Source organism: Rhodosalinus sp. K401 (assembly GCF_041365735.1).
Classification (GTDB): domain Bacteria; phylum Pseudomonadota; class Alphaproteobacteria; order Rhodobacterales; family Rhodobacteraceae; genus Rhodosalinus.
The window spans coordinates 1-91,245 of record NZ_JBGFSI010000005.1; the positions used below are offsets into that span (position 1 = coordinate 1).

Annotated in this window: 85 protein-coding genes and 1 tRNA gene; 32 read left to right on the forward strand and 54 right to left on the reverse strand. The window is 69.1% G+C overall.

What is annotated here, in order from left to right; genetic code table 11:
• Positions 1 to 1,012 (forward strand): divergent polysaccharide deacetylase family protein (locus AB6A66_RS07475; protein WP_371055403.1); only part of this gene is annotated, 1,012 nt, incomplete at its 5' end.
• 129 nt (positions 1,013 to 1,141) lie between these two features.
• Here AB6A66_RS07475 and trpE read toward each other — a convergent pair.
• Genes trpE through fabI form a run of 5 tightly spaced genes read right to left on the reverse strand, consistent with a single transcriptional unit; the run spans position 1,142 to position 7,073 of the window.
• A complete protein-coding gene (gene trpE / locus AB6A66_RS07480) occupies positions 1,142 to 2,653 on the reverse strand; it encodes an anthranilate synthase component I (RefSeq protein ID WP_371055404.1) in 1,512 nt (503 codons plus the stop codon).
• Between the two features lie 10 nt (positions 2,654 to 2,663).
• Complete coding sequence (locus AB6A66_RS07485; protein ID WP_371055405.1) at positions 2,664 to 4,511, reverse strand: peptidyl-prolyl cis-trans isomerase; 1,848 nt, start codon at positions 4,509 to 4,511, stop codon at positions 2,664 to 2,666.
• Between the two features lie 32 nt (positions 4,512 to 4,543).
• Complete coding sequence (locus AB6A66_RS07490) at positions 4,544 to 5,743, reverse strand: aminotransferase (RefSeq protein WP_371055406.1); 1,200 nt, start codon at positions 5,741 to 5,743, stop codon at positions 4,544 to 4,546.
• 18 nt (positions 5,744 to 5,761) lie between these two features.
• Positions 5,762 to 6,262, reverse strand: a complete 501-nt coding sequence (gene gpt / locus AB6A66_RS07495; RefSeq protein ID WP_371038369.1) for a xanthine phosphoribosyltransferase — start codon at positions 6,260 to 6,262, stop codon at positions 5,762 to 5,764.
• A 4-nt stretch (positions 6,263 to 6,266) separates the two neighbouring features.
• Positions 6,267 to 7,073 (reverse strand): enoyl-ACP reductase FabI, encoded by an 807-nt coding sequence (gene fabI, locus AB6A66_RS07500; protein ID WP_371055407.1) that lies wholly within the window; start codon positions 7,071 to 7,073, stop codon positions 6,267 to 6,269.
• 109 nt (positions 7,074 to 7,182) lie between these two features.
• Between fabI and pdxH the strand changes: the two genes are divergently transcribed.
• The 5 genes from pdxH (at position 7,183) to AB6A66_RS07525 (ending at position 13,142) form a co-directional block, all read left to right on the forward strand.
• A complete protein-coding gene (gene pdxH / locus AB6A66_RS07505) occupies positions 7,183 to 7,788 on the forward strand; it encodes a pyridoxamine 5'-phosphate oxidase (RefSeq protein ID WP_371038371.1) in 606 nt (201 codons plus the stop codon).
• A gap of 135 nt (positions 7,789 to 7,923) precedes the next feature.
• Complete coding sequence (locus tag AB6A66_RS07510; protein WP_371038372.1) at positions 7,924 to 8,457, forward strand: cold-shock protein; 534 nt, start codon at positions 7,924 to 7,926, stop codon at positions 8,455 to 8,457.
• Positions 8,427 to 8,903: a DUF192 domain-containing protein gene (locus tag AB6A66_RS07515; protein WP_371055408.1), complete on the forward strand. Its 477-nt coding sequence runs from the start codon at positions 8,427 to 8,429 to the stop codon at positions 8,901 to 8,903. The genes AB6A66_RS07510 and AB6A66_RS07515 overlap by 31 nt, the downstream gene beginning before the upstream one ends.
• Before the next feature lie 41 nt (positions 8,904 to 8,944).
• Positions 8,945 to 9,021: transfer RNA gene (locus AB6A66_RS07520), tRNA-Pro, on the forward strand.
• Positions 9,022 to 9,467: 446 nt separating this feature from the next.
• Positions 9,468 to 13,142, forward strand: coding sequence for a vitamin B12-dependent ribonucleotide reductase (locus AB6A66_RS07525; RefSeq protein WP_371055409.1), 3,675 nt, complete (start codon positions 9,468 to 9,470; stop codon positions 13,140 to 13,142).
• A gap of 143 nt (positions 13,143 to 13,285) precedes the next feature.
• Here AB6A66_RS07525 and AB6A66_RS07530 read toward each other — a convergent pair whose 3' ends face one another.
• The 5 genes from AB6A66_RS07530 to AB6A66_RS07550 all read right to left on the reverse strand — a co-directional run bounded on the left by AB6A66_RS07530 (position 13,286) and on the right by AB6A66_RS07550 (position 18,466).
• Positions 13,286 to 13,711, reverse strand: coding sequence for a DUF2267 domain-containing protein (locus AB6A66_RS07530; protein WP_371055410.1), 426 nt, complete (start codon positions 13,709 to 13,711; stop codon positions 13,286 to 13,288).
• A gap of 111 nt (positions 13,712 to 13,822) precedes the next feature.
• Entirely contained in the window at positions 13,823 to 14,059 is a 237-nt protein-coding gene (locus tag AB6A66_RS07535) for a hypothetical protein (RefSeq protein WP_371055411.1), read from the reverse strand.
• A 52-nt stretch (positions 14,060 to 14,111) separates the two neighbouring features.
• Entirely contained in the window at positions 14,112 to 15,449 is a 1,338-nt protein-coding gene (locus AB6A66_RS07540; protein WP_371055412.1) for a serine hydrolase domain-containing protein, read from the reverse strand.
• Between the two features lie 47 nt (positions 15,450 to 15,496).
• The gene (locus AB6A66_RS07545) at positions 15,497 to 16,399 is read right to left on the reverse strand and encodes an SDR family NAD(P)-dependent oxidoreductase (protein WP_371055413.1); all 903 of its coding nucleotides are present in this window, start codon (positions 16,397 to 16,399) and stop codon (positions 15,497 to 15,499) included.
• A gap of 225 nt (positions 16,400 to 16,624) precedes the next feature.
• Positions 16,625 to 18,466, reverse strand: coding sequence for an SDR family NAD(P)-dependent oxidoreductase (locus tag AB6A66_RS07550; protein WP_371055414.1), 1,842 nt, complete (start codon positions 18,464 to 18,466; stop codon positions 16,625 to 16,627).
• A 462-nt stretch (positions 18,467 to 18,928) separates the two neighbouring features.
• On the opposite strand from AB6A66_RS07550, the gene AB6A66_RS07555 reads away from it, so the two are divergent.
• Positions 18,929 to 19,408, forward strand: coding sequence for a hypothetical protein (locus AB6A66_RS07555; RefSeq protein WP_371055415.1), 480 nt, complete (start codon positions 18,929 to 18,931; stop codon positions 19,406 to 19,408).
• A 38-nt stretch (positions 19,409 to 19,446) separates the two neighbouring features.
• Here AB6A66_RS07555 and AB6A66_RS07560 read toward each other — a convergent pair whose 3' ends face one another.
• The 5 genes from AB6A66_RS07560 to AB6A66_RS07580 all read right to left on the reverse strand — a co-directional run bounded on the left by AB6A66_RS07560 (position 19,447) and on the right by AB6A66_RS07580 (position 24,901).
• Positions 19,447 to 20,661, reverse strand: coding sequence for an NADP-dependent isocitrate dehydrogenase (locus AB6A66_RS07560; protein WP_371038382.1), 1,215 nt, complete (start codon positions 20,659 to 20,661; stop codon positions 19,447 to 19,449).
• Positions 20,662 to 21,008: 347 nt separating this feature from the next.
• On the reverse strand, positions 21,009 to 22,265 hold the full coding sequence (locus tag AB6A66_RS07565) for a multidrug effflux MFS transporter (protein WP_371038383.1): 1,257 nt from the start codon (positions 22,263 to 22,265) through the stop codon (positions 21,009 to 21,011).
• 26 nt (positions 22,266 to 22,291) lie between these two features.
• Positions 22,292 to 22,741 carry an ion channel gene (locus AB6A66_RS07570; RefSeq protein WP_371055416.1) on the reverse strand — a complete coding sequence of 150 codons (450 nt, stop codon included), beginning with the start codon at positions 22,739 to 22,741 and terminating at the stop codon, positions 22,292 to 22,294.
• A complete protein-coding gene (locus AB6A66_RS07575) occupies positions 22,738 to 23,382 on the reverse strand; it encodes a DsbA family protein (RefSeq protein ID WP_371055417.1) in 645 nt (214 codons plus the stop codon). The genes AB6A66_RS07570 and AB6A66_RS07575 overlap by 4 nt, the downstream gene beginning before the upstream one ends.
• Complete coding sequence (locus AB6A66_RS07580; RefSeq protein WP_371055418.1) at positions 23,369 to 24,901, reverse strand: class I adenylate-forming enzyme family protein; 1,533 nt, start codon at positions 24,899 to 24,901, stop codon at positions 23,369 to 23,371. The genes AB6A66_RS07575 and AB6A66_RS07580 overlap by 14 nt, the downstream gene beginning before the upstream one ends.
• A gap of 65 nt (positions 24,902 to 24,966) precedes the next feature.
• Between AB6A66_RS07580 and AB6A66_RS07585 the strand changes: the two genes are divergently transcribed.
• Positions 24,967 to 25,590 (forward strand): helix-turn-helix domain-containing protein, encoded by a 624-nt coding sequence (locus AB6A66_RS07585; RefSeq protein ID WP_371038387.1) that lies wholly within the window; start codon positions 24,967 to 24,969, stop codon positions 25,588 to 25,590.
• A 16-nt stretch (positions 25,591 to 25,606) separates the two neighbouring features.
• Here the strand turns inward: AB6A66_RS07585 and AB6A66_RS07590 are convergent, their stop codons facing one another.
• Positions 25,607 to 25,726: an entericidin EcnA/B family protein gene (locus AB6A66_RS07590; RefSeq protein WP_371038388.1), complete on the reverse strand. Its 120-nt coding sequence runs from the start codon at positions 25,724 to 25,726 to the stop codon at positions 25,607 to 25,609.
• Entirely contained in the window at positions 25,726 to 27,549 is a 1,824-nt protein-coding gene (locus AB6A66_RS07595) for an extracellular solute-binding protein (protein ID WP_371055419.1), read from the reverse strand. The genes AB6A66_RS07590 and AB6A66_RS07595 overlap by 1 nt, the downstream gene beginning before the upstream one ends.
• Before the next feature lie 285 nt (positions 27,550 to 27,834).
• Here AB6A66_RS07595 and AB6A66_RS07600 point away from each other — a divergent pair, with 285 nt between their 5' ends.
• Positions 27,835 to 28,608, forward strand: coding sequence for a 3-hydroxybutyrate dehydrogenase (locus AB6A66_RS07600; protein ID WP_371055420.1), 774 nt, complete (start codon positions 27,835 to 27,837; stop codon positions 28,606 to 28,608).
• 78 nt (positions 28,609 to 28,686) lie between these two features.
• Entirely contained in the window at positions 28,687 to 29,733 is a 1,047-nt protein-coding gene (locus AB6A66_RS07605; protein WP_371055421.1) for a patatin-like phospholipase family protein, read from the forward strand.
• 40 nt (positions 29,734 to 29,773) lie between these two features.
• Here the strand turns inward: AB6A66_RS07605 and AB6A66_RS07610 are convergent, their stop codons facing one another.
• The 3 genes from AB6A66_RS07610 to AB6A66_RS07620 form a co-directional block, all read right to left on the reverse strand.
• Positions 29,774 to 30,517, reverse strand: coding sequence for a DUF502 domain-containing protein (locus tag AB6A66_RS07610; RefSeq protein ID WP_371055422.1), 744 nt, complete (start codon positions 30,515 to 30,517; stop codon positions 29,774 to 29,776).
• Positions 30,518 to 30,604: 87 nt separating this feature from the next.
• Positions 30,605 to 31,516, reverse strand: coding sequence for a pseudouridine-5'-phosphate glycosidase (locus AB6A66_RS07615; RefSeq protein ID WP_371055423.1), 912 nt, complete (start codon positions 31,514 to 31,516; stop codon positions 30,605 to 30,607).
• Positions 31,513 to 32,409, reverse strand: a complete 897-nt coding sequence (locus tag AB6A66_RS07620) for a PfkB family carbohydrate kinase (protein WP_371055424.1) — start codon at positions 32,407 to 32,409, stop codon at positions 31,513 to 31,515. The genes AB6A66_RS07615 and AB6A66_RS07620 overlap by 4 nt, the downstream gene beginning before the upstream one ends.
• 202 nt (positions 32,410 to 32,611) lie before the next feature.
• Here AB6A66_RS07620 and rpsB point away from each other — a divergent pair, with 202 nt between their 5' ends.
• Positions 32,612 to 33,412, forward strand: coding sequence for a 30S ribosomal protein S2 (rpsB, locus tag AB6A66_RS07625; protein WP_371038395.1), 801 nt, complete (start codon positions 32,612 to 32,614; stop codon positions 33,410 to 33,412).
• A 96-nt stretch (positions 33,413 to 33,508) separates the two neighbouring features.
• Positions 33,509 to 34,384: a translation elongation factor Ts gene (tsf, locus tag AB6A66_RS07630; RefSeq protein ID WP_371038396.1), complete on the forward strand. Its 876-nt coding sequence runs from the start codon at positions 33,509 to 33,511 to the stop codon at positions 34,382 to 34,384.
• Between the two features lie 420 nt (positions 34,385 to 34,804).
• Here tsf and AB6A66_RS07635 read toward each other — a convergent pair whose 3' ends face one another.
• The 14 genes from AB6A66_RS07635 to AB6A66_RS07700 form a co-directional block, all read right to left on the reverse strand.
• Entirely contained in the window at positions 34,805 to 35,557 is a 753-nt protein-coding gene (locus AB6A66_RS07635; RefSeq protein ID WP_371055425.1) for a LuxR family transcriptional regulator, read from the reverse strand.
• Positions 35,554 to 36,000, reverse strand: a complete 447-nt coding sequence (aroQ, locus tag AB6A66_RS07640) for a type II 3-dehydroquinate dehydratase (RefSeq protein ID WP_371055426.1) — start codon at positions 35,998 to 36,000, stop codon at positions 35,554 to 35,556. Before aroQ ends, AB6A66_RS07635 begins: the two co-directional genes overlap by 4 nt.
• Before the next feature lie 122 nt (positions 36,001 to 36,122).
• Positions 36,123 to 37,394: an NAD(P)/FAD-dependent oxidoreductase gene (locus AB6A66_RS07645; protein WP_371055427.1), complete on the reverse strand. Its 1,272-nt coding sequence runs from the start codon at positions 37,392 to 37,394 to the stop codon at positions 36,123 to 36,125.
• A gap of 148 nt (positions 37,395 to 37,542) precedes the next feature.
• A complete protein-coding gene (gene phoB / locus AB6A66_RS07650; RefSeq protein WP_371038400.1) occupies positions 37,543 to 38,232 on the reverse strand; it encodes a phosphate regulon transcriptional regulator PhoB in 690 nt (229 codons plus the stop codon).
• Between the two features lie 4 nt (positions 38,233 to 38,236).
• Entirely contained in the window at positions 38,237 to 38,992 is a 756-nt protein-coding gene (gene phoU / locus AB6A66_RS07655) for a phosphate signaling complex protein PhoU (RefSeq protein WP_371055530.1), read from the reverse strand.
• A gap of 10 nt (positions 38,993 to 39,002) precedes the next feature.
• On the reverse strand, positions 39,003 to 39,806 hold the full coding sequence (gene pstB, locus AB6A66_RS07660) for a phosphate ABC transporter ATP-binding protein PstB (RefSeq protein ID WP_371055428.1): 804 nt from the start codon (positions 39,804 to 39,806) through the stop codon (positions 39,003 to 39,005).
• A 14-nt stretch (positions 39,807 to 39,820) separates the two neighbouring features.
• Positions 39,821 to 41,128, reverse strand: a complete 1,308-nt coding sequence (gene pstA / locus AB6A66_RS07665; RefSeq protein WP_371055429.1) for a phosphate ABC transporter permease PstA — start codon at positions 41,126 to 41,128, stop codon at positions 39,821 to 39,823.
• A gap of 13 nt (positions 41,129 to 41,141) precedes the next feature.
• Positions 41,142 to 42,518, reverse strand: a complete 1,377-nt coding sequence (pstC, locus tag AB6A66_RS07670; RefSeq protein ID WP_371055430.1) for a phosphate ABC transporter permease subunit PstC — start codon at positions 42,516 to 42,518, stop codon at positions 41,142 to 41,144.
• A gap of 72 nt (positions 42,519 to 42,590) precedes the next feature.
• Positions 42,591 to 43,625, reverse strand: a complete 1,035-nt coding sequence (locus AB6A66_RS07675) for a substrate-binding domain-containing protein (protein WP_371055431.1) — start codon at positions 43,623 to 43,625, stop codon at positions 42,591 to 42,593.
• Between the two features lie 168 nt (positions 43,626 to 43,793).
• Entirely contained in the window at positions 43,794 to 44,846 is a 1,053-nt protein-coding gene (locus AB6A66_RS07680; RefSeq protein WP_371055432.1) for an ATP-binding protein, read from the reverse strand.
• 91 nt (positions 44,847 to 44,937) lie between these two features.
• Positions 44,938 to 46,128, reverse strand: coding sequence for a PLP-dependent aspartate aminotransferase family protein (locus AB6A66_RS07685; RefSeq protein WP_371055433.1), 1,191 nt, complete (start codon positions 46,126 to 46,128; stop codon positions 44,938 to 44,940).
• Positions 46,129 to 46,198: 70 nt separating this feature from the next.
• On the reverse strand, positions 46,199 to 46,720 hold the full coding sequence (locus AB6A66_RS07690) for a gamma carbonic anhydrase family protein (protein ID WP_371055434.1): 522 nt from the start codon (positions 46,718 to 46,720) through the stop codon (positions 46,199 to 46,201).
• Positions 46,717 to 47,358 carry a guanylate kinase gene (gene gmk, locus AB6A66_RS07695; RefSeq protein WP_371038408.1) on the reverse strand — a complete coding sequence of 214 codons (642 nt, stop codon included), beginning with the start codon at positions 47,356 to 47,358 and terminating at the stop codon, positions 46,717 to 46,719. The genes AB6A66_RS07690 and gmk overlap by 4 nt, the downstream gene beginning before the upstream one ends.
• A 5-nt stretch (positions 47,359 to 47,363) precedes the next feature.
• Complete coding sequence (locus AB6A66_RS07700) at positions 47,364 to 48,254, reverse strand: YicC/YloC family endoribonuclease (protein ID WP_371055435.1); 891 nt, start codon at positions 48,252 to 48,254, stop codon at positions 47,364 to 47,366.
• Between the two features lie 220 nt (positions 48,255 to 48,474).
• Here AB6A66_RS07700 and AB6A66_RS07705 point away from each other — a divergent pair, with 220 nt between their 5' ends.
• The gene (locus tag AB6A66_RS07705) at positions 48,475 to 49,200 is read left to right on the forward strand and encodes a PAS domain-containing protein (RefSeq protein WP_371055436.1); all 726 of its coding nucleotides are present in this window, start codon (positions 48,475 to 48,477) and stop codon (positions 49,198 to 49,200) included.
• Positions 49,201 to 49,231: 31 nt separating this feature from the next.
• Here the strand turns inward: AB6A66_RS07705 and AB6A66_RS07710 are convergent, their stop codons facing one another.
• Positions 49,232 to 50,599, reverse strand: a complete 1,368-nt coding sequence (locus AB6A66_RS07710) for a class II 3-deoxy-7-phosphoheptulonate synthase (RefSeq protein ID WP_371055437.1) — start codon at positions 50,597 to 50,599, stop codon at positions 49,232 to 49,234.
• A gap of 173 nt (positions 50,600 to 50,772) precedes the next feature.
• Here AB6A66_RS07710 and AB6A66_RS07715 point away from each other — a divergent pair, with 173 nt between their 5' ends.
• Positions 50,773 to 51,777, forward strand: coding sequence for a GlxA family transcriptional regulator (locus AB6A66_RS07715; protein WP_371038412.1), 1,005 nt, complete (start codon positions 50,773 to 50,775; stop codon positions 51,775 to 51,777).
• A 40-nt stretch (positions 51,778 to 51,817) separates the two neighbouring features.
• Here the strand turns inward: AB6A66_RS07715 and AB6A66_RS07720 are convergent, their stop codons facing one another.
• A complete protein-coding gene (locus AB6A66_RS07720; RefSeq protein ID WP_371055438.1) occupies positions 51,818 to 52,930 on the reverse strand; it encodes a PQQ-dependent sugar dehydrogenase in 1,113 nt (370 codons plus the stop codon).
• A gap of 156 nt (positions 52,931 to 53,086) precedes the next feature.
• Here AB6A66_RS07720 and AB6A66_RS07725 point away from each other — a divergent pair, with 156 nt between their 5' ends.
• The 5 genes from AB6A66_RS07725 (at position 53,087) to AB6A66_RS07745 (ending at position 58,298) form a co-directional block, all read left to right on the forward strand.
• A complete protein-coding gene (locus tag AB6A66_RS07725; protein WP_371055439.1) occupies positions 53,087 to 54,271 on the forward strand; it encodes an ABC transporter substrate-binding protein in 1,185 nt (394 codons plus the stop codon).
• A gap of 102 nt (positions 54,272 to 54,373) precedes the next feature.
• Complete coding sequence (locus AB6A66_RS07730; RefSeq protein WP_371055440.1) at positions 54,374 to 55,162, forward strand: ABC transporter ATP-binding protein; 789 nt, start codon at positions 54,374 to 54,376, stop codon at positions 55,160 to 55,162.
• Positions 55,159 to 55,983, forward strand: coding sequence for an ABC transporter ATP-binding protein (locus tag AB6A66_RS07735; protein WP_371038416.1), 825 nt, complete (start codon positions 55,159 to 55,161; stop codon positions 55,981 to 55,983). The genes AB6A66_RS07730 and AB6A66_RS07735 overlap by 4 nt, the downstream gene beginning before the upstream one ends.
• A gap of 3 nt (positions 55,984 to 55,986) precedes the next feature.
• Entirely contained in the window at positions 55,987 to 56,997 is a 1,011-nt protein-coding gene (locus AB6A66_RS07740) for a branched-chain amino acid ABC transporter permease (protein ID WP_371055441.1), read from the forward strand.
• A complete protein-coding gene (locus AB6A66_RS07745) occupies positions 56,994 to 58,298 on the forward strand; it encodes a branched-chain amino acid ABC transporter permease (RefSeq protein WP_371055442.1) in 1,305 nt (434 codons plus the stop codon). Before AB6A66_RS07740 ends, AB6A66_RS07745 begins: the two co-directional genes overlap by 4 nt.
• Before the next feature lie 71 nt (positions 58,299 to 58,369).
• Here AB6A66_RS07745 and AB6A66_RS07750 read toward each other — a convergent pair whose 3' ends face one another.
• Both AB6A66_RS07750 and AB6A66_RS07755 read right to left on the reverse strand, forming a co-directional pair.
• A complete protein-coding gene (locus AB6A66_RS07750) occupies positions 58,370 to 60,028 on the reverse strand; it encodes an ABC transporter substrate-binding protein (protein ID WP_371055443.1) in 1,659 nt (552 codons plus the stop codon).
• Between the two features lie 164 nt (positions 60,029 to 60,192).
• The gene (locus tag AB6A66_RS07755; protein ID WP_371055444.1) at positions 60,193 to 61,740 is read right to left on the reverse strand and encodes a helicase HerA-like domain-containing protein; all 1,548 of its coding nucleotides are present in this window, start codon (positions 61,738 to 61,740) and stop codon (positions 60,193 to 60,195) included.
• A 418-nt stretch (positions 61,741 to 62,158) separates the two neighbouring features.
• Between AB6A66_RS07755 and AB6A66_RS07760 the strand changes: the two genes are divergently transcribed.
• On the forward strand, positions 62,159 to 62,746 hold the full coding sequence (locus AB6A66_RS07760) for an invasion associated locus B family protein (RefSeq protein ID WP_371055445.1): 588 nt from the start codon (positions 62,159 to 62,161) through the stop codon (positions 62,744 to 62,746).
• Positions 62,747 to 62,769: 23 nt separating this feature from the next.
• Here AB6A66_RS07760 and lpxB read toward each other — a convergent pair whose 3' ends face one another.
• The 13 genes from lpxB to pyrH form a co-directional block, all read right to left on the reverse strand.
• Positions 62,770 to 63,924, reverse strand: a complete 1,155-nt coding sequence (lpxB, locus tag AB6A66_RS07765) for a lipid-A-disaccharide synthase (protein ID WP_371055446.1) — start codon at positions 63,922 to 63,924, stop codon at positions 62,770 to 62,772.
• Positions 63,924 to 64,829: an LpxI family protein gene (locus tag AB6A66_RS07770; RefSeq protein WP_371055447.1), complete on the reverse strand. Its 906-nt coding sequence runs from the start codon at positions 64,827 to 64,829 to the stop codon at positions 63,924 to 63,926. The genes lpxB and AB6A66_RS07770 overlap by 1 nt, the downstream gene beginning before the upstream one ends.
• A 12-nt stretch (positions 64,830 to 64,841) precedes the next feature.
• The gene (gene lpxA, locus AB6A66_RS07775) at positions 64,842 to 65,639 is read right to left on the reverse strand and encodes an acyl-ACP--UDP-N-acetylglucosamine O-acyltransferase (RefSeq protein ID WP_371055448.1); all 798 of its coding nucleotides are present in this window, start codon (positions 65,637 to 65,639) and stop codon (positions 64,842 to 64,844) included.
• Positions 65,639 to 66,106, reverse strand: coding sequence for a 3-hydroxyacyl-ACP dehydratase FabZ (gene fabZ, locus AB6A66_RS07780; RefSeq protein WP_371038425.1), 468 nt, complete (start codon positions 66,104 to 66,106; stop codon positions 65,639 to 65,641). Before fabZ ends, lpxA begins: the two co-directional genes overlap by 1 nt.
• 61 nt (positions 66,107 to 66,167) lie before the next feature.
• Complete coding sequence (locus AB6A66_RS07785; protein WP_371038426.1) at positions 66,168 to 66,827, reverse strand: OmpH family outer membrane protein; 660 nt, start codon at positions 66,825 to 66,827, stop codon at positions 66,168 to 66,170.
• 4 nt (positions 66,828 to 66,831) lie between these two features.
• Positions 66,832 to 69,183 carry an outer membrane protein assembly factor BamA gene (bamA, locus tag AB6A66_RS07790; RefSeq protein ID WP_371055449.1) on the reverse strand — a complete coding sequence of 784 codons (2,352 nt, stop codon included), beginning with the start codon at positions 69,181 to 69,183 and terminating at the stop codon, positions 66,832 to 66,834.
• Between the two features lie 170 nt (positions 69,184 to 69,353).
• On the reverse strand, positions 69,354 to 69,479 hold the full coding sequence (locus tag AB6A66_RS07795) for a hypothetical protein (protein ID WP_371038428.1): 126 nt from the start codon (positions 69,477 to 69,479) through the stop codon (positions 69,354 to 69,356).
• 108 nt (positions 69,480 to 69,587) lie between these two features.
• A complete protein-coding gene (gene rseP, locus AB6A66_RS07800; RefSeq protein ID WP_371055450.1) occupies positions 69,588 to 70,931 on the reverse strand; it encodes an RIP metalloprotease RseP in 1,344 nt (447 codons plus the stop codon).
• 10 nt (positions 70,932 to 70,941) lie between these two features.
• Positions 70,942 to 72,114: a 1-deoxy-D-xylulose-5-phosphate reductoisomerase gene (dxr, locus tag AB6A66_RS07805; protein ID WP_371055451.1), complete on the reverse strand. Its 1,173-nt coding sequence runs from the start codon at positions 72,112 to 72,114 to the stop codon at positions 70,942 to 70,944.
• The gene (locus AB6A66_RS07810; protein WP_371055452.1) at positions 72,114 to 72,908 is read right to left on the reverse strand and encodes a phosphatidate cytidylyltransferase; all 795 of its coding nucleotides are present in this window, start codon (positions 72,906 to 72,908) and stop codon (positions 72,114 to 72,116) included. The genes dxr and AB6A66_RS07810 overlap by 1 nt, the downstream gene beginning before the upstream one ends.
• Positions 72,905 to 73,639: a polyprenyl diphosphate synthase gene (uppS, locus tag AB6A66_RS07815; protein ID WP_371038432.1), complete on the reverse strand. Its 735-nt coding sequence runs from the start codon at positions 73,637 to 73,639 to the stop codon at positions 72,905 to 72,907. The genes AB6A66_RS07810 and uppS overlap by 4 nt, the downstream gene beginning before the upstream one ends.
• Before the next feature lie 13 nt (positions 73,640 to 73,652).
• A complete protein-coding gene (frr, locus tag AB6A66_RS07820; protein WP_371038433.1) occupies positions 73,653 to 74,219 on the reverse strand; it encodes a ribosome recycling factor in 567 nt (188 codons plus the stop codon).
• Between the two features lie 113 nt (positions 74,220 to 74,332).
• Positions 74,333 to 75,061 carry a UMP kinase gene (pyrH, locus tag AB6A66_RS07825; RefSeq protein ID WP_371038434.1) on the reverse strand — a complete coding sequence of 243 codons (729 nt, stop codon included), beginning with the start codon at positions 75,059 to 75,061 and terminating at the stop codon, positions 74,333 to 74,335.
• Positions 75,062 to 75,178: 117 nt separating this feature from the next.
• Here pyrH and miaA point away from each other — a divergent pair, with 117 nt between their 5' ends.
• The 6 genes from miaA to AB6A66_RS07855 all read left to right on the forward strand — a co-directional run bounded on the left by miaA (position 75,179) and on the right by AB6A66_RS07855 (position 83,804).
• Complete coding sequence (miaA, locus tag AB6A66_RS07830; RefSeq protein ID WP_371038435.1) at positions 75,179 to 76,063, forward strand: tRNA (adenosine(37)-N6)-dimethylallyltransferase MiaA; 885 nt, start codon at positions 75,179 to 75,181, stop codon at positions 76,061 to 76,063.
• 96 nt (positions 76,064 to 76,159) lie between these two features.
• Entirely contained in the window at positions 76,160 to 77,026 is an 867-nt protein-coding gene (locus tag AB6A66_RS07835) for a helix-turn-helix domain-containing protein (protein ID WP_371038436.1), read from the forward strand.
• Positions 77,027 to 77,258: 232 nt separating this feature from the next.
• Positions 77,259 to 78,926, forward strand: coding sequence for an ABC transporter substrate-binding protein (locus tag AB6A66_RS07840; protein ID WP_371055453.1), 1,668 nt, complete (start codon positions 77,259 to 77,261; stop codon positions 78,924 to 78,926).
• 131 nt (positions 78,927 to 79,057) lie between these two features.
• The gene (locus AB6A66_RS07845; RefSeq protein ID WP_371038438.1) at positions 79,058 to 80,122 is read left to right on the forward strand and encodes an ABC transporter permease; all 1,065 of its coding nucleotides are present in this window, start codon (positions 79,058 to 79,060) and stop codon (positions 80,120 to 80,122) included.
• 16 nt (positions 80,123 to 80,138) lie between these two features.
• Entirely contained in the window at positions 80,139 to 81,608 is a 1,470-nt protein-coding gene (locus AB6A66_RS07850) for an ABC transporter permease (protein WP_371055454.1), read from the forward strand.
• A gap of 111 nt (positions 81,609 to 81,719) precedes the next feature.
• Complete coding sequence (locus AB6A66_RS07855; RefSeq protein ID WP_371055455.1) at positions 81,720 to 83,804, forward strand: dipeptide ABC transporter ATP-binding protein; 2,085 nt, start codon at positions 81,720 to 81,722, stop codon at positions 83,802 to 83,804.
• Positions 83,805 to 83,853: 49 nt separating this feature from the next.
• On the opposite strand, the gene AB6A66_RS07860 is transcribed toward AB6A66_RS07855, so the two are convergent.
• Positions 83,854 to 84,447: a lytic transglycosylase domain-containing protein gene (locus AB6A66_RS07860; RefSeq protein WP_371038441.1), complete on the reverse strand. Its 594-nt coding sequence runs from the start codon at positions 84,445 to 84,447 to the stop codon at positions 83,854 to 83,856.
• Between the two features lie 222 nt (positions 84,448 to 84,669).
• Between AB6A66_RS07860 and ssb the strand changes: the two genes are divergently transcribed.
• The 3 genes from ssb to AB6A66_RS07875 all read left to right on the forward strand — a co-directional run bounded on the left by ssb (position 84,670) and on the right by AB6A66_RS07875 (position 86,900).
• Positions 84,670 to 85,158: a single-stranded DNA-binding protein gene (ssb, locus tag AB6A66_RS07865; RefSeq protein WP_371038442.1), complete on the forward strand. Its 489-nt coding sequence runs from the start codon at positions 84,670 to 84,672 to the stop codon at positions 85,156 to 85,158.
• Between the two features lie 58 nt (positions 85,159 to 85,216).
• A complete protein-coding gene (locus tag AB6A66_RS07870) occupies positions 85,217 to 86,299 on the forward strand; it encodes a site-2 protease family protein (RefSeq protein WP_371055456.1) in 1,083 nt (360 codons plus the stop codon).
• A 154-nt stretch (positions 86,300 to 86,453) separates the two neighbouring features.
• Positions 86,454 to 86,900, forward strand: a complete 447-nt coding sequence (locus AB6A66_RS07875) for a cupin domain-containing protein (protein ID WP_371055457.1) — start codon at positions 86,454 to 86,456, stop codon at positions 86,898 to 86,900.
• Here AB6A66_RS07875 and aroB read toward each other — a convergent pair.
• Positions 86,870 to 88,027 carry a 3-dehydroquinate synthase gene (gene aroB / locus AB6A66_RS07880; RefSeq protein ID WP_371055458.1) on the reverse strand — a complete coding sequence of 386 codons (1,158 nt, stop codon included), beginning with the start codon at positions 88,025 to 88,027 and terminating at the stop codon, positions 86,870 to 86,872. The two genes, AB6A66_RS07875 and aroB, sit on opposite strands and share 31 nt — an antisense overlap.
• Positions 88,024 to 88,572 (reverse strand): shikimate kinase, encoded by a 549-nt coding sequence (locus tag AB6A66_RS07885; protein ID WP_371055459.1) that lies wholly within the window; start codon positions 88,570 to 88,572, stop codon positions 88,024 to 88,026. The genes aroB and AB6A66_RS07885 overlap by 4 nt, the downstream gene beginning before the upstream one ends.
• Positions 88,573 to 88,650: 78 nt before the next feature.
• On the opposite strand from AB6A66_RS07885, the gene AB6A66_RS07890 reads away from it, so the two are divergent.
• From AB6A66_RS07890 to AB6A66_RS07900, 3 genes are all read left to right on the forward strand, one after another.
• Complete coding sequence (locus AB6A66_RS07890; RefSeq protein ID WP_371055532.1) at positions 88,651 to 88,839, forward strand: hypothetical protein; 189 nt, start codon at positions 88,651 to 88,653, stop codon at positions 88,837 to 88,839.
• Positions 88,829 to 90,364, forward strand: a complete 1,536-nt coding sequence (locus AB6A66_RS07895; RefSeq protein ID WP_371055460.1) for a hypothetical protein — start codon at positions 88,829 to 88,831, stop codon at positions 90,362 to 90,364. Before AB6A66_RS07890 ends, AB6A66_RS07895 begins: the two co-directional genes overlap by 11 nt.
• Positions 90,361 to 91,245: tyrosine recombinase (locus AB6A66_RS07900; RefSeq protein WP_371055461.1), on the forward strand; the 885-nt coding region annotated here is incomplete at its 3' end. The genes AB6A66_RS07895 and AB6A66_RS07900, both read left to right, overlap by 4 nt.

Here is a 91,245-nt window from a genome sequence, read left to right on the forward strand (position 1 = left end):
GGCCGCGCCCGCGCCCGACCTCGCCGCGCCGGCCACCGACGGCGAGGCGCCGCGCGCCCCCGAGGCGGCACCGTCCCGGCCCGCGCCGCCCGCCGAGACGTCCGATCCGGTCGCACCCGACGCCCCCGCGAGCGACAGCGATTTCGCCGCTCCGGATGGCCCGGAGGCACCCGCCTTGCCGACGGACGAAGAGACGGCGGCCGAAGACGGTCGCGCCGGGCTCGGCCGGCAGGCGGGCACGATCGGAAACCTTGCGCCCGAGGTGCGAATCAACCGGTTGCCCGGCGCGGATGCGCGCGAGACGGAGACGGAAACGGCACCCGCCCCGCGCGCGCCGCTCGAGCGCTTCGCCGTCCCGTCCGACGCGCCCGCCGGCGCGCCGCTCATGGCGATCGTTCTGCTCGACGACGGCCCGGGCCCGTTCGGCCCGGAGGCGCTCGCGGGCTTCCCCTTTCCCCTGACGGTGGCCGTCGATCCCGACTGGGAGGGGGCGGAGGCGGCGATGCGGGGCTATCGCGCGCAGGGGATCGAGGTCGCGGTGCTCGGCGCGCTGCCCGACAGCGCGGGCCCCCGTGACGCCGAAGTCGCGATGCAGGCATGGGCGCGCGCGGTGCCCGAAGCGGTGGCCGTCCTCGAGGCCGAGGTGGGTACGCTACAAGGCAGCCGCGCCCTGTCCGAGCAGATCGGCGCCATTCTCGCCGATACCGGCCACGGGCTGGTCCTGCACTCGCAAGGGCTCGACACCGGCGCGGCGCTCGCGGCGAGGGCGGGCGTGCCCACGGTCACGATCTTCCGGGAGATCGACGCCGAGGGCGAAGACAGCAACGCGATCCGCCGCAACCTCGATCAGGCGGCGTTCCGGGCACGCACCGAGGGCGCCTCGGTCATGCTGGGACGGCTGCGCGCGGAAACGATCAGCGCGCTCCTGCTCTGGGGGCTTCAGGATCGGGAGCGCAACGTGACGCTCGTGCCGGTGTCGAAGGTGCTGATGCGCGGACAGGACGCCGAGTAGCCTGGCGCCTCGTCGGGCCCAGACAAAGACGGGCCGATGCTCGCCCCGCCCGTGCATCCGGCATCGCCGTCGAGACCACGTTCGGGATGGCGCGCAAGGGCCTTCGAAGGCCCTTGGCAGCGCCCGGCTTCAGGCGTTTCCGGATCCGGTGAACCGCGCGGCGTCCTCGGCCGCCCTGCGGATGGCGCGGCTCTTGTTCACCGTCTCCTGCCATTCGGCCTCGGGGTCGCTGTCATGCACGACCCCGCCGCCGGCCTGGATGTAGAGCTTGCCGTCCTTCACGACCGCGGTGCGCAGCGCGATGCACATATCCATGTCGCCGCCGGCCGAGAAATAGCCCACGCCGCCTGCGTAAAGGCCGCGCTTTTCCGGCTCGAGCTCGTCGATGATCTCCATCGCGCGCACTTTCGGCGCGCCCGAGACCGTGCCCGCCGGCAGCCCGGCAAGGAGCGCCGAAAGCGCGTCCTGATCTTCCGAAAGCTCGCCCACCACGTTCGAGACGATATGCATGACGTGGGAATAGCGCTCGATCGTGTACTGCTCGGTGGGGCGCACGGTGCCGATCTTCGCCACCCGCCCCACGTCGTTGCGGCCCAGATCGAGAAGCATCAGGTGCTCGGCGCGCTCCTTCTCGTCGGCCAGAAGCTCTTCGGCCAGCGCGCGGTCCTCCTCGGGCGTCGCGCCGCGCGGGCGGGTGCCGGCGACGGGCCGGATCGTCACCTCGCGGTCGAAGACCCGCACGAGGATTTCCGGGCTCGCCCCCACGACCTGGAAATCGCCAAAGTCGAAGTAGAACATGAAGGGCGAGGGGTTGGTGCGCCGCAGCGAGCGGTAGAGGGCGAAGGGCGGCAGCGGGAACTCCTGGGTCCAGCGCTGGGAGGGAACCACCTGGAAGATGTCGCCGGCGCGGATGTAGTCCTTCGCCGTCTCGACCGCGGCGAGATAGTCGCTCTTGGAGAAGTTCGACACCGGCTCCGCGATCACGCCCGCGTCGCCCATCTCCCGGCTCGCCTGCGGCAGCGCGCGCTCGAGGTCGCGGACCGCGTCCATCACGCGTTCGGCGGCCTGCGCATAGGCCGCCCGCGCCGAAAGGCCCGATGCCGCCCAGGCGGGCGCCACCACCGTGACCTCGCCCTTTACCCCGTCGAGCACGGCCACCACCGACGGGCGTAGCAGCACCGCGTCGGGCACGCCCAGCGGATCGGGGTTCACCATGGGCAGCCGTTCGACAAGGCGGATCATGTCGTAGCCCAGATAGCCGAAGAGCCCTGCCGCCGCGCGGGGCAGGTCGTCGGGCATGTCGATCCGGCTTTCGGCGATGAGCGCGCGCAGGTTCGCCAGAGGGTCGCCAGCCTCCACCTCGAAGGCATCGGGGTCGAAGCGCGCGGTGCGGTTGATCCGGCTTTCCGTCCCGCGGCACTCCCAGACGAGATCGGGCTTCATGCCGATGATCGAATAGCGCCCGCGCACCTCGCCGCCGGTCACGGATTCGAGCATGAACGCGTCGCGCGACGGGCCGGCGAGCTTCAGCATCAGCGAGACGGGCGTATCCAGGTCGGCCGCGAGCCGGATCCAGACAAGCTGGTTGAGCCCCGCCTCGTATCCCGTTTCGAACGCGGCGAAATCCGGAGTGATGCTCATCGGGCCAACCTTACTGGAACTGGGCGTGAACGGCGTTGATCGCGGCCTGGTCGAGTTGCACGCCGGCACGGGCGCGGATCTCACGGAGATAGGCCTCGAACAGGTCCTGCGCGATCCCGCCGGAGACCTGCCGCTCGATCGCCTCGGCAAGCTCGGCGGTGGCGGGGTCGTCGCGGTCCGGCGGCGTCGCGGCGTCGAGCCGGGCGATGACGACGCGCCCGTCGCCCTCGATCACGCGAACCTCGCCGGTCTCCATCTCGAACACGGTCTCGAGCAGACGCTCCGGCGCGTCCGGCACGAAGCCCGACCGCGTGGCGCCCTCGGTCACGGTGGCGTCGCGCAGGCCCATGGCCGCGAAGCGCCGCCCCTCGCGGAGCGCGGACGCGATCTCCTCGGCCTCGGCGGCGAGCGCCTCGAGCGCGCGGGCACGCTCCCATCCGGCGCGCACCTGCTCTTCGACCTCGTCGAAGGGGCGCGGCGCGGGCGGCAGCGTGTCGTCGAGGCGCAGGGCGAAGATCCCGCCGTCGCCCAAGGTCTCCACCGCCGGGTAGTCGTCCTCTCCGACGCGCGAGGCGGCGGTGCGGAAGTCCTCGTAGGCGGCGATCCCGTCCTCGACGCCCGGGTGCCAGTCGATCTGCCCGAGACGCATCTCCGTCTCGGCGGCCAGATCCTCGAGCGTGGCGCCGCCGGCGAGCAGGTCGTCCATCCCCTCGGCCTGGTTCTCGACCACGCGCCGCGCGCGCGACATCGCCAGTTCCTCGCGGAGAAGCTCACGCGCCTCCTCGAAGCTCGTCTCCTGCGCGTTCAGGATGGCGTTGACGCGGTAGAGCGCGGGGCCGAGGGGGGAGGGGGCGGGGCCCACCACGTCGCCGGTGCCGGCGTCGAAGACCGCGCCCGCCGCCGCGTCGAGCTCGTCGCGCGACACATCGCCGAGATCCACGTCCGACAGCGTCAGGCCGCGCTCCTCGACGAGCGCGTCGAAATCGGTCTCTCCCGCCTCGAGCCGCGCCATCGCCTCCGCGGCGGCGGTCTCTTCGGCGAAGACCAGACGCTCCACCAGCCGCCGTTCGGGCTGGTTGAACTGCTCGGAGCGCTCCTCGTAAAGCTCGCGCAGCGCCGCCTCGTCCACCTGCACCGTGTCGAGGATCATCTCGGGCGTGAGCCACGCGTAGGTGATGGCCCGCGTCTCGGGCGCCGTGAACGCGTCGATGTTGGCCTCGTAGTAGGCGCGAAGATCGCTCTCGGTGGGCTCGGGCAGCGGGGTTTCGAGGTCTTCTGGGGCCAGGGTCGCCCAGGTGAAATCCCGGCGCTCGCCCAGATAGCCCAGAAGACGATCGCTCAGCGCGTCGGGGGCGGGGGTGCCGGCAAGCACCGCGCCCTGCACCAGCGTGCGCGCGGTCTCCTCGCGCAGATCTTCCTCGAATTCGGCCTCCGTCAGGCCCACACTGTCCAGCCTGACGCGGTAGGCTTCGCGGTCGAACGTCCCGTCGGGGCCCTGGAAGGCGGGGATTTCGCGAAGCTGGCCGGCGAGCGTCGCATCGCCCACCGAGATACCGAGCCGCGCGGTCTCGTGGTCGAGCGCGGCGGTGGTGATCAGCCGCGCCAGCACCTGCTGGTCGAGCCCCGCGGCACGCGCCTCCTGGAAGGTGACGGCGCGGCCCGTCTCGGCGCTGATCGCGCGCAGCTCGTCCTGCAGCGCGCGGGCATACGCATCGACCGAGATCGGCTTGTCGCCCACGGTGCCCACGGTGCGGATCGTGCCCGACAGGTTCGTGGCGCCGAACCCCGCGAGGCCGATGATGAGAAGCCCCAGAAGGATCCAGACGAGGGTTTTCGAGATGCTGGCGCGCGCGGACATGACGTCTCCCTTCGGAACCTGGCTCGGGTTGTCTAGTGGCCGCCCGGCGCGCTCGCAAGCGGGAACGGAAGCGCCGCCAGCCGCTCGAAGAGCGCGTCGATGCCGGCCCGGTCGACGTTGGCGTAGGCGATGCGGAGCGCGCGGGCGCCGGAGGCGTCGTCGGCCGGCGTGAACATCGTCCCGGGCAGGGCGAGGACGCCCGCCTCGCGCACCAGCGCGGGGGCGAGCGCGTCCGAGGGCATCTCGAACGGGTGTTCGAGCCAGGCGAAATAGGCGCCCACGCCGTGCAGCCGCCAGCCCCGGTCCTCGAGCCGGGCCATGCCGTCGCCGATCGCCGCACGGCGGTCGAGGATCTCGGCCCGCTCGCCCGCGAGCCACTGCGCGAGGTTCCGCATCCCCCAGAGCGCCGCGCGCTGGCCAAGCTGGGGCGCGCAGATCGCCACGGTGTCGAGGAACTTCTCCGCCTCGGCGAGGATCGTGCGCGACGCGACGAGTGCGCCGGTGCGATGCCCGGTGAGGCGGTAGGCCTTGGAGAACGAGTAGAGGTGGACGAAGGCTTCCGGCCAGTCCGGGTCGGTGAAAAGCGCGTGCGGCGGACCGGTGCGCGCGTCGAAATCCCGGTAGGTTTCGTCGAGGATGAGCACGAGGCCGCGCGACCGCGCGAGCGCGTAGAACTCCATGACGAGTTCGGGAGGGTATTCCACGCCGCCGGGGTTGTTGGGCGTCACCAGCACGATGGCGCGGGTGCGCGGCGTGACAAGCGCGGCGGCGCGCTCGGGATCCGGCAGCAGCCCGGCACCCGTCGGCAGCGGCACCGCGGCGACGCCGGCCATGTCGAGCCACATCTTGTGGTTGAAATACCACGGGGTCGGAAGGATCACCTCGTCCCCCTCGCCGGCAAGCGCCGCGATCGCGGCGCAGAAGGCCTGGTTGCAGCCGGCGGTGATCGCCACCTGCTCGGCCGCGATCTGCCCGCCATACCCCGCGCCCCAGCGCCGCGCGATCTCGGCGCGCAGCTCAGGGTGGCCGAGCACGGGGCCGTAGAGATGCACCTCCGGCTCTTCCTGGACGAGCCGTGCCATCTCGGCGCGGAGCGCCTCCGGCGGGGGATCGACGGGCGCGGCCTGGCTCACGTTCAGAAGCGGCCGGCCCGGGGGCATCTCTGCCCCCTCGAGCCAGCGCCGCGCCTCCATCACCGGGGGCGCGAAGGTGGCGGCGGTGCGGCTGGTCATGCTGCGGCCGCCACGGGATCAGTCCGTGCCGCGATAGGGTTCGACATACTGGAGCGCCATGTCCCAGGGAAAGAAGATCCAGGTGTCCTGGCTCACCTCGGTGATGAAGGTGTCCACCTGGCCGCGGCCCATCGGCTTGGCGTAGACGGTGGCGACATGCGCATTGGGCATCGTCGCGCGCACCACCTCTAGGGTGCGGCCCGTGTCCACGAGATCGTCCACGATCAGCACGCCCGTGCCGTCGCCCACAAGGTCCATGTTGGGCGCCTTGATGATGCGGGGTTCGGTGCGCTCCTGGTGGTTGTAGGATTTCACGCTGATCGTGTCGACCGTGCGGATGTCGAGCTCCCGCGCGACGATCATCGCCGGCGCCATGCCGCCCCGCGTGATCGCCACCACCATCCGCCAGCCGCCGTCGCCGGGTCCGTGCCCGTCGAGCCGCCAGGCCAGCGCCCGGGCGTCGCGGTGAAGCTGATCCCAGCTGACGTGGAAGCCCTTTTCGTGGGGAAGTCTGTCCATTGCCTCAGCCCTTGGTGATGTCCGGCGCGTCCACGGCCTTCATGCCGACGACGTGGTAGCCCGCGTCCACGTGATGCACCTCCCCGGTCACGCCGGAGCCGAGATCCGACAGCAGGTAGAGCGCCGACTTGCCGACATCCTCCAGCGTCACGTTGCGGCGCAGGGGCGAATTGTACTCGTTCCACTTCATGATGTAGCGGAAATCGCCGATGCCGGAGGCCGCAAGCGTCTTGATCGGGCCGGCGCTGATCGCGTTCACGCGGATGCCGTCCTTGCCCAGATCCTCGGCGAGATAGCGCACGCTCGCCTCGAGCCCGGCCTTGGCCACCCCCATGACGTTGTAATGCGGCATCACGCGCTCGGCGCCGTAATAGGTCAGCGTGAGGCAGGAGCCGCCTTCGCTCATCATCTTTTCCGCGCGGGCAACGACCGCGGTGAAGGAATAGACCGAGATGTCCATGGTCGTGGCGAAGTTCTCGCGGCTCGTGTCCACGTAGCGGCCGCGCAGTTCGCCCTTGTCGGAAAAGCCGATGGCGTGAACGATGAAATCGAGGCGGTCCCAGCGCTCCTTCAGCTCGGCGAAGAGCGCGTCGATGGAGGCCTCGTCGCCCACGTCACAAGGCAGCACGATGTCGCTGCCGAGCTGGGCGGCCAGCGGGCCCACGCGCTTCTTGAGTGCTTCGCCCTGGTAGGAGAAGGCAAGCTCCGCCCCGGCGCCGGCGCAGGCGCGCGCGACGCCCCACGCGATGGACTTGTCATTCGCCAGCCCCATGATTAGTCCGCGCTTGCCCGCCATCAGGGTATTCGTCATGGGCTGTCTCCTGCCTGTCCCGCGCCTCGCCGTCCTTTAGGCGATCGACTTGGGGGCATCAAGTGCGGCCCGGACAGCGCCCCTGTACGGCGCGAGGAAGGAGAAGGCGATGAGCGACCGAACCGGCATCTTCGAGGGCGACGATCCCTTCGCCATCGCGCGGGCCTGGCTGGCCGAGGCCGAGGCGCAGGAGATCAACGATCCCAACGCCATCGCGCTCGCGACGGTGGACGAGGCGGGCCTGCCCAACGTGCGCATGGTGCTGCTCAAGGAGATCGAGGCCGACGCCTTCGTCTTCTACACCAACTACGACAGCGCCAAGGGCCGCGAGATCGCCGCGGCGGGCAAGGCGGCCTTCGTCATCCACTGGAAAAGCCTGCGCCGGCAGATCCGCGTGCGCGGCACGGTCAGCCGCGAGGACGGGCCCAAGGCCGACGCCTATTTCGCCTCCCGCTCGATCAAGAGCCGGCTCGGCGCATGGGCCTCGCGCCAGTCCGAGCCGCTCGAAAGCCGCGCGGCGCTCATGGCGGAGGTGGCCCGCGTGGCGGCGCGCAGCGGCACCGCGCCCGCGCGGCCGCCGCATTGGGGCGGATTCCGCATCACGCCTCTCGAGATCGAGTTCTGGGCCGACGGCGCCTTTCGGTTGCATGACCGCTTCCGCTGGCGCCGCGCGGGCGCCGACGCGGCGTGGGACATTGCCCGGCTCAACCCCTGAATTGACCCGACGCGACGGGTGTCGCCGCATTCGGCACGCTGGTAAGCGGTTGAAACGTTGCGCCTTAATTAACTTGCAATCGCACGCCGCTTTGGCGCAACACTTGCCATGGGGATGAAATTGATTGGATGCGGAGTGACGGACTCCATCGAAGAGCCGCGCCGCTTGCGGGGCCATGTGAAGTGGTTCGACCCTGCGAAGGGTTTCGGGTTCGTGGTTGCTGAAGAGGGCGGCCCCGACATCCTGCTTCATGCCAATGTCTTGCGGAACTTCGGGCAGAGTTCGATCGCCGATGGGGCGCAGGTCGAGATCACGGCGCAGCAGACCGCGCGCGGGATGCAGGCGGTCGCGGTGCTCGACATAAAGCCGCCCGAAGGCACCGGTCCCGCGACCCTCGCGGATTTCGAGGGCTACGACCCCGAGGAGTTGCGCGCCGCGCCCCTCGAGCCCGCCCGCGTGAAATGGTTCGACACGGCCAAGGGCTTCGGCTTCGCCAACGTCTTCGGCCGGAGCGAGGACGTCTTCGTTCATATCGAGGTCCTGCGGCGCTCCGGGCTTGCCGATCTGCAGCCCGGAGAGGCGCTGGCGGTGCGCGTGATCGAAGGCAAGCGCGGCTTCATGGCGACGGAGGTGCTGGCATGGGAAGCCGCGCTCTCGGAAAAGCGCTGACGCTCGCCCTGGCCGTCGCGGGCGGCACCGCGTCCGCGGGCGCGTGCCGCGAGGACGCCGTATGGCTGCGCGGCGACTGGGGCGAGGCACGGTTCACCGTCGAGGTCGCCGACGACCCCGAGGAGCGCGCGCAGGGCCTGATGTTCCGCGAAAGCCTGCCCGAAACCGCGGGGATGCTCTTCGTCTACGAGCGTCCGCAGCCGGTGGCGTTCTGGATGGAGAACACGCTCATCCCGCTCGACATGATCTTCGCCGACGTCAGCGGCACGGTCCGCCGCGTTCATTCGAATGCCGTGCCGGGCGACCGCACCCCGATTCCCGGCGGGCGCGAGATCTTCGCGGTGCTCGAGATCAATGGCGGCAAGGCCGAGGCGATGGGAATCGCACCCGGCACCGAGATGCGCCACCCCGCCTTCGGAGACGACGCCGCCTGGCCCTGCGAGTAGGGCTTTTCACCCGGCCCGCTCGCGGGTATTGAAGCGCCAGTCGGGGCGTAGCGCAGCCTGGTAGCGCGTCTGTTTTGGGTACAGAAGGTCGTGAGTTCGAATCTCGCCGCCCCGACCACGAAGGCCTTTCCCCAGACTTCTGCGGCCCCTCCGCAACACTGCACGAAACGCGCCCCGCGCAGCCTCGGACCGCGCCGGTATCGAGGTTGCGCGCGTAACGGGCTGACGTAGCGTCCGTTTTGCTGGCAGCGACTCCGGAGCGGGGCAGGGCGGGCTACGGAAAAACGCGCGGGTCAAGGCCAAAAAGCCGCGCGCAACGTTAAAAATTCCGTTGACGGTCACCGCCCAATTACGCCAGTTTGTGTGGGCGCTCTGAGCCACCACAAGATGTAGTGCCGGCGCGCAGGGACAGAAACGCTAGACAAAAGCATGGGCGCGTCCGCCGGGCGCGCGGCCGGGGGTCCGACGGATCCCCGGACAGAGCAGGGCGGCCAACAGGCGGCGGCCCGGCCGGATGGCGCCGCCGTCCGGAAATGGAACGACCGACACGGGGATTGCGGGCACATGAAGATCGACAGAAAATTCACGAAGGCAGGACAGGACGCGTATACCGGGCTCGACTTCGTCACCACGGCCTCCGAGATTCGCAACCCCGACGGCACCGTCGTGTTCCGGCTCGACGAGGTGGAGGTTCCGGCCTCCTGGAGCCAGGTCGCCTCGGACGTGATCGCGCAGAAATATTTTCGTAAGGCGGGCGTGCCCAACAAGCTGAAGAAGGTGCGCGAAAAGGACGTGCCGGAATTCCTGTGGCGTTCGGTGCCGGCGGACGACAATGACGGATTCGGCGGCGAGACGCGCGCGCGGCAGGTCTTCGACCGGCTGGCGGGCGCCTGGGCGTATTGGGGCTGGAAGGGCGGCTACTTCACGACCGAGGAAGACGCGCGCGCCTACTACGACGAGATGCGCCACATGCTGGCGACCCAGCGCGCCGCGCCCAACTCTCCGCAGTGGTTCAACACCGGCCTGCACTGGGCCTACGGCATCGACGGCCCCAGCCAGGGCCATCACTACGTGGATTACAGGACCGGCAAGCTCACCAAGGCGAAGTCGGCCTACGAGCGCCCGCAGCCGCATGCCTGCTTCATCCAGTCGGTGGCCGACGACCTCGTGAACGAGGGCGGCATCATGGATCTGTGGGTGCGCGAGGCGCGGCTCTTCAAGTACGGCTCGGGTACCGGCACGAATTTCAGCCAGCTGCGCGGCGAGGGCGAGAAGCTCTCGGGCGGCGGCAAGTCCTCGGGCCTCATGGGCTTTCTGAAGATCGGCGATCGCGCGGCGGGCGCGATCAAGTCGGGCGGCACCACGCGCCGCGCGGCGAAGATGGTGATCTGCGACGTCGACCACCCCGACATCGAGGCGTTCATCAACTGGAAGGTGATCGAGGAGCAGAAGGTCGCCTCCATCGTCGCCGGCTCGAAGATGCACGAGGCGCGGCTCAACGACATCTTCGCGGCGATCGGCGCCTGGGACGGCGCCGTCGAGGACGCGGTGGACCCGGCGAAGAACGCGTCGCTGAAAACCGCGATCCGCGCGGCCAAGAAGGGCCAGATCCCGGAAACCTACGTGAAGCGTGTGCTCGACTACGCGCGGCAGGGCTACACCTCGATCGAGTTTCCGACCTATGACACCGACTGGGACAGCGAGGCCTATGCCAGCGTCTCCGGCCAGAATTCCAACAACTCGGTGCGCGTGACCGACGCCTTCCTGCAGGCGGTGCGCGACGACGCCGACTGGGAACTCTACCGCCGCACCGACGGCGAGGTGGCGAAGACCGTCAAGGCGCGCGAGCTCTGGGAGCAGATAGGCCACGCCGCCTGGGCCTGCGCCGATCCCGGCATCCAGTTCCACGACACCGTGAACGCCTGGCACACCTGCCCCGAGGACGGGCCGATCCGCGGCTCGAACCCGTGCTCGGAATACATGTTCCTCGACGACACCGCCTGCAACCTGGCCTCGATGAACCTGCTGAGCTTCCTCGAGGACGGCGTGTTCCAGGCGGACGACTACATCCACGCCTCCCGGCTCTGGACCCTCACGCTCGAGATCAGCGTGCTGATGGCGCAGTTCCCGTCGAAGGAGATCGCGCAGCTCTCCTACGAGTTCCGGACGCTCGGGCTGGGCTACGCCAATATCGGCGGGCTGCTCATGCAGATGGGCTACGGCTACGATTCGGACGAGGGCCGCGCGCTCTGCGGCGCGCTCAGCGCGATCATGACGGGCGTGGCCTATGCCACCTCCGCCGAGATCGCGAGCGAGGTCGGCCCCTTCGCTGGCTACGAGCGCAACCGCGCGCACATGCTCCGCGTCATCCGAAACCACCGCAACGCGGCCCACGGAAACGGCCACGGCTACGAAGATCTCGCGGTGAAGCCGGTGCCGCTCGACCATGCGAACTGCCCCGACGCGCGGCTGGTGGAGCTCGCCATGGCGGCCTGGGACGAGGCGCTCGCGCTCGGCCAGAAGCACGGCTACCGCAACGCGCAGGCCACCGTCATCGCGCCCACCGGCACGATCGGGCTGGTGATGGATTGCGACACGACCGGGATCGAGCCCGACTTCGCGCTGGTGAAGTTCAAGAAGCTCGCGGGCGGCGGCTATTTCAAGATCATCAACCGCTCGGTGCCGGCCGCGCTCGAGAAGCTTGGCTATGGTTCGGCCCAGATCGAGGAGATCGTCGCCTACGCCGTCGGCCACGGCTCCATCGGTCAGGCGCCGGCGATCAACGTGTCGACGCTGCGCGCCAAGGGTTTCGACGACGCGGCGCTGGCGCGCGTGGAGGCGGCGCTCGGGCAGGCCTTCGACATCCGCTTCGTCTTCAACCAGTGGACGCTGGGCGAGGAGTTCTGCCGCGAGCGGCTGGGCATCGCGCCCGAGAAGCTCAACGATCCCTCCTTCGACCTGCTGCGTCACCTGGGCTTCACCAAGGCCGAGATCGATGCCGCGAACGACCACGTCTGCGGAACGATGACGCTGGAGGGCGCGCCCTACCTCAAGGACGAGCACCTTTCCATCTTCGACTGCGCGAACCCCTGCGGCAAGCGGGGCAAGCGGTTCCTGTCGGTCAAGAGCCACATTCACATGATGGCGGCCGCGCAGAGCTTCGTCTCGGGCGCGATCTCCAAGACGATCAACATGCCCAACGACGCCACCATCGAGGACTGCCAGAAAGCCTACGAGCTTTCCTGGAGCCTCGGCGTGAAGGCCAACGCGCTCTACCGTGACGGCTCCAAGCTGTCGCAGCCGCTCGCCGCCGCGCTCGTGGAGGACGACGACGAGGCCGCCGAGGTGCTGGAAAGCGGCACGCCGCAGGAAAAGGCGCAGGTGCTGGCCGAGAAGGTGGTCGAGAAGATCGTGGTCAAGGAGATCTCCCGCGCCGCGCGCAGCAAGCTGCCGGAACGTCGCAAGGGCTACACGCAGAAGGCCATAGTGGGCGGCCACAAGGTCTATCTGCGCACCGGCGAATACGCGGACGGCCAGCTTGGCGAGATCTTCATCGACATGCACAAGGAGGGCGCGGGCTTCCGCGCGATGATGAACAACTTCGCCATCGCGGTCTCGGTTGGCCTGCAATACGGCGTGCCGCTCGAGGAGTTCGTCGATGCCTTCACCTTCACCAAGTTCGAGCCCGCCGGGCTGGTGCAGGGCAACGACTCGATCAAGAACGCGACCTCGATCCTCGACTACATCTTCCGCGAGCTTGCCGTGAGCTATCTCGACCGGACGGATCTCGCCCACGTCAAGCCGGAGGGCGCGACCTTCGACGACCTCGGCCGCGGCGAGGAGGAAGGCGTGTCGAACGTCAGGGAACTGTCGGAAAGCACGGCGTCGAAGTCGCTGGAGGTGCTCAAGCAGATCAGCTCCACCGGCTATCTCCGCAAGCGCCTGCCGCAGGAACTGGTGGTGCTGCAGGGCGGCCAGCCCTCGGCCCGGGGCTTCGCCCGGCCCGACGACGCGGCGGCCCCGCTGCAGACCCTCGCGCCTGAGACGACCCGCACCAGCGCCACGGTGATGGCGGCGACGGCGATGATGGAAACCGCCGCTCCCCTCGACGCCGCCACCCGCGCGCGGATGCAGGGCTACGAGGGCGAGGCGTGCGGCGAATGCGGCAACTACACGCTGGTGCGCAACGGCACCTGCATGAAATGCAACACCTGCGGGGCGACCTCCGGGTGCAGCTGATACCCGCGACAGCGGGTTTCCGGGGCGCGGCGGTGCCCGTCCCGGCCGGCGTTCAGGCGACAGGCGAGAAATCCGAGCGGTGAATACAAGCCTGGACTGCGAAACTCACGGGGGGCCTTCGGGTCCCCCTTTTTCCTGCCGGCTCAGTCCCAAAGCTCCTGCAGCGGCCTGCGCAGCGCATGGCGCACCTGCGCGATCTCGCCTTCCGACACCCGACGCTCCAGCAGGTCGAAGACGGCCATGACCGCGCGCTCGGTGTCGTCGAGCGGCGTCTTGTCGAAATGCGCCTCGATCCGGGCCAGGAAATCGGACTTGTTGCGCGGCTTGAACGGCGTTCCCGACGGATCCCACCCGTCGTAGTAGACCCCGCGCACCAGCACGGGAAGCTGCGCGGCGAGCTGCGCCGCCTCGTCGATGGTCAGGAAATCGCGAAGCGCGTGAAGCGTGCTGCGCAAGAGCAGGTAGGCGCGGCCATTTTCGCGCCAGCCGAGATCGTGGCAAAGGGCGTTCAGCCACTCGGCGAAAACCTGCGGCGCGGTGTCGATCGTGGCAAGTCCGGTGGTGGTCATGGTGGGCTCCCTCAGGCTCGATCCGGAGCGGAGGCTAGCCCTGCCGCGCGCGCCCCGCATTGACAGCGGGCAACACGCGGGTGCGGGTCCCGGCCGTCCACGGCGGCGCGCTCAGTGGAGGATGTATTTCATCCCGGCGAGCGCGACGCCGATGCCGCCGAAACCGGCCGCGCGCAACATAAGGCTCGGGGGGTTCGCTGCAATAAGGGTCGGGCGGGCGTGACGCGAGGCCGACCGGAAGTTCGCCCTCGGGCTCTTTCCGCCGCGCCCGATCTCCTCCGAGACGACTCCCGCGAAGGCCTTGGCACAGGTGACCGCCAGAACCGGGCCGAACAGCCCCGCGGCCATCGCGAAGGGGCCTTTCCGCCCAGACCAGGGGCGACCGGGAACGCGCGGCGGGTCATCGTGCCATCAGATGGTCGGCGACGGCCTGGTAGGCAGGCAGCGATGTCGGATCGATGAACCCGTTCTGCGCCTGCGGAAAGGACGCGAAGCGGACGAGCACCATGTCGGCCGCGGGGTCGACATAGATCGTCTGCCCATGCACGCCGCGTGCGGCGAAGGCCCCGTTCTCGTTGTGAAAGACCCACCACTGGCTGGTGTAGCTGCCGTTCGGAATCGTCGGGAAACCCTGGAACTTGGCCGGGTCGCCGCCGGCGCGGATATTCTTCACCACCTCGGCCGGGAACAGGCGCTCGCCGAAGATCTCGCCCTCGTCAAGCATCAGGAGGCCGAGCCGCCCGAGGTCGCGCAGACCGGCGGTGAGTCCGCCGCCGGCGAAGGGCACGCCCTTGCCGTCCACCGTCTGATAGGCGTCCTGCTCGGCGCCCATCGGCCGCCAGAGTCGTTCCGATGCGAGCTCGGTCACGGACTTGCCCGAGACGCGGCTGATGATCCAGCCGAGCATGTCGGAGTTGATCGTCTTGTAATGGAAGGCGTCGCCGTGCGCGCCCTCGGGCTTCACTTGCTGGAGGTATTCCCAGTAGCCGTCAGGCCCTTCGTAGCCCTCGAGCTTCGGCAGGGGGCTCGCAGCGGCCGAATAGCGCCAGATGTCGGCGTTCGGATCGGAATAATCCTCCGAATATTGCACGCCCGTCGTCATGTCCATGACCTGGCGTACCGTCGCCGTCGCGAAGGCGCTTTCGCCGATCTCGGGGATGATGTCGCGCACGAGGGCCGTGTCGTCCAGCGCGCCCTCGACGACCATGATCTCGGCCAGCAACCCGGTGACCGATTTCGTCATGGACATGGCGGCGTGCTTGCCGTCCGCCTCGAGGCAGCCGAAGTAGCGTTCGTAGACGACGCGGCCCTCGTGGATGATGAGCATCCCGTCGGTATAGTTGGCGTAGAGCGAGTCTTCCCACGTCATCTCGTCGTCGCTGTCCATCGGCAGGAAGGTCAGCGCGTCGATCTCCGCGCGCATCGCGGCGAATGCGTGCGGCGGCGGGTAGTCGAGCGGCTTCGGTGCGCCGAGGCCCCGGCTGATCTGCTCGGTGGGCAGGAATTCGCGGAGGTGGCAGACCGACCAGCGCAGCTTCGGAAAGCTGAAATAGTTGGAATCTGGTTGCGTGATCAGCTTGTCGGGCGGGGGCGGGAAGCCCTGCATCCATCCCATGACCCGCGGATCGGATTGGCGCGCGTCGAGCGTCTCCTGGGCTGGGGCCGCCGTCGCGGCGAGGCCCGCCGCGACGACGAGAGCCCCCGCGGCGTACCGGGATATGTTGATCTGGTTCGGCATTCCTCGCTCCCCCGTGACTGGCTTGGCGACGACAGTTTGCTTCGATTTCAGAAGATCGTGAAGCCGCCGTCGGTTTTGTAGGTCGCCCCGGTGATGTTCGACGCCTCCGGCGAAAGCAGGAAGAGCATGATCGCCACCTGCTCGGCCGGGGTGGAGCCGGTGCCGTTCTGGTCGCTCGGTTGCAACAGGCTGTTGATCTTGGCCAGCGAGATGCCGGTATCCTTGTAGCCCGACGCCAGCCGCTGCCGGATGATCTCGAAGGCGCGTTCGAACATCTGGGTGATCGTGGTGCCCATCCCGACCGAGTTCACGCGGATGCCGAAGGGCGCGTAGTCGATGGCCGCGTTCTTGGTCAGGCCCTGCATGGCGTGCTTCGACGCGACGTAGGGCGGCGTGCCGCCGAAGCCCCGGATGCCGGCGACGGAGGCCACGTTGACGATCGAGCCGCCGGTGCCCTGCTCCATCATCTGCCGCAGTTGGTAGCGCAGGCAGTAGAAGGTGCCGGTGACGTTCACGTCCATCACGCGCCGCCAGTATTCGTTGCCGGCCTCGTGGATGCGCGCCATCAGCCGGTCGCGCTGGTTGACGTAGTCGATGGGCTCGTCGGGGTGCAGCGCATCCATGACGCCCGCGTTGTTGATGGCGGCGTCGAGGCTGCCGTAGCCGGACACGCAGACCCGCACCATCTCCTCGCAGACCGCCTCGTCGGTGATGTCGCCGCCGACGAAGGTCGCGGTCAGCCCCTCGTCGCGGATCGACTGGATGGTCTCGGCGCCGAACTCCTCGAGGATGTCGTTGCCGACGACGTTCGCGCCTTCGCGCGCGAGGCGGCGGGCGGCGTCGGCGCCCATGCCGCGCGCCGCGCCCGTGACGATGACGGTCTTGCCCGCGAAGCGGCCGGGCATGAAGTAATCCTCCGGCACGCGGGCGAGGTTCATGCGGCCGGGCACCTCCGGATCCTGCGGATCCCAGGGTTAGGCCCAGTCCTTCGTTCAGTTGCTGCGCCTCGGCCCGGCTCAGCGTGAGGCCGCCGGCGCCGCCCGCCGCGGCGAGGCCGAGGGATTTCAGCAGGTTTCTGCGTATCATGAGGAGGTTCCCTGGTTAGTAGGCGGTCCAGCCGCCGTCGGTGGCAAAAAAGCGCTGCCGGTCATGTTTCCGGCTTCGGGCGAGAGAAGCTAGCACATCATCGACACCTGCTCGGCCACGGTGGACGGGCGCCCGTTCTCGTCCGCGAAGGCCAGGATCGACGCTGTCTTCGTTCGGCCCCTGCCGGGGTTCGGTGCCGCCGCGTTCGACAGGGCGACGATCTCGTCGGCGCGCCGGATCATCGGCGTGTCGGTCGCGGCCATGTTTACCGAGTTCACCCGGATGCCGTAGGGCGCGTAATCGAGGGCCGCGTTCCGCGTGAGCCCCGTGACGGCATGCTTCGACGCGGAGTAGGCGGGGTTACCGGAAAGGCCGGTGAGGCCCGCGATGGAGCCCACATTGACAATCGAGCCGCCACTTCCCTGCGCGATCATCTGGCGGAGTTCGGCGCGCATCGACAGGAAGACGCCGCGGGCATTGCTCCGGAAGACGTTCTCCCAGTCGTCGAGCGTCGCCTCGTGGATCGGCGCGCAAAGGAGGTCGCGCTGGTTCTCGAAATCGACGGGATCGCCCGGGGAGGCGCCGTCCATGACGCCGGTATTGTTCAGCGCCGCATCCAGGCTCCCGAAGGTCGCGACCGCCAGTTCGACCATGTGGTCACAGGTTTCCTTGCTGCCGACATCCCCCGCGAGGAAACGGGCATTGCCGCCTTGCTCGGTGATGAGGTCGACGGTTTCCCGTCCGAGATCCTCGATCGAGTCCACGCCGATCAAGCTGGCGCCCTCGCGCGCCAAACGAAGGCAGGCGACCCGTCCAAGCCCACGGGCGCAGCCCGTCACGATCACGGTTTTTCCGGCGAACCGGTGCGGTGTGAAGTAATCGTCGGGCATCGGCTGGATATCGCGAAGCTGCGCAAGCTCGGGGGTCACGTCGCTGCGCTCGCGGGCATAGCCGCCGATCGGCGGCACTTCGGCCTCGCCTTCGCCCTGTGCGCTGGCCTTTTGCGTCGCCACGAAGCCGCCCGCGGCAGCCGCACCGCCGAATTTCAGCATGTCCCGTCTATGCATATCCGTATCCCTTTCAGATGAGGGGCCAGAAGGAGTGGCGGACGAACAGCATGACGCTCGGCCAGGATTTCGCCGTGCTGCCCAGCGCCCGCTTGGTGGCCTCGCCGGGCACGGTGTGGGCGATGTGCCGTGCACGTATGTGTTGCGGCTCACGAACCACTTGGCGGTCACGTTCGCTTCGAAGCCGTATTCCGTGCCGTCGAGGAAGCTGAGCGCGGGGTTGCCGCCGATATAGGTTTCGCTGTCGGCGTAGAAGGCCCAGAGCTGCGGTACGATCTCGACCTTCGGGCTGGGGCGAAAGTGCACCTGGATGCGGTGGGCGATCACGTTGCTGTCCTGGACGACCTTGAAGTGGTTGGCGCCCTGCACCCATTGTTCCCCCGTGCCGCCCGAGAGCATCGGGTCCCACCGCTCGTAGGTGGCGGTGTCGGGGTCGTCCCCGGAGAAGCGCGCGAACCGGTAGCTCACGCTGGGCGACCATGCCGCCTGCGGCCAGCTGTAGCCGATATCCGCCCAGCCCGCGCGCGCGTCCATGTCGAAGTTGCGGTTGCGCTGCACCGCGTATTCCGCGCCGAACAAGGGGCCCGCCTCGGTCGCGGCATTGGGCCGGAAGGTGAAGCGCGCGTCGTAGACCTGCAGCCCCTCGCGGGTGCCGACGGGCGCGCTGAGCGGCCCGAAGTAGCTGAAGTTCGACTCGGGCACCGTCAGGTAGCTGAGGCCGAGATCCAGCCCGTCTTGCGGGCGCAGCTCCAGGTTCGCGCCGAGGTAGCGCGTCTCGCTGTCGATCACGCGCAGCTCGTCGGGGTCGAGATAGAAGAACTCGCGCCTGGCCTCGTTGTAGTGGAACTGCGCGAGGGCGAGCATGTCCGCCGCCCCAGCGCGCTTTGGCCTGGAGCGCGGCGCGCTCCCCGCCGTTGGAGGCGGTGTTGGCGATCAGTAAGCCGTTCGCCAGCGTGAAGCGCTGCCGCCCGGCCGACAGGTTGTAGGAAAACCGGTTGCCCGCCGTGTCGGTGCGCCCACCGATGATGCCGACATAGGCCTCCTCGACCCACGCGTTCACGCCCGGGTTGCGGCTCGGGTTCGCGATGCGGATGCGCACGGCCTCGATCGTCTGGTTGACGTAGGAATCCGCCGTCGAGACGTCCTGCGCCAGGGCGGGGGTGGACAAGGCGGCGGGACCCAGCGCCGCGGCGGTCGCAGCGCAGAGGAAAAGCGCTGTCGCAAAAGACCGCATCCGAGTCTCCACCTTTGGCGCAGCCAGTGTGTAGTGGAGGTCGCTTACCCGGCGTCAGACAGTGCCCATTCTGAGCATGGCCGGGGACGTGCATGCTGCCAGCGAAGATCACGCGCGACTGGGTCGAGGAACGGCTCGACACGCTTCACCCCAAGCACGTCGCGGCCTTCGTGCGGCTGCTCACGGAGCTCCGCGCGCTCTTCGGTGGCGATCTCGACGCGATGCTGGTGCTCGCCGCCGTCGCCGCGGATTTGGAACGGGACGAATGGCGCAATACGCTGCTCGACACCGCCGAGGGGCGGGGCACCCACACCCCGGCGAACGCGCTGTTGATCGTGCTGTCCATGGGCATCCCCCACGAAACCGTGCGCCGGAAGCTCGCCAGGCTCAAGGAGATGAAGGTCGCGCAGAAGGACGCGCGGGGCCACTGGAGCGCCACGCCGCACGCTTCGGAGATCCTGCGCCCCGGCACCTTGGCCAGCATGACCTATATCAAGAAGATCCTGAACGCGGCGCTCGAAGCCGAGCGCGCGCAGCGACAGGCGAAAGCCCGGAAGTCGGGCGCGGGCTGACCGGGCCCGTCACGGGCCCGGCCGCCGCCCTTACCCGGTCAGGCGCCGAGCGCCTTGTCGAGGTTCTGGTCCACCTTCTCGAGGAAGCCCATCGTGGTGAGCCAGCCCTGGTCGGGCCCGACGAGCAGGGCGAGGTCCTTGGTCATGTGGCCCGCCTCCACCGTCTCGATCACCACGCGTTCCAGCGTTTCGGCGAAGTGGCGCAGCTCCTCGTTGCCGTCGAGCTTGGCGCGGTGCTTGAGCCCGCCGGTCCAGGCGAAGATCGAGGCGATGGAGTTCGTGGAGGTCTCCTCGCCCTTCTGGTGCTGGCGGTAATGGCGGGTCACCGTGCCGTGGGCGGCCTCGGCCTCCACGATCTTGCCATCCGGCGTCATCAGCTGCGAGGTCATCAGCCCGAGCGAGCCGAAGCCCTGCGCCACCGTGTCGGACTGCACGTCGCCGTCGTAGTTCTTGCAGGCCCAGACGAAGCCGCCGTTCCACTTCATGGCGCAGGCGACCATGTCGTCGATCAGGCGATGCTCGTAGGTGATGCCCTTTTCCTTGAACTTCGCCTCGAACTCCTGCTCGAAGACCTCCTGGAAGAGGTCCTTGAAGCGGCCGTCATAGGCCTTGAGGATGGTGTTCTTGGTGGACATGTAGAGCGGCCAGCCCATGTCGAGCGCGTAGTTCATCGAGGCGCGCGCGAAGTCGCGGATCGAGTCGTCGAGGTTGTACATCGCCATCGCCACGCCGGCGCCGGGCGACTGGTAGACCTCGCGCTCGATCACCTCGCCGTCCTCGCCCTCGAAGCGGATCGTGAGCTTGCCGGGACCGGGCATCCGGAAATCGGTGGCGCGGTACTGGTCGCCGAAGGCGTGGCGGCCGATCACGATGGGCTGGGTCCAGCCCGGCACGAGGCGGGGGACGTTGCGGCAGATGATGGGCGCGCGGAAGACCACGCCGCCCAGGATGTTGCGGATCGTGCCGTTGGGGCTGCGCCACATCTTCTTGAGGCCGAACTCCTCCACCCGGGCCTCGTCGGGGGTGATGGTGGCGCATTTCACGCCGACGCCGATCTCCTTGATCTTCTCGGCGGCGTCGACGGTGATCTGGTCCTCGGTGCGGTCGCGCTCCTCGATGCCGAGATCGTAGTAGAGCAGATCGATATCGAGGTAGGGCAGGATCAGCTTCTTCTTGATGAAATCCCAGATGATGCGGGTCATCTCGTCGCCGTCGAGCTCCACGACGGGGTTGTCCACCTTGATCTTGGCCATGCGTCCCTCCTTCCGGGTGCCGAGTCGTTTGCCCGCCTCTTAGCGCATCGGCCGTGCGCTGGCCAGACAGTATGCCAGTGTATACATGCGTGGCGTCCGCCGTCAGGCGCACATGCGCGCCTCGAGCGTNGATCGATATCGAGGTAGGGCAGGATCAGCTTCTTCTTGATGAAATCCCAGATGATGCGGGTCATCTCGTCGCCGTCGAGCTCCACGACGGGGTTGTCCACCTTGATCTTGGCCATGCGTCCCTCCTTCCGGGTGCCGAGTCGTTTGCCCGCCTCTTAGCGCATCGGCCGTGCGCTGGCCAGACAGTATGCCAGTGTATACATGCGTGGCGTCCGCCGTCAGGCGCACATGCGCGCCTCGAGCGTCCGGATCCGGACCATGAGCCCCAGCGCGACCGACGCCATGACGAAAATCCCCGCCGCGATCGGCAACGGCGTGCCGTCGAAAAGTAGCCCCGTGGGCACCGCCAGCGTCACCGCGACCACGGTCGCCACGGCGCCGATCACGCTCGACGCGACGCCCGCGATATGGCCGAGCGGCTCCATGGCGAGCGCGTTGACGTTGCCGAGGGTCAGCGCGGTCTGCACCAGGATCGACGCCTGCCAGATCACGAACGCGCCGAAGAACACGGGCTCCGCCGGCGGAAAGAGACCGAGCAGGATCATCGCGCCCGACAGCACCACCTGCGCGGCAAGCGCCCCGGTGATGAGCCTGCGCATCCCCAGCCGCATCACCGCCGCCGCGTTGGCGAGGTTCGCGCCGGCGGCCACGACGGCGATCGCGGCGAACCAGTAGGGAAAGCTGTCGGCCCGGCCGAAGGTCAGGTCGTAGACTTGCTGCACCGTCGAGAGCATCGTGAAGAGCATCCCGAAGCAGAGCCCCTGCACGAGGATCGCGAGACGGACACGGGGGTTGCCCGCGATCTCCGAGAGCGCCCGCGCGAAGCTTTCGCGCCGGAAGGGCAGGCGCCGGTCGCGCGGCAGCGTCTCGCGCAGCCGCAGAAGCATCCACAGCGACGAAACGGCGGCGAACGCGATGAAGGCCGCGAAGATCTCGCGCCAGCCCGCGACCGCGATGATCCCGGCCCCGAGAAGCGGCGCGAGCGCGGGCACGACGGCGAAGACCATCAGCACGAAGCTCATAGTTCGCGCCATGCGTTCGCCGGAGTAGAGGTCTCGGATGATGGCGAGCGTGACCACGCGCGGCCCGGCCGCGCCGAGCCCCTGCACGAGCCGTGCGGCCAGAAGCAGCTCGATCGTGGGCGCGGCCCAGGCCAGCGCGGCGCCCACGATGTAGAGCCCGGCGCCGGCCAGGATCACCGGCTTGCGCCCGTAGCTGTCGGAAAGCGGGCCGGTCACGAATGTGCCGAGCCCCATGCCCAGAACGAAGGCGGTGACGACGAGCTGTGCGAGGTTCGGCGCCTCGGGACTGAGCGTGGCAGCGATCTCGGGCATGGCCGGCAGCATCGCGTCGACGGAAAAGGCGACGGTGGCGAAAATCATCGCCATCAGCGCGATGAACTCGACGGGGTGCAGGCGGCTCGGCGGCATGGCGATGGCCGCTAGCATGGCGTGCGAGAGGCCGCCAGCCGCCATGGCGCGGCTCAACGCCGCAATGCGCCTCAGTCCTCCTTGTCGGGGGCGCGGGGCGGCGGGGCATCGGGGCCACGGGCGGGGCTGTCGGCCGGCGGGGCGCTCGACAGGTTCGCGGTGTCGTGCTCGTCCTCCGCCGGGTGCTGCTTGCCGTCCCGGCGCGCATGGTGGTCGTGATGGTCGAGCCGCGCGACCAGCCATTCGGCGTTGCGGTGGCGCATGTCCAGCGCGTAGCTGCCGATGCGCTGGATCGCGACGGCGAAGATGCCCAGCCCCACGAAGATGAAGACCGTGGTGGCGATCTTGCCCAGGACGGTCTGCGGCACCAGCGACCCGTAGCCCACGGTCGACAGCGTCACCACGGTGAAGAAGTAGCTGTCGACCCAGCTCCACCCCTCGACGTAGCGAAAGACGACCGTGCCCGCGGCGATCACCGCGGCCAGCGTCAGAAGCAGCGTGAAGAGACTTCCGGCCCTCAACCTTCCCGCGCTCCTTCGGCTCCCAGCTCCGCGATCACCCGCGCCCAGAGCTCGGGCGGCTGCGCGCCCGGGACGGCGTGCTGACCGCCGACGATGAAGGTCGGAACGCCGGTCACGCCCATCTCGCGCGCGGCGCGCTCGCGGGCGCGCGTTTCCTCGACATCGGCGTCGGACTCCAGCAGCCGGTGCACCACGGAGGCGTCCATCTCGATCCGGTCGGCGATATCGGCCAGGGTCTCCCGGTCGCCGATGTCCCGGCCTTCCTTGAAATAGGCGGCGAAGAGGGCCGAGACGGCCGCCGTCTGCCGGCCCTCGATCCCCGCCCAATGGATCAGCCGGTGCGCGTCGAGCGTGTTGGGCTGGCGCCGGATCGCGCCGAGATCGAGCGCGAGGCCAGCGGCTTCCGCCGCATCGGCGACCTCGGCGTAAACCTTGGCGGCGCCCTCCTCGCCACCGAACTTGGCCCGCAGGTAGTCGCGCCGGTCCATCCCCTCGGCCGGCATGTCGGGATTGAGCTGGAAGGGGTGCCATTCCACCGTGAAGGGGTGGTCGGGCGCGGCCTCGAGCGCACGGTCGAGCTGCACCTTGCCGATATAGCACCAGGGGCAGACGGGATCTGAAATGATGTCAAGCTTGACCATCGGATGTCCTCCATTCGGCGCGTAGCGCCTTGCGGCTCAGCTTGCCGTTCGGTCCGGTCGGAAGATCGGTCCGGCGGACATAGAGCCGGGGTTGTTTCCAGCGCGCAAGGCGCTCGGCGGCGAAGGCCGAAAAGGCTTTTTCGTCAATCGGATCGCGCGCAGTGTAAAAGCAGGCGATGACCCGCACCTGGTCCTTGAGCGCGACATCCGTGACGGCGAGCGCATCGACGCCGGGGAAGGCGGCGAGCGCGGCCTCGACCTCCTGCGGGGCCACGCGCACCCCGCCCGCGTTCATCAGGTCGTCGGCCCGGCCGTGACAGGTGATGGAGCCGTCCGCGCCCATGACGCCCAGATCGCCGGTCAGGAACCACTCGCCGGAAAACCGCGCCTCTGTCTCGGCCTTGGCGCCCAGGTAGCCGAGCATGAGCCCCGGATCGCGGCGCGAGACGGCGATGGTGCCCGTCTCGCCCATCGCCACGGGCGCCGCGTCGGGCCCGAGGATGGCGACCCGGCGCCCCGGCTGAGGCCGTCCCAGCGTGCCGGGAGGCGCAGGCACGCCCGGCGCCCCCGAGATGAAGGTGGAGCATTCCGACATCCCGAACGCCTCGTGCACGGCGGTGCCGGTGGCGGCCTCCCATGCGGTGCGGGTCGCCTCGGTCAGTTTCTCGCCGGCCGACAGTCCGTGACGCAATCGCGGCGCGGGTGCGTCCTCCGGCCAGTGCTTCAGAAGTTTCCTGTAAACCCCCGGAGATGCAGCGAAGATCGTCGCGTCATGGCGGCGGATCAGGAGCGGCAGCGCCTCGGGCGCCGTGCCCGCCTCGGGAATGAGGGCGGTGGCGCCCGCGGTCCAGGGATCGAGGAGCCCGGTGCCCAGCGTGTAGGTCCAGTTGAAGGCACCCGCGTGCAGCAACCGGTCGCGGGGTGTGAGCCCGTACCAGCCCTCGCGCATCATGCCGCGTGCCCAGACGGCGCGATGGGCGTGCATCACCGCCCGCGGCGCGCCCGAGGTGCCCGAGGTGAAAACGATGTAGGCAAGCCGCTCCGGGTCTCCCTTGACCGGCGCGGCCTCGGGCCGCGCGCGCATGGCGCGGAGCGCCTCGAGACCGATCCGGCGCGGTCCGTCCTCGGGGCAGGGCAGGGCGGGGTCGGCGAGGATCGCGGCGGGCCCGACCGTCCGGGCGATGCGCGCCACCTCGCCCGCCGTCAGCGCGGCCGAGACGGGCACCGGGACGATCCCCACCGCCACCGCGCCCAGGAAGGCGAGCGGGAAATCCACGGTGTTGGAGAGCCGGAGGAGAACCCTGTCGCCGTGGGCGAGTCCCGCCTCCAGCAGCCCCGTCCCGGTGCCGAGCGCCGCCGCGCGGAGCCGCGCGAAGCTCCAGCGTTCGGCGCGCGATGCCCCCAGCACCGCGAGCGCGATCTTGTCGGGCGCCGCCAGCCCGCCCGCGAGCACATGGTCCGCCAGGTTGAAGGGCGCGGGACACGCGGGCCAGGGCCCCTGATCGCAAAGCGAAAGCATCCCTCATTGGGTAAGCGCGGCCCGGTCCGGTTGCAAGCATCCGGGCGCGGCCCTATAGAGCGTCCATGCCGCCGTCCGACCCCCGCGCGCTGATCCGGATCGCCCGCGAGCGCGGGGCCGAGGACGTGCCCGAACCGCTCGACCTCGGCCGGCGCGTGCGGGAGCTCAGGACCGCGCAGGGATGGACGCTCGAGCAGGCGGCGCGGCAGGCGGGGCTCGCCCGCTCCACCCTCTCGAAGATCGAGAACGGGCAGATGTCGCCCACCTACGACGCGCTCAAGAAGCTGGCCACCGGGCTCCGGATTTCCGTGCCGCAGCTCTTCACGCCGCCGCGGCACGACCAGGTGACGGGACGCATGGCGCTCACGCGGGCGGGCGAGGGGCAGGCGCAGGCCACCACGACCTACGAGCACGAGCTTCTCGCCGAGCCGCTGCGGAACAAGGCGATGCTGCCCTACCGCGCGCGCATCCGGGCGCGCGCGATGGAAGAGTTCGATGGCTGGGTGCGCCACGACGGGGAAGAGTTCCTCTACGTGCTGACCGGCGTCATCCGGCTTTACACCGAGTTTTACGAACCGGTGGAGATGCGCCGCGGCGACAGCGCCTATTACGACGCGGCCATGGGGCACAACGTGGTGTCGACAAGCCCCGAGGACGCGACCATCCTGTGGGTCACGTCGCTTGGTTGAGTGTCGCGTCAGCGGGTCACCGCATCCAGCCCTCGACGGTGCGCGCCGCGCCCGAGATGTCCTGCCCGACTCCGTCGATCGTGCCGCATCCCGCAAGCGCCGCGCAAAGGGCGGCCAGGGCGATCAGTCGTGTCATCACTCCACCTCTTCGTACCACCAGACATCGGGCAGGAAGCCCGCCCAGTCCCCGTAGATCGGCAGCGTTTCGGGGTAATGCAGGTCGCTTGCATGGGCGATCCGGCTCACGTTCCACTGGTAGAGCGGGATCACGTAACGCCCGGCCGTCAGGATCCGGTCGAGCGCGCGGGTCGCCGCGAGGAATTCCTCGCGGCTCCCGGCGTTCAGAAGCCGTTCGATCGTGGCCTCCGCGGCCGGCGAGCGCATTCCCATCCAGTTCCGGGACCCGGGCGTGTCGGCGGCCTCGGACGACCAGTAGAGCCGCTGTTCGGTCCCGGGCGAGAGCGACAGGCCCACGCGGTAGGGCGTCATGTCGAAGTCGAAGCCGGTCGTGCGCTGGGTATACTGCGCGTCGTCCACGGCGACGATGTCCACCGCGATGCCCAGACGCTCGAGCGCGCGGGCGTAGATGTCCATGATCGACTGATGCTCCTGGCCGCCCTGGCGCAGCAGCGCCTCGAAGCGAAAGGGATCTCCGTCCGCGTTGCGGCGGACCCCGTCGTCGCCCACCGTCCATCCCGCCTCGTCGAGCAGCGCCCCGGCGCGGCGCAGCCCCGACCGGTTGCGCGCCGTGCCGTCCGAGACGGGCAGGGCGTATCCCTCGATCGTGCCGGGCGGAAGCGCGTCGGCGAAGGGCGCGAGATAGTCGCGCACGAGCCCCTCGGCCGGGCCCGGGCGCATGGCAAGCTCGGAGTTCGAGAAATAGGAGGTGATCCGGGGCTGGCGCCCGCCGGTCATCGTGTCGTTGATCGCCTCGAAGTTGAAGGCGGTGATCAGCGCCTCGCGCACGCGCCAGTCCGCGAAGATCTCGCGCCGGGTGTTCATAACGAAACCGGTCATGCCCGAGGGGCGTTCGTGCGGGATGACGGATTTCACCACATCGCCGCGCCGGACGGCGGGAAAGTCGTATTGCGCCTCCCACGTCTCGGCGTTGAACTCCCGGTGGACGTTCAGAAGCCCCGACTTGAACGCCTCGAAAAGGGCGGTGTCGTCGCCGAAATACTCCAGCCGGATGGTGTCCAGATTGTCGGTGCCGCGGCGGAAGGGCAGGTCGCGGCCCCAGTAGTCGGGATCGCGCGACAGCACGACGTAGCGGCCCGGCTCGAAATCGGTGACCCGATAGGGCGCGGTGCCGAGGGGGATCTCGTCCAGTCGCGCCGCGGCGAAATCGCTGCCGTCCCATTGCGCCTTCTTCAGGATCGGGCGCAACCCGGCGAGCAGGGCGAGTTCCGGGTTGTCGGCGGTGAAGGTGAAGCGCACGGTGCGCGGCCCCGTCGCCTCGGCCCGGGCCACCTGGCTCCAGAATCCGTGGTAGCGCGGGTGCCCCTCCGTCCCGAGCGTTTCGTAGGACCAGAGCACATCCTCCACCGTGACGGGGCTTCCATCGGAGAATCGCGCCTCGGGCCGAAGCGTGAATTCCACCCAGCCCCGGTCCGGTCCGACCTCGACCGATTCGGCGAGCAACCCGTAAAGGGAGAACGGCTCGTCCCAGTTTCGCCCCATGAGGGACTCGTAGGCCAGGAAGCGCAGCTGCCAGGGCGCGGTCCCCTTCAGCGTGAACGGATTGAGCGTGTCGAACCCCCCGGTCTCTCCGAACGCGATGCGCCCCCCCTTGGGCGCGTCGGGGTTGGCGTAGGGCAGCGACACAAAATCGGGTGGGAGCGCGGGCTCGCCATACATAGCTATGCCATGGGTCGGCTCGGCCGCGGCCCCACCGATCCCGGCTGCGACCGCGACGACGGCCGCGCAGCACCTCAGCGCCCGGAAAGAATTCGGGTCCATTTCGTGGACAATCCTGCTCTGCCCTTGTTTTCTTGGCGCCGAGGGTAGCCGGGCTTCGATGGGTTTTCAAACTTTTAGCTTGGACGCCGGCGCGAAATTGAATATACAGAGGGCACTGCTCGATAGGTTTCTTGCCTGTATGAAACCTGCCTCAATAACTGAACGCCGGCCTCGTGCCGGCGTTTTTTTTGTGCGTATGTCATGTCCCGCCCTGCGCCGCCGGCCCTTGTATCCGGGGCGCCGCGTGGCATGCTGCGCGCGCAAAACCACACGGAGGGCATTGGGATGTCGCTGAACGGAAAGACGGCGATCGTGACGGGCTCGACCTCGGGAATCGGCCTCGGCGTCGCGCGGGAACTCGCCCGCGCCGGCGCCTCGGTGATTCTCAACTCCTTCACCGACCGGGAAGAGGATCACGACCTCGCGCGCGAGATCGGCGAGGAGTTCGGCGTGACGGCGCGCTACGTCAGCGCCGACATGGCCAAGCCCGACCAGTGCCGGGCGCTGGTCGAGACGGCAGGCGCCTGCGACATCCTGGTGAACAACGCCGGCATCCAGCACGTCGCCGCCATCGAGGAGTTCCCGGTGGAGAAGTGGGACGCGATCATCGCGATCAATCTCAGCTCGACGTTCCACACGACCGCCGCGGCGCTGCCCCTGATGCGCAAGGCCGGCTGGGGGCGCATCATCAATATCGCCAGCGCCCACGGGCTGACGGCCTCGCCCTACAAGGGCGCCTATGTCGCGGCCAAGCACGGGATGGTGGGCTTTACCAAGGTCACCGCACTCGAGACCGCGCGCGAGCCGATCACGGCCAACGCGATCTGCCCCGGCTACGTGCTCACCCCCCTGGTCGAGGACCAGATCCCCGACACCATGAAGGAATACGACATGAGCCGGGAGGAGGTGATCGAGCAGGTGATGCTCGAGCGGCAGCCCTCGAAGGAATTCGCCACCGTGGAAGAGCTGGGCGGCACGGCCGTCTTCCTGTGTTCGGACGCCGCGGCGCAGATCACGGGCACCACGATCAGCGTGGACGGGGGCTGGACGGCGCTCTGAAACGGTCCATCTGGCCGGAGACCGAGGACGACGAGGACAGAGGCGGGACGGGCAATGCGCCACGCCCGCCGGCGGGGCATGGCAGGCGATATCAAACGGATCAACCTCGCGCTTCAGGGCGGCGGCGCGCATGGCGCCTTCACCTGGGGTGTGCTCGATCGGCTTCTGGAGGAACCGGATATCGAGATCGCCGGTATCTCGGGCACCTCGGCGGGCGCGCTCAACGGGGCCGCGCTCAAATCCGGGCTGCTGGAGGGCGGGCGCGAGGGCGCAAAGGACATGCTTGCCTGGCTCTGGGGCCGGCTCGGCGCGGTCAGCGACTTCCGCATGCCGTCCTGGATGCAGGGCTTCCTGCCGGATGCCGGGGTCTCCGCCCGGCTCATGGCGAACTCGCTGCCCTTCTCGGCGCTCGAAAGCTGGTCGCGCGTGATCTCTCCCTACGCGTTGGGGCCCTTCTACGCCAACCCGTTGCGGTCGATCGTGGAGAAATTCGACTACGAGGAGGTCTGCGCCCAAAGCGGCCCGCAGCTGTGCGTCTGCGCGACGAATGTGCGGACGGGCAAGGTGCGGGTCTTCACCGGCGACGGGATCTCGACCGAGTCGATCCTCGCCTCGGCCTGCCTGCCGACGCTCTTTGAGGCGGTCGAGGTCGTCGACCCGGAAACGGGAGAGCCAGAACATTTCTGGGATGGCGGCTATACCGGCAACCCGGCGCTTTTCCCGCTCTTCGACCCGGCCCTGCCGGACGACGTCGTGGTCATCAACATCAACCCGCTCAACCGCGACACGATCCCGCGCTCGGCGCAGGAGATCCAGAACCGGATCAACGAGATCAGCTTCAACTCCTCGCTTCTGAGGGAACTGCGCGCCATCGCCTTCGTACAGCGCCTCATCGAGGAGGGGCGGATGCCCGAGGGCCGCATGAAGCGGGTGCTCGTGCACATGATCGCCGACGACGCGCTGATGAACCGGCTCTCGGTGGCGACGAAGATGGTGCCGCTGCCCTCGGTCATCGCAGAGCTGAAGGCGGCGGGCCGGATCGCGGCCGACGATTTCCTGGCCCGTCACAAGGACGACCTGAACCGCCGCCAGACGGTCGAGCTCGAGAAGATGTACGGCAGCTGAGGCGCGCGCAGGCGCGCGGGACGGCCCCCGAACGGGGGGGTTACTCCGCGGCGCGGGGCGCGGGCTCCGGCGCGGTACGCGCCGGGCGCGTGGGATCCTTGGCGTTGGGGTAGACGAGGCCGGCCGAGATCACGAGCTTCGCGGCATCCTCGATCGACATGTCGAGCTCGATGACGTCTTCCTTCGGGAAGAACAGGAGGAACCCGGAGGTGGGGTTCGGCGTCGTCGGGACGAACACCGACAGAAGGTCGCCGCCCGTCTCGGCCTTCTGCGCCACCTCGCCCTTGGTGGAGGTCGAAATGAAGCCGATCGCCCAGATCCCCCGGCGCGGATACTGCACCAGGCAGGCGGTCTCGAAGCTGCGTTCGGACTGGGCGAAGATCGTCTCTGCGATCTGCTTGACGCCGGAATAGATCGAGCGGACCACGGGCATCCGGTGCACGAGATGTTCGGCCCAGCGGATCAGCGCGCGCCCGATCACACCCTTGGCGATCCAGCCCACGAAGACCGTGAAAAGCAGGAACACGACCACGCCGATGCCGCGGACGTTTATGTTGGTCTCCGGGCCGAAGATACGCTTGAAGAACTCTTCGGGCTGGTAGGCGTCGGGCACGAAGGGCAGCACGAAGCTGTCGACCCAGCCGATCGCGGTCCAGATCAGCCAGACAGTCAGCCCGATCGGCGCGATCACCACAATGCCCGTGAGGAAACTGGCCCGCAAGCTGGCGAAGAAGCCCGGCTTGCGCGGCTTTGGCTGAAGCTCTTCTTCGAACGGCGTCTTCATCGCTGTGACCCGGCTGCGCGCTTGCCACGCGAAGCTAGGCACTTTCGCCGTTGCGGACAATGCCGGGCGGAGCAGTGGGGAACCATTTCAGGCCATCCCGGTCAATTCCCGGGCGATCCGGGCGCCCAGGCGTGCGTTGTTCAGCACGAGCGCGGCGTTGGCTTCGAGCGTGCGCCCGTCGGTCAGCTCGAGCAGGCGGGCGAGCAGGGCAGGGGTCACCGCCTTGCCGGTCACCCCGCGCGCCGCGATCTCGGCGGCCGCCCGAGCGATGAGGGGCGCGATCTCCTCGGCGGGGATTTCCGCCTCATCCGGCACCGGGTTGGCCACGAGCTGCCCGCCGGCGAGGCCGAGCGCGGCGCGCGTCCGGTGCGCGCGGGCGATCGCGGCGGGATCGTCCATGCGCAGCGGCGCGGAGAGGCCCGACCGGCGCGACCAGAAGGCCGGAAACTCGTCCTGGCCCACGGCGATCACCGGCACGCCCAGGGTTTCGAGCACCTCCAGCGTGGTCGGCAGATCGAGGATCGCCTTCGCGCCGGCGGCCACGACGGTCACCGGGGTTTGCGCCAGTTCCTGCAGGTCGGCGGAAATGTCGAGGCTGCTCTCCCACCCCCGGTGGACGCCGCCGATGCCCCCCGTGGCGAAGACGGCGATGCCCGCCCGGGCCGCGGCGATCATGGTGGCCGCGACCGTCGTCGCGCCGGTGCCGCCGGTGGCCATGCAGGCCGCAAGATCGGCGCGCGAGAGCTTGGCCACCCCCTCCGACCGGGCGAGCCGGGCAAGCTCTGCGTCCGACAGCCCGACCCTGAGCCGGCCGTCCAGCACGGCGACGGTTGCGGGCACCGCGCCTTCCGCGCGCACCGTCGCCTCGACCTCGCGCGCGAGGGAGAGGTTGCGGGGACGCGGCAGCCCATGGGTCACGATCGTGCTTTCGAGCGCGACGACCGGGCGGCGGGCGTCCAGCGCCGCGGCCACCTCGGGGGCGATGTCGGGATGTCTCACAGCGGTGTCTCCCCGGCAACGTGAAGGGCGGCCGCCCCGAGCGCGCGGTCCAGCGCCGCCGCGTCGTCCGCGCCCGCGCGCTCGGCCGCGATATGCGCGGCCATGAAGGCGTCCCCCGCCCCGGTGACGCGGGTGACCATCACCGCGGGCGGGGATGCGACGACGACCGCCTCCGCCGACGCGGCGCAGGCGGGCCGCGCCCCGTCGGTCACGACGACGCGCCGCGCGCCGCGCGCGACCAGCCGCAGCGCGGCCTCTTCGGCCGATGCGAAGGCGCGTCCGTCCAGGATCTCCGCCTCGCTGCGGTTGAGGTAAAGCGCCGCGCCGCCATGGGACAGGAAGGGCAGGAGGCGCTCGGCCTTGCCGGGCGAGGCGGGCGCCACGCGAAGATCGGCCGCGGCGAAGGCGGGGTCGGTGGCGATGCGTTCCAGAAGCGCCTGCGTCAGGTTGCCGTCGAGCGCCACCATGCCGGACCAGGGCGCCTCTGCGCGCCCGAGCGGCCCGGCGAGAAGCGGGCGCAGGATCTTGTCGCCCGCGGCCTCGAGCGAGTGCGCATCCGCGATGGCCGCAACGAGGCCGTTCGCGCCCTCGATCGCCATGTAGCGATCGGTGGGCAGATCGTCGGAGCGGTAGACATGCTGCGTCTCGAGGCCGAGCGCCGCGCATTCGGCGATCAGCGCATCGCCTTCCGGATCCCGGCCCACCGCGCTCAGCAGCGCCGGGCGCAGCCCCAGCCGGGCCAGCGTCGCCGCGATGTTGAGCGCCACGCCGCCCGGCACCCGGGCGATCCGTCCGGGAAGGTCGGACCCCGGCGCCATGTGGCTTGCCGTGCGGCCGATCACGTCCCAGAGGACGGAGCCGATGCAAAGGATGTCGGGACGCGCGGCGCTCATGGCCGGTCTATTGGCCCATGGCGCATTCCCGCGCAAGCACGCGGTGGCCCCTTGCGCGACGCGCCGCGAGGGGGTATGTGCGCGGCGTCAAATCCCGCAGGCAGGGGCCGGGCGGGCAGGGGAGACATCCCTGCGCGTCCACCGGTTGGGGCAGATGCCCTGAATTGCCGCTGCCCAGGACAAACCGGAAAGGAATGAAGACATGGCTCTTCCCGAGTTCTCCATGCGTCAGCTGCTCGAGTCTGGCGTGCATTTCGGCCACCAGACCCAGCGCTGGAACCCGCGCATGGCGCCGTTCATCTACGGGGCCCGCAACGGCATCCACATCGTCGACCTGACGCAGACGGTCCCGATGCTCGACGCGGCGCTCAACGCGATCCGCGAGACGGTGGCCAAGAACGGCCGCGTGCTTTTCGTGGGCACCAAGCGCCAGGCGCAGCGCCCGATCGCCGAAGCGGCCGAGAAATGCGCCCAGTATTACATGAACCACCGCTGGCTCGGCGGCACGCTGACCAACTGGCAGACCGTCAGCCGGTCGATCCAGCGCCTGAAATCCATCGACGAGCAGGCCGAGGGTGGCTTCGAGGGCCTGACCAAGAAAGAGCGCCTCGGCATGGAGCGCGAGCAGCAGAAGCTCAACGACTCGCTCGGCGGCATCCGCGAGATGGGCGGCGTGCCCGACATGCTTTTCGTCATCGACGTGAAGAAGGAAGCGCTCGCCGTGGCCGAGGCCAACAAGCTCGGCATCCCGGTCGTCGCGGTCGTGGACACCAACTGCTCGCCCGACGGCGTGGATTACATCATCCCGGGCAACGACGACGCCGCCCGCGCCATCTCGCTCTACTGCGACCTGGTGAGCCGCGCGGCGCTCGACGGGATGTCGGCCCAGCTTGGCGCCGCGGGCGTCGATGTGGGCGCGCTCGCCGAGGCGCCGGCGGAAGAGGCGCTGGCCGAGGCCGGCGAGGACAGCGCGCCGGCAGGCCAGCAGCCCGCGGAAAGCTGAGGCGCGCGCCGCCCGCCCGCAGGGCACAGTGTCGCAAGACTGATACAGGGCGCGGGTATCGCGCCCTGAACCGGATATGAGCAAGGAGAAGCCGACATGGCAATCACCGCTTCCCAGGTGAAAGAACTGCGCGAGATGACCGGCGCAGGCATGATGGACGCCAAGAAGGCGCTGACCGAGACGGGCGGCGACATGGAGCAGGCGATCGACTGGCTGCGCACCAAGGGTCTTGCCAAGGCCGCGAAGAAGTCCGGCCGCACCGCCGCCGAAGGGCTCGTGGCCGTCAAGGTCGCCGATGGCAAGGGCGTCGCGGTGGAGGTGAACTCCGAAACCGACTTCGTCGCGAAGAACGCCGAATTCCAGGACTTCGTCGGCAAGGTGGCCGAGGCCGCGCTCGACGCGCCGGATATCGACGCGCTGGCGTCGGCCGACCTTGGCGGCAAGACCGTGGCCGAGACGCTCACGGACAAGATCGCCACCATCGGCGAGAACATGACTCTGCGCCGGATGGCCAAGGTCGAGGGCCCGGTGGTCGTGTCCTATGTCCACAACGCCGCCGCGGACGGCATGGGCAAGATCGGCGTGCTCGTGGCCCTTTCCGGCGGTGACGAGGCTTTCGGCCGCCAGGTCGCGATGCACATCGCCGCCGCGTCGCCCCAGGCGCTGAATGCCGACGAGCTCGACCCGGCGCTGGTGGAGCGCGAGCGCACCGTGCTGAGCGAGCAGGCCCGCGAATCCGGCAAGCCCGAGCAGGTGATCGAGAAGATGATCGAGGGGCGCATGAAGAAGTTCCTCGGCGAGGTGACGCTTCTCGGCCAGGCCTTCGTCATCGATCCCGACAAGACCGTCGAAGAGGCCGCGACGGATGCCGGCGCGGAGATCCTCGGCTACCTCCGCCTCGAAGTGGGCGAGGGGATCGAGAAGAAGGAAGAGGATTTCGCCGCCGAGGTCGCGAAGGCCGCGCAGGGCTGAACGCAACCGTCCATCGGATCGAGCGTCTTCAGGGTGGGTGCGGGCAGCCGCGCCCACCTTTTTTCATGCCGCGAAAAGAGCCTGCCATTCCAGCGATGTCGACAGGTGGAAGCGGCGCCGCCATCCGGCACCGCTTCCGGGTGCTGCCCCCTGAAACGGGGATGAAGCGAGGACAGCTCCCACAGGCCGTGTCCGGGCCTTTCGTGCGCCCGGTGTATCGGTAACTGATGCCCCGGCCTTCGGAGGGCGCGCCATCCCCGGTGAACGGGTGGTGGCGCGCCTCCGTCGGTGTGATCCTACCGGATCCAACTCGTCCCGAACGCCCTCACAGTGCGCCATCGGGGCGCCGCAGCATAGTCGGGAAAACCTGACCTTGCGTCGGCCGCACCGGAAAATCGCTCGGAATCAGAATCTTGCCGCTCAGGCTTCCAGCACGAACATCTGGTTCTGGAACGCGGCCTTGAGGACGGCCTGCGCGGTCGTCTCGACGTCGAGCGCCTCGCGGGCCAGACGCAGGTGCTTTTCCACGGTCGCGGGCGTCAGGCCGAGGATCTGCGCGATGTCCTGGATGGTCTTGCCGTCGCCCACCCATTCGAGGACTTCCCGCTGGCGCCGGGTCAGGCTGCGGCCGGGCGCCGTGCGGGGCAGGGTGAGGATCTTCAGATGCGCGACGTTGTTCATCACCAGGATGTCGTCGCCGTGCTCCCGCCAGATCGCATCGACCTCGGACTGCGTCATGCCGGACCGGGCCGTCAGCGCGATCGCGCCCTTGGACCGCTGCGTGATGGCCTTGAAGCTGATCGAATATCCCGCCGTGACGCCCATGGACCGGTTGAACTCGAGAACGCGGCGTTCCTGCGGGCTCAGGGCCGAGCGATCGATCATCTCGGCGAGGATCGACCAGCTGCACGCGCCTTCGTTCTCCAGCGCCCAGCGAACCATGGGCGCGTGGAAATAGAGGCCTTCGCCGACGAAGACATCCGTATAGGCGCGGGCGTGGTTGGTGAGAAGGATGAAGTCGGCCGGATCGCCAAGCGATGCGCCCGAGCGGTAATAGGTGAAACCGTAAAGCAGCCGGTCGAAGCCGTATTCGGCCATCTTGCTGCTGTGCAACTCCCAGAGATTCTCGACGCTGGGGCTGTTCAGGATCCTGGTGAGATGCTCGCGGATCATCCGGTCGCTCCCTCGATATGCGCCGCCAGCGCGTCGAGGGCGAGCAGGTAGCCCAGCGGGCCGAACCCGGAGATCTGGCCGATCGCGACCGGCGCGATGTGCGAGCGGTGCCGGAAGCGTTCGCGCGCGTGGATGTTCGACAGATGGACCTCGACCGTGGGCAGGGCCACGGAGGCGATCGCGTCGCGCAGCGCGATAGAGGTGTGGGTATAGGCGCCGGCGTTCAGGACAATGCCGGCGCAATCGGACCGCGCGTCATGTATCGCGTCCACCAGCGCGCCTTCGTGGTTGGATTGGCGCGCGGTGAGATCGAAGCCCAGACCGGCCGCGCGCTCCGCACAGCGTGCCTCGATCTGCGGCAGGGTATCGGCGCCGTAGATCTCGGGTTGGCGCGTGCCCAGCAGGTTGAGGTTCGGCCCGTTCAGAAGAAGAATTCTGCTCATCGAATGCAACTATCCATCATCCGTCAGCCAAAGAGAACCAGAAAACCTTGGCGATCACATGGCTTTGTTCGGATTTCTATATTTAACATAATATATATTATGCGCCATATCCTGATACGCCGTCAGGCGCCCCTCAGGCGCTGCCAGGCATGCACGAGGCGCGCCCCCGTCTCGTAATAGAGGCTTCGCGTCAGGGTCGCGCTTTCGCCGTAGCGCGCCACCGGCGTGATCGGCAGCGCGCTTTCGTTCCCGTCGAGCAGCGCCCGCGCCGCGGCCTGCCCGAAAAGCGTGCCCGGCGCGATGCCGCGCCCGGAATAACCGAAGACGGCGAGCGCGCCCCGAGCGGGACGCAGGATGCGCGGGACGTGATCCTCGGTCACCGCGATCCAGCCCGACCAGGCGTGATCGAACGCTGCGCCCGACAGCGCGGGGAAAAGCCGGGCGAGCTTCGCGCGGGCCCAGCCGTGGTGCAGCGCCCTGCCCCCACGCTCCGGCAGCCCCATCGCGCCGAGGATCAGCCGCCCCGAGGCGTCGCGGCGGAACGAGGTCATCACGAGGCCGGTATCCCAGCATCCTTCGCCGCCGGGCAAGAGCGCGGCGCCCTCTGCCGCGCCCAGCGGCGCGGTGGCGAGCTGGAAGTAGCTGAGCCGCGCGGTCCGCGGCACGGCCATGCCGGGAAATGGCACATGGTAGGCATTGGTGGCCACCAGTAGCCGCGGGGCGACCGCCTTGCCCGCCGCCGTCCGGACATGCCAGGAACCGTTTTGTTTATTCAAGGAAATGACTTGCGCGTTTTCGTGAATGAGCGCGCCACGGTCTCGCGCCGCGCGTGCAAGGCCCCTGGCATAGGCCAGCGGCTGCACCGTCCCGGCGCGCGGGTCGTGCAGCGCGCCCGCCAGCCCGGACGCGCCGGTGCGCGCGGCGGTGTCCTCGGCCCCGATCAGGCGCACCGGCGCGCCCACGGCGTGCAGCTGTCCCGCGCGGCGCCGCAGCTCGGCCAGCCCGGCTGGCGCGTGGGCGCAATGCAGCGTTCCGGCGCGGACGGGCTCGCAGGCGATCCCGTGGCGCTCCGCCAGGCCGAAAACGAGCTCAGGCGCACCGGCGAGCGCCGCGTTGAGCCTTGCGCCGGCCTCCGCCCCGAGCGTGTCCATCACGTCCTGCGGCGGCAGCCAGAGGCCCGCGTTCACCAGCCCGACATTGCGGCCCGACCCGCCGTGACCGATGCGCGCTGCCTCGAGCAGCACGACACGCGCGCCCTGCCCCGCAGCCCACAACGCGGCCGCCGCGCCGGTGAAGCCGCCGCCGATGATCGCGAGATCGGCCTCGACCTCCGCCTGAAGGGGCGGCGCGTCGAGCGCCGGCTCGCCCGCGGTCTCTTCCCAGAGATTGCCCAAGAGTCTTCCCGTCCGGATGCGTGGCGCGGCGAGTGAACCCGATGATCACCGGGCGCTCAACCCCCTTCGGCGTGATCGCCTAGGTCCGGGACGCGTCGGGAAAGCCCGGCAAGCCGTTCCGGCGCGGGGAAAAATCGCGCTTGCCGGCTCAGCCGAGCGCGTATCCCGCGCCGCGCACCGTGCGCAGCGGATCCGGCCCGCCATGCTGGCAGAGCGCCTTGCGCAGCCGCCCGATATGCACGTCGACCGTGCGGGTGTCGACGTAGATGTCCCGCCCCCAGACCCGGTCGAGAAGCTGTTCGCGCGTCCAGACGCGGCCTGGCTTTTCCATGAAGGTCGTGAGCAGGCGGAATTCGGTCGGGCCCAGCTTCAGGGGCTTGTCGTCGCGGAAGACCTTGTGCGTCTCGGAATCGAGGAGGATGTCCTCGAAGACCAGTTGCTGGCCCACCGTGGCCGGGCGCGTGCGCCGCAACTGCGCGCGCACCCGCGCCATGAGTTCGATCACCGAATAGGGCTTGATGACATAGTCGTCCGCCCCGGTTTCCAGCCCGCGCACGCGGTCCACCTCCTCGGAGCGGGCCGACAGCATGATGACCGGCACGGCGCGCGTCTCGGGACGCGATTTCAGGCGGCGGCAGACCTCGATGCCGGAGACGTTGGGCAGCATCCAGTCCAGCACGATGATGTCGGGCGACTGCTCCTCGACGACGAGAAGCGCCTCCTCGCCATTCGCGGCGCGGGCGACGCGGAAGCCCTCGGCCTCCAGATTGTAGGACAGAACCTCGCGCTGCGCGGGTTCGTCCTCGACCACCAGCACCATCGGTTGATCGGCGTGCATGGTCTCAATCCCCGGCCTCGTCGTCGTCGGCGTCGTCTCCGGGCGTGGGCGAGAATTTCGGATCGACCGAGGTGCGGTCGGCCTTGGGCCGGAGCTCTTCGGGCATCTCGCCCGTCACGAGGAAAACCACCTGCTCGGCGATTCCGGTGACGTGATCGCCCATGCGCTCGATGTTCTTGGCGATGAAATGCAGGTGCATGCAGGCGGTGATGTTGCGCGGGTCCTCCATCATGAAGGTCAGGAACTCGCGGAAAAGCGCGTTGTACATCTGATCGACGTCGCGGTCCCGGGCGATCACGTCCTCGGCGAGCGCGGCATCGCGCTGGATGTAGGCGTCGAGCGCGTCCTTGAGCATCAGTTCCACCTCGCGCGCCATGCGGCGCAGCGCCGAGGCGGCGCCGTCGATGCTGTGCATCTGCAGGAGCACGGTGGTGCGCTTGGCCATGTTTTTCGACAAATCGCCGATCCGCTCGAGGTTGCCGGCGATCTTCATCACCGACAGGATGACGCGCAGATCCACCGCGGTGGGGGCGCGCAACGCGATCAGGCGCGCGGACTCGTCGTTTATCTGTTCCTCGAGCGCGTCGATGGCGACGTCGCCTTCGCGCACCTCGTCGGCCATTTCCTCATCCCGCGCTTCCAGCGCGTTGGCGGCGCTCATGATGGCGGCCTCGACAAGGCCGCCCATCTTCATGATCCGCGCCTGGATCGTCTCGAGATCGCGGTCAAAGACCGACGCGATGTGGGGACCTTCCAGCATGCTCATGGGGTTATCCGATCCGTCCGGTGATGTAGCTTTCGGTCCGGGGATCTTCGGGATTGGTGAAGATCTTGCCCGTCTCGCCATATTCAACGAGATTGCCCAGGTGGAAGAAGGCCGTCTTCTGGCTCACGCGGGCGGCCTGCTGCATCGAGTGCGTCACGATCACCACCGAGTAGTCCCGGCGCAGCTCCTCGATGAGTTCCTCGACCTGACCCGTGGCGATGGGATCGAGGGCCGAACAGGGCTCGTCCATCAGCAGCACTTCGGGCTCTGTCGCCACGGCGCGCGCGATGCACAGGCGCTGCTGCTGGCCGCCCGAGAGACCGGTGCCCGGCGCGTCGAGCCGGTCCTTGGCCTCGTCCCATAGCGCGGCGCGGCGCAGCGACCGCTCGACTATCTCGTCGAGATCGGCCTTGGTGGTCGCAAGGCCGTGGATCTTGGGCCCGTAGGCCACGTTGTCGTAGATCGACTTCGGGAACGGGTTGGGCTTCTGGAACACCATGCCGACGCGGGCGCGCAACTGCACCGGGTCGATATCGGGATCGTAGATATCCTCTCCGTCGAGCCGGATGTCCCCTTCCACGCGCGCCACGTCGATGGTGTCGTTCATCCGGTTCAGGCAGCGCAGGAAGGTGGACTTGCCGCAGCCCGAGGGGCCGATGAAGGCGGTCACCGTCTTGTCCTCGATGTCCACGTCCACGTCCTTGATGGCGTGCGTGGAGCCATAGAAGACCTGGACGTCGCGGGCCGCGATCTTGATCTCGTGGGTTTCCTGCACGTCGGAATGTCTCGGTGTGGGTGCGTCGTACATGGCCATGGGTCCTGTCACCACTTCCGCTCGAACTTGTTGCGGAGATAAATTGCGATCGCATTCATGAAAATGAGAAATGTCAGCAGCACGAGGATCGCCGCCGAGGTGCGGCTGACGAAGCCCCGCTCCGGGCTGTCGGCCCAGATGAAGATCTGCGTGGGCAGCGCGGTGGCGCTGTCGAAGGGCGATGTGGGCGCCGAGGTGATGAAGGCGTTCATCCCGATCAGCAGAAGCGGCGCCGTCTCGCCCAGGGCCTGCGCCAGCCCGATGATCGTGCCCGTCAGGATGCCCGGCATGGCAAGCGGCAGGACGTGCTGGAAGACGACCTGGTGCTTCGAGGCGCCCACGCCGAGCGCCGCCTCGCGGATCGAGGGCGGCACCGCCTTCAGTGCCGCACGGGTCGCGATGATGATCGTCGGCAGCGTCATCAGCGCCAGCGTCAGGCCGCCCACGAAGGGGGCCGAGCGCGGCAGGCCGAACCAGTTGATGAAGACGGCGAGCGCGAGCAGGCCGAACACCACCGAGGGCACCGCGGCGAGGTTGTTGATGTTGACCTCGATGAAGTCGCTGACGCGGTTCTTCGGCGCGAATTCCTCCAGATAGATCGCCGCGCCGATGCCCAGCGGGAAGGAAATCAGGAAACAGGTGAGCAGCGCCCAGAAGGAACCGACCAGCGCGCCCTTCAGCCCCGCGAGTTCGGGGAAGCGCGAGTCGGCATTGGTGATCAGTCCGGTATTGAGGGGTTTCGACACCATCCCCAGCTCGTCCAGCCGGTCGAACCGCTCGATCGCGGCGTCGTCGAGCCGCCGGTTCGCCTCGGGCGTGTCGCGCTTCACCAGGCCCTTGGCGAGCTGGTCGTAGGGGTCCGAGACCGGCACGTTCAACGTGATCGTCTCTCCGATCAGCGACGGGTCGGCCACGATCCTGTCCCGCAGGGTGAACTGTGCCCCGTTCGACAGGATCGACGAGACCTCGCGGGCCGCCACGCGGTCCGACATGTCCACGTCGGGGAAATACTGCCCCATGGAGTCGCTCAGCACGTCCCGGAACCCCCCGCGGGGCAGGTTGTCCTCGCTGATCTCGTCGGGGTCCACATAGACCTCGAGCTCGACATGCGTCTGGGTGAACGCCTGGTAGCCCGTGCTGACGAGAGAGCCGATCAGGATCACCAGCATCAGCATCGCGAAGGAGATCGCGGCGATACCGAGCCCCTGCAGGATGAGCTGCTTGCGGTTGCGCCGCGAGAGGCTCTTGCGCACCGCATCCGTGGTGGCGTTGATCGGGCGCGGGCCGGCGCCGCTGTCAGGCGTTGTGTCGGTCATGGGTGCGCGGGCCTCAGTCGTAGATTTCACGATACTTGCGGACGATCCGCAAGGCGAGGACGTTGATCAGCAGCGTCGCGACGAAGAGCACCATGCCCAGCGCGAAGGCCGCCAGCGTCTTGGGGTTGTCGAAGGCCGTGTCGCCGATCAGCAGTGTGACGATCTGCACCGTCACCGCGGTCACGCTGTCGAGCGGGTTGATCGTCATCTTCGCGATCAGGCCCGCGGCCATCACCACGATCATCGTCTCGCCGATGGCGCGGCTGACGGCCAGAAGCACACCGCCCACGATGCCGGGGATCGCGGCGGGAAAGAGCACGTTCAGCATCGTCTCCGCACGCGTCGCCCCCAGGGCGAGCGAGCCGTCACGCAGGCTTTGCGGCACCGCCGAAAGCGCGTCGTCGGCGAAGGACGAGATGAACGGGATCAGCATGATGCCCATCACGCTGCCCGCCGCCAACGCGGTGTTGGGCGAAACGTCGAGGCCGAGGTTCTGCCCGAACGTGCGCAGCGCGGGGGCCACGACGAGGATGGCGAAGAAGCCGTAGACCACCGTGGGCACGCCCGCCAGGATCTCGAGCACCGGCTTTACCGTGCGGCGCACCCGATGCGGCGCGAATTCGTTGAGGTAGATGCCCGTCAGCAGGCCGACGGGGACCGCGACCGTCAACGCCACGGTCGCGATCACGATCGTGCCGAGGAAGACCGGGATCGCGCCGAAGGCGCCCTCGGCCGCGATCTGGTCTTCGCGGATCGGGATCTGCGGCTCCCAGTTGATCCCGAACAGGAACTCGGTGAAGGGGACCATCGAGAAGAACTTGGCCGTTTCGAACGCCAGCGCGGCGACGATGCCCACGGTGGTGAAGATCGCCACCGTCGAACAGAAGATCATCAGCCCCGAGGTGATGCGCTCCACCCGCTGCCGGGCGCGGAAGCCGGGAGACACGCTGCGGCGGGCGTAGATCATCAACGCGATCGATCCCGTGGCGACGATGATCACGAGCAGCCAGTCGCTGAGCGCGTGAAGGCGCAAGAGCCTGTCGGCGGCGGCGAATTTCCAGTCCTCCGGCGTGCCGAACACGTTATCTCGGCTGATCGACTTGATCTCGGCGAGAATGAGCTGGATCGCGCCAGTCCCCAGATCGTCGAGCGTGCCCTCCGGCAAACCGGACATCACCAGGCTGTCGATGACCGGCCCCTCGAGCGCGAGCCAGAAAAGCAGCACGACCAGCACCGGAACCACGATCAGCAGGGCGGAAAACAGGCCGTGGAAGTTTTCCAGCGAATGCAGGCGCGTGCCGCCCGCGCGGATCGCGCGCGCCGCCTGCCGGTTGAGCAGATACCCGACGATGGTCGCCGCGAGGAGGATGACAAAGGCCGCGAGGGTCATGGCGAGACTTTCGTCTTGAGACGGAATGACCCGCCCGGGCCTTTGCCCGGGCGGGTCGTGGAGAAGCCGGAATTATTCCGGCGCTTCCATGGACTTGCCGTTCAGAACGGCGTCCTGAACCTCGGCACGGCGCGCATCGCCGAGAGCGACCATGCCACGCTCGGTCAGGTAGCCGCCGGGCGCCATGGCGTCTTCGGACATGTACTCTGCGATGAACTCGTTCAGACCCGGGATCACGCCGCGATGCGCGTTCTTGACATAGAAGAACAGCGGGCGCGAGATCGGGTAGGCACCGTCGGCGATGGTGTCCGGGTCGGGGTCGACACCATCGATCGAGACCGGCTTCAGGGTATCCAGGTTCTCGAACAGGAACGAGTAGCCGAAGATGCCCATCGCGTTCTGGTCGGAGTTCAGGCGCTGAACGATCAGGTTGTCGTTCTCGCCGGCTTCGATGAAGGGACCATCGGTACGCATGCGCGCGCAGTTCTCTTCGGCCCAGTCGCCGTCGTGGTTCTGCGCGACGTAGTCCAGCTCGAGGCAGCCTTCGACCATCGCCAGCTCGACGAAGGCGTCACGGGTGCCGGAGGTCGGCGGCGGGCCGAGGACGACGATTTCGATGTCGGGCAGGCGCGAATCGATTTCGGACCAGGTGCTGTAGGGGTTCTCGGCCCACTCTCCGTCAACCGGCACCTCGGCGGCCAGCGCCAGGTAGATCTCGGACAGCGAAAGATCCCAGTCGTAGTCGTTGGCGTTCGAGATGGCGATCGACAGGCCGTCGGAGCCGATATTGGCCTGCGTGATGTCGGTCACGCCGTTTTCCTGGCAGAGTTCCCATTCGGACATCTTCATCGCGCGCGATGCGCCGGTGATATCCGGATGCTGCTCGCCGATGCCGGCGCAGAAGATCTGCATGCCACCGCCCGTGCCGGTCGATTCGACGATCGGGGACGGAAACTCGGTTGCGTTTGCGAACTGCTCCGACACCGCCTGGGTGTAGGGGAACACGGTGGACGAGCCGACGATGCGGATTTCGTCGCGCGCGGCGGCAGCGGTCGCGGAAACGGCAGCGATCGCCAGGGAAGAGGCGGTCAGTTTCACGAAATTCATGGATAAGCTCCTGATATCGGGTTTCAGGACGCGCATCACGCATCCTTGAGCGCCACCTACGTTCGCCCCGCAATGCTTTTGTGACAGGTAGGTAACGGTTTTATGACACCTTCGATTTGTCGGCGTTCCGCGCGGCCCTGACGTCACGGCAGCGCCACTGCGCGAGGGTCAGTCGAACGGCAAGATCACCCTGAAACGGCTTCCCTGCCCCGGCGTGCTTTCGATTCGCAGCCGGCCGCGGTGGCGATTCAGGATGTGTTTCACGATGGCGAGGCCAAGCCCCGTGCCGCCCATCTCGCGCGAGCGGTGATTGTCCACCCGGTAGAACCGCTCGGTCAGGCGCGGCAGGTGAAGCTCGTCGATCCCCGGGCCGGTGTCGGCCACGGTCACCTCGACGCCGGGCACGCGCAGCCTCGGCTCATGCGCGGTGCGGTCGAGGCGCACCGTCACCTCGCAGCCCCGGCCGCCATACTTGATCGCGTTCTCCACAAGGTTCGTGAAGACCTGGCGAAGCTGGTCCTCGTCCCCCGGCACGGTGATGTCCCCGGCCTCCGCCGGAAGATCGGCGTGCAGCGTCACCTCCGCCTCCTCCGCGAGCGGCGCGAGCCCGCGCAGCGTGGAGCGCAGAAGATCCGGCAGCGCGACGCGATCGGCGGGCCGCATCCGCTCGTCCGCCTCCACCCGGCTCAGCGACAGAAGATCGCCCACGAGGCGGTTCATGCGTCCGGCTTCGGCCTCCATGATCTCCAGGAACCGCTCGCGCGCGGCGGCATCATCGCGCGCGGGCCCTCGCAGCGTCTCTATGAAGCCCAGCAGCGCGGTCAGGGGGGTGCGCAGCTCGTGGCTGACATTCGCTACGAAGTCGCGCCGGATCTGGCCCGCCATCTCGAGATGCGTCACGTCCTCGAAGACCACCAGCAGCCCCGGCGCCTCGCCCGGGCGGAAGAGCGCGGGCGCGAGGCTCACGCGGAACATCACGTCCTGCCCGCGCTCGTTGGCGACGAACTGCGCGATCCGCCGCTTCCGATCGGCAAGGCAGGCCTCGATCGCGTCCAGAAGCTGGGGCTGGCGCAGCGCGGTGGCGAAATGGCGCCCCTCGATCCCGTCGCCCAGCAGGTTGAGCGCGGGGGCGTTGGCGGCGACGATGCGCGCCTCGCGCGCGATTGCCACCGCCGGCATCGGCAGCGCATCGACCATCGAGGAGATCACGGCGTCAGGCATAGGGACAGGACAGTTCCGCGCGGCACACGCGCCCTTGATCGGGCGGGCGAAGCCTTGCCGACGCCCGCCCGAAAGTAAAGCCGGCGCCCCGTCAGGCCGCCGCGCGCCGCGCGGCGTCGGCTGCGGCGGCAAGCGCTCCGGTCAGCGCATCCGGCTCCTCGAGCCCGACCGAAAGGCGGAACGTGCCCTCGGAAATCCCGAGCGCGGCGCGCGCTTCCGGGCCGAGCCCCCGATGGGAGGAGGAGGCGGGATGCGAAAGCGTGCTGCCCACGTCGCCCAGCGTCGGCGCGAAGGCGATCCCGTCGGCCGCGCGCACGAAGGCGTTCGCGGCGGCGCGTCCGCCCTCGATCTCGAAGGTGACCATGTTGCAAAAGCGCGCGCCGAGGAGCGCCCGCGCGCGCGCCGCGTCCGGATGATCGTCCCGGCCCGGATAGATCACCCGGCGCACGCCCGGCATCGCGGCCAGCGCGTCCGCGACCGCGGCCGCCGTCGCCTCCGCCCGGTCGAAGCGCAGCGGGAAGGTGGCAAGGCCCCGCTCGGCCAGCCAGCAGTCGAAGGGGCTCGCCGTCATGCCCGCCGTGACCGCGAAGGCCTCCATGCGCCGCAGAAGCGCCGCGTCGCGTGCGCCCACCCAGCCGAGCGTGGCGTCGGAGTGGCCCGACAGCAGTTTGGTCACCGACTGGATCACGATGTCGGCGCCGTGCTTGGCGGGCCGGATCGCGCGCGGCGTGGTGAAGGTGTTGTCCACCGCCAGCAGGATGCCGCGCGCCCTCGCGAGCCGCGTGATGCCTTCGAGGTCCGCCACGCGCAGCGTCGGGTTCGAGACGACCTCGATCAGGATCATCCGCGTCTCGGGCCTCAGCGCGGCTTCGACCGCCGCCGCGTCGCCCGCGTCGACGAAGCCCGTCGCGATCCCCAGCCGGGGCAGGTCCTCGGACAAGAGCCGAAGCGAGCGGCCGTAAAGCTGGTCGCCCCCGAGGACGTGGTCGCCGGCGCCGAGAAGGCCCAGAAGCGCGGCGCTCACCGCCGCCATGCCCGAGCCCACGGTGACGCCCGCGCCCACCCCTTCCATCGCCGCGATCCGCCGCGCCAGCGCTGCCGCGTTCGGGTGCCCCTCGCGGGCATAGGCGAACCCTTCGCGCCGCCCTTCGTACTGGGCGTCCAGCGCGTCGGGGTCCTCCGTTTCGTAGACGACGGAGGGCATGATGGGGGCGCCCACCGGGGCGCTTTCCCCGCCCGCGAGCGGCTCGGGGCGGATCAGGGTCGGTTTGGGATCGCGCATGGCATCTGTCTCCTGTCGGCGCGGGGCGCCGTCTGTCTCGGATCGGGCAGCCCCCTGCCCCGGCGGTCCGTCAGATCCGGGTGAGCCGCTCGCGGTAGCGGCGCATGTTCTCCTGGTAGTGAAGGGCCGAGGCCCGCAGGCCGGCGATGGCCTGATCGTCGAGCGCGCGCACCACCTTGCCGGGCGCGCCCATCACCAGGCTGCCGTCGGGGATCTCCTTGCCCTCGGTCACCAGCGCGCCCGCGCCGATCAGGCAGTCGCGGCCGATGCGCGCGCCGTTCAGCACGATCGCGCCCATCCCGATCAGCGTGTTCTCCCCGATCGTGCAGCCATGCAGCATCACCTTGTGGCCGATCGTGCAGCCCGCCCCGATGGTGAGCGGATAGCCCATGTCGGTATGGCAGACGCAGTTCTCCTGCACGTTCGAGCCGGCGCCGACGGTGATCGGTTCGTTGTCGCCCCGCAGCGTGCACCCGAACCAGACGGAGGCGGCATCCTCCACGATGACCTTGCCGATCAGGTTGGCGTCGGGCGCGACCCATGCATCGGCGGCGATCTGCGGCGCGTGGCCGTCGAGAGAGTAGAGTGTCATCGGCGCTCCTCGAATTCCGACTGCAAGCGGCGCACATGATCCGTGAGCCCGGGCTGCTGCGTGCGGCGCAGCCGTGTCGCGGTCACGATGGTGCGCAGCTTTTCCTCGGTCGCGTCAAGATCGTCGTTGACCAGCACGAAGTCGTAGCCGTCCCAGTGGCTGATCTCGTCCCAGCTTTTCTGCATCCGCCCCGCGATGGTGTCGTGGGAATCCTTGCCGCGGCTTTCGAGCCGCCGGCGCAGCTCGGCGATGGAGGGCGGCAGCAGGAAGATGGACAGCGTGTGCTGGCCGAGCCCCGAGTTGCGGATCTGCTGCGCGCCCTGCCAGTCGATGTCGAAGAGCACGTCCTTGCCTTCCGCGATCGCGGCCTCCACGGGGGCGCGCGGAGAGCCGTAGAAGTTCCCGAAGACATGCGCGTGCTCCAGCATCCCGCCCTCGGCGACATCGGACTTGAAGTCGCGCTCGGACAGGAAATGATAGTCCTGCCCGTCGACCTCTCCCTCGCGGGGCGGGCGCGTGGTTGCCGAGACGGAGAAGATGATCGACGGATCCCAGGCGCGCAGGCGCCGGGCGAGGGTGGACTTGCCCGCACCCGAGGGCGAGGAGAGGATGATCAGAAGGCCGCGCCGGTCGTCCATGTCGTTCACTCCACGTTCTGGACCTGCTCGCGCATCCGGTCGATCACCGCCTTCAGTTCGAGCCCGATGCGGGTGAGGTCCGGGTGACCCGACTTGGAGCAGACGGTGTTCGCCTCTCGGTTGAATTCCTGCGTCAGGAAATCCAGCCGGCGGCCGGCGGGCGCGTCCTCGTCCAGAAGGGCGCGCGCCGCGGCCACATGGGCGCGCAGGCGGTCGAGTTCCTCGGTGATGTCCGCCTTGACCGCGAGGAGCGCGAGCTCCTGCGCGACGCGCCCCTCGTCCACATCCACCGCCTCGGCGACGCGGGCGAGCGCGTCCTTCAGGCCGCGCGCCGCGTCCTCGCGCCGGGCTTCGGCCGCGCCCGCGGCGGCCTCCGTCAGCCGCGCGATCTCGTCGATCTCCCGGCGCAACACCGTCTCGAGCTCCCGCCCCTCGGCCGCGCGCATCGCCAGGAAGGCGTCCAGCACCGCCTCGAAATCGGCCAGCAGGGTCTGGCGCAGCCCGGGCCCGGCGCTTTCCGGCGCGGGCTCGGCCATCACGCCGCGCAGGGCGAGGACCTGGGCGGCGTTCGCGGGTGCGAGGTCGACGCCCGTCTCCCGCGCCCGCGCCTCCACCTCGGCCAGCGCGGCGAGCGCCGCGTCGAGGCGCGCCGCGTCGAGCGCGGGGGCCGCCGCCCGGCCCGGCGCAGGCGCGATCCGAAGCGCGAGCGTCACGCTGCCCCGGGCCATGGCGGCCGAAAGACGGGCGCGCAGCGCGGGCTCCAGCCCCTCGATCCAGTCGGGCACGCGCAGGCGCAGGTCGAGCCCGCGCGCGTTCACGCCGCGAAGCTCCCAGGTCCATTCCTGGCCCTCGCCCGCGCCCCGCCCCGTGGCGAAGCCTGTCATGGAGCGTATCATCCACCCCTCCTGCCCGTCCTGCGCCGGAGCTACGGCAATTCGGTGCCCGGGAGCAACCCCGTCCGGACGGCGGCGACGGGTGCGCCGCGAAGGGGTTAACCAATCGAGTCAAATTTGCAGGGAATTTTCGTCGAAACATGGCATGTTAAGGTTCTGGAAACCTTTATGACCACAAGCTTACCGGAACGCTGGCGGCGCTCCGGACGACCGTGGAGGAGCCATGCCGGGCGACGACTGCAAGACGGGCGACGTGATCTCGATGGAGCGTTTTCTCGCGGCAAGACGGTTTCGGGCGGGCGGGATCGTCGAAAGCTACTGGCAGGCCCTGCGCGGGCCTCGTGTCATGCCCGCCCGGGCCGAGATCGACCCGCGCGGCATCGAGGACGCCCTCGATTACGCCTTCATCGGAGAACGCATCGCACCGGGCCATGTCCGGCTTCGCGTGGCCGGCAGCCATCTGAGCGACCTCATGGGCATGGAGGTGCGCGGCATGCCGCTGTCGAGCTTCTTCTCGGCCGCTGCCCGGCCCGCCCTGGTCGACGTCCTCGCGCGCGTGCTGGACACGCCGGCCATGGCAACCGTCACGCTGGTGTCCGCCGCCGGGTTCGGGCGGCCCCGGCTCGACGCGCAGCTCAGGCTGCTGCCCCTCGAAAGCGACCTCGGAGAGCCGAGCCGCGTGCTCGGCAGCCTGGAGGCCGATGGCGGGATCGGCCGCGCGCCCCGGCGCTTCGACATCGCCGACACCGAGCTGGAGCCGCTTCTGGGGGGAACGCCCCTGCCCCGCGAGGGCGATCCCGCGCCCGCCGCGCCGGACGCGTGGACCGAAGCCGCCCCGCCGGATGCGGACGGTCACGGCCTGTCGGAAGACGCGGGCGCCTACACCCCGCCGCCGCGCCGCCACGGCGCACCGCATCTGCGGCTCGTCAAGACAGAGCGCGAGGACTGAGAGCGGGCCGGCGCGGGCACCCAAGGCCGCGTCAGACCGCGCGCACGCGCTCCGGGTCGCGCAGGCGGGTCAGCTCCTCGGAGACGAGGAAGGCCAGTTCGAGCGACTGGCTCGCGTTCAGCCGCGGATCGCAGGCGGTGTGATAACGGGAAGACAGATCACTTTCCGTCACCGCGCGCACGCCGCCCGTGCACTCCGTCACGTCCTGGCCCGTCATCTCGAAATGCACCCCGCCGGGGACGGTGCCTTCGGTCGCGTGCACGCCAAAGAACTCCCGCACTTCGCGCAGCACCGCGTCGAAGGGGCGCGTCTTGTAGCCCGAGGCCGACTTGATGGTGTTGCCGTGCATCGGGTCGCAAACCCAGAGTACCTTGGCGCCCTCTTCCTCCACCGTCCGGACGAGGCGCGGCAGGTGCTCGCCCACCTTGCCCGCGCCGAAGCGCGCGATCAGCGTCAGCTTGCCGGGTTCGTTCTCGGGGTTGAGCGTCCACAGGAGCCGCTTGAGATCGTCGTCGGTCATCGTCGGGCCGCACTTGAGCCCGACCGGGTTCAGCACGCCGCGCGCGAACTCGACATGCGCGCCGTCGGGCTGGCGGGTGCGGTCGCCGATCCAGATCATGTGGCCGGAGCCGGCAAGCCAGTTGCCGGAGGTCGAATCCTGGCGGCAGAGCGCCTCCTCGTATTCCAGCAGCAGCGCCTCGTGGCTGGTGTAGAAATCCACCGTGTGCAGCGTGTGCGCCTGGTCGCTGCTCACGCCCGCGGCGCTCATGAAATCGAGCGCGTCGGAAATCCTGGCGGCCATATCGCGGTATTTCGCGGACTTCTCCGACTCCGTGAAGCCAAGGGTCCACTGGTGCACCTGGTGCACGTCCGCGTAGCCGCCGGTCGAGAAGGCGCGCAACAGGTTCAGCGTGGCCGCGGCCTGCGTGTAGGCCTGAAGCATCTTCTGCGGATCGGGCACCCGCGCCTCGGGCGTGAAGGCAAGCTCGTTGACGATGTCACCGCGGTAGGAGGGCAGCTCCACCCCGTCCTGCACCTCGACCGGCGCGGAGCGCGGCTTGGCGAACTGGCCGGCCATCCGGCCCACCTTCACCACCGGCACACGCGCGGCATAAGTCAGCACGACGGCCATCTGCAGCATCACCTTGAAGGTGTCGCGGATGAGATCGGCGCTGAACTGCTCGAAGCTCTCGGCGCAGTCGCCGCCTTGGAGCAGGAACGCCTCGCCGCGGGCCGCGGCGCCGAGCTGGGCCTTCAGGCGCCGCGCCTCTCCCGCGAAGACGAGCGGCGGATATTTCGCGAGCTGCGCCTCCACCGCGGCCAGCGCCTCGGGATCGGTGTAGTCGGGCATCTGCACCCGGGGCTTCTCGCGCCAGCCGGATTTCCGCCAGTCCGCCATGGTCTCTCTCCACGTCGCTTGCATCGCAGTTGGGGATACTTACATGCCCGGTGACACCAAGGCCAGTGACGAAATCCGGCGGGCCTCTCTTGACGCTCGCTCGCGAAACCGGCCAATTGGACCGACGAACGCGACAGTCGCTGTCGCGCCAGCCAACCAGCCGAAGCGCCATCATGCAGACGTCCCGCCAAATAGTTGCGATTGAAACCGTTCCCGCGAAACCGCGGCGGTTCGTCTTCGTCCCGCTCGAGAATTTCTCGCTGCACTGTTTTTCCTCGGCGGTGGACTGCCTGCGCATCGCCAACCGCATGGCCAACCGAACGCTCTACAGCTGGAAGGTGATCGGCGAAGGTGGAGAGGCGGTGACCTGCTCGGCCGGCATCAGCTTCCGGCTCGAGGGCGATCTGGAGGAACTCTCGCGCGACGACACCGTGATGATCTGCGGCGGCCTCGACGTGCGCGACGCGACGACACGGCGGCTGCTCAACTGGTTGCGCCGGGAGGCGCGCAAGGGCCTGCCCGTAGGCGGGCTCTGCACGGCGAGCTACACGCTCGCCACGGCGGGGCTTCTCGATGGCAAGCGCGCCACGATCCACTGGGAGAACCAGGACAGCTTCGCCGAGGAGTTCGACGAGGTCGCGCTCACGAAGTCGATCTTCGTGATCGACGGCAACCGCATGACGACGGCGGGCGGCACCGCGTCCATCGACCTGATGCTCAAGCTCATCGCCAACGATCACGGCGAGGAACTGGCCAACGCGGTCGCGGACCAGCTGATCTACTCCTCGATCCGCACCGATCAGGACACCCCGCGCCTGTCGATCCCCACCAGGATCGGCGTGCGCCACCCCAAGCTCAGCCAGGTCATCCAGATGATGGAGGCCAACATCGAGGAGCCGATCAGCCCCGCGCTCCTCGCGCGCGAGGTCGGCATGTCGACCCGGCAGCTCGAGCGGCTGTTCCGGCGCTACCTCAATCGCTCGCCCAAGCGCTACTACATGGAATTGCGCCTCCAGAAGGCGCGCAACCTGCTGATGCAGACCGACATGAGCGTGATCAACGTGGCGCTGGCCTGCGGTTTCGCCTCGCCCTCGCATTTCTCGAAATGCTACCGGGCGCATTACGACACCACGCCCTACCGCGAGCGCGGCACCCACGCGGCGCGCCTGTCGATCTGAAACCGTTGAGGCGCGTGCCCGGCACGCACCCTTGCCGGGATCACTCCCCCGGCGCGGGCGTCATGCGGTAGATGGCGCCGTTCGCCTCGGAAATGAACCAGATCGCGCCGTCGGGGCCTTCGGTCACGTCGCGGACGCGCCGCGTCTGGGGCGTGGCGATGCGCTCCGCCTCGGCGGGTGGGCGGCCGCCCACCCGCACCAGGAAGTCCGAATTGAGCGAGCCCGCGAAGATGTGCCCGCGCCATTCCGGCCAGAGCGCGCCGGAATAGATGGCCATGCCCGACGGCGCGATGGAGGGATCCCAGTAGAATTCGGGCTGTTCCATGCCCGGCTTCGACGTGCCCTCGCCGATCTTCGCGCCCGAGTAATGCCGCCCGTAGGAAATCACCGGCCAGCCGTAATTGGCGCCGGGTTCGATGCGGTTGATCTCGTCCCCGCCACGCGCGCCGTGCTCGTGCACCCAGAGAGTGCCGTCGAGGTCGAGCGACGCGCCTTGCGGGTTCCGGTGGCCATAGGACCAGATCTCGGGCTGCGCGCCCTCGACCGAGACGAACGGGTTGTCGGCCGGAATGCTGCCGTCGCGCGCGATGCGGAGGACCGAGCCGTTCTCGACGGACAGATCCTGGGCCGAGGGCCGGTCCCCCCGATCGCCCACGGTCACGAAGATGTGCCCGTCGGTCGCCTCGACGAGACGCGAACCGAAATGCCGCCCGCCGCTGCTGCCCGGCGTAAGCTCGAACAGCGTCCGCACGTCCTCGAGCCGCGTGCCGTCCTCGGAAAGCCGCCCGGCGCCCACGGCCGTGCCCGCGCCGCCCCGCTGCGGCGCCGCGTAGGTGAAAAGAAGCTCGCGCGTCTGGGCGAAATCACGCGGCACCATCACGTCGAGGAGCCCGCCCTGCCCCGTCACCGCGATCTCCGGCAGGCCCGTCACCTCGCGGCGGGTTCCGTCCGCACCGATGATCCAGAGCCGCCCCTCGCGCTCGCTCACCACGAACGCGCCGCCCGGCAGGAAATCGAATGACCAGGGCGTTGCGAACCCGTCCGCCACGAGGGTGATGTCGGCGGGGCCGGCCGCGGTGTCGGTGCGTTCCGCACCGGCATGGGCCGCGAGGCCCAGAGCGAGGGCGAGGGAAAGGGCGATTGTCCGACGCATGGGAGCCTCCTGTCCTGCCCGCGAGGATATAGGCGCGCCCGGCGCCGGGACCAACCGGTCGTCGCGGCGGCGGGCGCCTCGCCGATCCCGCTTTCCTTTTGGTTTCAGGGTCCCTAGATTGCGCGCGGACAAACTGGTCCAGCAAGGGAGACGGACATGAAAAAGCTTGTGATGGCGACGGCCGCCGCGGCGCTGGCCGCGGGCGCGGCTGCAGCCGAGGATGTTCCGATCGGCGTGATCCTGGGCTTCACCGGGCCGATCGAATCGCTCACCCCTCACATGGCGGAAAGCGCCGAATTGGCGATGACCGAGGTCAACGAGAGCGGCGCCTTCCTCGGCGGCCACACCCTCGTGCCGGTGCGCGCGGACTCGACCTGCATCGACAGCGCCGCCGCCACCGCCGCGGCAGAGCGCCTCATCACCACCGACGGCGTGGTGGCGATCATGGGCGCCGATTGTTCGGGCGTGACCGGCGCGATCCTGTCCAACGTGGCCGTGGCCAACGGCATCCCGATGGTCTCGCCCTCGGCCACCTCGCCCGCGCTTTCCACGGCGGAAGACAACGGCCTGTTCTTCCGCACCGCGCCCTCCGACGCGCGGCAGGGCCAGGTCCTCGCCGACATTCTGGCCGACAAGGACATCACCGAGGTCGCGGTCACCTACACCAACAACGATTACGGCAAGGGCCTCGCCGACGCCTTCGCCGCGGCCTTCGAGGAGGCGGGCGGCACCATCACGCTGGCCGCGCCCCACGAGGACGGCAAGGCCGACTACTCGGCCGAGGTGGGGGCGCTCGCCTCCGCGGGCGGCGAGGTGCTCGCGGTGCTGGGCTACGCCGACCAGGGCGGCAAGGGCGTGATCCAGGCCGCGCTCGACTCGGGTGCCTTCGACACCTTCATGATGGGCGACGGCATGTTCGCCGACAGCCTGATGGACGATCTCGGCCGGGACATGGAAGGTTCCTTCGGCGCGGTGCCGTGGGCCGAGGGCGAGGGCACCGAAGCCTTCAACGCGATCACCGAGGCCGCGGGCATCAACGGCGAAAGCTCCTTCACCCGCGAATCCTACGACGCCGCGGCGCTCATCGCGCTGGCCATGCAGGCCGGCGGCGCGGCGACCGCCGAGGCCGTGGCCGCGAACCTGATGGATGTGGCCAACGCACCGGGCGAGCCGATCCTGCCCGGCGAGCTGGCCAAGGGTCTGCAGATCCTGGCCGACGGCGGCGAGGTGGACTATGTCGGCGCGTCGGCGGTGGAGCTGATCGGCCCCGGCGAGGCCGCGGGCACCTACCGCGAATACACCGTGACCGACGGCGATTACGAAACGGTACAGTTCCGCTGAGCCGAAAAGCCTGATAACCGGACGGACAGCCCGGGAGCCTCCGCTTCCGGGCTGTTCCAATAACGCGAGAGCCGCGACCGCGCGGCCGGAGGGGCACCTCCCATGATCAAGGTCGAGAACCTGCACAAGCACTTCGGCGGCTTTCACGCCGTCGACGGCGCGTCGCTGGGGATCCGCCCGGGGTCCATCACCGGGCTCATCGGGCCGAACGGGGCCGGAAAGACCACCCTTTTCAATGTGATCGCAGGCGTTCTTTCTCCGACGTCCGGGCGCGTGACGATGGACGGCGAGGACATCACCGGGCTGCCGCCGCATGTCCTTTTCCACAAGGGGCTTCTGCGCACCTTCCAGATCGCCCACGAGTTCCATTCCATGACCGTGCGCGAGAACCTGATGATGGTGCCGGGCGGGCAGTCGGGCGAGGCGCTCTGGAACACCTGGTTCCGTCGCGGCCGCATCGCCGCGGAAGAGCGTGCGCTGCGCGAAAAGGCCGACGAGGTACTCGCCTTCCTGACGATCGACCACCTCGCCGACGAGCGCGCGGGCAACCTGTCCGGCGGGCAGAAGAAGCTTCTCGAGCTCGGCCGCACGATGATGGTTGAGGCGAAGATCGTCTTCCTCGACGAGGTAGGGGCCGGCGTGAACCGCACGCTTCTCAACACCATCGCCGACGCGATCGAGCGGCTGAACGCCGAGCGCGGCTATACCTTCGTGGTGATCGAGCACGACATGGATTTCATCGGCCGCATCTGCGAGCCGGTCATCTGCATGGCAGAGGGCAAGGTGCTGGCAGAGGGCACGCTCGACGAGATCAAGGCCGACGAGCGGGTGATCGAGGCCTACCTGGGCACCGGCCTCAAGAACAAGGCCGCCGCGGGGGCGCAGGCATGAGCGGCGCGGGCTATGACGGACGCGGCAACCGCGACCGCTCGATCACGAAGACTGCCGAGCCCGTCGGTTCGGACGTGGCCGACAACCGTGGCGCCACCCCGGTCCACAGCCGCGACGCCTTCCTGATCGGGGACGGGATGACCGGCGGCTACGGGCGCGGCGCGGACATCCTGCACGACTGCACCATCTCCGTGGACAAGGGCCAGATCGCGGTGATCGTGGGCCCCAACGGCGCGGGCAAGTCCACCGCGATGAAGGCCGTCTTCGGGATGCTTGACATCCACACGGGCTCCGTCCGGCTCGACGGCGAGGACATCACGCGGCTGACGCCGCAGGCGCGGGTGCGCCGGGGCATGGGCTTCGTGCCGCAGAACGCCAACATCTTCACCTCGATGACCGTGGAAGAGAACCTGGAGATGGGTGCCTTCATCCGCACGGACGACTATTCGGGCACCATGGAACAGGTCTACGAGCTTTTCCCCATCCTGAAGGAGAAGCGCCGCCAGCCCGCCGGAGAGCTCTCGGGCGGGCAGCGCCAGCAGGTCGCGGTGGGCCGCGCGCTCATGACCGAGCCCAAGGTGCTGATGCTCGACGAGCCCACGGCGGGCGTCTCGCCCATCGTGATGGACGAGCTCTTCGACCGCATCATCGAGGTGGCGCGCACCGGGATCAGCATCCTGATGGTGGAGCAGAACGCCCGCCAGGCGCTCGCCATCGCCGATCGCGGCTACGTGCTGGTGCAGGGCCGGAACGCCTATACCGGGACCGGCGAGGAGCTTCTCGCCGATCCCGAGGTGCGGCGCAGTTTCCTGGGGGGCTGAACGATGGACTTCCTGAACGCGCTCGTGGCGCTCTCCAACTTCGTCCTGGTGCCCGCCATCGCCTATGGCAGCCAGCTCGCCCTGGGCGCGCTGGGGGTGACGCTGATCTACGGCATCCTGCGCTTCTCGAACTTCGCCCATGGCGACACCATGGCCTTCGGCACGATGGGGGTGATCCTTGCCACCTGGTGGCTGCAAGGGCTGGGCGTGAGCCTTGGCCCGCTGCCCACGGCGCTTCTCGCCCTGCCCTTCGGCATCGCCGCCTGCGCGGCGCTGGTGCTCGCCACGGACAGGGTGATCTACCGCTTCTACCGGGCGCAGCGGGTGACGCCGGTGATCCTCGTGATCGTCTCCATGGGGGTGATGTTCGTCTACAACGGGCTCACCCGCTTCGTCATCGGCCCCGACGACCAGCGCTTCGCCGACGGGGCGCGTTTCATCATCTCGGCGCGCGACTTCCGCGACATGACGGGCCTCGACGAGGGGCTCGCCATCCGCACGAGCCAGGGCATCACGGTGGTCACCGCCATCGTCGTCGTGGCGGCGCTCTTCTGGTTCCTGAACCACACCCGCACCGGCAAGTCCATGCGGGCCTATTCCGACAACGAGGACCTCGCGCTTCTGTCGGGCATCAACCCCGAGCGCGTGGTGATGGTCACCTGGCTCCTCGTGGCGGCGCTCGCCACGGTGGCGGGCACGCTTTACGGGCTCGACAAGTCCTTCAAGCCCTTCACCTACTTCCAGCTTCTCCTGCCGATCTTCGCCGCCGCCATCGTGGGCGGTCTCGGCAGCCCGGTGGGCGCGATCGCGGGGGGCTACATCATCGCCTTCTCGGAGGTGATGATCACCTATGCCTGGAAGAAGGTGCTGGGCTACCTCCTGCCCGAGCCGCTGGCGCCCGACGGGCTCGTCCAGCTTCTGGTCGTGGACTACAAGTTCGCGGTCAGTTTCGTGATCCTGGTGATCGTTCTGTTGTTCCGGCCCACGGGCCTCTTCAGGGGGAAAGCGGTATGAGCGACACGACACGCACCGTGGCGATGTTCCTTGGGGTGGCCGTGCTCATCCTCGGCACCGGATTCGTGCAAAGCTGGAACAGCGCGCTCATCATCCTCAACATGGGGCTCGTCTCGGCCGTCATGGCGCTCGGCGTGAACCTGCAATGGGGCTTCGCCGGGCTCTTCAACGTGGGCGTGATGGGGTTCGTGGCGCTTGGCGGGCTGGCTGCGGTTCTGGTCTCCATGCCGCCGGTGGGCGAGGCATGGGCGGCGGGGGGCCTGCGCATCCTCGGCGCGCTCGCCTTCGCGGCGGCGGCGGTCGCCGCGGCGGTGCTGGCATGGCAGCGGATGAAGCCGGGGCAACTCCGCGCCTTCACCGTCTTCGCGATCCTGATCGTCTCATTCTTCGTCTATCGCGGGATCTTCGATCCGGCGAAGGAGGCGGTGGAGGCGGTGAACCCGGCCGCCACCGGCTATCTCGGCGGGCTGGGTCTTCCGGTCCTGCTCGCATGGCCCGCGGGCGGTCTGCTTGCTGCGGGCGCGGCCTGGCTCATCGGCAAGACGGCGCTGGGGCTGCGCTCGGACTACCTTGCCATCGCGACGCTGGGCATCGCGGAAATCGTCATCGCCATCCTGAAGAACGAGGACTGGCTGGCCCGCGGCGTCAAGAACGTGATCGGCCTGCCCCGCCCGGTGCCCTACGAGATCGACCTGCAGAACGATCCCGGCTTCGTCGACCGCGCCATGTCGATGGGCCTCGATCCGACGACGGCCTCCTCGCTTTACGTGAAGCTGCTTTACGGGGGGCTCTTCGCCGTGGTGCTGGTGATCCTGCTCGTGCTGGCGCAGCTCGCGCTCAACTCGCCCTGGGGCCGGATGATGCGCGCGATCCGCGACAACGAGACGGCCGCCCGCGCCATGGGCAAGGACGTGACCCGCCGCCACCTGCAGGTCTTCGTGCTGGGCAGCGCGATCTGCGGGGTGGCCGGGGCGATGATGACAACGCTCGACAGCCAGCTCACGCCCGGAAGCTACCAGCCGCTGCGCTTCACCTTCCTGATCTGGGTGATGGTGATCGTGGGCGGCTCGGGCAACAATTTCGGGGCCGTGCTGGGCGGCTTCGTGATCTGGTTCCTGTGGGTGCAGGTGGAGCCGATGGGCCAGTTCGTGATGGAGTCGGTGACCTCCGGCATGGACGAGACGAGCCCGGTCCGCGCGCATCTGATGGACAGCGTGGCGCATATGCGGCTGCTGACCATGGGGGTCGTCATGCTGGTGATGCTGCGCTTCGCGCCGCGGGGCCTGCTGCCGGAGCGCTGAGCAACGCGAACGCCCGGACCGATCGGTCCGGGCGTTGCGGGTTGCCTTGGCATGGTGACGCCAGGCCGATGTCAGGCGGCGAGGCCCAGCTTGTAGACGTGGATCTCGAAGGTGGGGTGCTGCTCTGCCCCCACGACGCCTTCACGGTAATGGCGGAAGGTCGAGCGCCAGTAGGGCTGGATGATGACGCCCTCGTCGCGCATGATCGTCTCGAGCTTCGCCATCGTCTCGCGCCGGGTCTCGGCATCCGCGATCGACAGCGCCTCGGCGAGGGCCGCGTCGAACTCGGCGTTCGAAAAGCCCGACTCGTTCCACGGCTCTTCCGACCGGTAGGCCAGCGCGAGCACCTGCACGCCGAGCGGGCGCTGCGCCCAGTCCGTGGTGGAGAACGGATACTTCGCCCAGTCGTTCCAGAACGTGCTGCCCGGCAGGATCGTGCGCCGGACCTTGATCCCCGCGTCGCGCAGCTGTGCCGCCGCCGCGTCGGAGGTGTTGCGGCGCCAGTCGTCGTCGATGGAGATGAGCTCATGCTCGTAATCCATCATCCCCGCCTCTTCCATCAGCGCGGCGGCCGCGGCGGGATCATGGGTCGAGGGACCGATATCCGCGTATTCGGGGTGGATCGGGCAGACGTGATGGTTTTCAGCCACCGTGCCCCGGTCGGAATAGCCGAGCGACAGGCACACGCTGTTGTCCACCGCGAGCGCGAGCGCGCGCCGCACGCGCGCATCGCCATAGGGCGCGACCCCGTCCACCACGGCCTGCTGGTTCGGCCGGATCACCAGCGTGTTCGCCGTCACCGCCTCGGATTTCACCCAGCCGATCGCGTCGAGGATCTCGATGAAGTCGCCCAGGCTTTCATACAGCATGTCGACCTCGCCGGAGTCCGCCGCGGCGACGATGGAGGACTGGTCGGTGCCGAAATCGATGTATTCGATCCGGTCGAGGGCCGCCTCGCCGATGACCCCCTTGCCCCACCAGTCGTGGTCCTCGTTCTTCACCATCACGGCCCGTATGCCCACCTGGAATTCCTCGGGCAGGTAGGGGCCGGTACCCTTGGGGGGATCCAGCGGATCGCCGGAAAAATCCTGCGGGACGATGGCCGCGGGGTAGTCCGAGAAGCCCGCGATGAGCGTGATGTCCGGCGTCTGGAGGTTGAGCCGCACGGTCAGCTCGTCCACCACCTCGACCGCGCCGTCGCGCGCCTCGCCGGTCTCGTCGTCGATCAGCGAAGAGACGCGGCTGGCCATCGAATTGCCCTCGACATTGCGTTCGGCCCAGCGGCGGATGTTGAAGGCCACATCCTCTGCGGTGAAGGCGCTGCCGTCGTTCCAGGTCACGCCGGGGCGGACGCGGAGCGTGTATTCGGTGGCGTCCTCGTTCACCTCCCAGTCTTCCAGCAGAATCCCGCGGAACGTGCCGTCGCGGTTATACTCGACAAGGTATTCGAGCCATCCGCGGGTGAAGTTCGACATCTGCGGCCAGTCGTAGCTTCGCGGATCCTTCAGCGCCTTGACCGTGCTCTCGATGCGGAGCGTGCCGCCCTCCTGCACCGCCGGCTGGGCGGCCGCCGGCGCATCGAGGCCCAGGAGCGCGTAGGCCGTCGGCGCGGCCACGCCGAGCGCGGTGGCGCGGGTCAGGAACTCGCGGCGTGAGAGCTTGCCTTCCGCAACCTCCCGCGCGTGCATGTGCGCTGCGGGATGAACGGAACGGGACGTGGTGTGCATCATGGCACAAGACCTCCGGGTCATTGACGAAAAATCGGGGAATGCGCCCCTCGGGGCGCGGGCATCGCACATGGTTTTCGGCTGCGGCCCGACCAACATGTCGGACGAAAGGCGATGCGTGGATAGCTAAGCAGAAATCGCCGGTCGGGTGCAAGCGCTGGCGCGCCTCAGCGGCCCCGAAAGAGCCCGCCCAGCAGGCCACGCACGATGCGCCGGCCGCTGGTGCCCGAAAGCTCGTCGATCATTGCGCGGTGCAGCGCCTCGCCCAGCGTGTCCGGCGCGGCCCGCCGGGCGGGACGCGAGGTGGAGCGGCTCACCCCGCCGCCCTTGTAGCGTCGCGCGGCGTTGAACTCGCGCGTCTGCGCGTCCTCCCGCTCCGCGGCGCTCTCGGCCGCCTCCGCCTCCGCCGCCGCGGCTGCGGCGCGCGCGGCCAGCATCTCGTGCGCCGAGGGGCGGTCGACCGCCCTGTCGTAGCGCCCGGCCACCGGCGACGCGGCGATCGTCGCGGCGCGCTCGACCTCCGTGATGGTGCCGAGGCGCGAGGATGGCGGCCGGATCAGGGTGCGCTCCACCATGCCGGGCACACCCTTCCTTTCCAGAAACGACGTGACCGCCTCGCCCACGCCCACCTCGCGGATCGCGGTGGCGGTGTCGAAGGCCGGGTTTTCGCGGTAGGTCTCCGCCGCGTGCCGGAGCGCGCGCCTGTCCCGCGCGGTGAAGGCGCGCAGCGCGTGCTGCACCCGGTTGCCGAGCTGGCCCAGGATGTCCTCCGGGATGTCGTCGGGGTTCTGGGTCACGAAATAGACGCCCACGCCCTTCGACCGGATGAGCCGCGCCACCTGCTCCACCTTATCGACCAGCGCGCGGGGGGCGTCGTCGAACAGCAGATGGGCCTCGTCGAAGAAGAAGACGAGGCGCGGCTTCTCGGGGTCGCCGACCTCGGGCAGTTCCTCGAAGAGCTCCGACAGAAGCCAGAGCAGGAAGGTCGCGTAAAGCCGGGGCGCGCGCATCAGCCGGTCGGCCGTCAGGATCGAGATCCGCCCGCGCCCGTCCGCATCCACCCGCATCAGCTCCGCGAGGTCCAGCGCGGGTTCGCCGAAAAGCTGCGCGCCGCCCTGATCCTCGAGCCCCAGAAGCCGCCGCTGGATCGCCCCGATGGAGGCCGGCGCGACGTTGCCGTAGCGCAGCGAGAGCGCGGCCCGGTTCTCGCCCACGAAGACCAGAAGCGATCGCAGGTCCTCGAGATCGAGAAGCGGCAGCCCCTCCTCGTCGGCCAGGCGGAAGGCGATGTTCAGCACCCCTTCCTGCACGTCCGAGAGGTCAAGAAGCCGCGACAGCAGCAGCGGCCCCATCTCGGCCATGGTGGTGCGGACCGGATGGCCCTTCTCGCCGTAAAGGTCCCAGAACGTCACCGGGAAGGCCTCGTAGCGGTAGTCGGAAAACCCGATCGTCGCGGCACGCTCGGTGAAGGCGCCGTGCAGCTTCGTCGTCTCGGAGCCCGCCTGCGAAAGCCCCGCCAGATCGCCCTTCACATCGGCGAGGAAGACCGGCACGCCCGCCGCCGAGAACCCTTCCGCCATGATCTGAAGCGTCACGGTCTTGCCGGTGCCGGTGGCCCCGGCCACGAGCCCGTGACGGTTCGCATAGCCGAGATCGAGATACTGCCGCACGGCGTGCCCCGCCCCGCCGCCGCCCATGAAGATCTTTCCTCCCATGGCGCCCTCACCTCCGCTGCCCCGAAAACTGTCATTTGCGGCCACAGTGTCTTAACCATTCCCCCGCATAGTGGGAAGTGTTCGAGGCCCTGGCTCCCCCGGGGCTTCGGCGGACTTCCTCCCTGTCAGACTGGCCGCGCCCTCGGGCGCGGCTTTTTTCATTTCCTTGGAACGTTTTCCCGCCCTGGATTGCCTGTTGACGGAAGCCCGGTTACTTCGTAGCGTCCCCACCAATGACTAAGTCGGCCAGTCCGACGGGGAGTGAACTGGGAAGGGGCCTTCGGGCCCCTTTTCGCGTGGGCGGGCAGGTTGCGGAAATCCGCGCCGTGGAGCCGGGCGGCCCGCGATGCCCCCTGACAGGGCTCGGGGAGCGTGCTATGCGCCGACGCAGAAATCGACGCAACACGGGAATCCCTTCATGCCAGACTACTTCCGCACCCTGCCCTTCCTGGCCTTCATGGCGCTCGCCGCGCCGCTGGCCGCCCAGGAGGACGCGGACGCCGGCGGCGAGAGCGCCCAGCCCGGCGCCGACCTGAGCCTCGGGGAGTCCGACGCCGGGCAGACCTATGTCGCCGCGACGAACGAGGCCTGGGAAGTGCAGTGCGTGCGCACCGAGGGGCAGGAAGATCCCTGCACGATGTACCAGCTTCTGATGGATCCCAACGACAACGCGGTTGCCGAGATCAGCCTCTTCCGCCTGCCCGAGGGCGGGCGCGCGGTCGCCGGCGCGACGGTCGTGGTGCCGCTGGAAACGCTTCTGACGGAGCAGTTGCGCATCTCTGTCGATGCGGGCGAGGCCAAGCGCTACCCGTTCTCGGTCTGCACCCAGGTCGGATGCTACGCGCGCATCGGCTTTACCGAGGCGGACGTCGCCGCCTTCAAGCGGGGCGCGGCGGCGACGCTCTCGATCGTGCCCTTCCAGGCGCCGGACCAGACCGTGTCGGTCGAGATGTCGCTGTCGGGGTTCACGGCAAGCTTCGACGCGCTGCCCGCCATCGACAACTGAGTCCCCAGGGCGCGCGCCGCCGCTCAGGCGGCGCCGAGCCCCTCCAGAACGGCGCGCGCCGCGCGGCGCCCCGGCGGGGGGCCGCCGCGGCCGAGCCGGTCCATCGTCACCGCCATGGCCGCGCGCTGCGGTTCGGGATCGTCGAGCACGGTGCAAAGCGCGTCGGCGATCGGCCCGGGCCTGCACTGCGTGCCGATGAATTCCGGCACCACCCGGGTCTCGGAGACGAGGTTCACGAGGTTGACGGAGTCGGTGACCAGCATGCGCTGGATGATGGCGCGCGAGACAAGGCCCATGTCATAGGCCACGACCATTGGCGTATCGGCGGCGGCCAGTTCCAGCGACACCGTGCCCGAGGCGGCCAGGGCCGCGTCCGCCGCCGCGAAGGCCGCACGTTTCTCCGCCGCCGGATCGTCCGAGCGGCGGGGGTCGAGCAACACCGGCGCGCCCGGCCAGTCCCGCACGGTCGCGGCGGCCATCTCGGCGACCGCGCCCGCGGCGGGGACCACGAGGCGCGTGCCGGGCCGCGCTGCGGTCACGCGCCGCAGCACCTCGCCGAAGACGGGCGCGAGCCGCGCCACTTCGCTTCTGCGCGAGCCGGGCAGCACCAGAAGCAAGGGCGCCGCGCCGATGCCGTGGCGGGTACGGAATTCCGCGGCCTCCGCAAGCGTGGCCTGCGGGTCGGTCACGACCGGGTGGCCCACGAAATCGCAGCGCATGCCCGCAGCTTCCATGTAAGGCGGCTCGAACGGGAAGAGGGCAAGCACCTGGTCGACATGGGCGGCCATCTTCGCGGCCCGGCCCGGCCGCCACGCCCAGACCGTGGGCGCGACATAGTGGACCACGCGGATATCGCTCATCTCCTTGACGAGCTTCGCCACGCGCAGGCTGAACTCGGGCAGGTCGATCGTGACCAGCACGTCAGGCTTCGCGGCAACGACGGCCTCGGCGGTCTCGCGGATGCGACGTTTCAGCTGGCGGTATTGCGACAGGATCTCGACGATCCCCATGATCGAGATCTCGTCCATGGGAAAGAGGCTTTGCAGCCCGCGGGCGAGCATACCCTCGCCCCCGATCCCCTCGAAGCGCACCTCCGGCACAAGCTCGCGCAGACCGTCCATCAGCGCGGCCCCGAGCCGGTCGCCCGAGGGCTCCCCGGCAGTCACGAAGACGCGCATCAGGCGGCCCTTTCGCGCACCCAGAGGAACAGCCCCGCCGCGTCGAGGATCTCCACGACCCGGTCGCGCTCCAGCACCAGCACGCCGTCGGCCTCGATCACGATGCCGGAAAGGCCCGCGCGCAGCGCGCCCTCGGCCGTGGCCGGGCCGATGGTGGGCAGATCCACCCGCCGATCCTGGTGCGGCTTCGGCACCTTGTAGAGGATGCCGGCCCGCGCGCCGGGCGGGCGCCCGTCCTCGCCGCCCAGCCAGTCGGCCGCCACGCCGAGCGCGTCGCCCACCACGTCGGCGCCCCAGCTCAGCGGATCGACGGCCTCGGAGGTGTGCGGCGGGATCGGCCGCGCGAGCCGCGCCAGCATGGCGTCGGTGCCGTCCGGCCCTTCGCGCGCGATCTCGTGCTCTCCGGCCACGACGCAGGCCTGGCCCACATCCGCCGCGGCCATTTCGGCCACGACGCGCGCACCGATCTGCGCCTCGGCCTCGGTGCCGGGGGCGGGGCGCGACCGCGTCGGGACACCCGCCTCGGGCAGAAGCGACGGCGCGGCCTCGTGGGCGCCGAGCACGGTGAAGCCCTGCGCCTCGAAGATCGCCACCGCGCCGCGCAGCGCCCCGTCATCGCCGCGGCCGAGCGCCTCCATCATGACGGGCACGAGCGGCATCGTCGCCGCGTCGATGGCCGCGGGGTCCATGCGCGGACGGCGGATCGCGCCGCAGAAACAGACCTGCGTCACGCCCCTGTCCCGGAGCGTTTCCAGCAGCGTGCCGAGATGTTCCAGCCGGAAGGTGATGTCGGCGGCGATCCCGTCGGGCGGAAAACCCTCCAGCGCGCAGACCAGCGGGCGCTCTGCCTGCGCCTCCGCCACGGCCCGGGGCAGCGCCCCCTCCCCCGCGATCAGTGCCAGCATCCTCGCGCCCTCTCAGCCCGGTGTCAGGAAGGACCGGTCACTGCCGGCCAGGACGAAATCCACGATCTGGCGGACATAGTCGCTCGCGGTTTCGTCGCCCAGCCGGCGCGCGCGGTCCTGGAACGCGCCTTCGCCCTGCGCGAGCATCTGGAACGCGGCCCGCAGCGCGGTGATGTCGTCGCGCGACACGCCGCGGCGCTTCAGCCCGACCAGGTTCAGCCCGTCGAGCCTGCCCCGCGGCGCCTGCACCAGGCCGTAGGGGATGACGTCGTTCGTCACCATGGTGACCGCGCCGATGATCGCGCCCTGGCCGATGCGCACCCACTGGTGCACGCCCGAAAGCCCGCCCACGATCACGTCGTCCTCGAGCACGCAATGCCCGGCGAGCGCGGCATGGTTCACGAGGATCACCCGGTCGCCCACCTGGACGTCATGGGCGACGTGGGCGCCGGCCATGAAAAGCCCGTCGTCGCCCACCCGCGTGACGCCTCCGCCGCCCTCGGTGCCGGCGTTCATGGTGACATGCTCGCGGATCCGGTTCCGCGCCCCGATCTCGAGCCGCGTGCGCTCGCCCTTGAACTTCAGGTCCTGCGGGATCTCGCCGATCACGGCAAAGGGAAAGATCGACGTCCCGGCGCCGATGCGCGTGTCGCCCGTGACGACGACATGGGACTTCAGCTCCACCCCCTCGGCGAGGCGCACCTCGGGGCCGACATGGCAGAACGGTCCGATCGCGCAGCCGGCGGCGATCACCGCGCCCTCTTCCACCACGGCGGAGGGATGGACGCGCGCCTCGGGCGAGATCGACATCAGCCCGCGCTCCCCTCGATGTCCATCATGGCCGAGAACTCGGCCTCGGCGGCCAGTTCGCCCGCCACCTCGGCGCGGCCCTCGAATTTCCAGACCTTGCCGCCGGGCCGGCCGCGCAGCGTGCGCAGGCGCATTTCCACAACGTCGCCGGGCACGACCTTGCGCCGGAACTTGCACTTGTCGATCCCCATGAAATAGATAAGCATTTCCTTGTCCGCGAGGTCGAGCGACGTGCCCACCATCACCGCCGCCGTCTGCGCCATCGCCTCGATGATCGTGACGCCGGGCATGATCGGCTGGCCGGGAAAATGGCCCTGGAAATGCGGCTCGTTCATGGTGACGTTCTTCAGCCCGAGCGCCGAACTGGTCCCGTCGATCTCCACGACCCGGTCCACCAGGAGGAACGGGTAGCGGTGCGGCAGGATGCGCTGGATTAGCTGGATGTCGGCAGTCGCGAGCTCGGTCATTCTCTCTCCCCGGGCGATTTGTTCCTCCCCTAGCAAGGGGGGCGTGGCGGGACAAGCTGGGCTAGTCGCGGTCGCCGTCGGCGCCGGGAGCGGACGGCGTCTCGGCCGTGTCCCCGGGCGGCGGCGCCTCGGGCAGGGACGGCGCGGCCGGGTCATCGGCAGAGAGCCCGTCACCGATTTCCGCGTCGATACGCGCGATCGCCTGATCGGTGACGTCGATCACCTCCGCGCTCATGAAGATGGATCCACGCTCGAGGATCACCGCCGCTCCGGCCTCGCGCATCAGCCGTTCCAGCACCGGTTGCGCGGCGGCCAGGAACGCCCGGCGCGCCTCCTCGTTGCGCAGCGAGAGCATCCGCGCCTTCCCGTCCTGCTCCCGGCGGATGCGCTGCACCTTCTCGTCGAACGCATCGGCCAGCGCGCGAAACTCGTCGGGCGCAAGCGTCTCGCGCTGCTCGGTGAGGCGTTGTTCCTCGGCGGTGAGTTCGGTCTCGATGCGGCGGTTCTCGGCGGCAAGGTCCGCGCCTTGCCGCTCGAGCTCTTCGGTCACGCGCCGACCGAAGGCAGACTCCGCGAAAAGCCGCTCCGGTTCCACCGTCAGGATCGGGCTCTGAAGACGCGCGGGCGCCGAAAAGGGCTGTTGCTGCGCCGCGGCCCACGGCACCCAGGCCAGCGCCGCCACGAGCAGCGCGGCGAGGGAGCGGCTCAGCCCGCGGGCCATGACCTCAGAACTGGGTCTGGATGGTGAAATCGAAGTTCTGCGTCTCGTCGAAGGGTTTCTTCTGCAACGGCTCCGAGATGTTGAACCGCAGCGGCCCGATCGGCGTGTCCCAGAAGATCGAGACGCCGATGACGGACCGCACCGTGAAATCCTCGTAGAGGACATCCGGCGAGCTGGTGTCGAGCCCCCAGAGCGACCCCACGTCGTAGAACACGCCGCCCGAGATGCCGTATTCCTCGGGCAGGCCGAGCGGAAACTCGGCCTCCAAGCGCGCAACGGCGTATTTGTCGCCGCCAAGCGCGTCGTCTGTCGTGGCCGTCACTTCGCGCGGGCCGATACCGTCGGTGGTGAAGCCGCGCAGGCGCCGGGGGCCGAGGAAGAAGCGGTCGGTCACGCGGCTGGACCCGTCGCTGTAGTTCAGCACGCCGCCTTCCAGCGTGGCCCGCAGCGTCACTTCTTCGCGTAGGATGCGGGTCTGCGCCACCGCCCGCGCCGTGGTGCGCACGAAGGTATCGTCGCCGCCGAGCGCGGCGAAGTCCTGGCCGAATTGCAGAAGGATGCCCGAGTTCGGGTCGAGCCCCGTGCGGCGGGTATCGTAGCTGTAGGTGTAGCCGACGGAGCTGTTGAAGACCTCGCCGCGATCGGCCTCGTCCTGGATGAGCGGTCCGACCGCGGAGGGATCGTCGAGCGAGATGTCCGAGCTTTCGGCGGTGTAGCGCACCTGAAGCCGCCCATTCTCGGAGACGGGGAAAGTGAAGGACGGCTGAAACCGCCCGATCGCGGTGTCGTAGCTGGACAGGAAGCTGTCCGTTTCCCGGTAGGAGAGTTCGAGATCGAAGCGCAGGTCGCGGCCCAGGAAGGCAGGCTCGCCGAAGGTGAAGGAATATTCCTGGTTCTCGTCGGTCGTGGACAGCTGGAAGCCGATGCTCTGCCCACGTCCCAGGAAGTTGCGCTCGCGGAAGCCGACGGTCGCGCCCAGCCCGCCCTCCGTGGAGTAGCTGGCGCCGAAGGAGATCGAGCCGGTCGGCTGCTCCTCGACGTTCACGTCGATGATGACCTGATCCTCGGAACTGCCCTCGCGGGCCTCCACCTCGGCGTCGGCGAAAAGCCCGAGCGCGCGGATCCTTTCGGCGCTCTGGCGGATCTCGCGCGGGTTGAACGGATCGCCCTCCACCGCGCGGAACTGCCGCCGGATCACGCGGTCGAGCGTGGCGGTATTGCCCTCGATGTCGATACGCTCGACAAAGATGCGTTCGCCGCGCACGAGCGCGAAGTCGATGTCGAGCGTCAGGTCGCGGTCGTTGCGGACGACGCGCGGCTCGACCCGCACGAAGTTGAGCCCCTCCTGCACCGCGAGCCGCTCCAGCCGGGCGATGTCGCGCTCGACGTCGAGCGGCGAATAAACGGAGCCGGGGCGTGTCCGAAGCGCCGCCTGGAACAGGTCCGGATCGACATCGGGCAGGTCCGACGAGACGGTCAACTCACCGAACCGGAACTGCTGTCCCTCCTCGACGTTGAAGGTCACGAAATAGGCGTCGCGCTCCTGCGACAGCTCGGCGTTGACGGCCGTGATGCGGAAATCGACGTAGCCCCGCGATTGGTAGAAATCGTTCAGGAGCTGCCGGTCGAACTGGATCCGGTCTTCCACGAAGATGTCGGAGCGGATGATCGCGCGCAGAAGGCCCGCCTGCTTCGTGCTCAGCACCCGCCGCAGGCGGCGGTCGGAATAGGCCTCGTTGCCCACGATCCCGATCCGCTCGATCTCGATCACGCCGCCCTCGAAGATCTCGAAGACGAGGTCGACGCGGTTGTCGCTGCGCTCGATCAGGCGGGGGCGCACCGTGGCGGCCAGGCGCCCGTCGACGGCGTAGGCTTCGGCGATGCGCGCCGCGTCGCGTTCCGCCTGCACGGGGCTGTAGACCCGGCGGGATTGCGATTCCACGGCCTGCGCAAGCGCCTCGTCGTCGAGCCGGCGGTTGCCCTCGAAGGCGATGCGGTTGATCGTCGGGTATTCGTCCACCACGATCACGAGCTCGCTGCCCCGCGGGATGATTTCCACGCTTTCGAACAGACCGGTCTGAAGAAGGCGGCGATTGGCGGCGTTGATCTCCCCGGCGGTGACGGTCTCGCCGCGGGGGATCCCCGCGTAGCTCAGGATCGTGCCGGGCTCGATACGCTGGTTGCCCTCGATCGTCACCGAGGCGAAGCTGTAGGTCTGCGCGCCCGCCGGCAACGGCGCGACGAGAAGCGCGGCCGCAAGCGTCAAAGGCAGCGCGATAGACGCCTTGAGGGCGGGGATTCTGCCGCTGCCCGTCGCTTTATCGCCCTTTACAGCGAACACCCGTGTCACGCTCATGCCGCCACCCGTCCAGACGCCCCATTTGGTAGTTGTGGGTATAGCGATTGCGGGATGTTGTCAAAGCGCGGAACCGGTTTCGGTGACAGCCCGGCGCAAGCGTTGCCGCAAGGGCGCGCCCGGCGTCGGAACGCGCCGGCGCGGGGCATCGAACACGCCGTCCAGAGCTGTCAGAGAGTTGCGAGAAACGCCCCCAGCATCAGGCCGAGAAGAATCGCCGCCGGGAACAGCAGACGATCCCAGCTGAGTCTGAGAAGCAGGCCAAGCCCGCGCGTATCGATGCTGTGCAAGTGCATGGGTCCGCTCCTTGCAAGGTTTCAAGCCTCCACAGAAGATCAGGAAAATCTGGCAGGAGTTGGACCGTTTCGGGGCGGCTTTTCAACAGGCCGCCCCGACCGCAGGGATCAGGGGCAGAAGATGTCGTTGGTCAGCGCGAACGCCATCAGCCCCAGGATCAGCACCAACCCGGCCCCCATCAGGACCTGCAATGCCTGATCGCTCGGCGGACGCCCGGCCACGGCCTCGTAGGCGTAGAAGACGAGGTGACCGCCATCCAGCACCGGGATCGGGAAAAGGTTGAGCAGCCCGACCGCCGTCGACAGCACCGCGATGAACCAGATGAAGCTCGTCGCGCCCTGGGCCGCCATGGCGCCCGAGGTTTCGGCGATCCCCACGGGCCCCGACAGATTGCAGGTCGAGATCGCCCCCGTGATCATGTGCCACAGACCGGAAAGCGACCCCTGGATGATGGTCGCGGTCTGGGCGACACCCGAGGTGAAGGCCTCCACCGGGCCAACGATTTCCGTCGCCGGCTCAAAGGCCAGCCCGCCGACGATTCCGATGCGCCAATGCGTGATGAAGCCGCCGTCGGGTTGCGGCTCGTCCATGCGCTTGGGCGCAAGGGTCATCTCCATGGTCTCGCCCGCGCGCCAGACGGTCAGCGAAAGTTCCGCGCCGTCGGAACTTTCGACGACCTCCCTGAGCTCTTCGAAGGCGACGATCGGCTCCCCCTCGACGGCGGTGACGACGTCGCCGGCGCGCAACCCGGTCTCGAAGGCGGCCGAGCGCGGTATCACCTGCGTGACCACGGGCGGATAGGGATAGGGCCCCTCCACGACCATGTCCGACCCGTCGCGGCGCACGCGGAAATCGATCAGCGCCTCGCGGGGCACGTTGTCGGCGAAGGACTGGAACCCCTCGGGGGTGTCGAAGGCCGGCGGGGGCGTGCCCGCGATCGCGAGGATCTCGTCGCCCTCCTGCAGCGCGCCGGCCACCGGAAGCTCGCGGATCTCGCCCACCGTGAGGGGCTCCACCGGCGCGCCGCGCAGCATGAAGACGCCGGTGAAGATGAGGATCGAGAGCGCGAAGTTGAACGCGGGCCCCGCCGCCACGGTGAGCGAGCGCGCCCAGAGCGGCGCGCCGGCCATCGTGTGGCGCTTCTCTTCCTCGTTCATCCGGGACAGTTTCTCGGGGTCGGTGCCGCTTGCCGCGTTGGCGTCGCCCTTGAACTTGACGTATCCGCCAAGCGGCAAGGCTGCGATCTGCCAGCGCGTCCCGCGCCGGTCCATGCGCGTGAAAAGCACGGGGCCGAACCCGAGCGAGAAGACCTCCGCCTCGATCCCGGTCCAGCGGCCGACGATGTAGTGGCCGTACTCATGGATCGCCACGATCACCGAAAGCGCCACCACGAAGGCCAGAAGTGTCCAGAGAAGCCCGCCGAATTGCGGGACGAGAGAGATGAAATCCACGTGTCAGCCCCTATGCCGCTCGTTCCGTCATGACCCTCTCGGCCTCATCCCGGGCGAGATGGTCTGCCGCGAGCACCTTATCAAGGTCCATCGCGGCGTCATTGTGACCAAGGCGGGCACAAACCCTGTCGAGAACCTCTTCGACGACGCCCGCCATGCCGGTGAAGCCGATCCGCCCCGCGAGGAACCCGTCGAGCGCGCATTCCTTGGCCGCGTTGAAGGCCGCGCCCGAAAGGCCGCCCGCCGCCATCACGTCGCGCGCGAGACGCAGCGCCGGGTAGCGCGCAAGATCCGGCGCCCGGAAGGTCATCTGCCCGATCGCAGCCAGGTCCAGCCGCGCGACCGGCAGCGCGCGCCGCTCGGGCCAGTTGAGCGCATAGCCGATGGCGTGGCGCATGTCGGGCGGGCCGACATGCGCCATGAGCGCCCCGTCCGCGAAGCCCACCAGCGCATGGATGAGCGATTCCGGGTGGATCACGACCTCGATCCGCTCGGGCGGTATGCCGAAGAATTCCTTCGTTTCAATGACCTCTAGGGCCTTGTTGAACATCGACGCGCTGTCGATGGTGATGCGCTGGCCCATGTCCCAGTTGGGATGCGTCGCCGCTTCGGCAGGCGTGGCGTGGGCCAGCCGCTCGAGCGGCCAGTCCCGGAACGCGCCGCCCGAAGCGGTGATGATGACGCGCTCCACCGCCGCCATGTCCTCGCCCACGAGCGCCTGGAAGACTGCCGAGTGTTCGCTGTCCACCGGCAGGACGCGCGCGCCGTGCCGCTGCGCCGTGGCCATCACCAGCGGGCCGGCGCAGACCATGCTTTCCTTGTTGGCCAGCGCCAGTGTCGCGCCCTGCCCCAGCGCCGCAAGGCCGGGAGCAAGCCCCGCCGCGCCCACGATGGCGGACATCACCCAGTCCGCCGGCCGCGACGCGGCCTCCACCAGCGCGCCCTGCCCCGCGGCGGCCTCCACGCCCGAGCCCGCAAGCGCGGCGCGCAGGTCCTCCAGAAGATCCTCGTGGGCCGTCACCGCGATCTCGGCCCCGAGCCGCCGCGCATCCTCGGCCAGCCGCGCGACGTTGCGCCCGCCGGTGAGCGCCACGACATCGAATTCCCCGGGCGCGCGCGCTACCAGATCGAGCGTGTTCTGCCCGATCGAGCCCGTGGCGCCCAGAACGCTGATCCGCCGCATCACAAGCCCCCCGGAAGCGCCATCAGGGCCCTGAGGGCGAGGACCATGACCGCCGCGCCGATCATCGCGTCGAACCGGTCCATGAGCCCGCCATGCCCCGGCAGGAGCGCGGAACTGTCCTTGACGCCGACATGGCGCTTCAGCGCGCTTTCGGCGATGTCGCCGGCCTGCGCCGCGACGGCGACGGCGACCGAGACGGCGGCGAGCGCCGCCCCCGCGCCCGTCGACCCGGCGAAGGCCAGCCCCGCGAGCGCGGCGGCCGCCCAGCCGGCAACCGTGCCGGACCAGGTCTTCTTCGGGCTCACCCGCGGCCAGAGCTTCGGCCCGCCGAGCCGCCGCCCGGCGAAATAGCCTGCCACGTCGCTCGCCACGACGACAGCGACGAGCCAGAAGACCGCGATCGCGCCCCCATCGGCCCGCAAGTGAAGCAGGCTCGCCCCGGCCAGCATGAAAAGCAGCGTGAACACTGCCGCGAGCGGGCCACGCGGGCCGAGAAGCGCAAGGATGGCGACGGGCGGCGCGAGAAGCAGCGCCGCCGTGGCCCAGCCCGGCAGCGCCGTGGCCGCCGCGGCAAGCGCGAGCGCCGCGGCCGCGCCAAGCGCCGAGGCGGTGCCCGGCCGACCGGGCGCCAGCATGCGCGCAAGCTCCCAGGTCATGCCGCCCGCGAGAACCGAGACCAGAAGCGTGAAAAGCACGCCCCCCGCCCAGAGCGCCACCGCGCCGGCTGCGGCCAGCGCGGCGGCGGTGCCGATCCGGACGGACAGGTCGTCCCAGATACCGGCGGTGCCGCTCATGCCCGCACCGCGCCGAAACGGCGATCCCGCGCGGCGAAGGCGCGGATCAGCCGCCCGAACTCCGCCTCGGTGAAATCCGGCCAGAGCGTGTCGATGAACTCGTATTCGGAATAGGCCGATTGCCACAGCAGGAAGTTGGAGATGCGCGCCTCGCCCGAGGTGCGGATGACCAGGTCGGGATCAGGCAAGACGCAGGTGTCGAGGTATCGCGGCAGCGTCTCCTCGTCGACGTCCGCGGGTTTCAGCCGTCCCGCCGCGACGTCCTCGGCCAGCCGCCGCGTGGCGCGGGCCACCTCGTCGCGCCCGCCGTAATTCAGCGCGATGGTCAGGTTGGTGCCGGCGCAGCCCGCGGTCAGAAGCTCGAGCTCGTCCATCAGTTCGACCAGCTTGTCGTCGAGCCGCACCCGGTCGCCGATGAACCGCACGCGCACGTCATTGGCCAGAAGCGCGCGCGCCTCGCGCCGGATGTAGCCGCGAAACAGGTTCATCAGGCCCGAGACCTCGATCTGGGTCCGCTTCCAGTTCTCCGTGGAAAACCCGAAAATCGTCAGGTACTTCACCCCGTAACGCGGGCAGGACTCGACGATCTCGCGCACCCGGCGGGCGCCGGCGTGGTGCCCGTAAAGGCGCGGGCGCCCGCGCATGGTCGCCCACCGGCCGTTGCCGTCCATGATGATGGCGACGTGGTGCGGGCCCGGCATCAGGGCGCTGTCTGCGGCGTCCTCGGCCATGCGCCCTTTTCTCTCAGACCTGCATGATCTCGGACTGCTTGCTCTCGAGCGCCTCGTCCACGGCCTTGGTGTAGCGATCGGTGAGGCCCTGCACCTCGTCCTCCCAGAGCTTCTGGTCGTCCTCGGGCATGCCCTGCGCCTTGGCCTTCTTGATCTGGTCCATGCCGTCGCGGCGGATGTTGCGGATCGAGACGCGCGCGTGCTCGGCATACTGCGCGGCCACCTTTCCCAGTTCGCGCCGCCGCTCCTCGTTGAGTTCGGGGATCGGCAGCATGATGATCGTGCCGTTGAGCTGCGGATTGATGCCGAGGCCGGATTCGCGGATCGCCTTCTCCACCTTGCCGACGAGCGACTTGTCCCAGACGTTGACGGTGATCATGCGCGATTCCGGCACGTTGACCGTGCCGACCTGGTTGATCGGCGTCTTCTGGCCGTAGGCCTCGACCATCACGGGCTCCAGCATCGAGGCCGAGGCGCGCCCGGTGCGCAGGCTCGCGAATTCGGTGCGGAGCGAGGACATCGCGCCCTCCATGCGGCGTTCGAGGTCCGCGATGTCGATCTCTAGGTCTTCTTCGGACATGTGCTCTTCTTCTTCGCTGGAAGCTGATGCTCGACGCGTATACTCCGCCACGCGCCGTTTTGTATAGGCGTCGGCGCGAAAAGTTGCGCCGCCGCCGCTTGCGCGCGCCCGCGTCAGTCGGTGACGAGGGTGTGGGTCCCCTCGCCCGCGAGCACCCCGCGGAAGCCGCCCGGCTCGTCGAGCGAAAAGACGATGATCGGAAGGTTGTTGTCGCGGGCCAGCGCGATGGCCGAGGCGTCCATCACCTTGAGATGGTCGGACAGCACCTGGTCGTAGGTGATGCGGTCGAAGCGCCGGGCCCCGGGGTTGGTGAGCGGGTCGCTGTCATAGACGCCATCGACCTTGGTGCCCTTGAAGATCGCCTCGCAGGCCATCTCGTTGGCGCGCAGCGTGGCCGCGGTGTCGGTGGTGAAATAGGGGTTGCCGGTGCCCGCGGCGAAGATGCACACGCGCTTCTTCTCGAGGTGGCGCACCGCGCGCCGGCGGATGTAGGGCTCGCAGATCTCGTCCATCCGGATCGCGCTGATCACCCGCGTGAAGACGCCCAGCGTCTCGAGCGCCGACTGCATGGCGAGCGCGTTCATCACGGTGGCGAGCATCCCCATGTAGTCGGCCGTCGTGCGCTCCATCCCCTGGGCCGATCCCTGCAGCCCGCGGAAGATGTTGCCGCCCCCGATCACCATGCATATTTCCACGCCCATCTCGTGGACCGACTGCACCTCGCGCGCGACGCGCTCGACCGTGGGCGGGTGCAGACCGTAGGCTTGCGGGCCCATCAGCGCCTCGCCGGAGATCTTGAGCATGACGCGCTGGAAACTGGGTCGGACGGGGGATGGGGCCATGTTGCGCGCGCTCCGGCTGGTGGCATAGGGTCGGGCGCAAAATGTCGGAAATCGCGGCCGGGTTCAATGCGCCCTGCGCGCGGCCGGAGGCGAACCTGAAAAAGAGGCGGCAGAACACTGGAACTGAAGGATATTCCCGCCGATCTGCCTGTGCTCATCGTCGGGCCCACCGCGTCGGGCAAGTCGGCGCTGGCGCTCGAGATCGCGCGCCGGCAGGGCGGCGTGATCGTGAACGCCGACGCGATCCAGGTCCATCGCAGCTGGCGCGTGCTGACCGCGCGGCCCTCGAAGGCCGAGGAGGCGGAGGTGCCGCACGCGCTCTACGGCTTCCTGCCGCCGGGGTCCGATTACTCGGTGGGCCAGTGGCTGCGCGACCTCGAACCGATCCTCGCCGGCCCCGACCGGCCGATCGTGGTGGGCGGCACCGGGCTCTATTTCTCGGCGCTGACCGAGGGGCTGGCGGAGATCCCCGAGGTGCCGCCCGAGCTGCGTCAGGAGGCGGCAGCCCGCCTTGCCGAGGGGGGGCTCGGCGCGCTTCTGGCCGAACTCGACGCCGCGACGGCGGCCCGGATCGACACCGCGAACCCGCGCCGCGTCACGCGGGCGTGGGAGGTGCTGCGGGCGACGGGGCGCGGCCTTGCCGACTGGCAGGACGACACCCCGCCGCCGCGGCTTGCGCTGTCGCGCACGGTGCCGATCCTCGTCGATGCGCCCAAGGCCTGGCTCTCGCCCCGGATCGAGGCGCGCTTCGACGCGATGCTCGAAGGAGGCGCGCTCGAGGAGGCGCGCGCGCTTCTGCCGGTGTGGTCGCCGGACCTGCCGGCGGCGAAAGCCATCGGCGCGGCCGAACTCGTCGCCCACCTCAGGGGCGAGATGTCGCTCGACGCGGCGCGCGCGGCGGCCACCGTGGCCACGCGGCGCTTCGCGAAGCGCCAGCGGACCTGGTTCCGCGCGCGCATGCGGGGCTGGACGCGACACCGGCCCGAATCCGCTGACGCCTGATGCGGCCGGCGCGCGGGGTTTGCATCCCCGCGCCGGATGCGGATACCACCGGGCTCGCCGGCTGCCCGAAATCGCCCTCGAGAAGGACCGCCCCGCTTGACCCCTTCGAACGCTCCGCGCCCGACGAGTTTCGCCCAGCCGATGACGCCCGCCGCGCCGCCCGCGTCGCCCCGCTGCATGACGATCGCGCAGCTCGCGCCCCGCGGGGGCTGGCAGCTCGGACTGATGCATGACCGGCCCGAGCACCTGTTGCTCTGGACGACGAAGGGCCAGGGCCGCGTGACGGTGGACGGCCTGCGCCGGGGCGTTTCGGTGCACAACGCGATCTTCCTGCCGGCAGGCACGCTTTTTTCCTTCGAGATCGGCGCCCAGGGCTTCGGACAGGCGGTCGCGATGACGCCGCGCGCGGATGCGGCGCTGCCCGACGCGCCGTCGCATCTGCGCATCCGCGACGCCTTCGCCCAGAGCGAGCTGACCGCGCTGCTGGAGGCGATGCAGCGCGAACAGTCCGGCGGACGCGCCTTCGCGGCCGAGGCGCTCTCCGCGCATGCCGCGCTCGTCTCCGTCTGGCTGCGTCGCCAGCTCGCCGCGCAGGAGACGCCCGCGCCCGAAACGGCCGCGCAGCGGCTGGTCCGGCGCTATTGCCGGCTCCTCGTTCAGGGCTTCCGCTCCGAGCGTGTGATGGCCGACTATGCCGCGCAGCTCGACGTCACGCCCACCCACCTGTCCCGCGTCTGCAAGGAGTGCGCGGGGCTGAGCGCGGCGGACCTGCTGACCCAGCGCACGCTCCACGCCGCCAGAAGCGCGCTTGCCGAGCCCGTGCCCAGCGTGCAGGAGATCGCGCAGGCGCTCGGGTTCTCCAGCGCGGCCTACTTCACGCGCTTCGTCCAGCATCACACCGGGCAGACGCCCACCGCACTGCGCCGCGCGTCCCAGCAGGCAAATCCCGCCCGGGCGCGTTGACCCGAGGCCGGCGGCCCGTTATGTCGCGTTTGGACCAGATGGATGTCGCTTTCCGACAGCGAATTGCCGAAAGCAGGCGTTGACGCGGGCGCTCGGCTCGTGCCCAATGCTTCGTCAAGGGGTCGATCCGGCGGATCGAAGGCCGTGATCGAACGCGGCCGGGAGGTGCCCGGATCGTACGCCGCCAAGAATGAACAAAAGTGTCTATCCAGACCGCAGACAGGAGAGTTCCATGACCCATCCGACGATCAACGGCAAACCGGTGCATCCCGCGGCGATCATGTACGCCGAGGAGTTCAAGGCCGGCAAGCTCAGCCGGCGGGAATTCCTCGCGCGGGCCTCGTCGCTCGGCGTCACGGCGGCGGGCGCCTATGCGCTCGGCGGGCTCGGCCGCCCGGCCGCCGCGCAGGCCACGCCACAGGACGGCGGCACGCTGCGCGTCCAGATGGAGGTGCGCGCGCTCAAGGATCCGCGCACGGCGGACTGGTCGCAGATCGCCAACGTCTACCGCGGCTGGCTCGACTACCTCGTCGAGTACCAGGCCGACGGCACGTTCCGCCCTATGCTCCTCGAAAGCTGGGAGATCAACGAGGACGCCACCGAGTACCAGATCAAGGTGCGCGAGGGCGTGACGTGGAACAACGGCGACGCCTTCACCGCCGAGGACGTGGCCCACAACATCCGCCGCTGGGGCGACAAGGAGGTCGAGGCGAACTCGATGGCCGCGCGCGTGGCCTCGCTCATCGACGACGAGACCGGCCAGATCCGCGAGGGTGCGATCGAGGTGACGGGCACCCATACGCTGACCCTTCGCCCCAGCGTGCCCGACATCACCCTCATCGCCGGTTTCGCCGACTATCCCGCGGCGGTCGTTCACCCGAGTTACAACGGCGAGAACCCGACCGATGTGCCGATCGGCACCGGCCCCTTCCTGCCCGAAAGCCACGAGGTGGGGATCCGCTCCGTCCTGGTGCGCAACGAGGATCACCGCTGGTGGGGGACCGACGTCTACGGCGGCCCTTATCTGGACCGCGTCGAATTCATCGATTTCGGCACCGACCCGGCCTCCTGGCTGGCCGCGGCCGAGTCCGAGGAAGTGGACATGCTCTACGAATCCGTGGGCGAGTTCATCGACATCCTCGACGCCATCGGCTGGACCAAGTCCGAGGCGGTGACGGCCAACACCATCACGATCCGTCCCAACCAGGAGGCGATGGTCGGGGACATAAAACCCTACGCCGACGCGCGCGTGCGGCGCGCCCTCGCGCTCGCCGTGGACAATGCGGTCTGCCTCGAGCTCGGCTATGCGGGTCTCGGCACCGTGGCGGAGAACCACCACGTCTGCCCGATCCATCCCGAATACGCCGATATCGGTCCCGCGCCCCACGATCCCGAGCAGGCGCGCGCCCTGATGGAAGAGGCCGGCATGGCCGATTTCGAACACGAACTGATCTCCATCGACGACGACTGGCGCAAGAACACCACCGACGCGGTCGCCGCGCAGCTGCGCGACGCCGGCATCAACGTCACGCGCGTGGTGCTTCCGGGCTCGACCTTCTGGAACGACTGGGCGCAGTACCCGTTCAGCTCCACGAACTGGAACATGCGCCCGCTCGGCGTGCAGGTTCTGGCGCTCGCCTACCGCTCGGGCGAGGCGTGGAACGAAACGGCCTACGCGAACCCCGACTTCGACGCCAAGCTGGCCGAGGCGATGTCGATCGCCGATGCCGAGCAGCGGCGGCAGGTGATGGCGGAGGTCGAGCAGATGCTGCGCGACGACGGCGTGATCATCCAGCCTTACTGGCGCTCGATCTACCGGCACTACACCGACCGGGTGGTGGGGGCCGAGATGCACCCGACCTTCGAGATCCACACCTACCAGCTGGGCCTCGCCGCCTGAGGCTGGCGCATCGGGCCGCGCCCCCGGCGACGGGGCGCGGCCACGCTCTTTCACGGCGCGTCCGCGCTCAACAAGACTGACCGAGACGGACCGGCACAAGGTTCGCGAAGGTCCGACCGACAGGGGATTGGATGGGACTTTTCTTCCTGAGGCGGCTGTGGGTGATGATCCTCACGGCGCTGTGCCTGACCTTCATCGTCTTCTTCCTGACGAACCTCTACCCCAACCTCGAGAAGCTCGCGAAAACCCAGGGCAACATGCGCATGACCGACGCCGAGGTCACGCAGTGGCTCGACAACCGCGGCTATCTCGCGCCGGTGCCGGTGAAATACGCCCAGTGGCTCGGCGTGGCGCCGGGCTGGACGCGCGACGACACCCGCAACGGCGAGGCGGTGGTGCGCGGGCGGTGCATCGACGGCGCGGTCACGCCCGAGGAAGCGGCCGAGGCGCCGCGCTTCTGCGGCGTGCTGCAGGGCGACTGGGGCTATTCCACCGTGTTCCGCCAGCCCGTCGCGGGCATCATCGGCGAGCGGCTGGGGCTGACCGGCCGGCTGATGCTGTGGACGATGATCCTGATGGTGCCCTCGGCGCTCGTTCTGGGCGTTCTGGCCGGGATGCGCGAGGGCTCGCGCACCGACCGCACGCTCTCGACGGTCGCGATCACCACGACGGCCACGCCGGAATACGTCTCGGGCGTGATCCTGATCGCGGTCTTCGCCTCCTCCGCCGTCGGGCTCAGATGGTTCAAGGGCACCGCCACCTCCGCGATGGAGAACCCGAATTTCGAGAACTTCTTCCTGCCGGTGCTGACCATCGCGCTTTACGGGATGGGGTACATCGCGCGGATGACGCGCGCTTCCATGGCCGAGGTGATGACGGCGCAGTACATCCGCACCGCGCGGCTGAAGGGCGTGTCCTTTCCCAACATCGTGTTGCGCCACGCGCTCCGGAACGCGCTCATCGCGCCCTTCACCGTCATCATGCTTCAGTTCCCGTGGCTGCTGAACGGCGTCGTGATCGTCGAGACGCTCTTCAACTACAAGGGCTTCGGCTGGACGCTGGTGCAGGCGGCGGGCAACAACGACATCGAGCTGCTGCTCGCGGTCTCGGTTGTGTCGGTGGTTGTGGTGCTGGTCACCCAGCTCATTTCCGACATCGGCTACGTCTATCTCAACCCGCGCATCAGCGTCGCCTGAGAGGGAGGGCAGGAACATGGAACCGCTTACCTGGACCGGCGATCTCGGCTCCGTCCTCACCCCGACCATGATGGCCGCCGTCGCGGTCTTCGCGCTGGCCCTCCTGGCCAACTGGGCCCTGTCGCTCGTGGGCGCGAAGTCGGGCGAGATCGCCTACGAGAACGGCGAGGCGGTGATGCTCAGCCGCGCGCCGCTCGACTACACGCTCATGGCGATGAAATTCGCGATCCTGCTCTTCCTGGCCTGCTGCGCCGCCTATGTGGTGGCGGGCATGGTCATCGGGAACCTGGAGACGGTGGGGATCATCGGCGCAATGGCGGGCCGCCTGACCCCGGTCTGGATCGCGCTCGTCCTGACCTTCGCGCTGTCGATCACCTACAAGCGCCGGCTGGGGCTTTACGGCAAGCTCTTCGACAGCATGATCGGGATGATCGGCTTCGGCATCGTCATGTTCTGGGTCTTCGCGGCCATCTTCGGCGGCCCGTTCGACATGATCGTGACCCATGGCGAGCTTCAGCAGGTCTCGGGCATGAAGAACGAGCCGCCCGGCTCGCCGGTGCCGGGCGCGGCCGAGAGCGGGCTCTACCCCTACTACCTGCTGGGCGGCGACAACCTCGCGCGGGACGTGTTCTCGCGCATGATCAAGGGCGCGTGGGAGGTGATGAAGATCGCGCCCTTCGCCACGCTCTTCGCCTTCATGGTGGGGATCACGCTGGGGCTGCCCGCGGGCTACTACGGCGGCCGGCTGGACACCTTCCTGTCCTTCCTCGCCAACCTGATCCTCGCCTTCCCGGTGATCCTGCTCTTCTACCTCCTGGTGACGCCCGAGATCGTGGAAACGGGCATCCCCGTCTTCATGGCCGCGGTCCTCTTCCTCTTCCCGATCCTCTTCGTGGCGGTGATGATCAATTCCCGCTTCTACACGCGACCGGGCGTGCGCACGCCGGTGCTGGCGGTCGTGCTGGTCCTGCTGGGCTGGCTCTACCTGTCCCTCGTCCATCAGCAGGACACGAAGATCGACTTCCTGCCCGCCTCGCTCTCCTGGTTCGACCTTTTCGACATCCCCGGCGGCATCCTCGTGGTCTTCGTCGCGGTGATGTTCGTGAACTCGCCCACCGTCTTCCGCATCGTCCGCGGGCTCGTGCTGGACATCAAGACGCGCGACTACGTGGCGGCGGCGCAGACCCGCGGCGAGGGCAAGTGGTACATCATGTTGTGGGAGATCCTGCCCAACGCACGCGGGCCGCTGATCGTCGATTTCTGCCTGCGCATCGGCTACACCACCATCCTGCTGGGCACGCTCGGGTTCTTCGGCCTCGGCCTGCCGCCGGAATCTCCCGACTGGGGCTCGACGATCAACGAGGGGCGCAAGCTCCTGTCGATCTACCTCCACCCGGCCCTGCCGCCGGCGCTGTCGCTCCTGAGCCTCGTGCTGGGCCTCAACCTGCTCGCCGACGGTTTGCGGGAGGAGTCGCTGCGCGACTAGGCCCAGAAGAAGCCCCTGCTTCTTCTGGGTTGAAAATACTCCAGGGGTCCGGGGGCGGCGCCCCCGGGCGTCCCTTGAAAAACAAGACCAGCTCCGAACGGGGAGGAAGACATGGCGAAACGGGACTATGACGGTCCGATCCTCGAGATCGACAAGCTTTCGATCTCGTTCTTCACGCGGCTGCGCGAGATCCCGGCGGTCATGGATTTCTCCGTGATGGTCCAGCCGGGCGAAGCGGTCGGCCTGGTGGGCGAGTCGGGCTGCGGCAAGTCCACCGTGGCGCTGGGGGTGATGCAGGACCTCGGCGTCAACGGCAAGATCGTGGGCGGCACCATCAAGTTCAAGGGCCGGGACATGGGCGAGATGTCCGCCGACGATCTGCGCAAGATCCGCGGCTCCGAGATCGCGATGATCTACCAGGAGCCAATGGCCTCGCTCAACCCGGCGATGCGGGTGGGCAAGCAGCTCATGGAAGTGCCGATGATCCACGAGGGCGTCTCCGAGAAGGAGGCCTACCAGCGGGCGCTGGAGGTGGTCAGCGACGTCAAGCTTCCCGACCCCGAGCGCATCCTGAAAAGCTATCCGCACCAGCTTTCGGGCGGGCAGCAGCAGCGCATCGTCATCGCCATGGCGCTCATGGCGAACCCCTCGCTGCTGATCTTGGACGAGCCCACCACCGCGCTCGACGTGACGGTGGAGGCCGCGGTCGTCGAGCTGGTGAAGGATCTCGGGCGCAAGTACGGCACCTCGATGCTCTTCATTTCCCACAATCTGGGCCTCGTGCTCGAGACCTGCGACCGGATCTGCGTGATGTATTCCGGCGAGGCGGTGGAGCGTGGCGACATCGACACCGTCTTCAACAAGATGCGCCACCCCTACACCCAGGCGCTCTTCCGCACGATCCCGCTGCCCGGCGCGAACAAGACCGAACGTCCGCTCAAGGCCATTCCGGGCAACTTCCCCCTGCCCCACGAGCGTCCCAGGGGCTGCAACTTCGGTCCGCGCTGCGACTACTTCGAGGAGGGCGTCTGCGACCAGGGCCACATCTACATGGAGGACGTGGACAAGGAAGGCACCCACGAGACGCGCTGCCTGCGCTGGAAGGACATCGACTGGGACGCCCCGATGCAGGCCGAGGCGCACAAGGGCCGCGCCGAGATCGGGCCCGTCGTGCTCAAGATGGAGAACCTGAAGAAATACTACGAGGTCGCGGCCAGCGCGCTTTTCGGGGGCGGCGAGAAACGCGTCGTCAAGGCCAACGAGACGCTGTCCTTCGAGGCGCGGGAATCCGAAACCCTCGCGATCGTGGGCGAGTCGGGCTGCGGCAAGTCGACCTTCGCCAAGGTGCTCATGGGGCTCGAGACCGCGACCGACGGGCAGATCCTGCTCGACAACCGCAACATCGAACAGACGCCCATCGAGCAGCGCGACACTAAGACCATCGCCGACGTGCAGATGGTGTTCCAGAACCCGTTCGACACGCTGAACCCCTCGATGACCGTCGGGCGCCAACTCATCCGCGCGCTGGAGATCTTCAAGATCGGCAACTCCGAGCAAGACCGGCGCGAGCGGATGCTCAGGCTGCTCGACCTCGTTAAACTGCCGCGGGAATTCGCCGACCGGATGCCGCGCCAGCTCTCCGGCGGGCAGAAGCAGCGCGTCGGCATCGCGCGCGCTTTCGCCGGCGACGCGCGCATCGTGGTCGCGGACGAGCCGGTGTCGGCGCTCGACGTGAGCGTGCAGGCCGCGGTCACCGATCTGCTGATGGAGATCCAGAACGAGCACAAGACGACGCTCATCGTGATCGCGCATGACCTGTCGCTGGTGCGCTATCTCGCGGACCGGGTGATGGTGATGTATCTCGGCCATGTCGTCGAGATCGGCGACACCGAGCAGGTGTTCGCCCCGCCCTACCACCCCTACACCGAGGCGCTTCTGTCGGCCGTGCCCATCGCCGACACCCATGTCGAGAAGAAGAGCATCGTGCTCGAGGGCGAGATCCCCTCGGCGATGAACCCGCCGCCCGGATGCCCGTTCCAGACCCGGTGCCGCTGGAAATCCAAGGTGCCGGGGAACAAGTGCGAGACCGAGGTGCCGCCGATGATCCAGCTGGCCTCGGGCCACCAGGTGAAGTGCCATCTGCCGGAAGAGGAATTCCGCCAGATGGAGCCGGTCATAACCATCGCGGCGGAGTGAGCGCGAGACGGCGACCGGGCCCCTCGGCCCGGCGCTGCCTCAGGGGCGCTCAGCGTCCCAGGATCGCCCGGACGTAGGTCTGCGTTTCGTCGAAAGGGGGAACGTCTCCGTGGCGTTTCACTGCGCCGGGGCCAGCATTGTAGGCCGCGAGCGCAAGACGCCAGTCGCCGAACGCGCGGTACTGTTCGACGAGATAGCGCGCGCCCCCGTCGAGGTTCTCGTGCGGGTCCTCCGGGTCGACGCCCAGAAGTCGCGCGGTATCGGGCATGAGCTGCGCGAGGCCGATCGCGCCCTTGTGCGAGACGGCCCGCGGGTTCCAGCCCGATTCCTGCTGCACCAGGCGCAGGAACAGATCCTCGGGCACCCCGTGCCGGCGCGCGGCCTGCCGTGCGACGGCAAGATAGGGACCGTCATAGCGCCCTTCGAAACGCGGCGCCGCCTCGTCCCACTTCGTGGGCACCTTTGCGCGCGGCGGCTGGAGCCGCACGGAGTCGTTGTATTGCCTTGCAAGCCGCGTATCGAGCAGCTTCGTCTGCGACGAGAAGATGTGCGCCCGGCTCTTGGACGACAGCACATCTGCCACCGCGAGGGTCGGCAGCGATGCAACGATCGCGGCGACGCAAAGGTTCCCTGCCCGTCTCATCGCGTGTCCTCCCTTTTCCCGGACAGAAAGACGATATCATATCCGAAGGATCTCGGCGCCCCGTTGCCGTCGAAAGGCTACGACGGATGCGCCCTGCCGGCAACAGCGCGGTCTTCCCGGCCCCGGGCAGGGGACTGGCGCGGGTCGTTTCAAGTTTTACCTTTTCTTCAGCCCCGCCGGGTGATGTAACCTGCGCGAGGCACGCAAGCGACGGAGGCGGACATGGCAGGCTCGGTGAACAAGGTGATCCTGATCGGCAATCTCGGCCGCGACCCGGAGGTGCGGTCGTTCCAGAACGGCGGCAAGGTCTGCAATCTCCGCGTCGCCACTTCCGAGACGTGGAAGGACCGCAACACCGGCGAGCGCCGCGAACGCACGGAGTGGCACAACGTCGCCATCTTCAACGAGGCGCTGGTGCGTCTGGCCGAGCAATATCTCCGCAAGGGCTCCAAGGTCTATCTCGAGGGCAAGCTCGAAACCCGCAAGTGGCAGGACCAGTCGGGGCAGGATCGCTACACCACGGAGGTCGTGCTGCGTCCCTACCAGGGCGAGATGACCTTTCTCGACGGTCGCGAGGGCAGCGGCGGCGGCGGTGGTGGCGGCGATTACGGCGGCGGCTACGGCGGGGGGTATGGCGGCGACCGGGGCGCGCCGGAACCCGCGCCCGCGGGGGGATCGAGCCGCGATTTCGACGACGAGATCCCGTTCTGAGCCGCCGCGCCGCACACCGGGCCTTGGGACGACACACCCGACCCCCTAGATACATCGCATGACCTGGTCTTTCCCAATCGGCCGGCTTTTCGGCTCCGAGCTTCGCGTGCACGCCACCTTCTTCCTGCTCCTTCTCTGGGTGGGCTGGGTGGCCTTCTCCGACGGCGGCTGGCCCGCCGCGCTGGAAAACATCCTCTTCGTGGCGGCGCTCTTCGCCTGTGTCGTGGCGCATGAGTTCGGCCACGCGCTCACCGCGCGGCGCTACGGCATCCGCACGCCCGACATCACGCTGCTGCCCATCGGCGGGCTCGCCCGGCTGGAGTCCATGCCGGAAAAACCCGGTCAGGAGATCCTCGTGGCCCTCGCCGGTCCCGCGGTCAACGTGGCGATCTGGGCGATCCTCGTGGTCGTGCTGGGCGCCGAAACCGATCTCGAGAAGCTCGCCCAGATCGAGCACACGACCGAGGGGTTCCTGGGCCGGCTCGCCCTCGTGAACCTGTTCATCGCGGTCTTCAACCTGCTGCCCGCCTTCCCGATGGACGGGGGCCGGGTCTTCCGCGCGACGCTCAGCATCTTCATGGACCGCGTGCGCGCCACGCGGGTCGCCGCGACCGGCGGACAGGTCCTGGCCTTCGCGCTCGGGCTTCTGGGCCTGACCTCCGGCAACCCGATCCTGCTGCTGATCGCCTTCTTCGTCTTCATCGCCGCGGGCGCGGAAAGCAACGACGTGGCGATGCGCGACCTTTCGCGCCGGATGATGGCGCGGGAGGCGATGATCACCACCTTCGACGCGCTCTCGCCCGACGACACGGTGTCGGCGGCGGGCGCGGCGCTGATCCGTACCACCCAGCACGAATTCCCGGTTCTGGACGCGGACGGGCAGTTCGTCGGGCTGCTCACCCGGAACGCCATCTTCGCCGAGACGGCCGAGGGCCGGACCACGCGCCCCGTGCACGAGGTGATGGAGACCGAGATCCCGACGGTGGGCCTTGGCGAGGGGCTGGAGGGCGTCTTCGACGCGATGTACCGCCAGAACGCGCCCGCCGTGGCGGTCACACGCCGCACGGGCGAGTTCGTGGGCTACATCACGCGCGAGAACGTGGGCGAGCTGATGATGTTGAACGGGCGGCGCGGTTCCTGAGGCGTCACGCGCATGTCGCACGGGCAGGGGACAGTTGGTGGCGGAACGCGCTGAGGAGACCCCGCCATGACCGGCTTCCCGCCTCCCGTCGTCTCGATCGAGGACGTGCTCGCCGATCCGGGGCTCACCGACGCAAACCCGCGGCGCCGCGAGTTTGAGGCGCGCTTCGCCTTCATCGTACGCGCTCGCCACCGAGGGCCTCGGCATCAACCTCGCCGCGGTGCCGCCACGCTCCAAGGCTTTCCCGCGGCACTACCACTACGTGAACCATGAGCTCTTCGTGATTTTCGACGGCATCGGCGTGCTCCACCACGGGGAGGAGGATCACGCGCTGAAGCCCCTCGACGTGGTGTTCATCCGCGCCGGTACCGGCATCCCCTTCCAGATCGAGAATACGGGCGATCGGGAGAGGCGCTATCTCGCGCTCTCTACCCTGATCCCCGCGGATGTCTTCCACTACCCCGACGGTGACAAGTACGGCGTCATGGCGGCCGGCACGCCCTTCCGCGACCTCGCCTCGGGCGATCTCGCGCGCTTCTCGCACTGGTTCCGTCGCGACTCGGCCGTGGGCTACTGGGACGGCGAGGTGGAAGAGGGATAGGCCGACGGGCCGCGCGCCGCCAGGGCGTCCTCCAGAACCCCGCGGACCGCCTCGGGCGGCACCTCGGAGGTGACGAAGGCGCGCCCGATGCCGCGGGCCAGCACGAAGCGCAGCCGCCCGTCCACCACCTTCTTGTCCTGCGCCATGAGCGCGAGCAGGTCATCGGCGTCGGGCAGCGGCCCGGGAATGTCTGAAAGATCGGTCTTCATGCCCATGGCCCGAAGATGGGCGCGCACGCGCCCCGGCTCCTCCTGGCTGCAAAGGCCGAGCCGGGCGGAGAGCTCGAAGGCGAGCGCGCAGCCCACCGCCACGCCTTCGCCATGGAGCAGCCGGTCGGAATAGCCGGTCGCCGCCTCGAGCGCATGGCAGAAGGTGTGGCCGAGGTTGAGCAGCGCGCGATCGCCCTGCTCGGTCTCGTCGCGCGCGACGATCCCGGCCTTCATCTCGCAGGAACGGCGCACGGCGCGGATGCGCGCGGCCTCGTCGCCCGCGGCGAGGGCGGGGCCCGCGCCCTCGAGCCACTCGAAGAAGGCGGCGTCGCCCAGAAGGCCGTATTTCACGACCTCGCCGTAGCCCGCGAGGAAATCGCGCGCGGGCAAGGTCGCCAGCGCCCCGGTGTCGGCCAGCACGAGGCTCGGCTGGTGGAACGCGCCCACGAGGTTCTTGCCATGGCAAGTGTTGATGCCGGTCTTGCCCCCCACGGAGCTGTCCACCTGCGCCAGGAGCGTCGTGGGCACCTGCACGAAGCGCACGCCCCGGCGCAGGATCGCGGCGGCGAAGCCCGCCAGATCGCCGATGACGCCGCCGCCGAGCGCCACCACGACGTCGCGCCGCTCCACCCGCTCGTCGAGCAGCCACTCCACCGCGCGGCGAAGCTGCTCCCAGCCTTTCGTCGCCTCGCCGGGGGGCAGCGCAAGCGCGGTGCAGCCGATGCCGGACGCCGCGAGCCCCGCGCGAAGCGCGTCGAGATGATGCGCGGCCACCGTCTCGTCGGTGATGACGGCGACGTGCGGGCGCGCGAGCAGCGGGCCGATCTCCGCTCCCGCGCGGGCGATGAGGCCCCGACCGATGCGGATCTCGTAGCTTCGCGCGCCGAGCGCGACGGCAACGGTCTCGATCCTGCTCATTCGGGGTCCTCCCACAGATCGGGCCGGTCCAGCAGCGCCGCCTCCACCCGCGCGGCCATCTCCTCGATGGAGCGGTCGGCGGCGCTGTCGACGACCACGTCGGCCTTGGCGTATTCCGGCTCGCGGAGCGCGCAAAGATCATCGAGCGTCGCGCGCGGATCCGCGGTGCGCAGAAGCGGGCGGGTGTCCTTGTTGCGCACCCTCTGCCAGAGCAGCGCCCGGTCGGCGCGCAGCCAGACGGACACACCCTGCGCCGCAATGAGGGCGCGGTTGCGCGCGGACAGGAACACGCCGCCGCCGGTGGACAAGACGCCCGGGGCGTCCTGAAGCAGCCGCTCGAGCACCCGGCTTTCCTTCTCGCGGAAGAACGGCTCGCCGTCGCGGGCGAAGATCTCTGCCACGGTGCGGTTCGCGGCGGCCTCTATCTCGGCGTCGCAATCGCGGAAGGGCACGCCCAACCGATGCGCGAGCGCCTTGCCGACCGCGGTCTTGCCCGCGCCCATCATGCCGACCATGACCACCGTCTTGCCGAGTGTCCTGCCCATCTGCGCCCCTTTCAGCCATCCCTCGCCGAAACGCAATCGCTCAGGGGCACTGTCGTGTGCCTGCCGAATTTGCCATATATGTTCCACAACACCCGAACAGGCAGGCAGGTCAAGGGCATGTGGCGTCTTCTCAAATGGCTGGTCTATCTCGCGTTGCTCGCGGCGATCGGCGTGGTGGCATACGCCTATATCGGGCCGTTCTTCGGCGCGGACTTCTCCGCGCCCGCCGAGGAACGGCGCGAACCGGTGATCATCGATGTGCAATAGGGTCGCCGGCGCCCTTGCCGCGCTTGCGCTGCTCGTGCCGATGCCGGGCGCGGCGCAGGAGCCCATGGCGGCGATCGAATGGCTGGAGGAGATGACCCGCGCCCCGATGGAACGCGCGCCCGGCCCCATGGGCGGCGAACCGCCGATCGCACGCAGCGCCGGCGTGCCCGACATCGCGGTCAGCCCGCTCGGCGCGCTGTCACCCGACGCCGTGGGCCTTCTGCCGACCAACGTCACGGGGTTTCCCGCGACGCTGTGGCAGGCCAGCGCCACCCGAACCCTGATCGATCTGATCGCCGCGCAGCGCGTCGAGGGTCAGCCCGCCATGCAGGCGCTGCTCTATTCGCTGCTCCTGGCCGAGGCCGCGCCGCCCGCCGACGCGGGGCCCGAGGCGCGCCTGCTTCTCGCGCGGATCGACAAGCTCCACGCGCTCGGCGCGGTGGAGCCCGCGCTCGCACTCGTCGAGCGTGCAGGTCCGTCCTCGCCGGCGCTGGCCGCGCGGTGGTTCGACCTCGCGCTTCTGGCCGGCGATCCGGTGGCGGCCTGCGGCGGCCTTGAGCGTCACGCCGCCGCCGCGCCCGACTACGGGGCGCGCGTGTTCTGCCTCGCCCGGCAGGGGCGCTGGGACAGCGCGTCGGCCACGCTGGAGGCGGCGGCGGTGCTCGATGCCCTCACGCCGGTCGAGGCGGATCTCCTGCGCCGTTTCCTCGATCCCGAGGCGTTGGCGGCGCCGGAGCTGCCGCCGGGGCCGCAGCCGGACGCGCTGGACTACCGCCTGCGCGAGGCGATCGGCGCGCCGCTGCCGCCCTCGGCCCTGCCCCGCCCGTTCTCGGTGGCGGCGCTTTCGGGGGATCTGGGCTGGAAGGCGCAACTCGACGCCGCCGAACGCCTCGCACGGATGGGGGCGATTTCCGAAAACCGGCTCATCGGCATCTACATGCGGCACCAGCCGGCCGCCTCGGGCGGGGTCTGGGATCGTGTCGCGGCGGTGCAACGGCTCGACGCGGCGCTCGAGACGGGCGAGGTGGCGGCCGTCGGCGCGGCGCTACCGCCCGCGTGGCGCGCGATGCGCGACGCGGATCTCGCGGTGCCATTCGCGCGGCTCTTCGGGGCGCGCCTTGCCGCCCTGTCGCTCGACGGCGCGGCCGGCCGGATCGCGTTTTCCGCGGGACTGCTCTCGCCCGATTACGAGGCGGTGGCGCGGGGCCGCGTGCCGGACACGGACGAGGCGCGGTTCCTCGCCGCCCTGGCCGAGGGCAGACCCGCGCGCGTCGCGGCCCCCTCGTCGCGCGCCCAAGCGGTGACGCGGGGCTTCGACCGGGCGCCGCCGGACGCGCTCGCGCAGCAGCTTTCCGAGGGGCGCCTCGGAGAGGCCATCCTGCGCGCCATGGCGCTCTATTCCGCCGGGATCGCGGGCGACCTGCCCGATCTCGCCGACGCGCTGGCGACGTTGCGCGCGGTCGGCCTCGAGGACACGGCGCGGCAGGCCGCGTTGCAGGCCATGCTGCTGGCGCCCGCGCGATGACGGGCTCCGCCCCCGCCCAAGGCGACCGGCGCCGGATCTCGGCGTTTCTCGACGCGCAGGCGGCGGAGCGGGGCGCCGCCCCGAACACGCTTCGCGCCTACGACCGCGACCTGCGGGATTTCGCCGGGTGGCTGGCGGGGCGGGGCACCGACACGGCCGGTGCGGAGAAGGCCGACATCGAGGCCTACCTCGTTGCCTGTGAGGCCGAGGGGCTTTCCGCCGCGACCCGCGCCCGCAGGCTTTCGTCCATCCGGCAGCTTTTTCGCTTCATCCACGAGGAAGGCTGGCGCGGCGACAATCCCGCGCTGCGCCTCGATGGACCTGCCCGGGCGCGCCGCCTGCCCAAGACGCTGTCGCATGACGAGGTCGACCGGATGCTCGCGGCCGCCGATACCACCGGTCGCGACGCGGCGGAACGCGCCCGCAACGCCTGCCTGATGCAGCTTCTCTACGCCACGGGCATGCGGGTGAGCGAGCTTGTGGCACTGCCCGTCGCCGCGGCGCGCGGGGACCCGCGGATGCTGCTGGTGCGCGGCAAGGGCGGGCGGGAACGCATGGTTCCGCTCTCGCCGCCCGCGCGCGACGCGCTCGCCCGCTGGCTCGCGCTGCGCGACGCGGCGGCGGCGCGGGGCGCCGAGGGCGGGCAGCCGGACTCGCCCTGTCTCTTTCCCTCGCGCGCCAGGTCGGGGCACCTCACGCGAGAGCGGTTCTTCCTGATCGTGAAGGAACTTGCCCGCGCCGCCGGCGTGCCGGCCGAGCGCGTGTCGCCACACACGCTGCGTCACGCCTTCGCCACGCACCTGCTCGAGGGCGGGGCGGATCTGCGCGTGATCCAGACGCTTTTGGGCCACGCGGACCTGTCGACCACCGAGATCTACACC

Coding starts and splice junctions, on each gene's coding strand:
- AB6A66_RS07795 (WP_371038428.1), bottom strand. CDS start 69,479: ATGCACTTGCACAGCATCGATACGCGCGGGCTTGGCCTGCTTCTCAGA.
- AB6A66_RS07840 (WP_371055453.1), top strand. CDS start 77,259: ATGACCCATCCGACGATCAACGGCAAACCGGTGCATCCCGCGGCGATC.
- AB6A66_RS07760 (WP_371055445.1), top strand. CDS start 62,159: ATGCCAGACTACTTCCGCACCCTGCCCTTCCTGGCCTTCATGGCGCTC.
- fabZ (WP_371038425.1), bottom strand. CDS start 66,106: ATGACCGAGCTCGCGACTGCCGACATCCAGCTAATCCAGCGCATCCTG.
- AB6A66_RS07525 (WP_371055409.1), top strand. CDS start 9,468: ATGAAGATCGACAGAAAATTCACGAAGGCAGGACAGGACGCGTATACC.
- AB6A66_RS07705 (WP_371055436.1), top strand. CDS start 48,475: ATGCCGGGCGACGACTGCAAGACGGGCGACGTGATCTCGATGGAGCGT.
- AB6A66_RS07730 (WP_371055440.1), top strand. CDS start 54,374: ATGATCAAGGTCGAGAACCTGCACAAGCACTTCGGCGGCTTTCACGCC.
- tsf (WP_371038396.1), top strand. CDS start 33,509: ATGGCAATCACCGCTTCCCAGGTGAAAGAACTGCGCGAGATGACCGGC.
- pdxH (WP_371038371.1), top strand. CDS start 7,183: ATGAGCGACCGAACCGGCATCTTCGAGGGCGACGATCCCTTCGCCATC.
- AB6A66_RS07785 (WP_371038426.1), bottom strand. CDS start 66,827: ATGGCCCGCGGGCTGAGCCGCTCCCTCGCCGCGCTGCTCGTGGCGGCG.
- AB6A66_RS07530 (WP_371055410.1), bottom strand. CDS start 13,711: ATGACCACCACCGGACTTGCCACGATCGACACCGCGCCGCAGGTTTTC.
- AB6A66_RS07735 (WP_371038416.1), top strand. CDS start 55,159: ATGAGCGGCGCGGGCTATGACGGACGCGGCAACCGCGACCGCTCGATC.
- AB6A66_RS07635 (WP_371055425.1), bottom strand. CDS start 35,557: ATGATCCGCGAGCATCTCACCAGGATCCTGAACAGCCCCAGCGTCGAG.
- trpE (WP_371055404.1), bottom strand. CDS start 2,653: ATGAGCATCACTCCGGATTTCGCCGCGTTCGAAACGGGATACGAGGCG.
- AB6A66_RS07585 (WP_371038387.1), top strand. CDS start 24,967: ATGCCGCCGTCCGACCCCCGCGCGCTGATCCGGATCGCCCGCGAGCGC.
- AB6A66_RS07855 (WP_371055455.1), top strand. CDS start 81,720: ATGGCGAAACGGGACTATGACGGTCCGATCCTCGAGATCGACAAGCTT.
- dxr (WP_371055451.1), bottom strand. CDS start 72,114: ATGCGGCGGATCAGCGTTCTGGGCGCCACGGGCTCGATCGGGCAGAAC.
- AB6A66_RS07600 (WP_371055420.1), top strand. CDS start 27,835: ATGTCGCTGAACGGAAAGACGGCGATCGTGACGGGCTCGACCTCGGGA.
- lpxA (WP_371055448.1), bottom strand. CDS start 65,639: ATGTCGATCTCGCCCGAGGCGCGCGTCCATCCCTCCGCCGTGGTGGAA.
- ssb (WP_371038442.1), top strand. CDS start 84,670: ATGGCAGGCTCGGTGAACAAGGTGATCCTGATCGGCAATCTCGGCCGC.
- AB6A66_RS07750 (WP_371055443.1), bottom strand. CDS start 60,028: ATGATGCACACCACGTCCCGTTCCGTTCATCCCGCAGCGCACATGCAC.
- AB6A66_RS07770 (WP_371055447.1), bottom strand. CDS start 64,829: ATGCTGGCACTGATCGCGGGGGAGGGGGCGCTGCCCCGGGCCGTGGCG.
- frr (WP_371038433.1), bottom strand. CDS start 74,219: ATGTCCGAAGAAGACCTAGAGATCGACATCGCGGACCTCGAACGCCGC.
- phoB (WP_371038400.1), bottom strand. CDS start 38,232: ATGCACGCCGATCAACCGATGGTGCTGGTGGTCGAGGACGAACCCGCG.
- AB6A66_RS07560 (WP_371038382.1), bottom strand. CDS start 20,661: ATGGCCAAGATCAAGGTGGACAACCCCGTCGTGGAGCTCGACGGCGAC.
- aroB (WP_371055458.1), bottom strand. CDS start 88,027: ATGAGCAGGATCGAGACCGTTGCCGTCGCGCTCGGCGCGCGAAGCTAC.
- AB6A66_RS07590 (WP_371038388.1), bottom strand. CDS start 25,726: ATGACACGACTGATCGCCCTGGCCGCCCTTTGCGCGGCGCTTGCGGGA.
- AB6A66_RS07860 (WP_371038441.1), bottom strand. CDS start 84,447: ATGAGACGGGCAGGGAACCTTTGCGTCGCCGCGATCGTTGCATCGCTG.
- AB6A66_RS07740 (WP_371055441.1), top strand. CDS start 55,987: ATGGACTTCCTGAACGCGCTCGTGGCGCTCTCCAACTTCGTCCTGGTG.
- AB6A66_RS07595 (WP_371055419.1), bottom strand. CDS start 27,549: ATGGACCCGAATTCTTTCCGGGCGCTGAGGTGCTGCGCGGCCGTCGTC.
- AB6A66_RS07885 (WP_371055459.1), bottom strand. CDS start 88,572: ATGGGCAGGACACTCGGCAAGACGGTGGTCATGGTCGGCATGATGGGC.
- AB6A66_RS07725 (WP_371055439.1), top strand. CDS start 53,087: ATGAAAAAGCTTGTGATGGCGACGGCCGCCGCGGCGCTGGCCGCGGGC.
- AB6A66_RS07680 (WP_371055432.1), bottom strand. CDS start 44,846: ATGCCTGACGCCGTGATCTCCTCGATGGTCGATGCGCTGCCGATGCCG.
- AB6A66_RS07605 (WP_371055421.1), top strand. CDS start 28,687: ATGGCAGGCGATATCAAACGGATCAACCTCGCGCTTCAGGGCGGCGGC.
- pyrH (WP_371038434.1), bottom strand. CDS start 75,061: ATGGCCCCATCCCCCGTCCGACCCAGTTTCCAGCGCGTCATGCTCAAG.
- gmk (WP_371038408.1), bottom strand. CDS start 47,358: ATGGACGACCGGCGCGGCCTTCTGATCATCCTCTCCTCGCCCTCGGGT.
- aroQ (WP_371055426.1), bottom strand. CDS start 36,000: ATGAGCAGAATTCTTCTTCTGAACGGGCCGAACCTCAACCTGCTGGGC.
- AB6A66_RS07620 (WP_371055424.1), bottom strand. CDS start 32,409: ATGAGCGCCGCGCGTCCCGACATCCTTTGCATCGGCTCCGTCCTCTGG.
- AB6A66_RS07575 (WP_371055417.1), bottom strand. CDS start 23,382: ATGGTCAAGCTTGACATCATTTCAGATCCCGTCTGCCCCTGGTGCTAT.
- AB6A66_RS07850 (WP_371055454.1), top strand. CDS start 80,139: ATGGAACCGCTTACCTGGACCGGCGATCTCGGCTCCGTCCTCACCCCG.
- AB6A66_RS07755 (WP_371055444.1), bottom strand. CDS start 61,740: ATGGGAGGAAAGATCTTCATGGGCGGCGGCGGGGCGGGGCACGCCGTG.
- AB6A66_RS07890 (WP_371055532.1), top strand. CDS start 88,651: ATGTTCCACAACACCCGAACAGGCAGGCAGGTCAAGGGCATGTGGCGT.
- AB6A66_RS07870 (WP_371055456.1), top strand. CDS start 85,217: ATGACCTGGTCTTTCCCAATCGGCCGGCTTTTCGGCTCCGAGCTTCGC.
- AB6A66_RS07720 (WP_371055438.1), bottom strand. CDS start 52,930: ATGCGTCGGACAATCGCCCTTTCCCTCGCCCTCGCTCTGGGCCTCGCG.
- rpsB (WP_371038395.1), top strand. CDS start 32,612: ATGGCTCTTCCCGAGTTCTCCATGCGTCAGCTGCTCGAGTCTGGCGTG.
- AB6A66_RS07690 (WP_371055434.1), bottom strand. CDS start 46,720: ATGACACTCTACTCTCTCGACGGCCACGCGCCGCAGATCGCCGCCGAT.
- AB6A66_RS07675 (WP_371055431.1), bottom strand. CDS start 43,625: ATGAATTTCGTGAAACTGACCGCCTCTTCCCTGGCGATCGCTGCCGTT.
- lpxB (WP_371055446.1), bottom strand. CDS start 63,924: ATGCGCGTCTTCGTGACTGCCGGGGAGCCCTCGGGCGACCGGCTCGGG.
- fabI (WP_371055407.1), bottom strand. CDS start 7,073: ATGACGAATACCCTGATGGCGGGCAAGCGCGGACTAATCATGGGGCTG.
- AB6A66_RS07715 (WP_371038412.1), top strand. CDS start 50,773: ATGCAGACGTCCCGCCAAATAGTTGCGATTGAAACCGTTCCCGCGAAA.
- bamA (WP_371055449.1), bottom strand. CDS start 69,183: ATGAGCGTGACACGGGTGTTCGCTGTAAAGGGCGATAAAGCGACGGGC.
- pstC (WP_371055430.1), bottom strand. CDS start 42,518: ATGACCCTCGCGGCCTTTGTCATCCTCCTCGCGGCGACCATCGTCGGG.
- AB6A66_RS07610 (WP_371055422.1), bottom strand. CDS start 30,517: ATGAAGACGCCGTTCGAAGAAGAGCTTCAGCCAAAGCCGCGCAAGCCG.
- AB6A66_RS07540 (WP_371055412.1), bottom strand. CDS start 15,449: ATGCCGAACCAGATCAACATATCCCGGTACGCCGCGGGGGCTCTCGTC.
- AB6A66_RS07685 (WP_371055433.1), bottom strand. CDS start 46,128: ATGCGCGATCCCAAACCGACCCTGATCCGCCCCGAGCCGCTCGCGGGC.
- AB6A66_RS07565 (WP_371038383.1), bottom strand. CDS start 22,265: ATGGCGGCTGGCGGCCTCTCGCACGCCATGCTAGCGGCCATCGCCATG.
- AB6A66_RS07745 (WP_371055442.1), top strand. CDS start 56,994: ATGAGCGACACGACACGCACCGTGGCGATGTTCCTTGGGGTGGCCGTG.
- AB6A66_RS07550 (WP_371055414.1), bottom strand. CDS start 18,466: ATGCTCGCCCTCGCGCAGTTCCACTACAACGAGGCCAGGCGCGAGTTC.
- AB6A66_RS07810 (WP_371055452.1), bottom strand. CDS start 72,908: ATGAGCGGCACCGCCGGTATCTGGGACGACCTGTCCGTCCGGATCGGC.
- AB6A66_RS07555 (WP_371055415.1), top strand. CDS start 18,929: ATGCTGCCAGCGAAGATCACGCGCGACTGGGTCGAGGAACGGCTCGAC.
- gpt (WP_371038369.1), bottom strand. CDS start 6,262: ATGGACAGACTTCCCCACGAAAAGGGCTTCCACGTCAGCTGGGATCAG.
- pstB (WP_371055428.1), bottom strand. CDS start 39,806: ATGTACGACGCACCCACACCGAGACATTCCGACGTGCAGGAAACCCAC.
- AB6A66_RS07895 (WP_371055460.1), top strand. CDS start 88,829: ATGTGCAATAGGGTCGCCGGCGCCCTTGCCGCGCTTGCGCTGCTCGTG.
- AB6A66_RS07710 (WP_371055437.1), bottom strand. CDS start 50,599: ATGGCGGACTGGCGGAAATCCGGCTGGCGCGAGAAGCCCCGGGTGCAG.
- AB6A66_RS07845 (WP_371038438.1), top strand. CDS start 79,058: ATGGGACTTTTCTTCCTGAGGCGGCTGTGGGTGATGATCCTCACGGCG.
- AB6A66_RS07515 (WP_371055408.1), top strand. CDS start 8,427: ATGGGAAGCCGCGCTCTCGGAAAAGCGCTGACGCTCGCCCTGGCCGTC.
- AB6A66_RS07490 (WP_371055406.1), bottom strand. CDS start 5,743: ATGACCAGCCGCACCGCCGCCACCTTCGCGCCCCCGGTGATGGAGGCG.
- phoU (WP_371055530.1), bottom strand. CDS start 38,992: ATGCTGGAAGGTCCCCACATCGCGTCGGTCTTTGACCGCGATCTCGAG.
- AB6A66_RS07580 (WP_371055418.1), bottom strand. CDS start 24,901: ATGCTTTCGCTTTGCGATCAGGGGCCCTGGCCCGCGTGTCCCGCGCCC.
- uppS (WP_371038432.1), bottom strand. CDS start 73,639: ATGGCCGAGGACGCCGCAGACAGCGCCCTGATGCCGGGCCCGCACCAC.
- pstA (WP_371055429.1), bottom strand. CDS start 41,128: ATGACCGACACAACGCCTGACAGCGGCGCCGGCCCGCGCCCGATCAAC.
- AB6A66_RS07485 (WP_371055405.1), bottom strand. CDS start 4,511: ATGTCCGCGCGCGCCAGCATCTCGAAAACCCTCGTCTGGATCCTTCTG.
- AB6A66_RS07700 (WP_371055435.1), bottom strand. CDS start 48,254: ATGATACGCTCCATGACAGGCTTCGCCACGGGGCGGGGCGCGGGCGAG.
- AB6A66_RS07535 (WP_371055411.1), bottom strand. CDS start 14,059: ATGGCCGCGGGGCTGTTCGGCCCGGTTCTGGCGGTCACCTGTGCCAAG.